Raw genomic sequence first — 107,676 nt, 5'->3', positions numbered from 1 at the left:
GCCTCCTCTGCAACCCGCAGCCCCCACCACGTCATCTCTCACCGCGGTCGACGACCGTGCGCAGATGCAGGTCAGCTGGGTCGCGCCGAACGACAACGGCGATGCCATCGACGGATACCAGCTGCAGGTGATCAACGGGTCCAGCGTCGTGCAGACCATCGACGTCGCGGCGGGGAAGACCTCGCAGGCCGTCGTCGTCGACACGTCGACGACCGCGTACACCTACAAGGTTCGGGCGGAGAACAAGGCGGGCTGGGGCGACTACAGTCCCGCCTCCGCGCCGCGTCGCGCCGCGATCAAGCCGGACGCCCCTTCACGGCCGACGATCAGTGACTACGGCGACCGTCACCTCATCGTGAACAAGAACTCGTACACGCTCACCGCGGCGGAGCTCAACGGCGCGTCGGCGTCGGAGACCGTGTACCAGTACAGCCTCAACGGCGCGGGATGGCAGAGCAGCACCAGCTGGGACGGTTCGAGGATCAACGGCCTGAACAACGGCACCTCCTACACGGTGCGCATACGGGCCGTGACGACCGTCGACGGCGTGCAGTACACCAGCGACCCGTCTCCCGCGTCCGCCGCCGTGACACCGTACGGCCTCCCGCCGAAGCCGAACGTGACGGCCAGGAACAACGGCACGACCGTGACGTTCTCCTGGAGCCCCAACGGAGACAACGGCGCATCGATCGACGGTGCCCGGATCAGCGTCAACGGCGGCGGATGGCAGTCGGTCAGCGCGAACGGCTCCACCACGACCGGGTCCGCGTACTCGAAGACGCACTCGATCGCGGTGCAGGTGCACAACAAGGCCGGCTGGTCGGCGTCGGGCACCGACTCTGCGCGGACGAACGATCCGCCCCCGCCGCCGGATCCGCCGAACGCGTGGGTCACCAACGGCGCGTACGTCGGATCCTCCGACTGCGCGGACGGCTGCCACAAGTTCCACCTGAACACGAACAGCACGTTCCCGGGCGGCTCGCACACGGTCCGCTGCTACAGCTCGGCGTTCCCCAACGGGTGGAGCACGAACACCTACAACTTCGGCGCGAACGCATCCTTCGATCTGTACTGCCACCACGGCGACATGCTCAGGAACCCGCCCCACCAGGTCTGGGTCGTCATCGACGGCAAGGCATACGAGCGCAGAGACTGGTAGCTCCGTCCCCGGCACCCGCAGCATCCCGCATCTCCACGACTAAGGACACCCCGCACATGACGATGACCCCCGAACAGGCCGCCTGGTTCCAGGGCACCTTCCATCGCCTCGTCGACAACGTCGACAAGGCGCTCCAGGGCAAGCGCGAGATCGTGAGCCTCGTGCTCGCCTCGATGCTCGCCGAGGGCCACGTTCTCCTCGAGGACGCGCCGGGCACGGGCAAGACCAGCCTCGCCAAGGCCCTCGCGGCCACGGTCCAGGGCACGAGCGCCCGCATCCAGTTCACGCCGGACCTGCTGCCGTCCGACGTGACCGGCGTCACGATCTACGACCAGCAGGCGCACCGGTTCGAGTTCCATAAGGGACCGATCTTCGCGTCCATCGTGCTGGCGGACGAGATCAACCGCGCCTCGCCGAAGACGCAGTCCGCCCTGCTCGAGGTCATGGAGGAGTCCCGGGTCACGGTCGACGGCGTCACGCACGAGACCGGGCGCCCGTTCCTGGTGATCGCCACGCAGAACCCCGTCGAGCAGGCCGGAACCTACAAGCTCCCCGAGGCGCAGCTGGACCGCTTCCTCATCAAGACGTCGATCGGCTACCCCGACCTCGACGTCACCCAGAGCATCCTGGCCGGAGCATCCGACCGCAACCCGTCGGCGAGCCTGTCCGCGATCATCACGACCAGCGCCGTCGCCGACATGGCGGATCTGGCGGCCTCCGCCCATGTCGAACCCGCCGTGCTGCGCTACGTCGCCGAGCTCACCGAAGCGACCCGTGCCGACGGCAGCGTGCGGCTGGGCGTCTCGGTCCGTGGCGCGATCGCCATGGTCCGCATCGCGAAGGTGTGGGCCGCCGCCCACGGGCGCCACTACGTGCTGCCCGACGACATCAAGGCGCTGGCCCGCTCCGTCTGGCAGCACCGTCTGCTGCTGGATGCCGAGGCGGAGTTCGCCGGCACGACCGCCGACGTCGTGATCTCCCGGGTCCTGGACTCCGTGGCGGCTCCTCAGGCACGAGCGGCGGCGTGATGACCTCGGAGACCCTCCCGGCCGCGGCGCCGACGACTCGACGCGACGCCGGCTGGCGCGACATCGCGGCGGTCGTCGGAACGCGACTCGGGGTGCGTCTCCGAGTGATCCTGGCGGCCATCCGGCCCCTGGCCTGGGTCCTGATCGGCCTGGGTCTCGGCCTCTGGATCGTCGGGCAGGTGTTCGGCTGGTGGGAGCTCGCCGTCGCGGCCGTCATCATCGGCGTCACCGTGGTGCTGTGCGCGCTGTTCCTCATCGGCCGCACCGAGTACGACGTGGCCCTGGACCTCGCCCGCACCCGTGTGGTCGTGGGCGAGCGCGCGGTCGGCGCGCTGACCCTCGCGAACCGCAGCACTCGAGCCATCCTGCCCTCCCGCGTCGTTCTGCCGGTGGGCTCGGGTCGCGGCGAGTTCGGCATCCAGCGCCTCGCCCCCGGGGAGCAGGCGGAGGAGCTGTTCGCGATCCCGACCCAGAAGCGCAGCGTCGTGAAGGTCGGGCCGGTCAGCGTGGTCCGAGGCGACCCCCTCGGACTGTTCGAGCGGGCCCACCGGCGCGACGAGCCGGTCGACCTGTACGTCCACCCCAAGACGGTGCTCTTCGACGGGCAGTCGCTCGGATTCCTCCGCGACCTCGAGGGGATGCCTGCCGCCGACCTCTCCCGTGACGACGTGTCCTTCCACGCTCTGCTCGAGTACCAGCCCGGCGACGACCTGCGCCACGTGCACTGGCGCTCGACCGCGCGCACCGGGGTCATGATGGTCCGGCAGTTCGAGGAGACCCGCCGCTCCCACTTCGTCATCGGCCTGTCCCGCAACACGGCGGAGTACGCCGAGGACGAGGAGTTCGAGCGCGCCGTGTCCATGGCGGGCTCGGTCGGCCTGCGAGCCCTGCGCGACTCGCAGCGCGTCGACCTGCGGGTGCAGGGACGTGATCTTCCGGCCGGCACCGGCAAGCAGCTGCTGGACTCCCTGTCGACGGTCGAGTTCTCCAAGCCCAAGGAGGGCGGCATCACCGAGCTCGCCGGGGTGCTGGCCGCCACCATGCCGCTCGCCAGCTTCGTCGTGCTCGTGACCGGCTCCAAGACCTCGACCGAGGATCTCCGCGCCGCCTGCTCGCGCGTCCCCTTCGGGGCGCGGGCGCTGGCGATCGTCGTCGACCTGCGAGCCGAGAACCCGACTCTTCGCCGCATCGGCGACGCCGACGTCGTCACCGTGGCCGCGCTCGAACAGCTGCCCCTCGCTCTGCAGAAGGTGCTCGCATGACCGCCGCGACCACGCCGATCAGTCCGCGCCGTTACCTCATCGACCTCACGGCGTCCGCGCTCCTGCTCGGGGTCGCCGTCGTCGGGTTCTGGCCCACCTTCGCCTCGTCGAGCTATCTCCCCGCGGCCGTCGGCGCGGTCATCCTCGGGCTCGGCATCGCCGCCGTGAGCGCCTGGCGGCGGTGGGGCATCCTCATCATCGCCGGACTCACGATCGCGGCCTATTTCGTCTTCGGCGGCGCGCTGGCGCTGCCGTTCACGACGATCGCGGGCTTCATCCCGACCGTCGACACGCTCCAGCGGCTCGCGGTCGGCACCATCACCTCATGGAAGCAGCTGCTGACCACGGTCGCTCCCGTCGCGGTGTCGGACGGCCACCTCCTCGTGCCGTTCCTGCTCCTTCTCACGGCGAGCGTGCTCACCGGATCCCTCGCGCTGCGACTGAAGCACGCGGGCTGGGCGCTGATCCCGGCCGGTGCCGCCGTGATGTTCGGCATCGCCCTGGGCGTGCCGTCGCCCGCCGCGCCTCTCGTGCAGGGCGCCGTGTTCGCGCTGGTCAGCGTCGGCTGGCTGTCGCTGCGCCAGATCTGGGCACCGCAGAACGCCGCCGTCTCGGTCGGCGAGGTCGACCCGACCCGCGCCGCTCACATGCGCTGGCGGCGCATCGGGGCGGGTGCCGCCGTGCTCGTCGTCGCCACCGGTGCCGGGGTCGCCACTAGCGCCGTGGCGGAACCGGCAGCCCCGCGCCACGTCTTCCGTGACACGATCATCCCGCCGTTCAACATCCGCGAGTACCCCAGCCCGCTGCAGTCGCACCGCAAGATCGTGCGCGACCACCTGGAGGACACGCTCTTCACCGTGAAGGGCCTGCCCGAGGGGTCGCGCGTCCGGCTCGCGGCGATGGACGACTTCAACGGCCAGGTGTACAACGTCTCGGACGCCGGCACCGGCTCGTCGGGGGCGTTCACGCCGTTGCGCGGCAACATGTCCGTCGACGCCGAGGGGGCGCGCGCGACGCTGCAGCTCGAGATCGGCGAGTACGAGGACGTCTGGATCCCGATCGCCGGCCAGGTGAACGAGCTCGACTTCACCGGCGGCCGCGCCGAGGAGCTGCGTCGTGCGACGTACTACAACGAGGCCAGCGCGACCGCGATCTCGACGGTGCCGCTGACCGAGGGCGACACCTACACGATCGAGACCACGCTGCCGGCCGAGCGCAAGGACGAGGATCTCGCTGAAGCCGAGTTCGGTGAGATCTCGATGCCCAAGCAGAGCAACGTGCCCGAAGAGCTGACGACCCTCGCCGCCGAGACGACCGAGGACGCCGAGACACCGATCGAGAAGGTCGCGGCGCTCGAGACCTTCCTCGCCGAAGGCGGCTTCTTCAGTCACGGTCTGGAGGGCGAGGTCATCTCCCGCGCCGGGCACACCTCCGAGCGGATCTCGACGCTGATCGGCGGCGACCAGATGATCGGCGACGACGAGCAGTACGCGGTCGCCATGGCGCTTCTTGCGCGGGAGCTCGACATCCCCGCCCGTGTCGTCATGGGGTTCTACCCCGACGAGGAGGACGCGGCGTCGGCGACGTTCGCAGCGAGCGGGGATGACCTGCATGCCTGGGTCGAGGTCAACTTCGCCGGGCACGGCTGGGTCGCCTTCGACCCCACGCCGCCCGAGGACAAGGTCCCGAACGACCAGAACACCAAACCGCGCGCCGACCCCAAGCCGCAGGTGCTGCAGCCGCCGCCCCCGCCGCAGGAGCCGGTGGATCTGCCCCCGACGCTTCCGGACGACCGCGAGGCGGAGGAGGACGACTTCAACCTCGCCGGCCTCATCGGCACGATCCTCGCGATCGGCGGCATCTCGCTCGGCATCATCGCCCTTCTCGCGTCGCCGTTCATCGTGATCGGCGCGTGGAAGGCTGCCCGTCGTCGTGCGCGACGCGCGGCGGAGCGCACCGCCGACCGGATCAGCGGCGGATGGGACGAGCTCACCGACCGCGCCGTCGACTACGGCGCGCGGATCACCCCTGGGGCCACGCGCGCCGAGGAGGCGGGGCAGGTCGTCGAAGCCCTCACGGTGCCCGCGGTGACCGTGCTCGCCCAGCGGGCCGATGCCGAGGTGTTCGGACCGACCGAGCCGACGCCCGAGCAGGTGGACGCGTTCTGGGCAGAGGTCGACGGCATCGTCGGGGGGCTCAGCAGGGATGCCGGCTTCTTCACACGCCTGAAGGCGCGGCTGAGCCTGCGCTCGCTGCTCAAGGATTCGTCGCTGGCCGAGCGCTTCCAGGGATTGAAGGATGCCGCGACCGCGCGCGTTCGGCGAGAACCTGGCACCATCGACAAGAACAGTTCCCCGACATCCGAGAGCGAGAGCGCATGACGATGCTTCCCTTCGGGCAGATCGCCCCGATCTCCCGACGCGCCGTGGCGTACGTGCTCGACGCCCTCATCGCCGCCGGTCTCGCGATCGTGCTGAGCGGCATCCTCGTCACCATCGCGGTGCTCAGCGGCAGCGTCGAGGGCATGCTGCTGATCCTCGCGATCGGCGCCCCGGTCGTCGTCGCGTTGGAGATCGGCTGGCTGCTGGTCTACACGTACATGCAGGTCGGCGCCGGCTCCATCGGTATGCGCGCCCAGGGCGTGCGCCTGGTGGATGCCGCGACCGGCGACTCGATCGGATTCGGCCGCGCACTGCTGCGCAACGTGATCTTCTGGCTGGCCGGTTCGATCGTGGTCGGCTACTTCACCCCGCTCTTCGACGGCACCGGCCGCTATCAGGGGTGGCACGACAAAGTGGCGAAGACGCTCGTGATCGATGCGCGGGTCTCCGCGCCGACCGCCCCGGCGACGCAGGCCATGCCGCTGCCTCCGGTGCCCGAGGCCGGTGGCGTCGGCGGGCAGCCCCCGCTGTCCCCGGGGTACCCCGCGCCGCCGACGGGCCAGCCGTTCCCGCAGCCGCCCGCGGGCCAGCCGTTCCCGCAGTCGCCCGCACCGGCTCTGCCGTTCGGGAACCCGGCCCCGGCACAGCCGTCGTTCGCCGCTCCCGCGCCGCCGCTGCCCGAAACGGCACCGGCCGCTCCGGATCTCTCGTCGAGCGCCCTGGACGAGACGATCGTCCCGCCGCGTCCGCCGCTGCCCGTGACGCCCGAGCCCGCGCCTCAGTTGCCTGCGGACTCGTCCCTCATCGCGTTCGTGCCCGGCATCACGCAGGACGCTCCGCTCCGCCCCGCGCCGGCGGCGTCGGCCGAGCCGCCGTCCGAGGAGGCAGCAGCTGCCGCGCCCGAAACCGCCGAGACGCCCGTCCCGGCATCCGGGACTTCCGCGGAGACGCCCGCCGCGGCGGCTATCACGCCCGCCGAGGAGGACGACGTCGAGCAGACCCGGATCAGCATCCCCGGCCACCGGCTCGTGTTCACCTGGGACGACGGGGCCCGCGTCTCGGTGTCGCGCCGCACCGTCTTCGGCCGCAATCCGGCCTCGGAGGAGGGCGCCGTCATCGTCCCCGTGCGCGATGAGACCCTTTCGCTCTCGAAGACGCATTTCGAGGCGGCCGCGGACACCTCGGGCGGATGGCTGATGGACCGCAACTCGACCAACGGCACCACGATCATCCGCGACGGGGTCCAGATCACCTGCACCCCGGGCGAGCGTGTGCGCATCAAGCTCGGCGACGTGATCTCGATCGGCGACCGCATCGTCACGGTCGGGGGCTACGAATGATCCCGTCCCTCATCGTGTCGACCGGGTCCGCGACCCATCCGGGCAACCGCCGCCCGCTCAACGAGGACTCGCTGCTGGCGAGCGCCCCCGTGTTCCTGGTGGCGGACGGCATGGGCGGACACGAGGCGGGCGAGGTCGCCAGTTCCGCGGTCATCGAGGAGTTCTCGCGCTTCATCGGTCGACCGGACCTGACGCTGGACGACGTCCGCACGGCGCTCAGCCGGGCACGCGACGCGGTCGAGGCGCTGTCGACCTCCGGGAACGGACGCGCTGGGACGACGCTCAGCGGAGCCGTCATCGCGTCGGTGGACGGCATGGGCTACTGGCTGGCGCTGAACATCGGCGATTCCCGCACCTACCGGCTCTCCGGTGGGGAGCTGGAGCAGATCAGCGTCGACCATTCGGTCGTCCAGGAACTGATCGACTCCGGAGAGCTGACCACCGAGGACGCCGCGACCGATCACCGTCGCAACATCATCACCCGCGCCATCGGAGCCGGCAGCACCGGCGAGGCGGACTACTGGATGTTCCCCGCCGAACTGGGCGACCGGATGCTGGTCTGCTCGGACGGGCTGTCGTCGGAGCTCGACGACGCGCGCATCCGCGAAGTGCTGATGTCGGAGCCGGACCCTCAGACCGCCGCCGACCTCCTCGTGGACGAGGCCGTCAGAGCCGGGGGACGGGACAACGTGACCGTCGTGGTCGCCGATGCCGTGCTGGTCGCCTCGAAGCCGGGGCGTCCGCTGCAGGCGGACGACGACATCGATGCCGACACCCGACCGCGGGAAGCCGCGGCAGGAGGGATTCGCTGATGCAGACGAACTACCGACCAGGGTCCTGGAACGCACTCGTCGTCCCCGGGGCGCTCGTCGCGCTGCCGCCCGAGGTCCCGCACGCACTGGTGTCGACCCTGTGGGAGCGCCTGAACGACGAGCGGACGCTGGCCGCAGTCGTCGACGCCATCACCGACAGCGCGGGAGGATCGTTCACCGCGATGCCTCCGTTCGTGGCCGCCGTGCGAGAGGGCGCGAACGTCCGGGTCGCCGTCCGCGGCGACATCGTCGCCGAGGTCACGGGTTCCGATGGGCTTCAGACCCTCTCCGGCGCCGACGTCACGACCTGGAGCGAGCGCTTCATCCCGGGCGCTGACCGGGTCGTGCTGAGGCTGTCGGCGGATGCGGGCGAGGCGGAGTTCCCGGTCCTGGGCGGAATCGTCCGTGCGGCAGAGGTCTCGGCGGACCTCGAGCCCGGTGACGGGTCCGCGGCGGAGGCAGCCGCGGGCGGCGCGGCGCCCGAGGCCGAGTCCGCGCTCGCCGCGGAAGCGGCGGTCGCACCCGCCTTCGCGGCGGCGGTCCCGCCTCCTCCGGTCGTGCCCCTCCCTGCGCCGGTGACCGACGAGACTCCGTCGGCGCCCGAGGACGCGACGGCCGAGGAGACCGACGCGCTGGACGAGGTCGACGGGACGGATGCCGGGACGGAGGAGCCCGACGAGCAGGCCGCTGTCGAGACCGACCAGCCCGCCGTCGAGCCCGAGGAGACCTCCGCGGATGCCGCGACAGCGGCCATTGACGTCGATCCCGCGGCCCCTGCCGAGGCGTCCGACGACGTCGTGAGCGATCAGACGCTCATCCCGGCCGAGCAGACCCTGGGCAGCGACTTCGACGAGTTCCAGCAGCTGTTCGGCGACACCGTGCATTCCGTGCCGTCGGCTCCGCCCGCGCCTCCCGTCGCCGGCGACCATGACGGCGCGACGATCTCGGTCGCCGAGGCGCGCGCCCTGCGCGGCGACCTCCCGCCGGTCCCGCAGATCGAGCCCGAGGCCGCGACCGCGCTGATGCCCGCCGTCGGCGGCGGGCGGATCCGGGTGTCCACCGGTCAGGTCGTGGCCCTCGACCGCACGGTCGTCATCGGCCGCCGGCCGCGCGCGCCGCGCGCGAGCGGCGCGAGCCTTCCTCACCTGATCGCGGTCGAGAGCCCGCAGCAGGACATCTCGCGCAGCCACCTGGAGATCCGGCCCGAGGGCGACACCGTCGTGGTGATCGATCTGCACACGACGAACGGCTCGACGCTGCTGCGTCCCGGTGCGGACCCGGTGCGCCTGCACCCGGGGGAGCAGACCCTCGTGCTGTCCGGAGACGTGATCGATCTCGGCGACGGCGTGACCGTCGCCTTCGAGGACCTCCCGTGAGCAGGCCCCCCTCTCCGCCGCCCGAGCTGCCCGGCTTCACCTACGTGGAGCCGCTGGGGACCGGCGGATTCGCGGACGTCTTCCTGTACGAGCAGCAGATGCCCCGCCGGCGGGTGGCCGTCAAGGTGCTGCTCGCCGACCGCATCGCGAGCGGCTCCGCCCAGGAGTTCACCGACGAGGCGAACGTCATGGCGATGCTGTCCACGCATCCCGCGATCGTCACCATCTATCAGGCGGGTGTCGCCGGCGACGGCCGGCCGTACCTGGTCATGGAGTACTGCCCGCGCCCGAACCTGCAGCTGCGCGCCCGCAAGGAGGCGTTCTCGGTCGCCGAGGCGCTGCGCGTCGGCATCCAGGTCGCCGGGGCCGTGGAGACGGCGCATCGCGCCGGGGTGCTCCACCGAGACATCAAGCCGGCGAACATCCTCGTCACGGAGTACAACCGTCCGGCCCTGACGGACTTCGGCATCGCGTCGACGACGGGGGCGATCACCGAGGCGACCGGCATGTCGATCCCCTGGTCTCCGCCCGAGTCGTTCGGGGACCCGCCGCAGAGCGGCACCCGTTCCGACGTGTGGGCCCTCGGCGCCACGCTGTACACGCTTCTGGCTCGGCGTTCGCCGTTCGAGCGCCCCGGGGAGCGCAACTCCAGTGCCGACCTGATCGAGCGCATCGAGCGGGCGCCGCTGCCGCCGATCGGGCGACCCGACTCCCCGGCGAGCCTGCAGCGCGTGCTGGAGCGGGCGATGGCGAAGAACCCGGCCGACCGCTATCCGAGTGCCGTCGCGTTCGCGCGGGCGCTGCAGAAGGTGCAGATCGAGCTGTCGCACTCGGTGACGCCGATCGACATCGTCGACGATCACCCGATCGAGCAGATCGAGGATGACGACGACGGCCTGACCAGGGTCCGCGAGGTCGTCAGCATCGATCCGGATGCCGGGTCGACTCGGCCCTCCGCGCTGACGCAGCCGTTCGCCGCCGGTCCGCTGGGCACGCCCGCACCGACACCGGCGTCCGAGATCCCGGTGTTCGACCTGCCCTCCGCCGGGACGGCCGCGGTGGACGAGACCGTGATCCGCCCGCCTTCGGGCGCGGCGGCTCCCGCCGCCGGCGCGGACGACGACCGCACTCTGCTGCGTCCGCCGCGCGTGCTGAATCCGGCCTCTCCCGCACCGGCCGCCCCGTCGGCCGCGGCACCCGAGGCCGCAGTGGACGCCGAGCAGAAACCGCGCCGCCGGATCGGCCTCGTCATCGGCGGGATCGCCGCGGCGGTCGTGATCATCGCGGGCGGCGTCGCCGGGATCACGCTCGCGGCGAACTCGCTCAACGCCGCTCCGGAGCCGGAGGAGACCACGGACGTCGTCGACCCGCAGGACGTCGTGGGAAGCATCATCCCGCAGGTCACCGACCTCGCCGGGGAGCGCAGCGGGTCCGAGGTGACCTTCACCTGGGCCAACCCCGACGAGCAGGACGGCGACTACTACATCTGGCAGCAGGTCGTGCTGTCGGGCGAGACGAGCTCGGAGAAGGCACAGGAGCCGACCGTGACGTTCACGCCGGAGGGCGAGGGCGAGGTCTGCATAGACGTCACTCTGGTGCGCACGGGAGGACGATCGTCCGAACCCGTCCGGGGATGCATCGACTGACCGGGCGGGCCCGCAGGGGCCGCAGCGACAAGCGATTCGACATGACACGACTCAGTATTCTTGACCTCGGCCGCAGACGGCGAGATGAGCGCGGGGGAGGGCATCCGACGGCATGATCTGGGAGATCGACGACAGCAGGCCGACGATCGAGGGCCTCGACGCGGCCGGACGTCCGGACCCCGCATATGCCGCGGCGCTCGGACTGTTGTCCGCGCCGTTCGGCCGCCGCGCGCTCGCGCTGGTGTGCGACCTCGGACTGTGGCTGCTGCTGCAGCTGCCGCTGTGGCTCGGCGCGATGCCGCTGGTGCTCAAGCTCGCGACGGGATCCATCTCGCCCTACGGCTTCCTCAACCACCCGGGGTTCGGGCTCAGCGTCGCCATGGCCGCCGTCACGGTCGGACTCACGCTGATCTACTCCGTCGTGCAGCTGGTCCTCCACGGACGCAAGGGCCTCACGATCGGCAAGGCGATCACCGGCATCCGGAGCGTGAACGTGCGAACGCTCGAGCGCCCCGGAGTCGGGCAGGTGCTTCTGCGCCTGATCATCGTGTGGGCCTCGGGCCTGGTGCCCGTCATCGGCCCTGCGGCGTTCCTCGCCTCGCCGACCTTCGACCCGGAGGGCCGCGGCCGCGGCTGGCACGACAAGGCGACGAAGGTCTGGCTCGTGGACGTGCGCAAGGGGCTGAACCCGTACGACGAGAAGCGGATGCGCGTCGCCCGCAAGGTCGTGAAGGCCGATCCCACCCCCGAGCGGTCGGAGCTGCCGTCGCTGGCCACTCCGGTGGGTCCCGGCCAGCAGCCCGCCTACCGGCCGGGGAATCGGATCAGCGCGGGCGTGCTCGGCGTCGCGCGGCCGCATCGATCCGACGAGCGTCCGGCCGTCGGCCTGCCGCAGGCTTCGGCCGCCGCTCCGGCGCCGATCGAGACGGGCAAGCCCGTGCTCGGCGGGTATCGGGGGGCGCGCGAGAGCCTCACCGGCACGGCGCCCGCCGGATTCCCGTACGCGCCGGCGATGCCGACGCCGGCTGCTCCGGTGTCCGCGGCCGCGGTCCCGAAGAACCCCGCACCGCCGGCGGACCCGCAACCGCAAGCCCCCGCGCAGCCCGCCCCGGCACAGCAGCCCGCCCCGCAACCGCAAGCCCCCGCGCAGCCCGCCCCGGCACAGCAGCCCGCCCCGCAACCGCAGGCCGTCGTGCAGCCGCAGGCCCCGGCGCAGCCCGCTCCGGCACCTGTGCGTGCCCAGCCGACGGCCCCCGAGCCGGCTGCGGTGCCGGCGGTCCAGACGGCATCACCCGCCGCACGACCGACCCCGCCGCCGGCCGAGCCGCGTCGCGCTCCCGCGGCCCGCTTCGGTCTGCGCCTCGACAGCGGCGAGAGCATCCTGGTCTCCGAGCCCGTCCTGCTGGGGCGCAATCCCGACGCGGCGGGGCATCCCGGAGCGCGACCCGTCGCGCTCGCCGACGACAGCCGGTCCCTCTCGAAGACGCATCTGCTGGTGCGGCCCGCCGAGGGGGGACTCGAGATCGTCGACTGCGGCTCCACGAACGGATCCGGGCTGGTCAGGGCGGGCACCGAGTACGCCGTCACGGCCGGGGCGCCGGTCATGACGACCGAGGGCGACATGATCCGGCTCGGCGACCGCGTGGCCGCCGTGATCCGGGTGTGAGCGTGAGCACGCAGAGGACGGCCCGCGGGCGCCGCGACATCGAGGAAGACGCATGAGACTGAAGCTGACCCTGCATCGAGCGGCGGGCGATCCCGTCGACATCGTGATCACGACGGACTCGACGGCCACCGCCGGCGACGTGGCCCGCCACGTCGCCGAGGCCGACCCGACCCGATCCGTCGCGTTCGCCGAGGGGGACGTGCTCACGCTCGCCGTCGCACCTCCGACCGGTGAGCGCCTCGTGCCGCTGCAGCCGGACGTCCCGATCGGCGAGGCTGCGGTGGGGTCCGGCTTTGCGGCATCCATCGTGAACTACGGCCCCGACTACGCCTCGGCCGACCGCCGGGACGTCGCAGGCGTCCTGGTCGCCACGGCGGGGACGCTCGCCGGTCAGGAGTTCCCGATCAGATCCGGGCACGTTTTCCTGGGTCGTGAGGCGGACAATGACGTCGTGCTGGCCGACCCGATGGTCTCCAAGCGCCACGCCCGGCTCGAGGTGGGTGCGCACATCGAGGTCGTCGACCTGAACTCGGCGAACGGGGTGCTCGTGGACGGCATGGCCGTGCAGCGCGTGCGGGTCGAGGAGGGCGAGCCGTTCGTCATCGGAGGCACGACCCTCGTGCTGCGCCTGGCGCGGTCGTTCGACGGGTCGGCCGTGGAGGACCCGATCATCGAACGCGGCGGCGGCCTGCTCTTCAACCGCAGCCCTCGCGTGGAGGTGCGCTACCCCGGGACGAACTTCAAGCCGCCGCGCCTGCCGGCCGAGAAGATCGGCAAGATGTTCCCCTGGCCGATCCTCGTAGCGCCGATCCTCATGGGATTGGCGCTGTACGCGCTGAACGAGAACCCGCGGTCGCTGCTCATGATCGTCATGACCCCGCTCATGGCGTTCGGAAACATCATCAACCAGGCCGTGCAGAGCAAGAAGAGCTCGAACCACGAGTTCCTCCTCTTCGAGCGGCAGTTCGAGCAGCTCGAAGAGGACTTCTTCCGGGGCAAGCCCGAGGAGGAGCGCGCGCGCAACGAAGAGGCGCCGCCGGTGGCCGAGATCTTCGACCACGCGATGCGGCTGGGCCCGATGCTCTGGACGAGGCGCCCGGAGCACTGGAACTTCCTCGGCCTGCGGCTGGGGTCCTGCCGCCTCCCGGCGCGCAACACGATCGACGACGCCGAGACGCCTGAGGGCCTGCCGGAGTTCATCGATCGCGTCGACCGCCTGCGCGAACGCTATGCCTTCGTCGACGACGTCCCGGTGTTCGACACCCTGGCCGATGCGGGCTCGATCGGGATCGCGGGGCCGCAGGGCCCCGTCGCCGACACGATGCGCGGCATCGCCGTCCAACTGTTCGGCCTGCACGCGCCCAATGACGTCGTGGCCGTCGCCTTCGCCGACTCGGCCTGGACGCCGGAGCTGGACTGGCTGAAGTGGATGCCGCACACCTCCAGCGAGAAGAGTCCCTTCCGCGACATGGCGCTGGCGGACTCGGCTCCGACGGGGGCGGCGCTGCTCAGCTCTCTTGAGGAGTACGTGCGCCGTGCCGCAGGCGACGGACCGGGCGGAGAGCCGCGCGGTCCGTTCAAGGAGGACTGGAACCCGCTGCTGTACGGCACTGACGTGTCGCGCGCCGCCGGTGACCATCAGAAGACGCCGCCCGTCTCGGTCATCGTGTTCGTGACGGCTGACGCGCCGGTCGATCGCGGCCGCCTCACCGACGTGCTCGAGCGCGGTGCGGACCACGGGGTCCACGCGGTCTTCGTCTCGCCCACGGTCGAGTCGCTGCCGGCCGTGTGCCGCAGCTACATCGACGTCACAGCCGGCCTTGAGGACGCGCACGTGGGCCTGGTGCGCAACGGCGAGAACTTCGAGCACACCCGCGTCGAGGGCGTGTCCAATGCGTACATGCACATGCTCGCGCGCCGGCTCGCGCCCGTGGTGGACGCCAGCACCGTCGTGCACGACGCCTCGGACATCCCCAACTCGGTGATGTTCCTCCAGCTCGTCGATCCCGCGATCGCCGAGGACCCCCGCGTCGTGATCGAGCGCTGGCGGCAGAACAACACGATCGTCGACCGCACCCCGGCCCCGAGGCCGCGCCTCAAGAAGGCGGGCACGCTCCGGGCGATCATCGGCCAGGGCGCGAGCGACGCCATGGCTCTGGATCTGCGGATGCAGGGGCCGCACGCGCTCGTCGGAGGCACGACCGGTGCCGGAAAGTCGGAGTTCCTGCAGGCCTGGGTGCTCGGCATGGCGGCGGCGCACAGCCCCGATCGCGTCACGTTCCTGTTCGTCGACTACAAGGGCGGCTCCGCGTTCGCCGACTGCGTCGAGCTGCCGCACTGCGTGGGACTGGTGACGGACCTGAGCCCGCACCTCGTGCGTCGCGCCCTGACGAGCCTGCGCGCCGAGCTCCAGCACCGTGAGCACCTCCTCAACCGCAAGAAGGCCAAGGACCTGCTCGAACTCGAGAAGCGACAGGATCCGGAGTGCCCGCCTGCGCTGGTCCTGGTGATCGACGAGTTCGCCGCGCTCGCGTCAGAGATGCCGGAGTTCGTCGACGGCGTCGTCGACATCGCCCAGCGAGGCCGCTCGCTCGGCATCCACCTGATCATGGCGACGCAGCGCCCGGCCGGCGTCATCAAGGACAACCTGCGCGCGAACACGAACCTGCGCATCGCCCTGCGCATGGCGGACGAAGCCGATTCCCGAGACGTGGTCGACGACGCGATCGCGTCCACGTTCTCGGCGGCGATCCCCGGTCGTGCCATCGCCAAGACCGGACCCGGTCGTCTCGTGCCCTTCCAGTCCGCCTATGCCGGCGGCTGGACGGCCGACGACGAGGCCGCCGTGGCGGACGTCCGCGTCGCCGAGCTCCGCTTCGGCGCCACCGCGGAGTGGGAGCCCGACCGCCCTGCCGAGTCGGATTCGCACGAGGAGGACCTCGGACCGAACGACCAGAAGCGGATCGTGTCGACGCTCATCCGCGCCGCGGACGTCGCCGGTCTCCCCGCGCCGCGCAGGCCGTGGCTCGACGACCTGGCCACGGTCGTGGACCTGCGCGATCTGCCCAACGAGGGGGACACGCGCATCCCGATCGCCCTGCTGGACGTCCCGGAGAAGCAACTGCAGGAGGCGGCGGCCTTCGTCCCGGACCGGGACGGGTCGATGGTGGTCTACGGAACATCCGGCTCCGGCAAGTCGACCGTCCTCAAGACGATCGGCACCGCAGCAGGCATGCGCCCCGACCTCGGACGCGTGCAGGTGTACTGCCTCGACTTCGCCACCGGCGCGCTCGGCGCGCTGTCGACCCTGCCGCACGTCGGGTCGGTCGTGGACGGCGGCGATGTCGAGCGCATCCAGCGTCTGCTGCGCACGCTCGACGGGGAGATGGATCGCCGGGCGGCGGCCTTCTCGGCGGCCAGCGCCGCATCCGTGCAGGAGTACCGCGAGCTCGCGGACCCGAACATGCCGCGCATCCTGCTGCTGATCGACAACTATCCCGAGTTCAAGAAGGACTGGGAGGTGTCTCCGGGACGCAGCCCGTTCTACCGTCACTTCATGCGGATCCTCGGCGAGGGCCGCACGCTCGGCGTGCACGCGGTGATCACGGCGGACCGCGGCAACGCGGTGCCCAGCGCGGTCGCGGCGAACATCCCGCGCCGTGTCGTCCTGCGCATGGGCGATGCCAGCCAGTACATGCTGCTGGGCGCCCCGCGCGACGTGCTGGACGAGCAGTCCGCACCGGGGCGCGCGGTGATCGACGGGCACGAGGCGCAGATCGCCGTCCTCGGCGGGACGCCGAACGTGGTCGAGCAGACCAAGGCGCTGGGCGCGCTCGGCGACAGCCTGCGCGCCCAGGGCGTGCGGGACCTGCCCGAGATCGGCGCACTGCCGACGATGGTGCCGGTCTCCGACATGCCCGCCCAAGTGGACGGGATGCCGGTGTTCGGCGTGGCGGACGACACGCTGGCGCCGCGCGGGTTCGAGCCGCTCGGCTCCTTCGTCATCACCGGCCCTCCCGCCTCGGGCCGGACGAACGCGCTCAAGGCGCTCGTCATCGCCATGGAGCGGTTCAACCCGAAGGTGCAGATGTACCACTTCGGCAGCCGGCGCTCCGAGCTCAAGGACTTCCGGCCCTGGGTGCGCAGTGCCACGCGCCCCGAGGACGAGAAGGAGCTCGCGGCGGAACTGGCCGAGCTCGTCGTCAGCGAGGACCCCGGCGGGCGCATCCTCATCGTGATCGAGGACATCCCGCACCTCTCCGACGGGCCGGCGGATCGTCCCATGCGGGCGCTGCTGCAGGCCATGAACAACAGCGACCACATGCTGATCGGCGACGCCGAGGTCAGTCGCGCCAGCGGCAGCATCGGCGTGCTCGGCGAATGGAAGGCCGGCCGGCAGGGAATCGTGCTCAAGCCGGACACGTACGACGGCGACGGCATCTTCAAGACGCCGTTCGGTCGCGTGAAGCGCTCGGACTTCCCCGCCGGTCGCGGCATCTTCGTGCAGGCCGGGCGCACGGTCACGATGCAGATGCCGTTCGTGCCGGACGCCCCGGCGAACGGGTAGGGGTTCATGGGTAGCGCTCCCCATTTGACCGGGGGGCATCGCCAGCTAACCTCATGTGTAAAGAGGCCGAGCGGCCTGAAGACGAAGAAAGCTGGAGGCGGATCTCATGGCCCACGATTTTGGTGCAACGTACAGCGAGATGGAGAGCGCGGCTGCGCGTCTGCGCGACGGACGCAGCTCTGTCACGGACACCCTCAAGGAGCTGCAGGGCGTCATCGACGACCTCGTGCAGGACGGCTTCAAGACCGAGAACGCGTCGGAGGCGTACTCCTCCGCGTACGAGGAGCTCACGACGTCCCTGGACGACGCGGCTGAGGCCGTCAACGACATGGCGCAGGCTCTCGACCGCATGGCCGACGCGATCCGCGACACGGACGCGCAGCTGGCCGGCGGCGCCTGAGTCCACGCACCCCGAGAGGTCGTGACGTCGGTGTGAGCACCGACGTCACGACCTCTCTCTTTGCAAGCGCCGCGCACCGTCGGCGCATACAATCGACAAGATGAACGGAGCACAGAGCCGATGAGCGGGTCGCAGCCCTACTGGTACAACCTGAGCACCCAGTCCGTCCAGCGCGCGGACGAGCGTCCGTCGGAGGACACGCTCGGGCCGTTCGCGACCGCGGCGGAGGCCGAGGATTCTCCCGCCGTTCTGCTGGAGCACGCGCGCGCGTGGCTCGAGAGCGAGGAGAGCGAGCCGTTCCGCCAGATGGCCGCCGAGAGCGACGACGGCATCGACTACGCGTGACGGCGACGTCATGACGCGACATCGTCGCCGTGCGGCTCCGCTGGCCGTGCTGCTCGTTCTCGGGCTTGCCGCGTGCGCGCCCGCGCTGCCGGAGACGGTCGTCCCCGGTTCGGAGATCGTCGTCGGATGGACGGGGTCGCTCACGTCGACGAACGCCTCCGCATCCCCGACCGCCGGGAACGTGGACGTGGCCGAGATGATCCGCGCCGACTTCGGCGATGTGATCGACGGCGAGTTCGTCCCCGACGAGGGCTTCGGCGCGGTGACGATCGTGGGCGAGGATCCGTTCACCGTCCGATACGACCTCGCGGAGCCGGCGTGGTCCGACGGCATCCCGCTCGACGCGGCGGACCTGCTGCTCGGCTGGGCCGGGGCATCCGGCTACTTCCCGGATGCCGAAGATGCCGATGCTGCAGAGATGATCCCCGAGGACGCCCCGGAGGTCCCGAGCATCGACGAGTTCGCGCGATCGATCGACGTGACGTTCGCGCAGCCGCGGATCGACTGGCAGCAGGCGGTCACAGTTCCGGTCCCGGCGCACATCGTGGGACGGATCGCGTTCGGCGAGGACGACGACATGGCCGCGAAGCAGGCGGTCATCCGTGCCATCCAGGAGGGCGACACCGCCGCTCTGGCGAAGATCTCCGAGGTCTGGAACACCGGATTCGAGATCGCAGACCCGGATGACCTCACCACCGAGAGGCTGATCTCCAGCGGCCCGTTCCAGGTGGACGGCATCGAGGTCGCCGATGAGCGGCAGAGCGTGACGCTCGTCCCCAACCCCGGCTACCGCGGGCTCGTCACGCCGAAGGTGGCGCGGATCGATCTCGTGCCTCCCGGCGACAATCCGGTCGCGGCGATCTCCGACGTGCTCGATGTCGCGCAGGTCGCGCCGACCTCGGCCAATCGCGGCCCGATCCACGACCTCGAACGCGAGGACTTCGCCGTCGAGACGGCGCACGACGGGACGATGTGGTCGGTGCTCCTGAAGCCGTCGGGCATCTTCTCCCAGAAGGAGGCGCGGACCGCGTTCATCCACGCCGTGCCGGCGTCGGGTCTGGTCGAGCGCGGTGCCGGGGAATGGGCGTCGGCGTACACCGGGACGACCTCGATGGTCTCGGCCCCGGGCTCGCGGGCCTATGACATCGTCAACGAGGACTCCGGTTTCACCGAGATACTCGGCACGACGGACGATGAACCGGCCCTGGAGCGGGAGCGGGCCGGAGTCGCCGCGGGCTCTCGGGTCTGCGTCCTCTACGACCGAGGCAGCGATTTCGCGACCGGCGTCTTCTCGGCCATGCGGGAGGCCGCGGCCGAAGCGGGCTGGGAGGCCGTCGACTGCGGTTCGGACGACTTCGACGCCGCCCTCGATCAGCGGCGCTGGGACGCGGTGATCGCCCGCGTGCCGATCCCGCGGACGCCGGAGCAGATCGCGGTGCAGTGGGGGAGCGAGGGGACGGCGTCCATCACTCGTCAGGCAGACCCCGACCGTGACGAGCTGATCGCTCAGCTCGCACAGACGACGGACGTCTACGACGCCCGCGAGGTCCTCGCGCGGATCGAGGCGACGATCGTGCGCGCGGCCGTGGCGCTGCCCCTCGCCACGAACCCGCGCGTGACCATCGTGGATCGCGACGTGACCGGTGTGACGGCGCGCAGCGGTGTGGCTGCTCCGCTCACCTACGGCGCCGTGCAGTGGGAGACGGTCCCCTGAACGGTCCGGCATGGGTTGTTCTCCCCATCGCCGACCCGCGATGACGCCCTCTAGAGTCTTCTTGGAGGTCCTGCTGTGGGAATGATGCTGCCGAATGAGCTGATCTGGGTGATGGAGAAGCTCGGGTTCGACTGGCCCGACATCGACGAAGACGAGCTGCGCCGTGGCGCCGACATCGTCCGCGTGTTCCGAGACGACCTCGAGGACAAGCTGATGGCGATGGACCGCAAGGTCAACGGCGACATGGTGGCCGCTATGCGCGGTCAAGCAGGACCCGCGTATGTGAGCGCGTGGAACACGAACAGGTCGCAGAACCTTCAGAAGCTGCTCGACCTTCTCGGTCCGGCGCCGACCGGCATCGACATCGCGGCTGACGTCGTTCTCGGACTGAAGATCAAAGTGATCGCCGACATCACCACGACGATGATCACGCTCGTGGCGATGCTGACGAATCCGATCACGGCCGCCGGCGCCGGACCGATGCTGCTGCTGAAGAAGAAGCTGCTCAACGCCGCCGTGGACATCGCCGTCGAGCAGGCGCTGAACCAGATCCTGCCGATGGTGATCGAACCGCTCGCTGAAGAGCTGCCGGGTGCGATCATGGCGGCACTGGACTCCCCGGTGGTGGAGGCCGTGGCGGGTGATCCGGACGAGTTCTACGCCGACCTTCAGGCACTGGAGCAGGCGGAAGGCGAGATGGAGCAGCACGCCGCGGACGTCGAGACCTTGACCGAGCGCTTGATGACGGATCTGGCCGGTCTGAACATCGGGGGAGACTGAGAATGAGCATGAAGCCGGTAGTCCGGGCGATGAAGGACGCACTGGACGGGGTCCCGGTCCACGTGCGGCAGCTCTCCGAGATGTTCCGCAAGCACGGGAACGCGCACCGACGCAGCAACTCCGAGGTCAACGACCTCGACAGAGTGCCGCCGGAGCTGCGCGCCGGTTGGAAGACGGACAGTTGGCACACGCCGGACCGCGTGGTCGGCGCAGGCAAGCCGAACCGGCCGTATCCGGCCGAGTACCTCGATTCCGACTACATCCGACAGCATCTCGCGCGGTTCGACGGCGGCGCCACGCGCTTCTACCGAGCGGAGAGCCTCGGGAATTACGGTCCTGGCAATCAAGGGACGACCTTCGTCTTCCCGACGAGCGAGATCGACAACATCATCGATCAGGCGGGCGGCGATCCGCGCAGGCTCGGCGAGATGCTCGGACTCGGCGAGGACTTCTTCGTCGATTCGGACGGCAATGCCGTGGACATCGTTCGTGCGGACTTCAGCTTCGAGGAGATCATGAACGGCAACCTCCGGATGCCCCAGGGCAACGAGGCCGGCGCGAATGCGCAATGGATCCCCGGCGGTTACCTCCCTGAAGGCCTGCCGGAAGCCGTCTTCAACGTGTCGGACATGGGCACGGGCACCTACACGCAGTTCTATGTCGATTAGCGCGCGCTATCCCGCCCGGTTCGAGAAGTTCCGGCTCGAGGCGCTCGGCGACCCCGCTTATCTCGGGGTCGATGAAGCACGGACGCGCTACGACGAGGGCCGGAGCCTCAACGTCGTTCCCGATCAGGATCCGCCGAGCTGGTACCTGATCGTCGCCCCGAAGCGGCACCGCTTCACGGTGACGTTCTACACGCCCGGCCGCACCCCGCTGCGGACGGCGGTCTGGGAGAGCGAGGGGGACGGTCTGTTCTGCCGGCGAACCGTCGACCTCTTCTATCCCGACGGCGACCCCGGCGGCACCGTGCCGTCGAGCGAGGTCGTCACGGTCACCCGGGAGATCTCGCCCGACGGAGTGATCGAGGTGACGCTGTCGTCCCCGCTGGGCGACGACGACGTCCGCAGGGCATCCGATGTGCCCGTGGAGCGCTTCCGCGCCGGGACCCCGGCGTTCGGCGAGTGGGACGCGCTCGTCGCCGCCATGGAGCCGAGCGCCGAACACCGGTTCGGACTCGACGCGATCGACGAGTCCCTTGCACTCGTGGAGGCCTCGGTCACGCGCTCGGCATCCCGCGGTGACTTCTCGCGGACGGGCGGCGAGTGGCGCGTTCCCGTGGGTGCGCGCGACATCCTGAAGGGGCTCGACGAACTGCTGGACGGAACCTCCGGTGCAGACCGCATCCCGGTCGTCGATCGCGGACCGCTGAAGATCCTGCCCCTCATGCTGCAGGATGTCTCGTCGGGCGGCGACGAGCAGCGGCGCCGCATGGCGACGCTCGCCACGAGCGTCGCCGACGCGCTCGAGCAGCGGGAGGGTCGCGGCATCGCTGCCGATCTCGAGGACTGGGGACCCGGCAGCGTGGCGTCGTACGCCGCCGCGGTGAAGGCTGCGCACGCCGTCGAGGCCCGCTGGTGGGAGTACGGGCAGACGCATGCCGTCGTTCTCGTGACCTCGGACGACGGCACGGGATCCCGGTCGCTGGCCCTGCAGATCGTTCCGGTGAGCTGGGTCTCGGAGCGGCGTGCGGAGGGCGAGCACTCCGGGATCGACGCGCACTGGTCCTGGAACGACATCGCCGCGTGGCGTGACGCCGCGTCATCAGCGGATAGTCTCGGAGCAGGCCGACGAGAGGGTGAGGGCTCATGACAGGTGCGTTCGGGAACGTCGACGTGAAGGCCGTCCCGCGGGTGTACGGCGCCGGTGAACTCGGCGTGCTGTCGATCACCGCGCCGGGAGACGCGCACCCTCGCGTGGAGTACGTCGGCGGCGAGCTGTTCATCGGACTCGACCGAGCGGACGACGGGACCCCGGTCACACGAGGCGACGACGAGAAGGCGGCGCGACCGTTCCCGGATGCCGTGGCGACGGCCATCGCGGTGGCGGGCCGGATCCCGGCCCCGATCGGCGGGGTGATCCGCGTCGACGACGAGATCCTCGCCGCATCCGTGCTGTTCGACCGGCCGCGCACGGCGGCCGTGCCCCTGGAGGGGGCGCCGGTCGTGTTCGCCTTCGCGCGCGACCGCCTGCTGATCGTCGGGGAGAACGACGAGGCCGCGATGGCCTCGGCGCTGGATCTCGCCGAGGAGCTGTACGAAGCCGGCGGTCCGCTCGTCAGCGCCCACCCGGTGATCCTCGCGGAGGGCGCATGGGCGCCGTTCCCGTGGCGGGAGAGGTTCCCGTCGCTTCAGATGCGCTTCGAGCGGGTGCTGCGCCTGTTCAGCGTGCGGGCGTACGAGGCGCAGACGGTCGCCCTGCGACGCCCCGACGTGCACATCGCGGACCCGAAGATTCACGTGCGCGAGGACGGCGTGACGATCACGTTCGCGGCTTGGCCGAAGGACACGGCGACGCTCCTCCCCGTGGTGGACAACGTGATGGTCGCGGATCCGTCCGGGGCGCTCAGCGTTGCGACGATGGAGGACTTCCTGGAGGCTGCGGGTGACGCGATCGTCCGCACCGGACTCTCGCCGGCGCGCTATTTCGTCCCTGGCGAGCCGCCCAGGGCGCAGGGCGACGCCGCGCACGCCTGAACGCGTTTCATGGGTTGAACTCCCCATCGCGTGTCCCGCACGCCGCGGATAGCGTCGAAGGCGGAGGTGGTCGCGTGGGCATGATGCTGCCGAACGAGCTCATCTGGGTCATGGACAAGATGGGCCTGGAGTGGCCGGACATCGACGAGGACGAGGTCCGCAAGGCCGCTGTGCTCGTTCGCGGATACCGGGACGACATGGAGACCCTCGTCCAGGCGGCCGACCGCCGGATCAACGGCGACATCGCTGCGGCGATGCGCGGTCAGGCCGGGACCGCCCACGTCACCGCGTGGAACCGCAACCGCTCCGAGAACGTGCAGCAGCTGCTGGACGTCCTGGGCCCCGCCGCGTCGGGCATCGACATCGCCGCAGACATCGTGCTCGCGCTCAAGGTCAAGGTGATCGCCGAGGTGACGCTGACGCTCGCTCAGCTCATCCCGCTGCTCGCCGCCGGTCCCTTCGGCGCCGGTGGAGCGGCCGCGCTCATCCTCGTGCGCAAGAAGCTGTTCTCGATGCTGATGGAGGCGACCCTGGAGAAGGTCATCGACGAGGTGATGCCCCTGGCGCTCGAACCGCTCGTCGACCAGGTCCCGGGCCTCGTGATGTCCCTTCTCGACGCGCCGGTCGTCGAGGACAACGTCGGCGACGTCGACGAGCTCTACGCCGACCTGGTCGCCCTCGACCAGGCCGCCGCCGACATGGACGCGCACGCGGACGACGTCGAGGAGCTGACCGATCGCCTGCTCGCGGACCTGGCCAACCTGCAGATCTCGGGGGAGTGAGCGATGTCGATGAAGAAGCTGATCCGGGACATCATGGATGCCGTCGACGACACCGGGCACGAGTTCAAGAAGGGATTCTCCGGCGCCTTCCGCAAGCGCGGCGGCAAGCACCGCGCCGATGCGGACGCCATCCGCGGCCTGGACCGGCGCAACGCCGGTCAGGTGCCCAAGCACCGCGCGGACGGAAAGCCCGCCTCGCACGCGAAGAAGTACGACATGCTCGAGGACGTCACGCGCGGGCGCGAGTATCAGCTGTCCGGGAAGACACCTCGGCACCGTGATCCGGACTACGACCTCGCTCGCGACTTCGGCCGATCCGTCGGTCAGGAGATCCGTGCCGTGCCCGGGGACGTCCTCGACGAGGTGAAGGGCATCCCGAAGAACGTCCCGGGGCAGGTCGTCGAGGAGCTCTACGAGGACGCCATCGGGCAGGACAACCCCGACAAGTACGGCGCCACCGCCCAGGGGGATGCGTCCTTCCTGGCCCCCGCCAGCGAGGCCGCGGTGCTCCGCGGTCTCAGCACGGCCGAGATCGCGGCGAGGTTCGGTGTGGATCCGGCATCCCTGCAGCGGGCGGACATCCAGGTGAAGGAGATCCCGGGCTCCCGCTTCGTCAGCGTGGAGATCGACGTCCCCGGCGCCTGACGCCCACGGTCGCGCCCCCTCCGTGGCAGGATGTATTGCCGAGGGGGTCCTCACGTGACTGATCTGAATCCTGCAGTGGAGCCTGAGGAGGCCGTCCGGCCGACGGAGAAGAAGCAGGCGGCGCCGCTGCGCCTGGAGTTCGCCGGAGAATGGCACGACGTGCCGGTCGGGCAGCCGTTCATCGTCGGACGTGAAGGCGACCTCGGAATCGACGACAACCCGTACCTGCATCGCCATTTCCTCGAGCTGCAGCATCGGGACGGACTGTGGTGGCTCGCCAACATCGGCGTGCGTCTCGCGGCGACGGTCTCCAGCGCCGGCGGCGCGGTGCAGTCCTGGCTCTCTCCCGGTGCGCGCATGCCTCTCGTGTTCGAGCGCAACGTGATCGTCTTCACGGCTGGTCCGATCACCTACGAGCTCAACCTGCACACCGAGGAGGCGCCGTACGAGGTGTCCCGCCAGGTCGAGGCCTCCATGAGCGGTGAGACGACGGTGATGCCCGCCAGCTTCACGCCTTTGCAGAAGCAGTTGATGGTCGCGCTCGCGGAGCCCATGCTGCTGCGCGAGGGTGTGAGCATGAACGAGCTCCCGTCATCGAGCGCCGCTGCCCAGCGTCTGGGCTGGACCATGAGCAAGTTCAACCGCAAGCTCGACAACGTGTGCGACAAGCTCGACCGCATGGGGGTGCAGGGGCTCCGCGGCGGTCCGGGCAAGCTCGCGACCAACCGTCGGGCGCGTCTGGTCGAGTACGCCGTGACCTCGCAGGTGATCACGCGCGCCGATCTGCCCCTGCTCGACGACGAGACCCTCCGGAACCAGGCCGACGCGGATGGCGACTGACGCCGCCACCGGTCGTGACTGGGCGCGGCTGTGCGCGCTGATCGACGACGACGCGGAACTCGCCGAGGCGGTGCGCACGACCGGCGACGATCCGTGGGAAGCGCTGATCGACGGGCTGGACGATGCCGGCGCCCTCGCCTACCTGGACGAGGAGGATGCCGGGCCGGAGCTCGCCGAGGCCCTGGCAGGTCTTCCCCGCGTGTTCCGAGCGGGGGCGGATCTCGATACGGTCGAGGACATCGACGGCGATCTGGTCGCGGCGATCGTGCGCGCCGACGCGGTCCTGGCCCCGCATGGTCTGCGCCTCGTCCACCTGGAGGAGGAGCCGGACGCGCATCCGCTGGTCGCTGTTCCGATCGGGCACGTCGACGAGATCATCGCGCTGGCCGCGCGCCTGGGGCACCGGGCCACTTCGTTCCTGTGATTCCGGGTGACCGCCGGGGATGGGTACTCGTGCCCATCGTGTGACGCACTGCTCCGCCGATAGCGTTACGGCGAACCGCAGGGGTTCGCGTGGAGGGGTGGGCATGGGTGACGTCGAGATCTTCCGCGCCGAGTTGACGGCCGCGTCGGGGTCCTCGGGCCAGGCGGCGTCAGAGCTGCTGAACCAGTCGGCCGCCCTCCAGACGGAGGATGTCGGCATCCAGAACCCCGCGTCGCGACCGATGCTGCGTCTCGAGATGCATCGACGCGTGTCGGCGCTGCGGCGGAGCGCGCTCGCGCGCACCGAGGAGGGCAGCGGTCTCGCGGCGGCGACGCAGCGGATCGCCGACCGCTTCCAGGATCTGGATGTCGAACTGTCGGGGCAGGAGTCGTCATGACGCTGATCTCCCCGAACCGCGGATATGCCCTGGAGCGGCTCGACGGCGACACCGGCTCGATGTCGTGGTGGTCGGGGGAGTTCGCACGCGTGCAGGACCGACTCGAGACGCTGCGCGAGGCCGCGGTGCAGACGCACGGCCTCCCGGGCGTTGGTCAGGCCGTGAGCGCGGTGCGCGCGGACGCGACGAAGCTCGTCGCAGCCCTCGACGTCGACATGGATGAAGCGGACCTGCTCGCGCGCGTGCTGCAGTCCTACGCCGATGCGCACGACCAGTACGCACAGCCGGCGAACGCGATGATCGACGACATCGAGGCCGCGCACGCGGAGTGGCTCCGTTGCGCCGCGGACGCCGATGACGCGCAGTCCAGCGCCGACGACGCGGCGCAGGCCGGCGATGGCGGCCTGACGGCGCTGACCGAGCAGGCCGCGGAAGAGGCCGCCGCCGCCCGCGATGACGCCGCGCAGGCTCTCGCTGCGCTGTGGACGGAGTACGAACGGCTCCATGGAGGCTGGGACAGCGCTTATGACGACGCGGTCATGGCACTCGCCGGTGGGGCATCGCTCACCCCGCAGGAGCTGCGCGTTCTCGAACGCCTTCTCAGCGCCGACGGCAGCGCCGAGGTCCTCGAACTCTGGAACGCGCATCCGGATGTGCACGACGAGCTGATCGAGGCCCATCCGGACCTGATCGGCAATCTCGACGGCATCCCGTACGCCGTGCGTGCCGAGGTGAACATGCAGCGCCTGGAGGACCTCCTCGGGACCGAGCCGCCGGGACGCCGTCGCGACGAGCTGGAGGCGATCCAGCGGGCCCTGATGCAGGGCCAGGGGTCGCAGCGGCCCGCACTCCTCAGCTTCGACCCCGACGGGTCGGAGCAGGTGACCGCAGCCATCGCCCACGGGGATCTCACCACGGCATCCGAGATCAACACGCTCGTGCCCGGCATGAACGCGACGGTCGAGGACATGCAGGCGTGGGGGGAGTCGGCTCGCGCCCTCAACCGGTCGACGGGACCGGGATCCGCGACGGTCGTGTGGTTCGGATACGACACGCCCAACCTGGCGGAGGAGCCGTTCATGGATCGGGCCGAGAACGGCGCCGCCGCGCTCGGCGCCTATCTGGGCGGTCTCCGGACGCTCTCGCCCGACGCGGACGTGAACGTGATCGCCCATTCCTACGGCAGCACGACAGCGGCGCAGGCGATCGGATCCCGGGCCGACGGCTTCGGCGTGACCGCGTTCATCGCGGTGGGCTCCGCAGGGTTCCCGGACGATGACACCGTCATCGACAATCTGACGCGCCCGGGAGAACCGCGCGTGTACGCCACGATCTCGGAGGACGACGCCGTCGCGCGCGTCGGCCGCGGCACGGCGTTCGGCCACTCGACCTCCCCGGAGACGATCGACCACGTGACAGTCTTCGACAGCGACGGCGGCGTGGACAGTGCGGGCGAGCCGCTCGCCGCATCGACCGGACACGGTGCCCTCGGACCCGGGGCCTACCTCGAGCCGGGGTCGGAGTCCTTCCACAACGTGTCCGAGATCATCCGGAGCGGTGAGCCGGGCACGGAGCGCGGTGGCGAGGGGAGCACCCGGGGTTTCTGGGATGCTGGGAACTGGTGGATCAGCGATGAGTACGCTCTCATCGACTTCTGAGTGGCGGTGAACGGATGCGCGGAGTGTTCCGTCGAGGACTGCTGGCGGCGCTGGCCGTCGGGATGGTGGTGACCATGACGAGTTGCGGACCGGCTGCGCCGACGGGCGAGGATCTGTACCGGGACGGTGAGAAGCGGTACACCGAGTACGCGACCGTGATGCACTCCGTGATCATGGCCGTGCACGAGGGGGAGTGGATGGTCGAGTCGTGGGGGTCGGACCCGATCCCGTGCCGCGTGAACGGCGAACTGGACGAGAGGCCGACGGGCTACGGCTTCTCGTGGGTCCGTGTGCTCCAGCAGGAGCAGCTCGACGTCGACGCCGTGGTCAGCTCGGCCACCGCCGCCTTCGAAGAGGCCGGCATGGAGGCGCAGACGGTGACATACGGGAGCGGCGATCGGGCCGAGACCAACGTGATCGCCACGGGCGGGCCGGTCGTGCGCGGTGTCGTCACCGTGCGACCGCATCGGGGCATGATCGAGGTCTCGGCATCCCCCGCATGCTTTCCCGGCGACGCCGGTGAGCTCTCGGACATGATCTTCGACGGCCTGGTCTACGAGGACGCCTGGCGGCGGTTCCCGGCCTTCGAGGGGCCGGACTGGCAGCCGCGGTTCTACTTCCCGGAGGACGGCAGTCCGGTGTACTGGGACGAGGAGGGCAAGCCGCTGGAGCCGCAGCCGACACCGTCCGCGTTCCCCGACGCGCCCTACGGCGGATAGGCGTCAGCGCACGGCGTCGGCGAGGTGCCGCGAGTCCGTGCTGAGCACCTTCACCATGACACCGCGCCGGCGCAGTTCGGCGACCGTGCGGGTCTCCTCGTCGCGGTCCCGTCCCAGCGCATGCACGTTGGCGACGACGAGGACGTCGCCGCGGTTCAGGGTCGCGATGAAGCGTGCCAGGCGATCGTTCCAGCTCTCCAGGATCTCCGGAGCCGGATGCCGGAACCCCTCGATCGGGACGCCGAAACGCGTGAGGTCGTTGCGCTGCTGGACCACCGGCGGCATGCCCTCGCGGGCGACCACGAGACCGACCAGGCGCGAGCCCTTGGGGCGCGCGTGCCACCAGTCGTGGTTCTGCTGCAGCTCGGTGAAGCACTTCGGGCATTCCGCCGCGGGATGCGGAAGGTGCAAGGGGCTCGTCAGGGCGTCCGGCACCGGCACCGACCCCGTCGTCAGATCCGTCGTTTCACTCATCCGCGCACCTCCAGCATCCATTCTGCCCTGCGGGCGGCCGGAAATCACAGCAGACCGAGCGAACGCACCGCCTCCCGCTCGTCCACGAGCTCGGCGACCGATGCCGCGATGCGCTCGCGCGCCCAGTCATCCGGTTCCAGGTCCTCGACGATGCGCCACTCGCCGTCCACCGAGCGCACCGGGAACGAGCAGATCAGCCCCTCCGGGACGCCGTACTCGCCGTGCGAGACGACGCCCGCGCTCGTCCAGTCGTCCGTGCCGCGCACCCAGTCGCGCACGTGGTCGATCGTCGCGTTCGCGGCCGAGGCCACTGACGAAGATCCCCGCACATCGATGATCTCGGCGCCGCGCTTGGCCACACGCGGGATGAACGTCGTCTCGAGCCACGCGGTGACATCCCCGACGCGCTCGGCGAGCGCCGCCGCGGCGGGACGCCCGTCGACGGTGGCGTGCGACACGTCGGGGAACTGGGTGGCCGAGTGGTTCCCCCAGATCGGCACACGGCGGACGGCGGCGACGGGAGCCTCCAGCGCCAGGGCCAGCTGTGCTCTGGCGCGGTTCTCGTCCAGCCGGGTGAGGGCGGTGAAGCGCTCGGCCGGGACGCCGTCGGCGGACGCCGCCGCGATCAGGGCGTTCGTGTTGGCAGGGTTGCCGACCACCGTGACCCGCACGCCGGGGGAGGCGTTCTCGGCGATCGCGGCGCCCTGCGGGCCGAAGATGCCGGCGTTGGCGGCCAGCAGGTCGCCGCGCTCCATGCCGGGACCGCGCGGCCTCGCGCCGACCAGGAGGGCGAGGTCGCAGCGGTCGAACGCGACGGCCGCCGAGTCGGTCACCTCGACGTCCTCGAGCAGCCCGAACGCGCCGTCTTGCAGCTCGAGGGCCGCGCCCTCGGCCGACTTCAGGCCCTGCGGGATCTCCAGAAGCCGCAGCCTGACCTTCTCGTCGGGACCGAGCAGGTCGCCGGCCGCGATGCGGAACAGCAGCGCGTAGCCGATCTGCCCGCCCGCGCCCGTGATGGTGATCGTGGTGCTCATGTCCCGAGACTACGCCGCGCGCTACTCTCGTTGCCATGACGTTCAATCCGGATGCCGACATCTCCGGGCATCGCACGAAGCGCCGCGGACGCACCGCCGCGATCGCCGGCGGCGGCGCGGTGGGTCTCGGCGCGATCGCGGTGCTGGTCGTCAGCCTGCTGTCGGGCGGAGAGATCGACCTGTCGCCGTTCCTCGGCGGTGGCACGGGCGAGCAGGAGACGAGCAGCTCGGACGGTGCGCTGCTGGACTGCGACTCGGGTGCGGACGCCAACGCCACGGTCGAATGCCGCATCGCCGGCGCGCAGGTCGCCCTTGACGAGTACTGGGCAGAGAACCTCAGCGGGTACACGGTTCCGGGCATGATCGTGGTCGACGGTTCGACGCCCACGGCGTGCGGCACGGCATCCAATGCGGTCGGCCCGTTCTACTGCCCGGCCGACACGACGGTGTACATCGACCCCACCTTCTTCGATCTCATGCAGCAGCAGTTCGGCGCCTCTGCGGGGGACCTCGCGCAGCTCTACATCGTCGGGCACGAATGGGGGCACCACATCCAGAACATCCGCGGCACGATGGCGCAGTACCCGAACAACGGCACGGGCCCGGCGAGCAACGGCGTGCGCATGGAGCTCCAGGCGGACTGCTTCGCCGGGGCATGGATCGGCGACATGACCGAGCAGACGGACGATCAGGGCGTCCCGTATCTCGAGACGCCCACCGAGCGGCAGCTGGAGGACGCGCTCAACGCCGCCCTCGTCGTCGGCGATGACCACATCCAGGAGATGTCCGGGTTCTCGAACCCGGAGTCGTTCACGCACGGCTCCAGCGCGCAGCGGCAGTTCTGGTTCGCGACGGGGTACCAGGAGGGGCTCGGGAGCTGCGACACGTTCGCCGTGCCGGCCGCTGAACTCGAAGCGCGCTGACGCACGCGGTAGCGTGAATCGCAGCTGGAGAACGAAGACCGGGGGGTCGAAGCCGATGAACCTGGATGCGCTGTATCCGCCGATCGAGCCGTACGACGATGGGGTGCTGCTCGTCGGCGACGGGCATCGCGTCGCGTGGGAGGTCAGCGGCAACCCGGACGGCAAGCCGGTCGTCTTCCTGCACGGCGGGCCCGGCGCGGGAACCAGCGAATGGCATCGGCGGTTCTTCGACCCCGAGAAGTACCGGATCGTGCTGTTCGACCAGCGCGGCTGCGGTCGCAGCACGCCGCACGCGAGCGCCCCGGGGGCGGACCTGCGGTTCGTGACGACCGCGCACCTCATCGCGGACCTCGAGCTGCTGCGCCGGAACCTCGGCATCGCGAAGTGGCAGGTGTTCGGCGGCTCGTGGGGGAGCGCCCTCGCGCTGGCGTATGCGCAGGCGCATCCGGATGCCGTGACGGAGCTGATCCTCCGCGGCATCTTCACGCTGCGTCGTGCGGAGCTCGAGTGGTTCTACGAGGGTGGAGCCGCGGCGCTGTTCCCCGACCTGTGGGAGGACTTCCTCGCACCGATCCCCGTGCTCGAGCGCAATCGGATGCTCGAGGCCTATCACCGCCGGCTCGCCGATCCCGATCCGGCCGTGCACGTACCGGCGGCGGTGGCGTGGAGCACCTGGGAGGCGTCCACGATCACGCTGAGACCGGATGCCGAGACCATCGCGCGCATGTCCGAGCCGGAAGCGGCCGTCGCGTTCGCGCGCATCGAGAACCACTTCTTCGTCAACCGGGGCTGGTTCTCCGAGGGGCAGCTGATCGCCGGCGTGGAGGCGATCCGGCACATCCCCGCGGTCATCGTGCAGGGGCGCTACGACGCGTGCACACCGATGATGACGGCGTGGGACCTGCATCGCGCGTGGCCGGAGGCCGAGTTCGTGATGGTCGAGGACGCCGGCCATGCGGCATCCGAACCCGGAATCCAGCGCGCCCTGCGCGGCGCGACCGATCGGTTTGCCGACGACTGACTGCGCCCGCCCCTTTCGTTCGTTGAGCGAGCGGAGCGAGTCGAAACGCGGTGACGAAGACGGGACAGGCCTCGTCAGGCGCGCAGCGCCTGCAGGAGCGTCTTCACGAGGCCTGGGACGCCGCCGTCCGCGCGGAAGCGCGTCAGGCCCTCGCTGACCTGCGCGCCGGTCCTCGCCGTCACGAACCACGGCGGCTTCGGCAGGATCGTGAATCGACCGCCGCCGTTCACGATCGGGAACGAGCGGGGGAAGGGGCGGAACGGCCCGCGCACGATCGAGCGCTCCACACCGTCCAGCAGCAGGGCGTTGTGGACCACGCCGATGCCGCTGCCGACATCCTGGACGGTGCCCCCGGGGAAGGCACCCCAGGTCAGTGTCGGGGTGATGAAGCCGAACGCCGTCCAGGCGTTCACCGCGATCGATCCGTAGCGCAGCGCCGTCAGGGCACGCTCGAATCCCGTTCCGAGCGCGCGCTCGGTCGCCGGGTCGATGAGCAGATTCGCGCCGAGGGTGCCCTGCAGCTTCTGGTTCGCGTGCTCCACCGCGGCATCCAGGAAGTCCTGCCCGAGCCCGGCCACCTCGACCACGCCGAGCACGGGGGCGAAGTACTCGGTGCTCTCGAGAGCTGCGGCGTCCTCGTCCTCACCGATCTCCACCAGCACGCGGTCGCCGAGCGCCAGCGCCCCCGGGTAGTCCTCGGCCGCCTGCGTCATGCGCGATGACGACCCCGGGTACCAGATCGGACGCTCGGGGGCCTTCGCGTACGCGTGCCGCAGGGCAGCCAGGAACTGGTCGCGCTGCGCCCAGTCGCGGGACAGGATGACGACCTGGCCCGCGATGCAGTTGTGGCCGCTGTTCTGCAGTCGCATGGTCGCGATGTGCTCGGCGTGGAAGGTGAGGTCGGCATCGGTCCAGTCGCCGGGCACGACGATGATGGGCGAGACGCCGCCGAGCTCGGCCGTGATGGGCTTCTTGAGCAGCGGACGATTCTCGCGTCGGCGGCGCCGGCCTGCGGCATCCCGCCCCCAGACGATCGCATCGAACGTTGCGGCAGAGCCCGTGATGTGCACGTGTGCGAACGTCTTGTGCGCGGTCAGGAAAGCGCCGACGGCCGGCCCTCCGCGCACGATCCGCAGGAAGCCGGGTTCGACGAGCGGGGCGAGGGCGTGCTCGAACACGGAGACCAGGCGGTCCTGGGTCGGGTTCACCTTCAGCAGCGCGACGCGGTTGTGCGCCAGCAGCTCGTAGAGCACGTCCAGCACAGGGATCGACGTGACGTTCCCTGCGCCCAGCACGAGTCCGACGCCGCCCGGCTCGTGCGGAGTGCGCTGGGCGAGGCCGGATGCCGCACGCACCTGCCGAGGGGTGATGCCCGGTTCCAGCCACACCTCGCCGGTGAAGCCCGACAGCAGCATCCGGTCGATGCCCATGAGCGGGAAGGCGTGCACGCGCGTTCGTCCGCCCGGGGCACGGTCGATGCGGACGCCTTCGAGCGGATTGCGGCCGTCCGCGATGCGCGACAGCGTCTCGATGTACGCGTCCAGGGCGCCGAGGGTGCTGTACGGGCCGCTCAGCCATTCCTCGCCGCGCAGCGGATGCCCGCCGGTGAGGCCCTTCGTATCCGCGGCCGTGTTCGCCCACTCGTCCGCGGACGCCGCGACACTCGCACGCACCGCGCGCAGCAGTGTCACGCGCTGCGCGACCGACAGGTGCGACCAGGTGCGTGAGCCCGCCGTCAGGTCCGAGATCGCGGCGTCGAGTGCGTCGCGCTCCGCCTGATCGAGTCCGTCCTCGGTCGCCTTGGTCGTCGAAGCCATCGTCGCCTCCTTGTCGCGTGCTCTCAGCCTATGCCGCGCCGAAGCGCTGGATGCGGCGGGTGAACGCCGGATGCCGCACCGCAAGTGCAATCAAGGACAATGCGGCTGCGCCTGACGGTGCGTTGCTGCTCTCTCGGTGCGTGGTCGCGAAGGCCGCGAGGCCACGCGCGGGGCGCCGCTTCAGATCAGCGACAGCTCGCGGAGCTTCGCTTCGACGTCGGCGTTGGACGGCTCGACGTGGTGCGAGGCATCCGGGTACACCACGACAGGGATGTTGGTGCGGCCGGAGATCTCCTTGGCGACGTCGGCGGCGGCAGGGTCCGCGACGAGGTCGACGTAGGTGTAGGCGATGCCCAGCTCGTCGAGCTGCTTCTTGGTGCGGATGCAATCGCGGCACCAGTCGGCACCGAACATCGTGATCGTGTCTGCGGCGGGAGAGGTCATGGTTCCAGGATATGGCCGTCCGGCTGGGCGGGCGTCGAACGGGTCTTGCCAAGTTAGGTAACCCTTACCTAGAGTCGTACCGTGACCTCAGCATGCGAGCATCTGGACGATCCCGACTGGGAGAACCTCGAGGGAGCCGTGCTCATCGCCGGCGATTCCCACGACGTCGCCGGGATCCGCGACATCTGCGCGCGACTGCCCTGGGACGCGCAGGGGGTCGTGCTCATCGAGGCCGTGGCGCGGGTGCAGCAGCGGCACCTCGATGTTCCCGAAGGGATGTCGGTGCGGTGGCTGCTGCGGGGCGAGGGCACGCGGGCCCGGCCGCGCGGAGAGCGGCTGGCAGCGGCCGTGCACGCGTGGTGCGTGGAGTGGACCTGCAGCGACGAGCCCGCGGCGGCGTGGACCCTGTGGCTGGGACCGCACACGCCTCCCCGCGTCGCACAGATGGCGCGCAGTCTGCTGGGAGTCAGGACGCCTCCGGCATCCTGACCGGCCGTCAGCGCTGCGCAGCCAGAGCGGGCGCGGTGCCGGCGGTGAGGGCGTCGAGAGCGCGGCGCAGGGCCGTGCTCGAGGTGTGCGCGGTGTACGGGAAGTACACGACCTCGACGCCGACAGCCTGGAACTCGCGCTCCAGGCGCAGGCCCTTCTCGGTGCCGCGCCAGTCGTCGCCCTTGAAGAAGTGCGTGAACCCGACCTCCCGCCAGGCGTCCATCTTCGACGGCGTGGTCTCGACGTGCACGTCGTCCACGAAGGAGATGTGCCGGACGATCTCGACGCGCTCGGCGGTCGGGACGACGGCTTCGATGCCCTTCACCTCCCGCAGCATCTCATCGCTCACGACGCCTGCGACGAGCACGTCGCACTGCCGGCTGGCATGGCGCAGAAGGTTCAGATGGCCGACATGGAACAGGTCGAATGCTCCGGCGGCATAGCCGATACGCGTCCCCATGATCTCCCCAGATCAGATTCCCCAGAAGCACGGCCCCCACGGCCGGCGACGACGGCTCCCACAGCCGTATCCGGTCAGTGTAGCGGGCGGGCGCACGCGGCGCACCACATTTCTCTCGGCGGTACGAACCGTGGCGCGAACGCATAGCCGGACATGACACGATGGATGCCGGCAACCGGCGCGCCAGGAACAAGGCCCGGATCGGGAAGGGGGACACGTGACCGTCGACGTCACCGTCGTCATCCCGACCTACAACGAGCGCGACAACATCGCCGAGCTCGTTGACCGCGTGGGCGCGGCGCTCGCCGGGAGGCGCGCTGAGATCCTCGTCGTCGACGACAGCACCGACGCGACGGCCGACGAGGTCGTGCGGGTCGCGGCGTCCGCGCCGCTGCCGGTGCGAGTGGTCCGCCGCGAGCGCAACACCGGCGGGCTCGGCGGCGCGGTGGTCCGAGGTCTCGCCGAGGCGGAGGCGGACATCTGCGTCGTGATGGACGGCGACCTCCAGCATCCGCCCGAGCTCATCCCGGCCATGTTGGAGAGGCATGCCGCCGGAGATGCGGATGTCGTGGCGGCGTCGCGCTACATCGGCGGCGGGGACTCGCACGGACTCGGCACGGCCGTGCGGTTCGGGGTCTCGCGCGCGTCCACCTGGCTGACCAAGGCGATGTTCCCGCGCCGGCTGGCCGGCTGCACCGACCCGATGACGGGGTTCTTCCTTGTGGATCGCCGTCGCATCGAGCTCGCCGATCTGAAGCCGCAGGGGTTCAAGATCCTCCTCGAGATCCTCGCCCGGTCGGACGTGCGCGCCGCCGAGGTGCCGATGCGGTTCCACGAGCGGCGCCACGGCACATCCAAGGCCTCGCTGCGTCAGGGCGTGACCTTCGTCGCGCATCTGACCCGGCTGCGCTTCGGAAAGATGTCGCTGTTCGCCGTCATCGGGCTGGTCGGTGCGGTGGCGAATCTGGCGATCATGTGGATCCTGACATCCCTCGGGACGCCGTACATCTGGGCCGCGATCATCGGCGCCGAGGTTACGATCATCGGCAACTTCCTGCTGCAGGAGCGGTTCGTCTTCGCGGACATGCGTCCGGATGCGCGAGCCCTCGGCGCCCGATTCGCGGCATCGTTCGCGTTCAACAACGTCGAGGCGGCGCTGCGCATCCCCGTCATGGCGCTCATGGTCGAGAGCTGGCACATCTCCAGCGTGCTCGCGACGGCGATCTCCCTGGTCGTCGCCTTCTTCGCGCGGTTCCTGTTCCACTCCCTCGTGGTCTACGCGCCGCGACGGGCGCGGAAGGCGGATGCCGCGGCTACCGGGGCGGCGGTGGAGCCGAAGGCGGACACCGCCGCGCAGCGGATCATCCGGGCGATCGACGCCGAGGCGATGAAGCCGGGGGAGCTCTAGGGGCGCCCCATCCCGTGATAGCTCCAGCCGGCCGCTCTCCACGCCACGGCATCGAGGCAATTGCGGCCGTCGATGATGACCCGCCCCGCCACAAGGCTGCCGGCATGCTCGGGGGTGAGATGGCGACGGTACTCGTCCCATTCGGTGACGATGATCACCGCATCCGCGTTGCGCAGGGCGTCGTCCCGATCCTGAACATACGTGAGCTGAGGGTGCTGACGCCGAGCGTTCTCGATGGCCTGGGGATCGGTGACCGTCACGTCAGCTCCGAGACCGCGCAGACGCACGGCGACATCGAGAGCCGGTGAGTCCCGGATGTCGTCGCTGTACGGCTTGAAGGCCGCGCCGAGCACCGTGACCCTCTTGCCGACCACGGAGCCGCCTAGGGCGTCGACGACAAGCGCAGCGGCCCGTTCGCGTCGCCGGAGATTGATGGCGTCGACCTCGCGGAGGAACCCGACCGAATCGCGTCGTCCGAGTTCCTCAGCACGTGCGGCGAACGCTCGGATGTCCTTGGGCAGGCAACCCCCGCCGAAGCCGATGCCGGCGCCGAGGAACCGGCGCCCGATACGGACATCGTGTCCGATGGCGTCGGCGAGTTGCGTGACGTCGGCGCCCGTGACCTCGGCGATCTCGGCCATCGCGTTGATGAACGAGATCTTCGTGGCCAGGAAGGCGTTCGCTGCGACCTTGACGAGTTCGGCTGTGGCGAGGTCGGTGACGATGAACGGTGTGCCCTTGGCCACTGCGGGGCGATAGACGGACCGGATCTTCTCGATGGCGGGTTCGGCGCCGGTAGCGTTCGCGTCGATCCCGACGACCAGCCGATCGGGATCGACGGTGTCGGTGACCGCGAAGCCTTCGCGGAGGAACTCCGGGTTCCAGACGAGCACGGCACCGGCCGCCTCGATCCGCGGCGACAGCGCCGCTGCCGTTCCGACAGGAACCGTGGACTTACCGGCGACGACATCTCCGGCGGCCAGGTGGGGAAGCAGGCCATCGACCGCGGCGTTGACGAACGTGAGATCTGCTGCGTGCCCGTCCTTCTGCTGAGGCGTTCCCACGCCGATGAAGTGCACCTCGGCACCGCGAGCCTCCGAGATGTCGGTCGTGAAGCGGAGGTTCCCCGAGGCCAGCCCCGCCGTGAGAATCTCCTGAAGGCCCGGTTCGAAGAACGGTGCGACGCCCGAGGACAGCGAGGCGACCTTGCGGTCGTCGACGTCGATGCCCACGACCTCGTGGCCGATGGATGCCATGGCGGCCGCGTGCACCGCACCCAGGTAGCCGCAGCCGATGACGGACAGTTTCACGAGTCGACTCCTTCGTTGTCGCGCGCGATGGCGATCGCGCGCCGGAATGCGGCGATGTGCTTGTGCCGGGACACCTGCCAGTCCCGCGCGGACAGGTCCGGCCGCTCCCCGCGGTTGCGGACGGTTCTGAGCCCGCGCTCGAGGTCACACGCGGTCAGAGTGCCCTCGAAAGTGACAACCCAACCCGGCCCCACCTCGTGGGCGAGAGCCCGATTGACGGCGTTGTCGGGCACGAGAACGGGCCGATCCGCCGAGAGAGCGGCCAGCACGGTGCCGCTGTTGTGCATGTGCCGGTAGGGAAGGACGATCAGTTCCGCCGCGGTGATCGCCGCGACGAGTTCGGCGTCCGACAGGAACCGCGGATCGACGTCCACTCGGGGGTCACCCTCCGACGTCGCATACAGAGCCGCCACGAGGTCGTCCGACGAGGGCTTTCCGGCGATGCGGAGAGTCAGCGACGGGTCATCGAGGCGGACGAAGGCGCTCACGAGGTCTTCGACTCCCTTGTAGCGCCGGATCAGGCCGACGTAGCCGAAACGACCGCGGGTCGTCGCGCTCCGAGGGAACTCGGCGAACCAGTCCCGGTAGTGACCATGCTCGATGGTGACCCCGGGGATCTCATCGCGCTGCGGGGTCTGGTCGTTGAGTCGGATGTCGAGGGTGGTCAACCCGTCGATCCGGTCCAGGACGAACTGATCGAAGGCGCTGATGTTCGTCGGTCGCTCGAGATTGTGCACGGTGCGGACGATCGGGACCCGCGTGATCCCCCATCGTGCCAGCAGCAGCAGGGTGGCGGCACGTCGCGCGGCCCTCCCGCGCCAGGTATGGCCGCCGACGAGCAGTTCGGGCCAGTGCAGGTGCACCACGTCGTACCGACCGAACAGCGCGGCTTTCGGCCGGTAGGGGATCACGTCCGCGTCTTCGCTCAGGGCCCGGAAGAGCTGGGTGATGTACGGATTGGTCGTGGCCTTGGGCTCGCGGAACGACTCCAGCACGCGCAGCCGCGTCTGCGGCGTGGTCATCGCGGTGCTCCGGTGGAGAGGGCGCTTTGGTACCAGGTCCGGACCAGCCCGGGAAGTCGTGACGTCGCCCATCGATCGGTCGGTGCACCGCCGACGACGCGGGCATCGTCGAGTGCATCGACGATGTTCTGCACGATGTCTCCGTCGAGCGACGCGACGTGTCCGTTGGTGCCGGCCAGAGCAGGCGGACCACCGAGGGGCAGGCACACCACGGGGCAGCCCATCGAGCTCGCCTCGGCTACGACCCAGCCGGCCTGGTCCCGCATCGAGGGGAACAGGAAGGCCTGAGCCTCTGCGATCGCGGCCAGCACCTCGGCGCGAGGACGATGACCGAGGAACTCCACCCGCTCGCTGACCTGGAGGCGGGCGGCGCGCGTGCGCAGTCGCTGCTCTTCGTATCCCCTTCCGTAGATCTGCAACGTCCATTCGTCGGTTCGCGCGATCGCGTCGATCGCGAGCGAGGCGCCCTTGAGCGCGATCAGACGGCCCGCGAAAACCGCCCGGTAGGGGATGATCCGCGCCGCGCGTGCCGGGAGGTCTTCCAGAGCGGCGTTCGGCTCGACGACGACCGAGGACGAGCGCCTGCGGAAATGAGAGGCGACTTGATCGTTCTGACAGACGATGAGCGCAGCGCGACGGGCGACACGGTCGCCGACGAACTGCCGGACGATCCCGGTGAACGTCGCGCGTACGACTTCGGTTACGGTCCCGCGCACTCCGAGCCACCGGGCCAGGCGGCGAACCGGCGGCGCGCTCGCGCCGCCGACGGGGCCCCAGACCAGGGGCACGTCGCTCAACCGACGCAGCCCGCACGGCATCCAGTCGTTCGCGAAGGAGACGTGGTGGGTCACATCGAACCCGTGCGCCGCGTGCAGCTTCCGGGCGACGCGCCCGAGCGCCCGCTGCCATGCGGCGTAGTACCAGTACAGGTCCCAGGAGTGCTTCTTCCACCGCATGACGCGAGGAGACAGATCCAGGTACTCGACGTGCAGATGCGCGCTGAGCTCGTGGTCCGCGGCCAAGGCGGATTCGATCGGGCCCCGGAACCGCTCGCGGGTGATGACCCATACATCATGATCTCGCGCTGCAGCGCGCGCGAACTCCCATCCAGCACGAGCTTCGGGTTCGGACACGGGCCCGCAGGCGTATGCTCCGATCAGCACGTGCAGGCGCCGATCGTCCGCGCCCGGATCCGCGTGCGCACGCATGATGTCCCCCTCGCCCAACCCCAGTCGGCTCGTCGCGCCTGTCCCCGAAGCACGACTTGTTGAATACTAAGTCATACAGGGCACCGGATGAGTCTGTCCATCCGCAAGGGGGCCCGATCTGGGGAGGGTGTCCGGTGACGACTGCAGCGGAGGTGCCGAACGTCGCGATCTGCGTTCCCACATTCCAGCGCCCGGACGATCTCTCGCGGCTGCTTTCGCTGCTGCCGGCCACGATCGCTGCGGCGCAGCGCAGCGGGCGCGCCGGCCGCGTGGACGTCATCGTGATCGACAACGACCCTTCGGCTGGCGCTCGGGATGTCGCGCGGGCTGCGCCGATCGCGTGCCGCTACGCGGTCGAGGCCGAACGCGGCGTCGTCGCCGTGCGCAACCGTGCGCTCGACGAGTCCGCCGATGCCGACGTCCTCGTCTTCATCGACGACGATGAGACGCCCGCGGACGAGCAGTGGCTCAGCAGGCTGCTGAGCGCTTGGCGGACATACGACGCGCAAGCTGTCGCCGGTCCCGTGCGGACCGTCGCAGATGATCCGCTCGACTCCTGGATCGTCGCGGGCGAGTTCTTCGCTCGGGCGCATCGCGCCAGGCTCGGAACAGGGGACGGGATCGCCCGTGCTGCGACGAACAATCTGCTGCTCGACATGCGCTTCGTCCGTCGCGAAGCGCTGAGGTTCGACCCCCGGTTCGCGCGCAGCGGTGGCGAGGACTCCCTGTTCACGTCGCAGCTGCATCGCCGCGGCGGCCGCATGGTCTGGTGCGCGGAGGCGGGAGTTCTGGACCACCTCCCCGCGCAGCGTCGCACCAGGGAGCACGCACTCCGACGCACACGCGGTATGGCGACCGTCGGCGTGACGGTAGCACTCGCTCTCGCCGATTCGCCGGCGGCCCGAGCGCGGGTGAGGATCAAGGCCGTCGTCGCCGGCGTCGGACGATGGGCGGGCGGCGTCGCTCGAGTCATCGCCGGTGGTCTGCTTCGTTCGGAACGTCTTGACGCGATCGGTCGTCGCGAGTGCGCCCGGGGAACAGGCAGCCTCGAAGGCGCACTGAATCGATCGCCGGAGTTGTACGGTGGTGGCGGGGACCGATAGTCGCGTTCGGGAAGAACGGGTGCGGACACAGGGGACAAGGGGACACGCATGCCGGAGCAGAGAACGACGTTCCAGGACGCCTTCGCCGGACTGAAGGCGGCGCAGAAGGGGCATGCGCGGGGGGCTCCGGCGTACTCGGTCTACGTCAATCGGAGGATCGGGCGCGTGTTCGCCGCCTTCGCGTTCGCGCGAGGATGGACACCCAACCAGGTCACCGCCATCAGCGCACTTCACACGCTCGCCGCGATCGTGCTCATCGTCGCACTCCCGCCGTCATGGTGGTCGGGATTCCTGGTGGCCCTGCTGCTCGCGGGCGGCTACGCCTGGGACTCCGCGGACGGTCAGGTGGCACGACTGTCCGGAGGCGGCAGTGCGGCCGGGGAGTGGCTGGATCACTTCGTCGACGCGGCGAAGCTGTCAGTGCTGCACCTGGCGGTGCTGGTCGGGCTCTGGCTGCACACCCCGCTGCGCGACACCCCGTGGCTGATCGTGCCACTGCTGTTCTCCGCGGTCTCGACCGTGACGTTCGTCGGGATGCTCCTGAACGACCTGCTCAAGGCCTCCCGTGGCATCGCATCGACTCACGCTCGCGGTGGTGGCACCGCCGGCCGCTCCCTCCTGCTGCTGCCGACCGACTTCGGCGTCGTCTGCCTCGTGTTCGTCCTCTGGGGCTGGCCGAACGCGTTCCTCATCGTGTACTCGCTGCTCGCTGCGGCTGCGTCTGCGTTCCTGATCCTGGCGGCGCGCCGCTGGTTCCGCGAGATGCGGACGGTCTGAGATGGCCGCGCCCCTCGCCATCGTGGTGGTCAACTTCGCGTCCACGGGCCTGTTGCGACAACACCTCGTGAAGACCGCGACCGACGTGCGACCTGATCATGTCGTCGTCGTGGACAACTGGTCATCGAGAGCCGAGCTCGATCACGTCGGCCAGCTCGCCCGGCGCCAGGGCTGGGATCTGGTGGCCGCGGAATCGAACCTCGGCTTCGGCGGGGGCGTGAATCTCGGAGTGCAGCGCGCGTTGCAGCTCGGCGCCGAGGACATCCTGCTGCTGAACCCGGACGCCTCCATCTCGGCCGAGTCGGTGCGGATCCTTCAGGAGCGTGCGTCCACCGAGCGCGACGCGGTCTTCTCGCCCCTCGTGCTCGACAGCGACGGAAAGGTCTGGTTCGACGGTGCGGATGTGTACCTGTCCGACGGCGTGACCCGAAGCGTGCGCAAACGGTTCGAGCGTCCGGGCGAGGTGCGATGGGAATGGCTCTCCGGTGCATGCCTGCTCGTCACCGACGCCGCTTGGCGCATGAGCGGCGGCTTCGACGAGGACTACTTCCTGTACTGGGAGGACGTGGACTTCTCCCGTCGAATCGTGGGGGCGGGCGGCTCCTTGTACGTCGTGCCGGAGGCGACGGCCATCCACGACGAAGGCGGTACCCAGCGAGTGGGTGCGCCGCAACGCGCCAAGTCCGAGGGCTATTACTACTACAACATCCGCAACCGGCTCCTGTTCGCCGCCAAACACCTCGATACGGACGACGCGCGACGGTGGCGTCGAGGCGCGTGGGCGTCCGCGCGAGAGGTCCTGCTGCGCGGCGGGCGTCGACAGTTCCTTCGCCCATGGAAGCCTCTGCGGGCCGCCTTCCGGGGCGTCCGCGACGGCCGGGGCTACAGTGTTCCCGAGGCAGTACGACGCAGGCAGGGGGCCATGGATGACTGAAGAAGCTCCTGCCGACGCGCGAAGCACCCGGCGCTGGTGGTGGATCGCCGGCGCCGCGGCGGCCGCCGTCGCCGTGATACTGGTGATCGGCTTCGCGACGGGATGGGGTGCCGGCGCGCCGCAGCCGGGCGGCGGCGCGACCGAGAGTCCGGCGCCTCAGCAGACCGCGGACGGGTCGCCTGAGCCGTCCGCGAGTCAGAGCCCTGCGCCGTCGGATACGGACGAGCCGCCGGCGGACGGCGCCCGCGAGACCGCTCCGCCCGTGGCGCTCGACGAGTCGATCGAACCCGTCGAGGACGTGCGCGTTTCTCTGTCCTCCATTGAAGCGATCACCGGGGAGGCATCGGTCCCCGGTGAAGTGGCCGGTCCTGCCCTCGAGATCACCGTGAAGGTGGAGAATCTCGGGGAAAGTGAAGCGCTGACCAACACCCTCATCGTCAACGTGTACTACGGCGACGACGCCACACCGGCGAACATCCTCGTGCGCCCTCGTGAAGAGCTGCCGCTCTCGGTGAAAGCGGGCGCGTCCGCGGAAGGGGTGTACGCCTTCAGCGTGCCGACGGACGCTCGGGGGCACGTCGTGGTCGAGGTCGACCTCTCGCTCGACGTTCCCGTCGTCCTGTTCGAGGGGGCCGTGTCCTAGCCGTCCGGCGTGATCCGCTTCGGACGATTTGTCATATTCGTGCTTTACTTCGCAGGCTCGGAGTTCTAGAGTCAATAAGTCGACCTGTCGGGGAAACAGGCGGCACTTTACTGGGGACAGGCCGTTCGACGGCCTCATGGGAGTTGGGGAACGTCCATGCGCACGAGTACGTCAGTTCGGAAACCGCTGGCAGCCGTGATCGCTGCCGCGCTTGTCGGGGCGATGCTCGCGCTCGTCCCCGTCACCGCCGCGAACGCCGCGCCCTGGGAGGATCAGCTCCCACGCGAGGAGTGGCCGGAACCGGTCTCGGCCGATGCTCTGCCGACGGTGCAGATCGGCGACGGCGTGATCTGGAGCGTCGAGGTGTCGGGAAATGTGGCGTATGCGGGCGGAGAGTTCAGCACAGCGCGTCCCGCAGGCGCACCGGCGGGCACCGGTCAGGTCTCGCGGGGCAACTTCCTCGCGTTCGACGTCACGACCGGGGAACTGCTGCCCTTCGCTCCGACCTTCAATGCCGTCGTCAAGGACGTCGCCGTCACACCGGACGGCTCGAAGCTCGTCGTCGTCGGCAACTTCACCCAGGTGAACGGCCAGACCCGCAACCGGATCGCGATCTTCGATCTTGCCACCGGGCAGCTCGCGAGCCTCTCGAGGACGCCCGATCTGAACGGTCCGGCCGGGGTCGTCGCGGTCACGGACACGGTCGCCTACGTCGGCGGCTACTTCAGCGCCGTCAACGGTGAATCCAGCGCACGGCTCGGCGCCGTCCGGCTGACCAACGGCAACATCGTCACCGGGTTCCGGACGCGGTTCACGGACACGAACGGCACGCGTCAGCCCACCATCCCCGACAACCAGGTCCTCGCCCTGACCGTCAACGGCGACGGGACGCGGCTGATCGCCGGCGGCAACTTCACCCGCGCCGGCTTCGCCAATGGAGCGGGGACCGTCGCCTACACGACATCGAACGGTCGTGACGGGAACTCCCAGGGTTACGGTCTCGCCATGTTCGACACCGCGGATGGCTCGCGGGCGATCCCGATCAACGCCAACACGGCCGTACGCAACGCGGGCGGCAACGCCTGGCTGTTCTCCCTCACATCGGACGGCACCTATGCCTACGGCACGGGTGGGCACTGGGGCAGCGCAGGGACGATCGAGGGCTCCTTCGCCATCGACTGGTCCGATGGCGAGATCGGCTGGATCGACGACTGCCACGGCGACACCTACGACATCGCATCCGTCGGTGAAATGGTGTACACCGCCTCGCATAAGCATTACTGCGCCAACTCGGGTGGATTCCCGCAGGTGGACAGCGGGTGGACGTATTACCACTCCACCGCGTGGAGCAAAGTCGCGGCAGGAGTGAACACTCCGGACACCTACGGGTACCCGGATCACCCCGGCACTGCTCACCCGCAGTTGCTGTACTGGTTCCCGTACACTCCCGCCGGGTCGTACACGGGGAAGAACCAGGCGGTGTGGACCGTGGACGGCAACCAGCAGTACGTCGTGTATGGCGGCGAGTTCACCTCGGTGAACGGGACGGCGCAGCAGGGACTGGTGCGATACACCGTCAAGTCGAATGCGCCCAACGACGAGGGGCCACGACCGTCGCAGGAGCAGGAGCGCCAGGCCCACGACGCAGGGCAGTCCTTCAGCACGTGGTGGGCGCCGAAGGTCAGCAATACGATCCCCGGGACGCTGCGGGCCTCGTTCACCACCGTCTTCGATCGGGATGACGCTGACCTGACCTACCGCGTCTATCTCGACACCGAGAACGCCTCGGGACTTGTGAAGGAGATCGAACTCGACACGCCCTTCTGGCAGTACCAGACCCTCTCGGCGGTCGCGAGCGGACTCGAACCAGGGTCCACTCACCGCATGCGTGTGGTGGTGAGCGACCCGTATGGCAACAGCTTCAAGTCGGACTGGGTCAATGCCACGGTTTCCGAAGGCGCCGTGTCGCCGTACGTCCAGGACATCGCGAGCGACAGCGTCACGCACCTGTGGCGGCTCGGAGAGTCGAGCGGCGCGTCGACCGACGTCTTCGGCACGTCGAACCTGAACCTCGCGGGACGGATGTCCCGAGGCCAGAGCGGCGCGCTGACGGATGATCCGAACACGGCGATCACGTTCAACAACAGCGTCTTCGCGAGCCAGAACAACGGGAACGGGTACTCCTCGACGCGAGAGACGGGACCCAACTCCTTCTCCGTCGAGGCATGGTTCAAGACCACCACGAGCAGTGGCGGGAAGATCATCGGCTTCGGCAGCGCCCAGACCGGTTCCTCGAGCTCCTACGATCGCCACGTCTACATGAACAACTCCGGGCAGCTGTACTTCGGCGTCTATCCAGGCGAAGTGCGGACGATCAACACCACGGAGACCTACCGCGACGGCGACTGGCACCACGTCGTCGCCACGCTCGGCGCTGACGGGATGCGTCTGTACGTCGATGGGGAGCTCGCCGCACAGCGAGCCGACACCACGTACGGCCAGGCCTATGACGGATACTGGCGGGTGGGCAACGACACCCTCAGCGGCTGGCCGAGTGCGCCGTCGAGCGCACAGTTCGAAGGCACCGTGGACGAGGTCGCGGTCTACTCCGGGGCGCTGTCCCCGCAGCGGGTCGCATCCCACTACACGGTCGGCACCACCGCGACGATCCCGAACGCCCCGCCGACGGCGTCGATCGCCGCTCCTGTCGTCAACGGGCTCGAGGTGTCCGTGACCGGCAGCGGTTCCGACCCGGACGGCACCATCGCGTCCTACGCCTGGGACTTCGGCGACGGCACGACGGCTACGGGAGCGACCGCGACCAACACCTACGACACGGCCGGCACGTACACGATCACGCTGACCGTCACCGATGACGAGGGCGCGACCGGCAGCAAGACCACGGAGGTCACCGTGGCCCCGGTGCCCAATCAGGCGCCGATCGCCGACATCGGATCACCGGTTGTTGACGGATTGTCGGTCACCGTCAACGGCTCCGCGTCGAACGACCCGGACGGCTCGATCGCGTCGTATGCCTGGGACTTCGGCGATGGCGGGACAGCTTCCGGAGCTTCGGCGACGCACGACTACGCCTCCGAAGGCACGTACACCATCACACTGACCGTCACGGATGACGAAGGTGCGACCGGGACGGACACCCACGAGGTGGTCGTGGCGGAGATCGGCGCGGGGCTGCTCGCGAGCGACGACTTCGATCGCACGGTGTCCAACGGATGGGGTACCGCGGATGTCGGCGGGGCCTGGACCCTGCGCGGCACGGCGAGCCGATTCGCGGTCGCGGACGGCGCGGGGACCATGACCATCCCGGCGGCGACGGCGCAGACCGTCTATGCGGACCTGAACGGCGTGTCCAGCACGAGCACGCGAGTGGACGCCGTGTTCAGCGTCGATGCGCTCACCGAGGGGCAGTACGTCGCTGTCGTCGGCCGCCGGACAGGGGCGTACAACTACATCGCGCGGCTGCGGCTTCAGGCGGATGGCGGTGTGAGGATGTATCTCCTCCAGGACGGCGCCACCTCGATCACGCCGTCGGTCCTGCTGCCTCTGACCATCGAGCCCGGTGTGCCGTATGTGCTGAGCATGGAAGTCACCGGCACCAGCCCGACAACCATCAAGGCCAAGGCGTGGAAGCAGTCCGAGGCCGAGCCGGCATGGCAGCGCGAGGGCACCAACGCGCAGGCCGACCTGCAGGCACCCGGAGCGGTCTCCCTGTTCACGTACGTGCCGAACAACGTCGCCGGGGGGAAGGTGTCGTTCCATTCGGTGACCGTCACCGACCCGAACTGACCGGCTCGTGATCCGCCCTCTTCAGCACGTTCAGGTGTACGACGTCGCCCGGACGGCCCATTTCGAGCGCATTCTGCGGTCGGGATCTCCGACGACGGTCCTCTACTCCGAACGGCGATACGACTTCGATGCCCGCCTCGCCGAGCAGACCGGGGCCCGCCGCACCGGTCTGCTCGGCGCGTTCTGGTACACGCTGCGAAATCACATCGACGTGCTCGAGGTGGCGGAACCGCTGCTCGTCCGCGCGGCGCCGCGGTCGTTCGCCGCGATCGTGGGCGCGCGCGTCCGAGCAGGATTTCGCGGCGCGCGACCGATGATCGTCACCTACGCGATCGAGAACAAGGACCCTCGGGACGGCTTCGAGACGCTGCCGTCGCGGACGCGCATGAAATGGCGGGCGCAACGCCTGTTCGTGCGGCGCGTGTGGTCGATGCTCGATCGCGTGGCGTACGGGACATCTCAGTCGCAGAACCTGTACACCCGGCTTCTCGGTGCCTCGCGTGCGGATCAGCGGCTCATCCCTGCTCTGCCGGTGGCCGATATCGCGCAGGCTGGCTCGACCCCGCGCGAGCGTACGGTGACCTTCCTGGGTGAGTTCTCGGAACGCAAGGGTTTCCCGCTGCTGCTCCGCGCCTGGCCGGAGGTGAAGAGCGCGGTGCCCGGGGCGCGACTCGTGCTGATCGGAAAAGGAGGGGGGGAAACGGAGGCGCATGACCTGGCGGCACGCGACGACGCCGTCACGGTGGAGATCGATCCCCCTCGTGCGCGGATCTTCGCTCTGCTCGCCCAGACCAAGGTGCTCGCGTTCGCGTCGCAGCCGCGGCCGCGATGGCGGGAACAGGTGGGGCTGCCCATCGTCGAGGCGCTCGGCAGGGGCTGCCTCATCGCGACGACGTCCGAGACGGGGCTCGCCCGATGGCTTGAGGAGCACGGGCACGCGGTGATCGAGGACCCTTCGGACGCGAGCGAATTCGCTCAGGCGATTCAGACCGCTCTGCTGAGCACTCGTTCTCCTGCGGACATCGTCGCGGATCTGCCGCCGCGCGACGGGAGAGCGGATGCCGAGCACTGGATCCTGACCGGGGAGACCGGGGGATGAGCATGTGGCGCAACGTCGGCTCAGCGGCCGTCGTGAAGGTCGCCGTCATGGGACTGACCGGTCTCGTCGGCCTGGTGACGAGCCGTCTCATCATCCAGGGGTACGGGGTCGAAGCGTATGCCCAGTACGGACTGCTCGCCAGCCTGCCGACACTTCTGCCGTTCGCCGATCTCGGACTCGCCGCCGTGGTGATCAACGCCGTCGCCGAGTCGGATGATCCGCGGCGTGATGCGAAGATGCGGCGGGCTCTCGTCAGCACCGTTCGACTGCTGATGCTCGCGGGTGCTGTGATCGTCGCCGTCGCATTCCTGCTCACGCTGCTCGAGGCGTGGCCGCTGATCCTCGGGGAAGGCCTTCTTCCCGGCGGGAACATCGTCGCCGGCATCTGCCTGGCGCTCTTCGGACTGGCGCTGCCCTTGACGCTGGGACCGCGAATCCTCATCGGACTGGGCCGCAACACGACGCAGATCGCCACGCAGGTGATCACGGCTCCCTTGATCTTCGTGATGATCGGAGCCTGCGTGCTTTTCGGCATCCCGGCGGATCAGTATCTCGCGGTCGCGACCTACCTCGCGTCCACCGCCGTGGCCGGCGTCGCCCTCGCGGTCGCCGCGCGGCTCATCTCACCGCAGTTCGGTCTGCTGGTGAGGGAGCTCCCTCGGATCCGCCAGGCGCCAGGGGTCCCGGTGATCAACATGGCCTGGCCGATGCTCGTACAGCTTCTTGCCCTGCCCGTGGCGATGCAGACCGGGCGCATCCTGGTCAGCCACCTGGGCGGCGTCACGGAACTGGCTGCGTACAACCTCGGTTATCAGATCTTCGGCATCGCCTTGCAGACGGTCTCCGCCGCAGGTGTCGCGCTGTGGCCGGTCTTCGCCCGCGCCCGAGCATCGGGCCGGATCGAGACCCCGTGGGTCCCGACCGTGTGGTTCCTCGCCGGTGGACTGGTGATCGCGGGCGGCATGGCCGTGATCTCGCCGTGGCTGGCGGCTGTCATCTCCGATGGTGCGCTGCAGCTGCCATGGATGCTGATCGCCGCGTTCGTCGTGTTCGTCGCTCTGCAATCCGCCAAGTACCCCGTCGGCATGTACATGACGGATCTCGCCGGTCTGCGGTTCCAGGTCCTGCCGACGATCGCGATGATCCCGATCGTGTGGGCCGGCTCGCTGCTGCTCGTACCGTCGATGGGTGCGGCGGGCAACCTTGCCGCGGTCTGCGTCGCGGTGGCCGTATGCCAGGTGGTCCCGAATCTGATCTACGTCCGGGTCGATCTTCGACGTCGACGCCGCGCGAATCTGCAGTCGGACGCCGTCGCGGTGTGAATCTCAGCGAGCGAACCACGCGGGCTGCTCGTAGAGGTGACGCAGGACGGGCCGGGTCGCGACGACTCGGCTGATCCAGAGGGAAGTCGCGATGGCCGCCGCTGCGATGACGGGAGGCAGCACGGTTCCGAGTCCGCTGAGATCCTCGAGCGGAAGGGTCCACCACAGGATCCAGACGAGGACGAGGATCACCGTCGTATGCGTCAGATAGACCGGCAGCGTACGCGTGCCCAGAAACCGCGGACCGGGAATCTTCGCCAGAACATGGCTGACCGCCACCCCGCCGAAGACCCCGGCGATGCAGCAGAGGAAGTAATAGCCGGGAACCGCGCTCAGCGCGAATACGGTCCCGGACACGGCCAGCACGACCCAGGCGACGAAACAGACGACGAGCGTCAGCGGGCGAGCGCTGGTGCTCCATCCGATGATCCGATCGCGCAGGAGGATGCCGCAGAGGAAGAAGAAGAAGTACTTCGCGCTGCCGACCCACCCGGCGTTGCCGATCAGGAGATCGGAGAGCGCGACGACGGAGAGGATGCCGGTGACGCCGAGCTGGACCACGACGGGAAGCCGGCGGATGAGCTTCGCCACCACGAAGAACAGCGCCAGCGCCCAGATGAACCACAGTTCGAAACGCGGGAGCAACGGTGCCCAGAGAAGGTCCTTCAGCTGGCCGAGGTAGTTCCCCTCTGCGCCCTGGAGATTCAGGCCGAGCATGAAGGAGAACGTCGCGATCACGCTCCAGAGTGCGAAGACCCATACGAAGAGCGAGATCTTCGCGCGCCAGAGGTCGCGCCAGCTCGCGCGCATCCATTTCACGGCGAACAGGCCGGACATCGTGAAGAAGAGAGGGAGCCGGATCGAAGCGATCGTGTCGTCGAAGACCTGCCACCCGACGACGTCGAGTCCCGCCTCGCCCAACCAGTTCGTGGAGTGGAAGAGCACGACGAGTGCGATCGCCAGGCCTCGCCCGGCATCCACCCAATTGATCCGCGGTTTCGTGGCGTGATTCACCGATGGCTCTCCCGGTACGGCTGCGCGGCGAGAACAGGGATCAGGACGTGCAGATCGGCGCGGGGCCGAGAGAACCGGCACGTCGCATAGGCGATGGACAGCGCGAGAGTGAGCGGCCAGAGACGCATCGCGGAATCGAACGGACTGAAGGGCAGATCCCACAGGGCGCGCAGGATGAGATAGACCAGGAGGGGCGTGAGAGCGCCCGCCGCGTATCCGCGCTTGGTCGCGAGGATGAGCAGCACGAGCACGAGGGCGACGAGCGCGACGCCCACGAGTCCGAACCAGATCCAGAGGTCTCCGATGACGGAGTGCAGTTCGATTCCCGCGCCGAACATGAACCGCTCGACGTAGCCGTTGTCGGGGTCGTAGCCGATCTCGGACATCGCCGTCTTGGCGGCCAGAACATCGTCATAGTTCGCTCGGAGACCCGACCCGAGGCCCCAGGGATATCGCGAGATCAGCGCGAGACTCGCCGCGATCTCGGGGCGTCCACCGACGATCACGCTTCCGCCGCGTTCGATCTGCTCCGCCGTGCGCGTGCGGGTCACCTCGCCGAAGTAGCCTTCGAGGATGGCACCCTGCAGGAGCAGTGCGAGTGCCAGGCCGGCCGCGAGCAGCGAGAGTATGCCGCCCCATCCTCGTGCTCGGCGGGAGCCGGCGACGGAGAGACGTTGCCACAGGATCACCACCCCGGTCAGAAGCAGGAAGGCTGAGTTCGAGCGGGAGTCGTTGACGAGTCCGACAGCGGCGAGTGCGACCACGGCGGTGAGCGTGACGATGAGCCGGTCGGTCAGCGAACAGATGGCGAGGACCAGAACGCCGAGGGGGATCGAGAGCGTGAAGCGCCAGACGTTCGGGTCTGCGCTGAAATGCAGGGGGATCGCTGCGGCGAGGCCTGACGCGAAGGCGACGCAGACCCGTGCCACTGAGGTCACTCGGTAGGCCCATACCAGGAAAGCCACGAGGACGCCGAGCTGGACGACTTCGATCGACCGCTCGATGAGGTTCGCCGTCACCGCGGAGTGATCGGCGGCATTGAGGGTCGTCAGCAGCACGCCCGCCAGCGCTGCCGTGAGCGCGAGCGCCACGAGCGCACGGCTCCACGCGCTTCGCAGCAGCGTTCCGAACCACACCGGCGCGAGCGCGACGGCGGCCACGCCGCCGATCGTGAGACCGTAGTCCACGTCGATCCGCATCCCGATCAGGAAGGTGACGACAAGCGCCGCGGCCTGCGCCAGCCGCGTCCGCGTCTCATTGCGGGGGGTATCGGGCTGCAGCCCGGGCAGGACCGACAGAGACATCGCAGCTACCGGGCGCGCCCGCGTCGGCGCAGGCGCTGGGTGAGGCCGGTCGGGTCCTGCGCCGGCTGGGTTCCGTAGCTGCCCACACCGTAGCGACTCACGCCGCGCCGTGGAACTCGCGTCAGCACGGATCCCAGCAGAGAGAGCCCGCCCACCTCCGCTGCGTGAAGGACCTTCTCGAGCCCGCGCATGGTGGTCTTGTTGTACAGCACGGCGAGCACGGCACCGTCCGTCTGATTGCCCAGCCACGTCGCATCGGTGACAGCGAGCAGGGGAGCGCAGTCGATGAGAACGAAGTCGAACTCCTTGCGCGCTTCCGCCAGCAGGTCGGTCATCCGCTGACTGGTCAGCAGCTGACTGGGGTTCGGAGCGCTCGCGCCGCTGGTGAGCACCGACAGGCCATCGGTACCCCAATCCTGGGCGGCCTCAGCCAGGGAGGACTCGCCGATGAGCACATTGGTGAGACCGAGGCCGCCGTCGAGTTGGGTGTACTCGGCCAGCGACGGGCTGCGGAGGTCGGCGTCGACGAGGAGAACCCTTTTGGAGGATTCGGCGATCATCAGGCCGAGCGCGATCACCAGCGAACTCTTGGCCTCGCCAGAGGCCGCCGATGTCACGACGATCGATCGGAGGCCGCCGTCCACCTTGAGGAAGTTGAGGTTCGCGGCGACGGCGCGGACGGACTCCGCCTCGATGCCGAGCGGGTTGTTCAGGATCGCCGCAGGAAGCGTCGTTCCGCGCCGCGTCTCCACGACCTCGCCGAGCACCGGGACCGTCGTCAATCGCTGGACGTCGCCACGGTCGCGGACCGTCTGCCAGGCGAAGGCGCGCAGCACGCTGAAGGCGATGCCCAGCGCAAGTCCGATCAGGCCGCCGATGAGGACGTAGTTCCGGGTGCTCGGCGAGACGGCGAAGCGCGGTTCGTTCGCATTCTCGATGACGGTCAGGCGAACGGTGGGGTTGCCGTTCGCATCCAAGGGTGCGACGTCATTGGTGACGACAACCGCAAGGCTCGCCATCACCGCTGACGTGATCTCCTGCGCGAGGCGCGGCGACCTGCTCGTGGCGCTCACCTCGATCACGACCGAATTGAGCGGAGACGACGCAGTGATCGTCGAAGCGAGAGCGCGCGGAGTCGTGTCGAGCTCGAGTTCGTCGATGACCGGCTGGAGTACGAGTTCGGATCGCGCCAGGAGGACGTAGGTCGCGACCAGATCCTGGACGTAGGCGCTTCCCTGGACGAGCTCGGATGTGCTCTCCCCGCGGTCGCTGGTGACGAGGAGCGCTCCGGTCGAACTGTACGTCTCGGGGGTCAGCTTCGCGAGCACGAAACCGCCTGTCGCGCCGAGTACGGCCAGAACGACCACCACCAGCCAACTCCGAAGCACCGCGCGGGCGTAGTCGCCGACTGTCATGATCCCCACCCCCGCAGGAGCACTATCATGAAGGCTGCCCCTGACGTGAGTCTAGCCGAGCCGGAGCGATCGCCGTGTCTGCATCTGTCGACGGGACCGTGCTGATCGTGTGCGCGGCCAACGTCTGTCGTTCCCCGTTCGCCGCTTTCCTGCTCGGACGAGAGCTTCCCGGGCTTCTGGTCGAGAGCGCCGGGGTCGCCGCTCGCGCGGGAGACGCGCTCTGCCGTTTCACCCGGCAGCGCATCACTGCGCTGCCGGACGGCTCCCGCTTCGTGCAGCAGCACGTGGTGCGGCGGCTCGACACAGATCTCATCGGCCGGGCGGACCTGATTCTGACCGCATCGCCGAGCGAACGCTCCGCGGTCGCGGTCCGGTCGCCCGAGGCTCGCACGCGAACCTTCACGCTGGTCGAAGCGGCGCACAGTGCGAAGGCTCTCAGCGAGACCGAACGACCGTCCACGCTGGCGGGACTCGCCGAGATGATGAACGCCCGAAGAGGCCGTGTGACGCTCCCGCCCGTGCATCGCGGACGATGGACGACGCGTTCGGCGCGTTTCGGTATCGCGATCCCCGATGCGCACATCGGTGAGACGCAGCGGCATTCCGTGGTGTACCGGTCCATCGAGGACGCCGTCGGAATGTTCGCGCGCGCGTTCACGGCCTCGGCCTCCGGTGGTGGTCTCCGATAAGTCCGGGCCGTCAAACGTCTGGCGCATCCAGGACCATCCTCCGGACCGCGTTGCGATAGCTCGTCGGCGAGTGCCGTTTCAGCGCGGCGGCGCGGCTGTCGTCGACGCCGTCTGCGACCTCGGGCCACCGCGCCGAGATCCGCTCCAACGCTGCGGCGATCTCTGCGGCATCTCCCGCGGGGGTGAGCCAGGCGGTGCGGTAGCCGCCGGCGGCCTCTCGTAGACCGCTGCTGTCACTTGCGATGACGGGGCGTCGGGCCAGGATGCCCTCGACAGCGGTGTTGCCGAACGGCTCGTCCACCCTGGAGGGCACGACGAGTACGTCCGTGTCGGCGAGGAACGGCCAGATCTCCGCGTGGAATCCGGCGAATCGTACGTCGACCCCGGACACGCGGGCCTTGTCGTGCAAGGCGTCCTCGAACCACTCGTATCCCGTGAATGCGGCGCCCAGGAGCGTCACCCTGACGTCTTCGCCCCGCGACTTCAGGGCGGCTGCGGCGTCGATGACGAGGTCCGGTCCCTTGCGCGGGGAGAGACGTCCGACGAAGAGGACGCGCAGGGGCCCGTCGAGCAGCTCGCGCGGCTCAGGCGGGCTCTGGGGTGAGGCGACCCCGTTGTAGACCACTTCTGCGCGTCGGGCGAGCGGCGGCAGTGCGGCGCGAATCGTCTCCAGGCTGAACCGGCTGTTCACCAGAACGCGCCGCGAGGCCAGATGCGGGAGGTAGAGGACGGCGTTGATCAGTCGGTGCGCTGACGCCTCGGCTTCGTGTACGTGGCTGACGGCTCGGATCCGAAGCAGCCGTGACACGAGGGGCCACTGCGGCACGATGATCGTCGACACGTACACCACGTCGGGTCGGATGCGTCTGAGCAGTCGCCACGCCGCGCCCCACCCCCGGAGAAGGTCGCGCAGCAGGACAGGCAGCCCCCGGACCGACAGCAGGGTCTTGCGTAGGACGAGCATCGGGACGATCACCACCTCCGCCCCGATCGCGCGAAGCGATGCGACGAGCATCCCCCTCTCCGGCAGGGCGACGACCACTCTCGCGCCCGCATCCACCAACCCGGTCGCGCTTTCGAGGAGCATGCGGTCCGAACCGAACATCTCCGCGCCCGGATGAGCGAGCAAGACGGTCGGCCGCGGTGACGACGTCATGAGAGAGACGCCCTGACGTCGTCCGGCTCCCACTCATCCGTCCGGCGCCTCGCCCGGCGCGCCGATCCATGGATGGTGGCGCCGTCCGCGAGCCGACGCGCCAGCGCCTCGTACGCGGCTGCCACGTCGTCCCAGCGGAACTGCTCTCGGGCCCGTTCGCGAACTCCGGCACCGATCTCGACGAGCGCCTCGGCATCCGCCTCGGCCTCGGCGAGCTGCGCCGCGACGTCGTCGGCGTCGGTGAAGAACCAGCCCCGATCGTCCAGCACCTCCCGGTTGAACGGCACGTCGTAGGCGATCACTGCGGTCCCCGCCCCCATCGCACGCAGCAGCGACGGATTGGTGCCGCCCACCGAGTGACCGTGCAGATACGAGGCCGCATGCGCGTAGAGAGCGTCGAGGAGCTCCTGGTCGTAGACACCTCCGACGAGGCGGATGCGATCGTCGCCGTCTGCGGCCGCGTCGATGGCGCGGGTGTACTCGGCGCTGTACGGCGCGGAACCCACCACCACGAGCGGCAGCTTCGCGGCGCTGCGACGGTAGCCCTCCACGATCTCGAGCACGTGGTTCTCCGGCTCGAAGCGGGCGACGACGAGATGGTAGCCATGCGGGATGAGGTCCAACTCCGCGACGCCGCGCTCGGGCAGCGTGTCCAGGATCGGCGCTCCGTAGCGGATCAGCTCGGTCGGCACTCCGAACTGGTGGCGGTAGTAGTCGGCGATGCCGGGGGCGTCCGCGATCAGGGCGTCCGCCGTGCGCACTCCGAACTGTTCCGCCCACCGGTAGTAGGCCTTGCCCCGTGCGCCCCATTTCGACCGGCGCCACTCCAGCCCGTCCATGTGCAGCGCCACGCGCGCTCCGCGTAGACGCAGCAGAGGCAGGAACGGGGAATTCGCGGCGTTGAAGACGAACGTCGCGTCCGGCTTGCGGCGCAGCGCCAGATGCAGCGCCGACAGACCCGTGTGGCTGAGCGTCTCGACCTGCTTGACGGGGACCGCGGGCAGGTGCACGACCTGCATCCCGAGGTACTCCTTCTCGCGCAGCGCGGAGCCTCGCGTGTAGACGACGACCCGATGGCCGCGCTCCACGAGCCGACGACCGACCTCCTCGACCGCCGTCTCGAACCCTCCGTATGCCGCGGGTACCCCGCGAGTCCCCACCATCGCGATGGTGAGGGCGTCCCCACTCCTCATGTGCTCAGTATGCTCCGCTCGGTCGCGCCATGACCTTGGCCGTGCGCCACATGATCTGCAGATCGTTCATGACGGACCAGTTCTCCACGTACCGCAGGTCGAGGCGCACGCTCTCGTCCCATGACAGATCGCTGCGTCCGGACACCTGCCAGAGGCCCGTGATGCCGGGCTTGATGTACAGCCGTCGGTAGACGGTGCCGTCGTACGCGGTGACCTCGCTGGGCAGCGGCGGGCGCGGGCCGACGACGCTCATGTCGCCCACCAGCACGTTCCAGAACTGCGGGAGCTCGTCGAGCGAGAGCTTGCGCAGCACCTTGCCCACGCGGGTGACGCGGGGGTCGTCCTTCATCTTGAACAGGACGCCGGCGCCCTCGTTCTGCTCTTTGAGTTCCGCAAGCCGCTGCTCGGCATCCGTCCGCATCGACCGGAACTTCACCATCCGGAACGTCCTTCCGTCCCGCCCGACCCGCTCCTGGAAGAAGAACACCGGCCCGGGGGAGTCCAGCTTGATGATGAGCGCCAGAAGCGGCGCCATCAGGGCGATCGGGACGAGCGCGATCGCGGCGACGGCGACGTCGAGCAGACGCTTGAGCACGTGCAGGCCGCCTTCGTACGTCGGGATCTTCACCTGGATCAGCGGCAGGCCCTCCACCTGCCGCAGCGAGACCCGGGGGCCGGCGACGTCGGTCAGGCGGCTGGAGAGCACCAGCTCGGCCGCCGTGCCCTCCAGCTGCCAGCCCAGCTGCTTGACGAAGTCCGGATCCCCATCCGGACGGCTCGCCACGATGATCGTGTCCGCACTGAGCTGCGTCGCCACGGTCGCGACCGTGTTGACGTTGCCGAGCACGGCGTACCGACCCCCGTCGACGCTGAGCTCGGCCGCGTTCCGGTCGAACAGCGTCGCCCCGACGACGTGATAGCCGGTCTCCCCGCCGCGGCGGAGCGCGTCGATGACGTACTCGACGTCATCGGCGTCGCCCGCCACGAGGGTACGAGACGCGTACTGCCCGTCGTGCCTGCGGCGCAGCAGCCACTTGCGCCAGAACCACCGCGCGAGGATGAGCCCCAGCATCCCCAGCGGCAGCGCGATGAGCAGGAGCGGACGCAGGCCCGCCCACTCCAGCAGCACGCCGATGATCGCGAGCAGCCCGAACGCCAGCCCGCTGGCATGCGCGACGCGACGGTACTCGGCTGCCCCGGAGCCGAACACCCCCGCGGCACGCGTGCTCAGCGCGCTGAGCATCAGGAACCACACCGCGATCAGCAGCACGCCGTCGCGGGCGACGACGTCGACCGGCAGGCCGAGCACCAGCAGCTGCTCGGCGGCGGTCAGCGATGTCGCGGTGACGATGACCGCGGCATCCGTCAGGCGCAGCCGCATCCGATACCGCCGCTCCCACAGCTGGCGGCGTTCGAGCGTCGGCGACACCCGCGGCGTGACGACCGTGTGCGATGCGGTCTTGACGGCACGCGGCGCGGCGACGGGCACGAAGGCCTGCGTCGTGCGCGTGAGCCCGACCGCGTCCTCGACGGACGTCATGCCCGGACTCCCCGAGCACGGAATGAACGCAGAATTCCCCAGTGCGCCATGATTTCCCCAGTGTTTCCCCAGTCCGCCAGCGTGTGCTCGCGGGTTCGTCCGCTTCCCGACCCCTCGGGATCCTGCTGCACTCCGAGACCCCACGTCTCGAAGTTCCGGATGCCGTTCCCAGGCGGCATCCATACGCAGCAGGCACTGCGAACTGCGCTCACTCTAGCGGATGGTCGCCGTCAGCGGAAGATATTTCATCCGAATGGACGAAACGGGTTCCGCGAGAGGTGCCGGGGCCGTGTCCTACGCTGATCCCGTGACCGCTCCGAACCCCGCATCCCGACTCCGGCTCACGCGCATGCTGCCCCGGGATCCGCACCAGCCGCATCGCACGGCGAGCACGCTCGAGCTCTTCTTCGACCTCGTCTTCGTGGTCGCCGTCAGCATCGCGTCGGCGCAACTGCATCACGCGCTCAGCGCCGGCGAGTTCGTCCACGGGCTCGTTTCGTACGCCATGATCTTCTTCGCGATCTGGTGGGCGTGGATGAACTTCACCTGGTTCGCGACGTCGTTCGACACCGACGACTGGCTGTACCGCGTCCTGACGTTCGTGCAGATGGGCGGTGTGTTGATCCTTGCCGCCGGGATTCCCGCGGCCTTCGAGCACGGCGACTTCACGTTCCCCGTTCTCGGATACATCGTGATGCGGGTGGCGATGATCGCGCAGTGGCTGCGCGCATCCACCGGACCGCTGCAGCCCGCGACCCGGCGATACGCCCTCGGAATCGGGGTCGTGCAGCTGCTGTGGGTGGCGCTCCTCTTCATCCCCGCGTCGTTCCAGATCCCCGCCTTCGTGCTGTTCGCGCTCGTCGAGGTGATGGTCCCGGTGTTCGCCGAGCACCGCGTCCAGACGCCGTGGCACCCGCATCACATCACCGAGCGCTACGGCCTGTTCACGCTGATCGTGCTGGGCGAGAGTCTGCTCGCGTCCGCCAATGCGATCGTGGAGGCGCTGCAGGAGGTCGAGTCTCTCGGCCCGCTCATCGCGATCGCGGCGCTCACGCTCATCGCCACGGCCGCGCTGTGGTGGATCTACTTCTGGCCGCCGCACCACCGGGCCATCACGTCGCTCGGTCGGTCTCTGCGCTACGGCTACACGCACTACTTCGTGTTCGCGGCCGCCGCGGCGTTCTCGGCCGGGATCGAAGTCGAGATCGACGTGCTGACCCATCACAGCGAACTGCCCGGCATCGCCGCCTCGTTCACCGTCACGGTGCCGATCGCGGTGTTCCTGCTCGGAGTCTGGTGGATCGCGATCCGCGAGAACGCGGACCGGGTCGTCAACACCGTCGTGCCGGTCGGTGCGGCGCTCGTGCTGCTGGATCCGGTGCTGCCGATCCCCGTCACCCTGACCGCCGTGATCCTCGCCGTGATCGTCGCCGTCCTGGTGATCCGCCCGCCGGTCACGGACACGGACACGGACACATAACCGGCGCATAGGCCGACCAAAGGCTCCTGATCGACTCCTTCGCGAACCTGTTCCCACAACGGTTCAGCGAAAGGAGCAGTTCATGAGCCGCATCCCCGAACCCGTCGACACCCCGGACGGCCCGACGTACCAGGGCCGCCTCCTCGACCACCCCGACGAGGAGATCGTCGATCAGGGAGCCCCGTTCGACATCCGCACCCTGATCAGCCGGCGCAGTGTCCTCGGCCTGGCCGGTCTCGGTGTCGGGGCGGTCGTCCTGGCGGCGTGCGCCCCGGCGACGAGCGGCACCTCGGACGGTTCGTCCAGCACGGGCGGCTCCGGAGGAGTCGACGAGACGATCACTTCCGACGGAGAGATCCCGGACGAGACGGCGGGTCCGTACCCCGGCGACGGGTCCAACGGCCCTGACGTGCTCGAGGAGTCCGGCATCATACGGCAGGACATCCGCTCCTCGATCGACGGCTCGGCCACCGCCGACGGCGTCCCGCTGACTTTCGAACTCGAGGTGCTCGACATGCAGAACGACGACGCGCCCTTCGCCGGCGTGGCGGTGTACGCGTGGCATTGCACGGCGCAGGGGGAGTACTCGATGTACTCCGAGGGGCTCGAGGATGTGACCTACCTGCGTGGCGTCCAGGTCGCGGATGCTGACGGGAAGGTGTCTTTCACCTCGATCTTCCCCGGCTGCTACTCGGGCCGTTGGCCGCACATCCACTTCGAGGTCTATCCCGACGCGGATTCCATCACCGACTCGGCCAACGCGGTCGCGACCTCCCAGATCGCCCTGCCCGAGGACGCCTGCACGGCGGTCTACGCGGACTCCCACTACGACGGATCGTCCGGCAACCTCGCGAACGTCACCCTCGCGAGTGACAACGTGTTCGGCGACGACTCGGCCGCGCTGCAGCTGGCCACCGTCACGGGTGACGCGTCCAGCGGGTACACCGCGACGCTCCAGGTGCGCGTGGACACCGCGACGGCCCCGTCTGCCGGTGCTGCACCCTCCGCGGGCGGCGGTGGCGAGGGCGGCCCTGGCGGAGGCGCTCCCGGAGGCGGCGAAGGCGGCCCGGGCGAGCCGCCGGCGAACTGAACCGGACCGTGTCCGCGGCCACCTGGTAGACTGAAGTCGCAACGTGAGTGATTCCGCCGCAGACCGGCCGTCACGTCGCCACCGATCAGGGCCGTCAAGGACCGCGCACACCGACGCGCGCGGCATCCGCTCCGATCGCACCGAAATGCGAGGTGCGCACGCGCGCGCCCGCCACAGAGCAAGAGCAGTAACACATGAGCATCATCCACGAGCCCCTGAACTGGAAGCAGGCCGACGACGACGTGCACGTCGCGACGCGCGGCGGCGAGTTCGCCGGCTTCGTCGAGTTCGACGGCCGCGCCCACCTGGTGCGCGACAACCACGGCACCGAGGTCGGGTCCTTCCCGACCCTTGCCGACGCGCGTCGCGCCCTCGAGGGCGCCGGTCGTTCCACGAAGCATCCCCTCCGGCTGACCCTGCGTCGCCGGCTCCGTCGCGCCCGCGCCTGACCGGACGTATGCCTGCCGCCGTATACCGCCCGGGTTAGCCTGGGGGAAGCGATCGGCATCCGCCCTTGGCTTCCGCAGCTCAAGGGCTCCCGATCGGCAGGAGAGCACCATCTCCCTCCCTCAGGTCGACTCGACCACCTCCGTCTCCACACTCGGCCCCGTGCGGCAGACCTATTCCGGCACTGCGGAGTTCCCGCCCATGGCGCGCGCCTATCGCGACGTGCAGCAGGTCGTACGCGAGACGGGGCTGCTCCAGCGCACACCGATCTTCTACTCGCTGGTCGGCGCCGCCCTGCTGCTGGCGTTCGCCGGCTGCGTCGCGGGCTTCCTCCTGCTCGGAGACAGCTGGTTCCAGCTGCTCATCGCGGCGGCTCTCGGCATCCTGTTCACGCAGGTCGCCTTCCTCGCGCACGAGGCCGCCCACCGGCAGATCCTCAGTTCAGGCCCCGCGAACTTCCGGCTCGCGCGCGTGCTGGGCGGCATCGTCGGGATGAGCTACTCGTGGTGGGATTCCAAGCACACCCGCCACCACGGCAACCCCAACCAGGTCGGCAAGGACCCCGACATCGACGTCGACACGATCTCGTTCCTCGAGACGGACGCCGCGGCATCCCGGGGTCTCGTCCGGCTCATCACGCGCAAGCAGGGCTGGCTGTTCTTCCCGCTGCTGACGCTCGAAGGCATCAACCTGCACTACCTCGGCTACCGGCACCTGCTCTCGCGGAAGCCGGTCAAGGGGCGCTGGACCGAGCTGTCGATCATCACCGCGCGGCTGGCGCTGGTGATCGTGCCGGTGTTCCTGATGCTGCCGCTGGGCATGGCCTTCGCGTTCCTCGGGGTCCAGCTCGCTGTCTTCGGCGTGTACATGGGGGCGTCGTTCGCGCCGAACCACAAGGGCATGCCCATCATCGCGCCGGATGCGCGGCTGGACTTCTTCTCCAAGCAGGTGCGCACCTCGCGCAACATCACCGGCGGCTGGTGGGCGACGTGGCTCATGGGCGGTCTGAACCACCAGGTCGAGCACCACCTGTTCCCGAACATGTCCCGGCTGCACCTGTCGAAGGCACGCGGCATCGTGCGGGACTACTGTGCGGCGAACGGCGTGCCGTACACGGAGACGAGCATCGGCCGGTCCTACGCGATCGTCATCGAGTACCTCAACCGCGTGGGCCTGGCGGCGCGCGATCCCTTCGACTGCCCGGCGGCCGCGCAGCTGCGCCGCGCGTAGACGCCGCACCGACCGCCTACAGGATCCCGAGCTCCAGCGCGAGCGTCACGGCCCGCGTGCGGTCCGAGACCCCGAGCTTCTCGAACACGTGCAGCAAGTGCGTCTTCACGGTCGCCTCTCCGATGAACAGCTCGCACGCGATCTCCGGGTTGCTGCGGCCGGCGGCCACGAGCCGCAGCACCTGTATCTCGCGAGGGCTGAGCTGAGGCTTCACCGCAGCATCCTGGCGCATGCGCGAGACGAGCGTCGCCGCGATCGACGGCGCGAGGACCGTGTGCCCCTCGGCGACCGCGCGGATGCCGGCGACGATCTCCTCCTGAGGGGCGGCCTTGAGCAGGTAGCCGCTCGCCCCCGCCTCGATGGCCCCGAGGATGTCGTCGTCCGACTCGTAGGTGGTCAGCACCAGCACGCGCACCTCGGGAGCGGCCTCCGCGATGCGCGCGGTGGCCTCGGCGCCCGTGAGTCCCGGCATCCGCAGGTCCATCAGGACGACATCCGGGCGCAGGGTCGTGGCGAGCTCGACCGCTTCGGCGCCGTCGGACGCCTGGCCGACCACGTCGAGCCCGTCATCCATGGCGAGCAGCCCCACGATGCCGGAGCGGACGATCGGGTGGTCGTCGGCGACGAGGACGCGGATCATGCGGCGCCCTCCTCAGCGGCGGAGGAGGAGGCGAGCGGGATGCGGACGGTGAGGACGGCGCCGGACGGCTCGGCATCCGACACGTCCAGGACGCCGCCCACCAGCGCGACGCGCTCGCGCATGCCCACCAGCCCGAAGCCGCGGCCGTCCTCGATGCGGACCTCGCCGAGACCGCGTCCGTCGTCGCGGACGGTGAGCACGGCGTCGGTCCCGATCTCGAGGACGAGGGATGCCGAGGCCGCCGCGGCGTGCTTGCGGACGTTCGCCAGGCCCTCCTGGGCGCAGCGCAGCAGCACGACCTGGATGTCGCGGGGCACCGTGCACTCCGACGCATCCACGCGGACGACGGTTCCCGTCTCGCGCTCGAAGCGCTCGCCGAGCCGGTGCAGCGCCTGGGCCAGCGAGCCCGACGGGTCGGTGGCCGGCGAGGCGACGACGACGAGGGCGCGGGCCTCGCGCAGGGCGTCGCGCGCGGCATCCTCGATCAGCGCGATCGTGTCGGTGGAGGTGTCGCGGCGCGCGCGCTCGGCGAGCATGACGATGCTCGTGAGACTCTGCGCGATCGTGTCGTGCACGTCGCGGGCGAGGCGGGCGCGCTCGGCCGTCGCTCCGGCTTCGCGGCTGGCGGCCTCGAGGCTGGCCTGTGCCGCCGTGAGCTCCGCCAGCAGCCGCTGACGCTCCGCGCCCCACTCGGCGATCCGGGTGATCCACAGTCCGAGAGCGATCGCGAAGGCGGCCGAGAGGCCGCTCGTGAGCGCACCGGCGAGCAGCCCCTCCGGTGCGAAGCCGCCCCACACCCAGTACGCGAGGGTGAGGACGACGGCGTTGACGAGCGTGACCACCACGGCCTGCCGCGGGGAACGCGAGGTCATCCAGATCAGCGGGAGCACGATGGTCTGCAGCACCAGCATGTTGGGCTGCAGCATCACGCCGATCGCGAGCAGCCCGATCAGAGCGCACTGGATGACGGCCGACGCCGCGATCGAGGGCTCCGGGCTGTCGTGGACGCTCACGAAGCGCCGCGCACCGAACAGGTACACGAGGAAGATCGCGACGGCGATCGCGAACACCGCCCACTGCACGCCGGGGACCCGCTGCTCCTGCGTGAGCGCGATGCCCGCCATCACCACCAGCAGCACGACGGCGGCGATGTCCCAGCCCAGCTGCTCCCTGCGCATCCGATCCATCGGAACCACTCTGGCACCTTCGGCGCCGGGGTGCGTGCGCGGGTCACCCGTCACGCCGGATCCAGCGGAACGTGATCCGGCTGAGCACGAACCCCGCGACCAGCCACACGGCGAGCATGAGGGCGATCAGACCGAGCTCCCACGATCCGTTCACCTCGGCGGCCTGGAACGAGTCGGGGAGGAACACCGAGCGCATGCCCTGTGCGATCCACTTCACCGGCAGGACGCCGGCGGCGTTCTGCAGCCACTCCGGCAGCATCGAGAAGGCGATGTAGACACCGGAGATGAACTGGACCAGCAGCACGACAGGGATGACCACCGCGCCGGCGGTCTTGCCGGATCGCGGCACGGAGGACAACGCGATGCCGAGCAGGGTGCAGGTGATCAGGCCCAGCACGTAGATCCAGGCGAAGCGGAGCCAGGCCTCGGCATCCGTGGGGAGCTGTGCGCCGTACACGAGCGATGCGACCGCGATCAGCAGAGCGGTCTGCAGGACGCACGTGACGAACACCTCGCCGGCCTTGCCGATGAAGTAGGTCACGGGAGAGATCGGCGTGCCGCCCAGGCGCTTGAGGGTCCCGTCGCTCTTCTCGGTCGCGATCTCCAGCGCGGGGCCCTGGACGCCGGAGAGGAGGATGCCGCCGGCGATGAGCCCGGGCAGGTAATAGGTCGCCATGCTCACGGCATCCGGACCCTGACCGACGTCGCCGGTGAAGATCGTGGCGAAGACGACGTACATCAGGGACGGGAACAGGAAGGTGAAGAACACCTGGTCACCCGCCCGGAAGTACTGCCGCAGCTCGAAGCCGATGCGGCGCAGTCCCAGCCGGACGGTGCGGGTCGGGCCGAACGCGGTCGGCGCGGGGGCGATGGCGGTCATGTTCAGACCTCCTCAGAGACGGCGGTGAGCGACGGGTGCACGTGCGGATCCGCGGGGGAAGAGCCGGCGGCGGACGCCTCTTCTGAGGAGTCGTGTTCCTCGGTGTCCCGGATCAGGCCGAGGTAGATGTCCTCGAGCGTGGGGCGGACGACCTCCAGTCCGGAGGGTTCGCCCCCGTCGCGGAACAGCGCGGCGACCAGCGCGCCGGGCTCGGAGGTGCGCCGCGCGTGTGCGAGGCCGGTGGTGTCGGTCCAGCGCACGACCGGGATCCGCGCTTCGGAACCGCCGATCTCGTCGATGGCGCCCAGTGCGGCGATGCGGCCGCCCGTGATGACGGCCGCGCGGTCGCCGAGCTGCGCCGCCTCGTCGAGGTAGTGGGTGGTGAGCAGGATGCTCGTGCCCTCCGCCTTGAGCGAGTGGATGAGCTCCCAGAACTGCCGCCGCGCCTCGGGGTCGAAGCCCGTGGTCGGCTCGTCGAGGAAGAGCAGCTCGGGCCGGCCGATGATGCCGAGTGCCACGTCGAGACGGCGCTTCTGGCCGCCCGACAGTCTGCTGACGCGCACCTTCTGCTTCGCCTCGAGGCCGACAGCGGCGATGACCTCGTCGACCGGGCGAGGATGCGGGTAGTAGCCGGCGAACTCGGTGAGCAGCTCGCGCACGGTGACGGTGCCGGCTTCCCCGCTCGTCTGCAGCACGATGCCCAGGCGCGCCTTCCAGTCCAGCCCGGCGCGCCGCGGATCCACCCCGAGCACCCCCACGTCCCCTGAGGTCCGGTTCCGGTAGCCCTCGAGGATCTCGATGGTCGTCGACTTTCCGGCGCCGTTCGGGCCGAGAAGGGCGAAGGTCTCGCCGCGCCGGATGTCGAACGAGATGCCGTCGACGGCGGTCATCGTGCCGTAGCGCTTGCGCAGTTCGCGCACCTGGATCACAGTGTCGTTCATGGTTCCAGCGTGGTCGTCGCGCGGAGGCCGCGGAAGCCGTGGGGCGGCGGATTTCGGGGTCCACCGATCGGGGGATGCCCGGGACGCCCGACCGGTTACGTAGGCTCGTCCCATGCCCGAACTGCATGATCTCACCGCGATCGAACAGCTGGCGGCGCTGCGGGCGCGGGAGGTCTCCCCGGCCGAGCTCTCCGCGCACTACCTCGATCGCATCGCGCGGCTGGACGGCGACGTGGGCGCCTTCGTGGAGGTCACTGCGGACGCCGCGCTCGCCCGTGCCCGGTCGATGACGGACCAGGAGCCGGACGGCGCGCTGTGGGGGCTGCCGTTCGCCGACAAGGACCTGGTCGCTCGCGCCGGTGTCGCGACGCGGTTCGGTTCACGGCTGCATGCGGACTTCGTCGCGGAGGAGACCGCCGATCAGGCCGCCGTGCTCGACGAGGCGGGCGGCATCAGCCTCGGCAAGACGAGCACTCCGGAGTTCGGGATGACGGGGTACACCGAGACCCGGATCGGGCCGCCGACCCGCGATCCGTGGGACCCGGGCAACGGCGCCGGCGGATCGAGCGGGGGAGCGGCGGCTGCGGTCGCCGCCGGGCTTCTGCCGCTGGCTCCCGGGTCGGATGCCGGCGGGTCGATCCGGATCCCGGCTGCGACGGTCGGCGTGGTCGGGATCAAGCCGTCCCGAGGACGCGTGCCGTTCGCATCAGGGCTCGACGTCCCCGGCGGCCTGGCGGTGGCGGGGCCGATCGCCCGCACGGTGGCCGACGCCGCGCTGCTGCTGGACGTGCAGGTGGCCGGTCGCCCCTACGCGTACGCCACGGCGGCGCCGGGCACCGCACCGTTCCGGGATGCCACGGAGCATCTGGCCCAGCGGGCACGGATCGGCGTCACGACGGTGTCGCCGTGGGACGAGGACGAGGACATCCGTCTGGATGCCGAGGCCGCGCGCGCGGTCGAGGTGGCCACCGGCCTGTTCGCGGAGGGCCACGACGTGGATGCGTTCGCGTGGCGGCCGGAGGGGTACGCGTCGATGTTCACGACGCTGTGGCGCACGAGCGCCGCCCGCATGGCGTTGACGGATGCCGATCTCGAACGCGTGGAGCCGATCACGGCGTGGCTGGCGCGCGAGGGGCGCCGGCTGTCCGGGCAGGAAGTGCTCGACGCGCTCGCCGCCGCGACGGTGTTCGAGCGAGAGACGATCACCGCCTTCGCGCCGTTCGACGCCGTGCTCACTCCCGCGCTCGCACTGCCCGCGCGTCCGGTGGGCTGGTTCGACGCCGAGGACGCGCAGGAGAACTTCGCGCAGCAGGTGTGCTACGCCCCGTACTCGAGCTTCGTCAACGTCGCGGGGCTCCCCGCCGTCGTCGTCCCGGTGACCACGGACGCCTCCGGTCACCCGGTGTGCATCCAGCTGATCGGCAAGCCCGGTGGCGAGTGGACCGTCATCGCGCTCGCCGCGGAGCTGGAGCGCCGGGCAGGGCGGATGCCGAAGCCGCCGATCTGGTCGCGCTGAACGGAGCGTCGGCTCAGCGGGGATCCGTGAACGTCTCGGGCAGTCGATCCCCGATCAGGGCGAGATTCTGGATCGCGGCCAGCCCGTACTGTGCGACGTCGTTCGTGCCGACGCTCGGTGCCTCGTCCACCGGATTGAGCACGGCGGGCCCTTCCACGCGGCGCAGGACGAAGTCGCGCCGGTGCACGAGCCATTCGCCGATGCCCTCGAACGCCGCCCATGCGGCATCCGCCAGCGCGGCGTCGCCGGTCTGCGCCGCCGCATAGGCGGTCAGCCTGCTGTGCGCCTGCTCGAGGTGGATGCCGCCGAGACGCTGTCCGACCGCGGCCTCCTGCTCCGCCGGTGAAGCCAGATAGAGGCGGCAGTACTGCAGCCAGGCATCCCGGAATCCGGAGACGTCGACGAGGTCGATGAGCTCGCTCGCCACCTCGACGAGCCCGAACACCGCACTCAGGTGCGATACGGAGATCCGGTCGCGAGTGGTGTCGAACCGGCCGGCCTCGATGTCGTACAGCGCCTCACCGGTCAGGAATCCCCGGGGGAGAGCGCCGATGTCCGCCATCGTCCCGAGCAGTCGATCGCGGGAGCGCTCGTTGCCGGTGCGCTCCCAGTCGGCGAGCCAGGTCGCCGCGAGGGCGCCCCAGTCGGTGCCGAGTCCGACGGCCAGCGCGGCCCGGTCGGGCCGGTAGGTCGCAGCATCCGGACGAACCTTGCGCGTCGGGTCGGTGTCCACGAACCGCTCGTCGCTGTCGCGCAGCTCGGTGAGCAGATCTCCCACCCGTTCATCGGCGGTGAGGTAGTGGAAGATCCGTCGGTAGATCGGGCTCGAGATGCGCAGCTGCTTCGCGCTGCAGCCCCAGTGCTGGACGTTGTGGCGCGACCCGAGCCCCTGCCAGCGGCCCAGGTGATAGACGTCGACCTCGCCGGTGTGGCGCGTCATCGCCTCGGCCAGGCGGAACACGTCAGCGCGTCCCGTGCGCAGGTAGGAGTACCAGAGCCAGAGGTCGGGGGACAGCTCGCTGTTGTCCCACGCGTAGCCGCCGACGTCGTAGCGCCATACGTGCCGGTCGAGGTCGTAGGCGTGCATGACGTCGCCGTAGTTCCAGAATCCGTACCAGCGGCGCTGATCGATCTGACCGAGGTAATAGTCCAGCAGGAAGTCGATGCTGTCCTCGATCTCGGCGCGCACCGGCGTCGAGCGGTCGACCGGAGCCCAGTCGCCGAAGACTCCAACGGCGTGCAGGTGCTCGGGCGTCGGCTGCAGCAGCGCCGGGCGCTGCATCGCCTCGACGGACGCGGCGACCTCGTCGACGGGCGGCGTCGCGTCGTAGGCGAACAGCGTCAGCTCGTGGGTCCGGGCCACGCCGTGCGCATCGCCGAACCCGGGTTCGTAGTCCTCGTAGGTGATCTCGAGGCCTTCCAGCTGACTGGTGAAGTCGTTCTGCCCGAGGCCGTCGTGATAGAACCGCACGTCCATGGGCTGCGCTTGGGGGGCGTACAGCCAGGCTGTCAGTTCGGCGCGGTCGCCCGCCGCGCCGCGCAGGTCGAGCTGGCCAGGGTGGGACTGCCAGAACGAGCGGATGCCGATGCCGAGGCCCCCGTCCGGATCGCTGATCGCGGCGTAGCCCTCCGCGCGCGTTCCCGCTCCGGCGTCGATCCAGGCGTGTCCGGCCGCCGTGCGCTTGCGGATGCTGAAACCGTCGGCGCTCAGCTGCGTGAGCGTGACGTCGTTCCACGCGGGGATGAGCGACAGGCGCTCGGAGACCTGAGGGTTCCAGGTCGCAGGATCGGGCGTCCGCGCTCCGCGGATCTGCGCCGCGCGGACCTCCGCGCCCGGATCGCGGCGCAGGCCCGTGAGGCCCCGCACCGCCTCGGTGAAGAAGCCGCCGTCTGCGCCGGCGAAGCGGATGTGGCGGTCGTGCGGCGCTGCCCGCAGCGGGACATCCGCACGGATGCCGAGACCGGCGAGGAAGTCGTGCTGGGCGTCGCCGTCCCAGATGACCGTGTGCACCAGGCGAACCTCGGCCGAGCCCGCGACGATCACGAATCGCACCGTGAACGGCAGCCACTCGCGGTCGCCGTTCTCATCGCGGTGCACGCCCTGCACGCGAACGACGGCGCGGATCGGACCGTCTTGCTCGACATCGACCGTCTGCACTCGCGAGCGGAAACGGCGGCGCGGGGCGCCGCCGCCATCCTCGGGGACCTCGTCCTGCAGCAAGCTCACCAGCCGCAGGTCCTCCGCGACGGGCTGTCCGCCGCGCGAGATCCGCCGCGCGAGCACGTCCGCCGGCGATGCCGGGAACGCGATCTCGATCAGGTCACCGGAGACGACGAACTCGTCATCCTCGCGCCGCACGCGCATGGCTGCGTCGACGGCGGGCCCGGCGTCCTCGGCCGTGACGACCTCGAAGGCGCCGGGTCGTTCGAGAGCGCCGACGGCGCATCCCGCCCACTTCACGGACCCGTCCGGCCAGGTGGCGAGCGGCCAGAACTGGGCGGGGACGACGCCCGCATCGACCTCGCGCAACCGCAGGCGGGCGGGGTCGTCGACGGTTCCGCGTGGCAGCGGGACTCCCCACGTGGCTCCGGATCGGAGCCGGGCGGGCGGAGCGTCGTCGAGCCAACGGAGCGGGACGGTCACGGTCGATCCGGTCACAGCGAGTGAACCTCCAGGTTGCGGTAGCGGGCGACGAGCGGGGACATCTGGCGGAAGCCGATGCGCCCGGAGCGGATGCGCGGCCCGGTGGACTCGTCGTCCGTCCAGGCGAACAGCGCCAGGCCGTCGATCGAGAACGCGACGTGCGGCCCGTCCTTGACGACCTCGATGCGGTAGAACGCGTCGCGGGCGTCCACGACGGGCGGGAGCGGGTCGGCGCCTTGCGCGACGAGATGGAAGCCGGGAGATTTGCGCAGGTTGCAGGTGTGGAACGCGCGCTCGTCCTCCCATCGTCGGCGGAAGTACGACACGTGCAGGGTGCGGATGTCCCCGGAGTGGTACTGCGGGTACGCCCCGGTGCGCGGCGCCAGCCGTTCGTCGAGGATGCCGTCGGCATCCGGGTTCTGCTCGGCGTCCGCGGCGGCGCCGAAGAACAGCATCGCCAGTCCCGGCTCCCGGCGCGGCGAGAACTCCCAGGCGATCCGGATGCGGTCGCCGAACACTTCGGGACACCATAGCGTCCAGTGGTCGTCGAAGCCGCCGGAGCTGCTCAACTGCAGGCCGTCGCCCGTTGCCTGGGCGGAGACAGGTCCTTCGGCGACCCAGCCGTCCAGATCGGATGCCGAGGTCAGCGGATTGCGGTACAGCAGGCTCACCCCTTCACCGAGCCGATCAGCATGCCCTTGGCGAAGTGCTTCTGCAGGAACGGATAGAAGAGGATGATCGGCAGCGTCGCGACGATGATGACCGCGAACTTGATGCCCTGCGCCGGAGGCAACTGGGTCGGGTCCTGCTCGACCACGGACAGGTCGGTCGCCACCGTCACCTGGCGCAGGAACATCTGCAGCGTCCACATCGAGTTGTCGTTGAGGTACAGCAACGGCGACATGAAGTCGTTCCAGATCCCGACCGCGTAGAACAGCGCGAACGTCGCCAGGACGGGCTTGGACAGCGGCAGGATGATGCTCCACAGCGTCTGCATCTCGTTCGCGCCGTCGATCTTCGCGGACTCCTCGAGCTCTGCGGGCAGCTGCTGGAAGAAGTTCTTGATGATGATGAGGCTGAACGGGTTGATCGCCATGGGCAGGATCAGGGCCCAGTAGTTGTTCAGCAGGCCGAGGTCCTTGACCACGAGGAACGTGGGGATCATGCCGCCGCCGAAGACCATCGTGAAGACGATCAGAGACAGGATGATCCGGCCGCCGGGCAGGTTCGCCTTGCTGAGCGGGTAGGCCATGGATGCAGTCAGGGCGAGCTGCACGACTGTGCCGACCGCGGTCACCGCGATCGTCGTCAGCAACGCGCGGACGAAGGCAGGACTGGTGAAGATCGCCTCGTACGCCTCGAGCGAGAACGTCTCCGGCCAGAGGAAGAACGAGCGCGTCGCGAGTTCGGCCTCGGTCGCGAACGACCCGGCGAGCACGAAGACGAACGGGACGAGGGCGATGACCGCGACCGCGACCATGAGTGCGACGTTGAACACGTCGAACACGCGCCCCGCGGGGGTGTTGAACCGGTACTTCTCGCGAGCCATCAGAAGATCCCTGCCTGGTTGAAGCGCTTGGCGATCCAGTTGGCGCCGAAGATGAGGATGACGCCCACGACCGCCTTGAACAGTCCGACCGCGGTGCTGTAGCTGTAGGAGCCCTGCGTGATGCCCATGAAGTACACGTAGGTGTCGAAGACGTCGGCGACCGAGCGGTTGAGCGAGTTGGTCATGAGGTAGATCTGCTCGAAGCCGGTGTTGAGCACCTGGCCCATCTGCAGCACGAGCATGACGACGACGGTCGGCATGATCGACGGCAGCGTGATGTGCCAGACGCGCTGGAAGCGACCCGCCCCGTCGATGATGGCGGCCTCGTACTGTGCCTGGTCGACGCCGGCGAGAGCGGCGAGGAAGATGATGGTCCCCCAGCCGGTGTTCTTCCAGATGTCCTGCAGGACGATGATCGGCCGGAACCAGGCCGGGTCGGCGAGGAAGTTGACGTCCGTGCCGAGCAGGCCGTTGATGAGCTGGAACAGCGGGCCGACGTCGAGCGCGAACAGCAGGTAGGTCAGCGAGGCGACGACCGTCCAGGACAGGAAATGCGGGATGTAGATGAGCGTCTGCACGGTGCGCTTGAGGATCATCAGGCGCATCTCGTTGAGCAGCAGCGCCACGATGATCGTCAGCGGGAAGGCGATCACGAGGCTCAACAGGGCCAGGATCAGCGTGTTGGCGAGCAGCCGGGGGAAGTCGGGACTGGAGAAGAAGTCCTCGAAGTGCGCGAAGCCCACCCAGGGGCTGTCGGTGATGCCGAGGAAGGGCACGTAGTCCTTGAAGGCGATGATCGCGCCGTACATCGGCCAGTAGCGGAACAGGACGAAGTAGAGGATGCCGGGGACGAGCAGCAGGTAGAGCCACTTGAACTGCGTGAAGTGCACGCGGACGCCGCGGCGTCGCCTGGACGGCTTCTCGACGGTCAGCGTCTCGGTCGCCGTCACGGCGTTGTCGAGCATGGTCATGGGGAGGCCTCTCGGGAGGCCGGGGCGGCGCGGTGCCGCCCCGGCGGTCCGGATCAGGAGTCGGCGTCGGCCAGTTCGTTGATCTCGGCGATCACGTCGTCGCCGCCGCTCGAGCGCCACAGGTCGATGGCGTCCTGCAGCCCGTCGAGGTCGATCTGCCCGGCGATGTACTGGATGCGCGCATCCGCGACGATCGTGTCGAGCTGGGCGCCCTTGGACACGTAGGTCTTCGAGACGTAGGCGGCCGAGGGGTCGTAGACGGCGGACTCGAGGTCGGATGCCTCGATCTCCTTGCGCTTGTCGTACATCTGCTGCTCGTACTCGGACGCTTGCTTGGGCAGGTAGCCCTGGAATCCGGTCACGTTCGTGCCGAGCTGGGCGTAGGCGGCGGAGGTGTCCTTGTCGACCTGGGAGGCGCTGTCGATGCCGACCGCCAGGTCGCCGTCGAGCTCGTAGGTGACGCCCTCGATGCCGTTGTTCAGCAGCGGGCCGACCTCCTCCGAGTTCAGGTCGTTCAGAACCTCGAGCACGCCGCGCAGCTGCTCCTCTGTCCGCACCTGGGCCTTCGGGATGGCGAGGAAGCCGCTGTATCCCGCGGTCGGGAGGGCGTGCAGTTCGCCGTCGGGGCCGGTGAGGTTGCCGGTGACGTCGACGTAGTTCTGGAACCCGTCGGGGTCCTGCTCCTTGAGCAGGCTCATGAGCTGGCCGGCGCGGGAGTGCACGTCGATGATGATGCCGCCCTTGCCGGTGAGGAACGGCTCGTTCCACTTGGCGGAGTCGAAGGTCGCGTAGTCGGCGTTGACGACGCCCTCTTCGACGAGGGTGCGCTCGAACTGGACGGCCTCGAGCCATTCGTCGGTGGTGAAGTTCGGGACCAGCTCTCCGTCGCGCTCGGTCCAACGGTTGCCCGCGCCGTACCAGGTCTCGATGGCGTCCCACGGGCTGTTCGTGCCGATCGTGCCCGGCCACTTCGGGATGATGAGGCCGTAAGTGTCGTCTGCGCCGTTGCCGTCGGGGTCGTTCTCGGTGAAGGCCTTCGCGACCTCGTACAGCTCATCGGTGCTCGTGGGCATCTCGAGGCCGAGGTTCGCCAGCCAGTCCTTGCGGATGATGACGGCCTCGCGCATCACGTCGCGCGAGCGGAAGACGCCGTAGACCTTTCCGTTGATGCTGGAGGAGTGCTGCACCTGCGGGAATGTGGTCTTCAGGTTCTCGTAGTCGTCGAGGTAGTCGGTGAGATCCCAGAACGCCCCGGCCTCGGCGTTGCGGACGAACCCGGGGTCCTTGCCCTGGATGACCATGACCTGCGGCAGGTCGTCGCCGGCGAGGGTGATGTTGACCTTGTCGCCGTAGGACGAGTTCGGCACCCAGGTGATGTCGAGGTCGATGCCGATCTCGTCCTCGATGGCGGTCTCGAACTGATTGCCGTCCTCAGGCGCGTTGGTGGAGAGATACGGCGCCATGATGGTCAGGCTGTCCAGTTCCGCGGCCTCGCCGCCGCCGGAATCGGCCGAGCATCCGGACAGGGCGAGCGCGGCGACGGCGGCCACGCCGATGCCGGACGCGAGAGTGCGGTTCTTCATGAGGAACTCCTTCGTTCTGTGGGGTGGGATCAGGAAGCGGTGGCGGACTGCCGTTCGGCGAGGCGCCGGTCGTTGGCGGTGAAGAAGCCGATGCACAGCGCGGTGCTGAGCGTGAGCCAGGCACCGACCGGGAGGAACGGGATGACGCCGGGGAGGATGAGGCACGCCGTCACGACGACGACGGCGGCGAGCAGCAGCAGGAGGATGTGGGGAAGGCTCCGCATGGCCCAGCGGGCGGCGGTCGGGAGGTAGGCGCGCCACGGCAGGTCGTAATGCGCGAACAGCGGCACGGCCACGGCGGTCACGGCGAAGGACAGCACCAGGGCGACGCTGCTGGCGATGCCGAGCGGGGTGCCCAGGGCGTCGGCCGACAGTTGTCCGGTGACACTCACGGCGAGCAGGACGGTGGTGAGGAACCCGATGCCCAGGGCGGCGTTGGCGCGCCAGAATTCGCGGCGCCACGCATCGGCGTAGGCGCGCAGCGTCCGGAACCCGTCGCCGCGCAGGCGGCGGCGGGTCAGCTCGGCGGCGGCGGTGGAGGCGGGGGAGACTCCGAGAACGATGCCCCCCGCCAGCGTGAAGGTGAGCCAGAGCAGGTTGATCGTCGCGATCCACCACAGCCATTCGAAGGCGGCGTGTGCGCGCAGCGCCCAGCCCGGTGAGGCGGCGTTCGTCGACATGTGCTCTCCAACGTTGCAGGGCAGGGGTGACTGCTCCGGAATGCGTTTTCCGAAAGCGGCTCCGTGAACGCTAACGCCGGCGCACGGCGCACGTCAAGCCGAAACGGCTACCGTGATAAAAACGTTTCACACCGTTACGTGCGAGCGCGCGGATCTCCCAGGACCTGATCCCTCGATGTCCTGTGGTGACCTTTCGCTCCACCGGCGTCAGGTCGTCGTGCGGTGACTTACGGCCAGAAGGGCTGCGACCGCTCTGCGGCCGAGGCCAGCTCGGCGCCGTCGAGGATGGTGCGCTGCTCGGGGATTCCGAGCGCCGTCCACTGCAGGACGAATTCGATGGGGCCCGCAGGCGGTGACGGCCAGAGCCACAGGCTGTCGCTGCCCGCATAGAACCCGGAGCCCCCGCCCCCGCCACCGCTGCGCCGGGTCAGCACATGGCCCTGCGGCTCGGCGGTCGGGTCGTCGCCGCCGAAGTGCGGGAGGTTCTCGAGCACCTTCTCGCCGTCCCCGAGCACCAGTCCGACCTTCAGTCGGCTGTCGGTGTCGGGCGGCCCGCCCCAGGAGTGATGCTCCATGAAGGTCCCGCAGAGCTCCTGCCATTCACGGCTGGTGAGGCCGCGTCGACGCAGCCGCCGCTCCAGCCGGAACTCGACGCCCTCGCGATACACCGCGACGCCGATCAGGGCGATCGCCACGTGCTCCGTGGAGGCCAGCAGCTCCGAGATCGGCGCCAGGGCGGGAAGCTCGTCCTCGGGAGCGCCCCACCAGCGCGGCGTGCTGGATTCCCCCTCGTCGTCGGGCTCGGGCATCTCGGGGTCCGGAGGGAAGAAGCTCATGCCGACAGCGGATCACACGCGCCATGCCTGGCACAAGCGGCGGTGCCGTGTGAGCATCGAGTCATGACGGATTCGGATGACGACCCGGAGCTGAGCGGCGCGCCCGTGGATCGCGCGGCGCTCGCCGAGACCGGCGTGCCGATCGCCGAGCTCGCCGCGAACGCAGGATTCGACGTCGACTGGGCGTCCGTGCAGGATGGCCCGGTCGACGGCTGGCGGATCCTCAGGCGTCACGCGGGCGGTCAACTCGTCATCGGCGCACCAGTCGACGTCGAACGAACGTCCTGGCGCGTGTCCTGGGTCCCGACGTCTGATCGGAATGCCGTGGCGCGGGTGCATCCGGAGGTGATGGCCCTCCGCCCCAGCAAGGCGGTGCGCCGCCGCGGTCTGGAGCTGCGCTGGCCGGCGTTCATGCGCGACGAGTCTGGCGAAGACGGCTTCGTGATCGACGTCGTGAACCGGGGTGATGACCGCTGGTCCTCCTACGGAGACACCTTCCATGTCGTCGGCGTGCTCACCGAAGTGGGGCGGACGGACTTCTCGTTCGGCTGGATGAGCATGCACAGGGAGCGGGCCGTGCCTCTCGAGCCCGGGGAGTACGCTCGCGTGAACGTCGAGATCAATGCCGGCATCTGGGATCAGCTGGAGCCTGGACGTTACGATCTGCACGCCGTGCTGGTCAGCCTGAACCTGCGCGGCACAGAACCTCTCCTGGTCGATCTTTCTGCGGACGTGATCGAGTCTCACCGCCGACGGCACCACCGGTCGAGGCAGAGACCTGAAGATCATCGGCGTATGGTCCTTGATGAGATCCGCAATGCCGAAGCGAGAGTGGCCGCCGGAGCCTCTTTGGGTCGCGTGGTCGACGCCGTCCGGGTCGCGGACTCGGACGAGGCTGCCGTCACGGGCATCAGCACCGTATTGGAAGTCGACGCGGCTGTCGCGCAGAGCGTCTATCACTCGCCTTGCAGCTGCTCCGGCCGTCGAACGCTGCACGAGCGCTCGACGGGGCCGAGTCGAGGCTGAGGGACCTCGACGAGTCAGCCGCTCGGGCGGGTGCGGTGGCCGGCGCTTGACGGCTTCGGCGGCGCCCGCCGGGTTCAGCCCCGTGTCGTCCTCTCAAGGCGAAGCCGCCCGGGGAGGAACGGCAGGGCCGGCGCGCGGTAGTCGAGCATCCCCTCGTCGCCGGGCTGGAGTGTGATCTCGGCCTGGCCGAAGCGCCACATCCGGTTGAAAAGGAAGACGCCCAGGACCGCTGGATGCTCGGCCGACACCTGCCAGGTTCCGAGCCCCCACTGGGTCGGCTGGCCTCGGCCCTCGATCACGAGCGTCGGGCGGATGCCGGCGTAGAGCGCGAACCAGGGCTTGCGCAGGCGCAGCTCGATGCGACGTGTCGCTGAGGTCATGCTCTTCACGCTACCGGGAGCGCCGTTCGCGACAGCAGTCCTTGGGCGTGAGGAATACTATACCCCCCTAGGGTATTAACGTAGAGAGGTCCGACTGGACCGATCTTTCCTCGAGCTGAACGGAGCACGACGTGTCATCGCCAACGAAAAGTCCTGCACGATGGTGGGGACTCACCCTCATCGCCTTGGCGCAGTTCATGGTCATCATGGACGCCTCGATCATCGGAGTAGCGCTGCCGAAGATGCAGGAGGACCTCGGATTCACCCCGAGCACCCTCTCCTGGGTCTTCAACGCCTACGTCATCGCTCTGGGCGGCTTGCTGTTGCTGGGCGGACGCCTCGCCGACCTGTTCGGCCCCCGACGGATGTTCGCCACCGGCTGGGTCGTCCTCGCCGGCGGTTCTCTCGTCGCCGGGCTCGCCGGTGACGTGGCGACCGAACTCACCGGGCGCGTTCTGCAGGGTGCGGGCTCCGCGCTCATCGCTCCGGCCGCCTTGTCGCTGCTGATGATGCTGTTCGGCCGGAACCCGCGAGAGCTCACGAAGGCGATGGCCTTCTACGGTGCAGCAGCTCCTGCCGGTGGCACCGCCGGCGTCTTCCTTGGTGGCGTCATCACCGAGTTCGCGTCCTGGCCGTGGGTGTTCTTCATCAACGTGCCGATCGCGATCCTCGTCCTGGTGGTCATGTGGTCGGCCCTCCCCGGCGGACGGCTCGGAGCTCGTGGATCCGTCGACGTACTCGGCGCGGCCATCGTCACCCTCGGACTCGCCGTGCTGGTCTACGGCATCGTGCGGGCCGAGGTCGTGGGATGGGCGTCCGCAGAGACGTGGATCGCGATCGGTGCGGGTATCGCGCTGCTGATCGTCTTCCTCCTGATCCAGCGCGTGAAGCGGGAGCCGCTCGTCCGGCTCTCGCTCTTCCGCTCGCCCAACCTCGGGGCAGCCAACCTGGCGCAGGTGCTGCTGGGTGCCGCCTGGATCCCGATGTGGTTCTTCCTCAACCTCTACCTGCAGCAGGTCCTGGGCTTCAGCGCCTTCCCCGCGGGGGCGGCACTTCTGCCCATGACCGCGCTCATCATGATCGGGATGATCGTCCTGGCTCCGCGTGTGATCGCTGCGTTCGGTCCGAAGGTGCCCATCGTTCTCGGGTTGCTCATCCTCGCAGGTGGTCTCACATGGATGGCGTTCATCCGTCCGGACGGCAACTACTGGGTCGACGCATTCGGGCCTTCCCTCGTGGTCGCGTTCGGTCAAGCGCTGGCGTTCATCCCGTCGCTGCAGGTGGCGATCTCGGCGGCACCGCCAGAGGACGGCGGCCTGGCATCGGGCATCGTCAACACGAGCTATCAGGTGGGCTCGGCCATCGGTCTCGCGGTGGTCTCGGCCATCGCCGCGGGTTTCGGGGCGAGTCAGGTCGGCGACCCGCAGGCGCTCACGGACGGATACTCGGCAGCATTCGTCGCAGCCGGCGCGATCGCGCTCCTCGGTGCGTTGCTCGTGTCCGTGCTGTTCCGCACCGCGCGTTCCGCACGGGTCGCAGAGACACTGTCTGCCTGACTCTGTGGTGGCCTCGTCGCGAGGCGAGGCCACCAGAGCGATCACCTCAGGGGAGCGATCGTGCTGCACCGGCGAAATCTGGCGCGGGGCAACGTCACGGTGCTGATTCTGTCGTGGACCGCGAACCAGGACGTGCGGAGGTGCAGCTCCATGTGACGGTCGCCGGGTCATGATCTTTATGCCCTCGGGCGGTTCGGCGTAGATCTTGCGCGCGCGACGAGGCCACGGCCGCAGCGGGCGCAGTCCGCTAACATCGCGTCATGTCCGGTCGTCCTCGTATCGTCCTCACCGCGGCCACGGGCCTTGCGATCGCGATGCTCGGGCTCGCTGGGTGCACCTGGGCTGCGGTGCCTGAGGGCTCCGGTGCGACGCCGAAGCCGCGGGCGACGGCGACGCCGTGGGATGGCGCGACGGCAGGCTCCGCGACAGCGCAGGACGACGACTGGTACTTCGAGTCGAGGGCCGACGACGGTACGTGCACGGTGTTTCGTTTCGCTGGGGTCACGGACGCTGACGAACTCGGAGACAGTCCGCGACGGGTCAGCGAATTCATCGTGCCGGAACTCACCGACGGTGGTCCGCGCGAATTCGCGCAGGGAGAGGCGATCCTCAACGACGAAGGGACTGTTGTCGCGTACATCGTTGCCAGCGGCGACACTCCCTTCTCGGTCGCTGAGCGGTTCTGCTCAGGCCAAGACGAAATCGCTCTACTCAACGCGGTGCGACGGAACACGTTCTACAGCACGTTTTACAACGACCCCGATCCGCCACCGGCGTCGTGGATCACCCTCTACGCCGGGGACACGATCAACCTCGACCCGGCTACGATCACGACGGTCGGCGATGAGCGCGGGCAGGTGTACAGCAACACCCCGAACATGCACCTGCCGCCACAGCGGTAGGGTCCGCAGCACCCGGGATGGCTCGCGGCTGGCCTCATTCGGGTCGCAGTTCATGCTGTTCTGGGCCTGCCGCCAGCGTTCCCATCGCAATTCATGCCGTTCTCGGCGCGCTGAACCGGCATCGATCGCGACCGGAAGAGGGCTCACAACCTGATGACGACAGAAACTGCGACCGGAAGCTCGCGCTGGCGCCGCGAGACCGGCGCCGGCGCGCAGAAACGAAGAAACCCCCGTGCGTAGAAGCCACACGAGGGTCCCAGTGGCTCCGACGGGCGTCGATCCCGTGACCTCACGATTTTCAGTCGTGCGCTCTACCAACTGAGCTACAGAGCCTCACGGCACATCTGCCGTGTCTTAGACGACAGGCCCTCTTCGAGAAAAGGGCCTGTCGCTCAGAGCGACCCTGACGGGACTTGAACCCGCGACCTCCGCCGTGACAGGGCGGCACGCTAACCAACTGCGCTACAGGGCCAGAACTTTTCAATTGTATCGGTTGGAGTGACCCCAACGGGATTCGAACCCGTGCTACCGCCGTGAAAGGGCGGCGTCCTAGGCCGCTAAACGATGGGGCCGAAGTCTGTCCCGGGGGACTTCCTTGCCGACGCTCAAGCATAAAGGATGCTCTGACGAAAACGCGAATCGAGGGCGCGTCCTCTTTCCGATCGGGCGTGTCGGGAGGACGATGGATGCCGTGGGTCGTGCTGTTCGACGCGCACCCGTGAGGCGATCGAAGCGGTGCGAGCACTGTTGCAGATGTGAATCTTGTTGTTAGTGTGGCATCTGTGAAACCGGCGGAAGGGGCCGTGTGAACGAGAAGCTCACGGAGGATGCTGCCCTCGCAGCATCCGAGGAATGCGGCTGCGCGCCCAGCCCGGCCGAGAGGCGTTCCCTCTGGAATCGCGGCTCGGTGACCCGCCGCAGCGCGATCGGCATCGGCGCGCTCAGCGTCGTCGCGCTCAGCGCCTTCGGCATCACCAACGGCGTGACCAGCGCCTACGCCGCCACGTACCCCAGCTGGGACGACGTGCAGAAGGCCAAGAAGAACGAGGCGGCCAAGGCCGCCGAGGTCAAGCGCATCGAGGGGCTCATCGCCTCCCTGACGCAGAAGGTCGCCGACACCAAGGCCGCCGCCGAACTCGCCTCCAACGAGTTCTACGAGGCGCAGCAGGCGTTCTTCGACGCCGCCACCGAGGCCGACGAGCTCCAGGCGCAGGCTGACGAGCAGGCCGCGGCGGCCGACGAAGCCGCCACCAAGGCCGGTCAGGTGGCCGCGCAGCTCTACCGCAACGGCGGTGACGACACCGCCCTCCAGCTCTTCTTCTCCGGCTCCGCCGCCGACGCCGACCAGCTTCTCGCCAAGCTCGGCACGATGGACAAGCTGCTCGAGTACAACCAGACGGTGTACGACGACGCGGTCGCGGCGCGCAACGCCGCCCAGCAGCTCAGCGATCAGGCCGTCGTCGCCCGCGAAGAGCGCGACCGCCTGCAGAAGATCGCCGAGGAGAAGATGATCGAGGCGCAGGCCGCCGCGGATGCCGCAGAGGCCGCCCTCGACGAGCAGACCGCGAATCTCGACACCCTCGAAGCGCAGCTCGCCGCCCTCAAGGACACGACCGCCACGACGGTCGCCGCGTACCAGAAGGGCGTGGAGGAGCGTCGCAAGGCTGAAGAGGCGCGCCGGAAGCGCGAAGCCGAAGAGGCCGCGAAGGCCGCCGCCGGTGGCGGTGGGGGCGGAGGCGGCGGTGGCGGCGGCCAACCGAGTTCCAGCGGCTGGGTGCGGCCGCACGGCGGGTACCGCTCGTCCGGATACGGACGGCGTCCCTCGAAGTGCGACAACTACGGCAACTGCTCGTCGAGCTTCCACCGCGGCGTCGACCTGGCCAACGGCTGCGGCGCGCCGATCTACGCGGCGAGCAGCGGCGTCGTCGACTACGCCGGCCCGAACGGCGGCTACGGGAACTACATCCGCATCCAGCACTCCGGGGGTATCGCCACCGGCTACGCGCACATCCGCTCGGGCGGCTTCGCGGTGCGATCCGGACAGCGCGTCTCCGCCGGCCAGGTCATCGCGTACGCGGGCAACACCGGCAACTCCCTCGGCTGCCACCTTCATTTCGAGGTGTACCGCGGAGGCACGATCAACCCGATCAACTTCATGGCGAGCAAGGGCGTCAGCGTCTGAGCATCCCGTCACACGTACGACGCCCCCGGCCGCAGCGCGGAACCGGGGGCGTCGTACGTCCGGGGCGAAACCGGGTCAGTGACCCTGCTCGCCGAAGCGGACGATCGCCTCGTCGAGGATGCGCTGCGCCTCCGCGGCATCCCCCCAGGCGTCGACCTTGACCCACTTGTTCGGCTCGAGGTCCTTGTAGTGCTCGAAGAAGTGCTCGATCTCCTTCTTCGTGTACTCGGCCAGGTCACCGATGTCCTGGATGTGCGCCCAGCGCGGGTCCTTCGACAGCACGGCGACGAGCTTGTCGTCGCCTCCGGCCTCGTCGCTCATCTTCAGCACGGCGACGGGACGGACGTTCACGACGACGCCCGGGTAGATGGGGTGATCCAGCAGGACCAGGACGTCCAGCGGGTCGCCGTCCTCGCCGAGCGTGTTGTCGAAGTACCCGTAGTCGGCGGGGTAGCCGAACGTCGTGTAGAGCACGCGGTCGAGGTGCACTCGTCCGGTCTCGTGGTCGACCTCGTACTTCACGCGGCTGCCGCGCGGGATCTCGATGACGGCGTCGTGTGCGCCCATGCGTGTGCTCCTTGGAAAAGACGGTTGGATGCCGGGACAAGCCTACCCGGGCCGCCTGCCGTACCGTGGTGACGTGCCCTCCCTGAACCCTGCCATCGCCGAGATCCGTCTCGCCGTCCGAACCGCCCTCGCCGACCTGCCCGACGGCGCGACCGTGATGGTGGCACTCTCCGGCGGGGCCGACTCGCTCGCGCTCACCGCGGCGACCGTGTTCGAGGCGCGTTCGCGCGACATGAGGGTGCTCAGCCTGACGGTCGACCACCAGCTGCAGGACGGCTCCGACATGATCGCCGCCACGGCCGCGGTCGCGGCGGAAGGCATCCGCGTGCATGATGCGCTGCAGACGAAGGTCGACGTGCGCGACCGCGGTGACGGACTCGAGGCAGCCGCACGGGATGCCCGGTACGCGGCGCTGCGCGGCATCGCCCGTGCGGAGAAGGCCGACGCGGTGCTCCTCGGACACACGCTCGACGATCAGGCCGAGACCGTACTGCTCGGGCTCGCCCGCGGATCCGGAGCGACGAGCCTGCAAGGCATGTCCCCGGTCCGCGAGGACGAGGACGGCCTGCGCTGGATGCGTCCCCTGCTGGGCGTGCGGCGCGAGACCACCAGGGCGTTCTGCGCGGCATCCGATCTCGATGTGTGGGACGACCCGCACAACGCCGACGACCGGTTCGCGCGGGCGCGCGTGCGGGAACGCGTGCTTCCGGTGCTCGAAGCCGAGCTCGGGCCCGGCATCGCGCAGGCCCTGGCGCGCACAGCCGAGCAGCTGCGCGAGGACGCCGAGGCCTTCGACGAGATGATCCACGAGACGATCGAGGACATCGTCGAGCACGCCGAGGCCGGCATCTCCGTCAGCGCGGCGGCCCTCGCCGCGAACCCCGCGGCGCTGCGCAACCGCATCATCCGCCTCGTCGTCGACAGCGAGTTCGGGATCGGCCTCACCCGCACGCAGACGGTCGAAGTGGCGCGGCTCGTGACGGACTGGACAGGACAGGGACCGATCGACCTCCCCGGCTGCACCGCAGCACGCCGGGGAGGTCGCATCGAGTTCGCCGCTCGCTGAGTCGACGTTCGGGGCTGGTCCGTTTCGACTCGCTTCGCTCGCTCAACGAGCGGGGGAGGGAAGCTCGCTCAACGAGCGGGGGAGGGAAGCTCGCTCAACGAGCGGGGGAGGGAAGCTCGCTCAACGAACGAGGAAGGGGTGCCCGCTCCACGAGCGCGAACCGGGTGCGCGCTCGACGAGGAAGGAGCGCTCCCGCTACTTCTTGCCGCCGAAGAGTCCGCCGATCAGACCGCCGAGGTCGAGGCCGCCGCCGGAGCCGGCCTGCGAGCCGCCGCCGAGGACACCGCCCAGCAGGTCGCCGAGTCCGCCGCCTCCACCGGAGGACGACCCTCCGCCGACGAGACCGCCGATGAGGTCGCCGATGCCGCCACCGGACTCCTCGCCCGCCGTGGCGGACTTCTCGGACTTGCCCTTGTTGGCGTTCGCGATGAGGTTCATCACGATCGGGGCGAGGATCGGCAGGAGCTTGCCGAAGTCGATCCCCGCCGTCTGCTTCGACTCGGTGAGCTTGGCCGTGACCTCCTGCTCGCTGTCGCCGAGCACGTGCTTGACGATCTTGCCGCCGTCGGCCTGATCGATGTCGTCCACCTTCGTGGGAACCGCGCCCTCGTGCTTCTGCAGCGCCTTCTGGATCGCCGCCGAGCCCTCCTCGCTCTGCGCGTTCTTCGCGAGACCGCCGAGCAGCACCGCACCGCCCTGCTCCACCGCCTGCTTCGCGACGTCGGGCGAGACCCCGAGCTTGGCGGCGATGTCGTCGATCGGGACCTGCTGGAGGATGTCGTCGAGAGCCATGTCAGTCCTTCCGGTTCGGGGCGTTCGCCCTGGTCACGGCTCACAATAGTGCGGATGCGGCGGCGTCCGTCACCTAAAATCAATCCATGCGCGCCGCGGAGATCCAGGACGACCTTGCACAGATCCTCGTCACCGAGGAGGAGATCCAGGCCAAACTGGCCGAGCTGGCCGAGCGGGTCGCGGCGGACTACGCGGGCAAGGACCTGCTGCTGGTGGGCGTGCTCAAGGGCGCCGTCATGGTCATGGCCGACTTCGCCCGAGCCCTGCCGTTCCACGCGCCGATGGACTGGATGGCCGTGTCCAGCTACGGATCGAGCACGAAGTCCAGCGGTGTCGTCCAGATCCGCAAGGACCTCGACACCGACCTGAACGGCAAGCACGTGCTCATCGTCGAGGACATCATCGACTCCGGTCTGACCCTCAGCTGGCTGCTGGAGAACTTCGCCTCGCGCGGCCCCGAGTCGGTCGAGGTGCTGGCTCTGCTGCGCAAGCCGGATGCCGCGAAGGTCGAGATCGACTGCAAGTACGTCGGGTTCGACATCCCTACCGACTTCGTCGTCGGCTACGGACTCGACTTCGACGAGCGCTACCGCAACCTCCGGGACGTGGCGGTGCTCGCTCCGCACGTGTACTCCTGACGCCTGTCACACTTCGTCCTCGGCATCCGACATCCCTTCAGAGGGCTGACAGGACGCGACGAGATCCGTCGCGTCGTCGCAGTCCCGGAGGGAATGACGATGACCAGGATCGACATGGGCCGGACCAACAAGCTCGGATACGCAGCCGTGATCGGCCTCGAGGCCTATGCCCGCAAGAACGTCGACACACGTCTGTACGAGCTGATCAAGCTCCGCGCCTCGCTCCTGAACGGATGCGGCTTCTGCGTCGACATGCACGCGACGGAGGGCGCGAAGCGCGGCATCCCGCAGCGCACCCTGCATGCGGTCGGCGCCTGGCAGCACGCGAAGGGATTCTTCGAGGAACGCGAGCTCGCGGCTCTCGCCCTGACCGACGCGGTCACCAAGCTCGGGCCGGACACCGTCACGGACGAGATCTGGGACGCCGCGGCGGCCCACTTCGACGAGGGGGAGCTCGGAGCGATCGTGCTCGCCATCAGCACGATCAACGTGTGGAACCGCATCGCGATCGCGACCGGGATGGAGCCTCCGATCGACGACCGGCATCCGATCGCGTGAGCTCGAACGCACCCGCCGCTAGCGTGGGGGCATGACGCCCTCCACGCCAGCGGCCCGAGCGTGGTCGACCGAACGCGGGCGGCTGGTCGGCATCGCGTATCGGATGCTGGGAGACCTCGGTCACGCCGAGGACGTCGTCTCCGAGGTGGCGATCGAGGCGCTGCGCGAGGAGCGCGCCGGTGACGGCCGGGTGCGTTCCTGGCCGGCGTGGCTGACGACCGTGTGCGTCCGCCGCGCGATCGACCGGGTTCGCGCGGTCGCCGCCGTACGCGAGGAGTATGTCGGACACTGGCTGCCGGAGCCGGTCGCGCTCTCCCGGCTCCCCGAGGATGCCGTGGCCGACCGCGAGATGCTCTCGCTGGGGCTGCTGCATCTGGCCGAGCAGCTGGCTCCGGACGCGAGAGCGGCGGTCGTGCTGCATCGCGCCTACGGGATGTCGGCGGTGGAGATCGGGGGCATCCTGGAGAAGTCGCCCGCCGCGGTGCGGCAGCTCATTTCGCGGGCGGAACGACGGCTGCGCCTCGCCCCGCCGGGGGATCGGCCGCCGTCGACCGCCGATCCGGCGGCCGTCAGCGTGCTGATCGCGGCGCTCGAGGGCGGTGAGATCGACGTGCTGCTCGACATGCTCGCGGACGACGCCATCCTGTGGAGCGACGGCGGCGGCCGAGTACGCGCGGCGCTGAATCCGATCTTCGGCTCCGCCAAGGTGCGGCGATTCTTCCTCGGGGTCCTCGAGAAGGCGGTGGCGGCCGACCCCGCGCACCCGTTCTCGGTCGCGTCCCTCGACGCGAACGGCGACCCCGCCTTCGCCCTCACGCATTCCGGACGGACGGACGTCGTGGTCCTCGAGTTCGGTGCGGACCGGCGCATCGTGGGCATCCGTCAGGTGTCCAATCCCGACAAGCTCCAGCACGTGCTGTGACGCTCACGGGATGCCTTTCCGCCGTGGGCGAATCACAGCAGGCGCCAAGCGGGCGGGCGGTACGCTGATCGAATCATGGATGTGAAGAAGATCACCCGGAATCCCCTGATCTACGTGGCGCTGATCGGCGTGCTCCTGTTCGGCGGATTCCTGCTGATCTCGAACCTCGGCGCGCCGAAGCAGATCACCGTGCAGCAGGGGCTCGAGCTCCTCGCGGGGGACACGGTCACCGAGGTGACCAACACGGACGGCGACCAGCGCGTCGACATGACCCTCTCCAAGCCCTTCGAGGGTGCCGAGCAGGTGCAGTTCTACTACGTCGACGCCCGCGCCGATCAGATCGTGGAGGCGATCGACGCCGCCGATCCGAAGGACGGCTTCACCGACGTCGTCCCGCGCGCGACCTGGTTCGACAGCTTCCTGTCGCTTCTCATCCCGCTGGTGCTGCTGGGTCTGCTGTTCTGGTGGCTGCTGTCGTCCATGCAGGGCGGCGGCGGCAAGGTCATGCAGTTCGGCAAGTCCAAGGCCAAGCTGGTCAACAAGGAGACCCCCACGGTCACCTTCGCCGATGTGGCGGGCGCTGACGAGGCCATCGAGGAGCTGCAGGAGATCAAGGAGTTCCTGCAGGACCCCGCCAAGTTCCAGGCCATCGGCGCCCGCATCCCGAAGGGCGTGCTGCTGTACGGCCCTCCCGGAACCGGGAAGACCCTGCTCGCCCGCGCCGTCGCCGGCGAGGCGGGCGCCCCGTTCTACTCGATCTCGGGCTCCGACTTCGTCGAGATGTTCGTCGGCGTGGGAGCGTCGCGCGTGCGCGACCTGTTCACGCAGGCCAAGGAGAACGCGCCCGCGATCATCTTCATCGACGAGATCGACGCCGTCGGCCGTCACCGCGGCGCCGGCATGGGCGGCGGCAACGACGAGCGCGAGCAGACGCTCAACCAGATGCTCGTCGAGATGGACGGCTTCGACCCGAATGCGAACGTCATCGTGATCGCGGCGACGAACCGCCCCGACATCCTCGACCCCGCTCTGCTGCGCCCCGGCCGGTTCGACCGGCAGATCGGCGTGGACGCGCCCGACCTCAAGGGGCGTCAGCACATCCTCGACGTGCACGCCAAGGGCAAGCCGCTCTCGAAGTCCGTCGACCTCGAGGTCGTCGCCCGCAAGACGCCGGGCTTCACCGGAGCGGACCTCGCGAACGTCCTCAACGAGGCGGCTCTGCTGACGGCGCGATCCAACGCCCAGCTCATCGACAACCGCGCACTGGACGAGGCGATCGACCGCGTCATCGCCGGCCCGCAGCGCCGCACGCGCGTCATGAAGGACCGCGAGCGCCTGATCACCGCCTACCACGAGGGCGGGCACGCGCTGGCGGCCGCCGCCATGAACTACACCGACCCGGTCACGAAGATCACGATCCTGCCGCGCGGCAAGGCGCTGGGCTACACGATGGTGCTCCCCCTGGACGACAAGTACTCCGTCACCCGCAACGAGCTGCAGGACCAGCTCACCTACGCGATGGGTGGCCGAGTGGCCGAGGAGATCGTGTTCCACGACCCCACGACCGGGGCCTCCAACGACATCGAGAAGGCCACCAGCATCGCCCGCAAGATGGTCATCGAATACGGCATGACCACCGAGCTCGGCCCGGTCAAGCTCGGCTCCGAAGGCGGGGAGCCGTTCGCCGGCCGTGACATGGGCCGCGGGCGCGACTACTCCGAGACCGTCGCAGAACGGGTCGACGTCGAGGTGCGCGCGCTCATCGAGCAGGCGCACAACGAGGCCTACCAGGTCATCAGCGACAACCGCGACGTGCTCGACCGGCTCGCGCTGGCGCTGCTCGAGGAGGAGACCCTCGACCACAACCAGATCGCCGACATCTTCCAGGACGTCCGCAAGCTCCCCGAGCGCCCGCTCTGGCTGTCCAGCGAGGACCGTCCGGTGTCTGACCGGCCCCCGATCGACGTGCCCAAGCGGGTCGTGCCCGCGGATGCCGCGGCCTCCGAGGCGGCACCGACGGATGCCGCGGCATCCCGGCGCGCGGCCGATTCCGCCCCGTCCTCCGGACACGCGCGTCCCGCCACCGCCTGATCGTGACCGTCGACATCCAGCGCGTCGCCGCTCTCACCCGGGAGCTGCTGATCGCGATCGGTGAAGACCCGGAACGCCCGGGTCTCAAGCAGACGCCGCAGCGCGTCGCCGACCTCTACGCCGAGTTCTTCTCGGGCGTGGGGGAGGATGCCGCAGCTCCCCTCGCGCACACCATCAGCGTTTCGCGAGGTCCGGCGCCCGAGACGCTGCCCAGCGGTGCGGTGGTGCTGCGCGACATCCGCTTCCGCTCGGTGTGCGAGCACCATCTGCTTCCCTTCGCCGGGCGTGCCCATCTCGCCTACCTCCCGGGTGAGCAGGTCGTGGGTCTCGGCGCCCTGGTCAAGGTCGTGGAGATCCTCGCCGCCCGTCCGCAGGTGCAGGAGCGCCTGGGCGAGCAGATCGCCGACACGATCGACGCGCACCTGGACACCCGGGGGGTTCTCGTCGTGCTGGATGCCGTGCACGGCTGCGTCACGATGCGCGGCGGGCGCCAGCCCGAGGCGTCGACGCTGACCGTCGCGGCGCGCGGCGACTATGCCGACCCTGCGGCGCGGGCCGAGATCATCGCGCTGATCGGCGCTTCGCCCACCGGTGGGGGAGCGGAGCAGCCGTGACCGTCATCTGGGGCATCGTCAATGTCACCCCCGACTCGTTCAGCGACGGCGGGCGCTTCCTGGATGCCGCGCAGGCCATCGAGCACGGGCTCGGCCTGTGGCGCGCCGGCGCCGGGATCCTCGACGTGGGCGGCGAATCCACCCGCCCCGGTGCGGACCGGGTCGATCCCGCCGTCGAGCAGGAACGTGTGCTCCCCGTGATCTCGGCCCTCGCGGCCGAGGGCGCGACCATCAGCGTCGACACCCTGAACGCCTCCACGGCCGTGGCGGCCGTGACGGCCGGCGCCCGCATCGTCAACGACGTGTCCGGCGGGCTCGCCGACGAGCAGATGCTCCCGGCCGTGGCGGACACCGACGCCGATTACGCGCTCGGTCACTGGCGCGGACCGTCCGCCGACATGTACGCGAACGCCTCCTACCGCCGCGCGGCGCGCGAGGTCGCCGGCGAACTGCGCGAAGGGGTCGGCCGGGCCGCGGCCGCGGGCATCGCCCCCTCGCGCATCATCCTCGATCCCGGCATCGGGTTCGCCAAGGCGGGGGACACGAACTGGGACGTCCTGCGCGGCCTCGACGAGATCACCGCCCTCGGTCACCGGGTGCTCGTCGGCACGTCGCGCAAGCGATTCCTCGCCGACACCCTGCGCACGACCGCGGACGCGCAGGAGGAGATCTCGATCGAGCGCCGCGACCTCGCGACGGCCGTGACCAGCGCGCTCGCCGCCCGCGCAGGGGCCTGGGCCGTCCGCGTCCACGATGTCGCCGCCACTCGCGACGCGCTCGCCGTCGCCCGGGCCTGGGAGGGCTGATGACGCACCCCGACGACGAGATCCTGCTGAGCGGCCTGACCGCGTTCGGACGGCACGGCGTCTACGACCATGAGCGCGAGGACGGGCAGGAGTTCACCGTCGACCTGCGCCTGCGGCTGAGCCTCGCGGACGCCGCGGCCTCCGACGACGTGGCGGACACCGTGCACTACGGGGAACTGGCCGACCGGGTCGTCGCGGTGATCACCGGAGAGCCGGTGAACCTCATCGAGACGCTCGCCGACCGCATCGCCGTCGTCGCCCTCTCCGACGATCGTGTGGACGCCGTCTCGGTCACCGTGCACAAGCCGAGCGCTCCGATCCCGCACACGTTCTCGGACGTGTCGGTCACCCTGCATCGCAGCCGAGGGGAGGTCGGCTGATGGTGCGGATGCCCCCGCTGCCGCCGATCGATCCGCGCCCCGGCCGGGAGGCGTCGGTCGCCGTCGTCGCCCTCGGAGCGAACCTCGGCGACCGCCGCGCGACCGTGGAGAGCGCTGTCGACCGCATCGCCCGCCTGCCGCTCGTGGACGAGGTCGCGCTGTCGCCGCTGCACGAGACGGTCGCCGTGCGCCCGGATGGCCCGGATCCTGACGCGCCCGGGTACGTCAACGCAGTCGCGCTCGTGCGGACGCGGTTGGCCCCGCAGGTGCTGCTGGGCATGCTGCACGCGATCGAGGAGGAGCACGGCCGCGAACGCCGCGAGCGCTGGGGCGACCGCACGCTCGACCTCGACCTCATCGCCTACGGCGACCTCGAGTCGGACGCGGCTCATCTGCTGCTGCCGCATCCCCGGGCGGCCGAGCGCCTGTTCGTGCTCGAACCGTGGCTGGAGATCGATCCGGATGCCGAGCTGCCCGGCCGAGGGCGGGTCGCGGATCTCGTCGCCCGGCTGCGGTCGGATGCCGCGGGCGGGCGCGACGCGGACGGTTCCGGCGAGCACGGCCGATGAAGCGCACCTCCGCCCTCGTCCTCGTCGTCCTCGCGCTGGTCGGCGCGGCGGCCGGATACGGACTGGACCACCTGCTGACCGTCACGGGCCGTGCCACTTTCGCGCCTTCCGCGTGGCTGCCGGTGCTGCTGCTCCTGCTCGCCGCCGCCTGCCTGGGCCTGGCGTGGCCGGTGCGGCGCAGTGTGCGAGGCGCCTCGCCGAAGAGGATCGATCCGTTCCGCGCCCTGCGCGCGGCGACTCTCGCGCGTGCCTCGAGCCTGCTCGGTGCGCTCCTGGCTGGCTTCGGGTCCGGCATCCTGGTCTTCCTGCTGTCGCGTCCGGTCGGGCCCCAGGTAGGGTCGATGGTGGCGATGGCCGCCCTCGTGGGAAGCGCCGTCCTCCTCGTGGCGGCCGCGCTCGTCGCCGAACAGTTCTGCACACTGCCGAAGGATCCTGATGACCGACAGCCAGATGAACCCTCCACAGGAGCCGACGCCGGGAGCTGAGCCCGCGACCGCCGGTCCCGTGCCTGCGGCCGGCGCAGTCCAGACGCCGCCGCCCGCCGCCCCCGGGCCCGTGCAGAACCCCGCTCTCGACGCCGGAACCTACACCACCGTCCGCGAACCGCGCGGAGCCGGCCGGCTCGCGCTGGACGGCCAGTGGCACCAGATCTCGCCCCGCTACGTGGTGTCGCAGCTGGTGCAGAACCTCATCTTCATCGCGATCATCGCGATCGCCGCCGGCGTCCTCAGCGCGATCATCGGAGAGCCGTGGGTGTGGATCCCGGCCGGAGCCGTGATCCTCATCACGCTCATCACGCTCGTCATCCTGCCCCGGCAGGCGAAGGCGATCGGCTACATGCTGCGCACCGACGACATCGTGTTCCGCAAGGGCATCCTGTGGCAGCGCATGATCGCCGTGCCCTACGGCCGCATGCAGCTCGTCGACATCACGCACGGCCCGCTCGATCGCGCCTTCGGCGTCTCGCAGCTGAAGATGGTCACCGCCGCCGCCACCACGGGCGTGCAGATCCCCGGTCTCACGCAGGCTGCCTCCGAGGCTCTGCGCGACACGCTGATCGAGGTCGCCGAGACCCGCCGGACGGGACTGTGAGCGCTCCGTTCTCCGGTCCGTCCGGTCTGCCCGAACAGCTGCCGGCCTCCGCCCCCGTCGGCGACGATTCGCTCGCCGACGGGGAGTGGCACCGGCTGCACCCGCTGACGCCGCTGTTCAAGGGCGGCCTGGTGCTGATCGTGATCGCGGGAATCATCGTCAGCAACTTCCGCGACCGCTTCATCTACTGGTTCGTCAATCTCTTCACCCCCGACGAGGTCCATGTCGACGAGTACACCGGCGGCGATCCGGTCGATTGGGTGCTCGCGAACAACCTGCTGCTCGTCGCGATGCTCGTGGCGCTCGGGATCGTCCTCGTGCTGTGCGCCGCCTTCTGGGTCGTGTGGCGATTCCAGGAGTTCCGCATCACCGACGACCACGTCGAGGTGCGCAAGGGGATCATCTTCCGCTCGCACCGCCGGGCTCCGCTTGACCGCGTGCAGGGCGTGAACCTGACGCGTCCGTTCCCGGCCCGCCTCATCGGCATGGCCAAGCTCGAGGTCGTCGGCGCCGGCACGGATGCCAACGTCCCGCTGGAGTACCTCTCCACGCCCAAGGCCGAGGCCGTGCGCGCCGACATCCTGCGTCTCGCGTCGGGAGCGCGTGCTGCGCGCGAGGCCGCACGCAGCGGGCAGCAGCAGCCCGCGGGGAGCGTGCGCCAGCAGGTCACGGGCGCCGTCAACCATGGCATCAACGGCATGATCACGGGCGTGGACCTCGCCGATGTCGCCCCCGAGAGCGTCGTGAAGATCCCGACCGGGCGCCTGGTCGGTTCTCAACTGCTCAGCGGCGTTCTGTGGTTCTTCTTCTTCGCCGTGATCTTCCTCATCGTGATGGCGTTCACGATCCCGGCCCTCCTGGCCGACGAGGGGCCGGAGGCCGGTTTCGCGATCCTCGGGATCAGCCTCGGCATCGGCATCCCGCTCGTGATCGCGACCGTGGCGGTCACGTGGGCGCAGATCTCCAAGTCGCTGCGGTACTCGATCGCACCGACCCCGGACGGAGTGCGCATCACCTTCGGCCTGTTCACGACCGTCACCGAGACGATCCCTCCGGGGCGCATCTTCTCCGTGGAGGTCTCCCAGTCGCTGCTGTGGCGCCCGTTCGGCTGGTGGACCATCAAGATCAACCGCATGAGCGGCAAGAGCGCGTCGCAGCAGCAGTCCGGCAGCGCGCAGCAGTTCAACATCGTCCTGCCGGTCGGAAAGCGCGCGGATGTCGAGCGCGTGCTCGGCCTGATCCTCCCGGATCTCCCCGCCGCCGACACTCCGCTGGTCTGGCAGCACGGCATCCTCGGCCCGCAAGCCGCCGACGACCCGTTCGTGCGCATGCAGCCGCGCGCATGGTGGCGACGACCGGTGTCGTGGAAGCGGCACGGATTCGCTCTCACGGACTTCGGCCTGATCCTGCGCCGCGGGGTGCTGTGGCGCAAGCTCGCGGTGTTCCCGCTGGCGCGCCTGCAGGGACTGTCGGTGTCTCAGGGGCCTATCGATCGCCTCCAGCGCGTGGCCTGGATGAAGGCGCACAGCGTCACCGGCCCCGTGCTCGGCGAGGTCGTCGGCATCGACAGCGCGCAGCTCATGGCCGCGTTCGACGATGCGGCCCGGCGCGCCTCGGACTCCGTCGGCCGGGACCGCGGGCATCGCTGGGCCGAACAGTCGGATGCCTCGGCAGAACCCTGGGCTGGCCCCGCCATGCCGGCGCCGCCGTCGGCCGCACCGGGCTTCCCCGCCGTGCAGACTCTTGCGGCTCCGCCCGCTGCTCCTCCGGCCGCGCCGCCCCCGCCGCCCGCCCCACCGGCCTCGGCTCCCTCGGCGCCCACGGTTCCGGCAGCGCCACCGGCACCGCGTTCGGCACCGCCCGCCGCGCCGCCTTCGGCACCGCCCGCCGCGCCGCCGGTTCCCCCGGCCGTGCCGCCGGCACCGCCGACGGAGCCACCGCGTGAGTCGTGAGGGCCGTCTCGGCGTCGGGATCGTCGGAGCGGGCCGCGTCGGGCCGGTGATCGGAGCGGCGCTCGCCGGCGCCGGTCACGCCCTGGTCGGCATCACGGCGTCCTCGGACCCGGAGCGCGCCTCGGCCGTGCTGCCCGACGTGCCGGTGCTGGACGCGCCCGAGGTGCTGCGCCGCAGCGAGCTCGTCGTCCTCGCGGTTCCGCACGACGAACTGGCCGGCCTCGTCGCCGGCCTCGCCCGTGTCGGCGCCTGGCAGCCCGGGCAGCTCGTCCTTCACACGGATCCGTCCTACGGAATCGGCGTGCTGGAGCCGGCGCAGCGCTCCGGGGCGATCCCTCTCGCGGTGCACCCGGCGATCACGTTCACCGGCACGTCGATCGACCTGCGCCAGCTCCAGGCCGCGTTCGCCGCAGTGACGGCCCCCGCCCCGGTGCTGCCGATCGCGCAGGCGCTCGCCGTCGAGCTCGGCTGCGAGCCGGTCGTGATCGCCGAGGAGGATCGAGCGGCCTACGCCGAGGCGATCGCCACGGCATCCGAGTTCTCCCGGTCGATCATCTCCCAGGCCACCGGGCTGCTGCGCGGGATCGGGGTGGAGAATCCGGGCGGGTACCTGTCGGCCCTGGTGCAGTCCACCGTCGAACGGGCCCTGCGCGAGGCATCCGACCCGCTCGCCCCCTGACGTCCCGCCGGGCTCATCGGCCTCCCGAGAACCCGCCGCCGCCTCCTCCGCCCGAGAACCCGCCGCCCGTCGACCCGCCGAAGCTGGACGAGGTGCTGCTGCTCGGAGACGAGTAGCTCGATGCGCTCGAGGTCGTCTGGGAGAAGGAGGACATCCGGGCGGCGAGCCCGACCGCAGCGCCGTTCACCCAGACCGGCGAGACCTGCTGCTGGGCGTACGCGGTCTCGAGGACCTCGCCCCATTCCCGCTCCTGCCCGAACAGGATCGCGTACGGCAGCAGCAGCTCGTACAGATGGATCACGTCGATCGCTCCGTCGGGGCGGCGCTCGGCGCCGGTGTAGCTCTGCAGCATCCGCAGCCGGTCGGCCTCGGCGACGCGGATGAACTCGCGCACGCCCTCGAGGTGCTCGAGTTGCCGGGCACCCTCCGGCGTGAGCACGGTGCGTCCGGAGAGTCCCACGAGCAGGGAGATGATCGCGACGACGCCCGCAAGAGCCGCGATCAGGATGCCGGGGATGGCGGTCTCGCGCGCCTGCACGACACCCCAGATGCCGAGTCCCAGGCCCACGGCGAGCAGGCCGAGGGCGCCCCAGGTCAGCGCGACGGCCGCCCGGCTGCGCTCCTTCGTGACGAGCCCGCGCTTCGCGGCGGCCTTCGTGCCGGCCCGGAGGAGGCCCTGCATGCGCTCACCGAACGAGGAGCTGTCCTTCGGGAGCGTCATGACGATGTCCGGCTCGTCGTTGTTGAACACCGCTTTCAGAGCGCGGTGGTCCAGCGGATCCGGGATCGGCGCGTCGAGCCGGCGCAGACGCGGACGCCGCTCGTCGTCGTCCCGGTCGGGCAGCTCCTCGAGACGGAGCATCCCGCGCACCGCGAGGTGGGTGATCTGGGCGGCGATGGCGTCGCGGGCCTTCGGCACGATCGCGTTCGCGAGGATCGGAGGCATCGAGCTCGGCACCTCGTACTGCGCCACGACGATGCCCGTTGCGCGCCGCCTCGAGCGCACCATGGCTGCGGTCGCCGCCCACCCGCCGGCCGTGAACAGCAGCGCCCCGCCGCCCAGTACGATCGGCGCGACGTCCGTGAGGGGGGCGGGAAGGCGCTGATCGGGCTGGACGACGGTGCCGGGTTCCAGCCCGATCGCGACGGTCACCCCGTCGCCCGCGGCGAGATCCGATTCGGCGACCGTGAACGTGTCGCCCTCGTGCGCGAGTTCGCAGGTGTCGCGTGATCCCTGCGGTCCGATGTAGCAGGCGGAGGAGCCGGTCAGCCGGTCGCCCAGCTCGGGATCGAACGTGATGCGCGCTGAGAAGTCGTCGATCGGCTGCGCGCTGTCCAGGGGCAGCAGGTCCCAGTAGAACTCGTCGGACCCGTTGCGCGCGGCGAGGATCACGTCGCGCATCTCGTAGGTGATGACGTACGTGGTCGGCCCGTGCACGAACACGTCGGTGCCGGTGAGGATGTAGACGACGCCGTCGTCCTCCTCCGTCTCGTAGGGAACCGGGGCGCCCTGCTCGTCCGTCACCGACACGATCTCGGTGTGCGTGGAGGCTCCCTCGTAGCCCAGGACGATCCCGCGGACGATGCCGCGGTTCTGGTCGGTGTCGGGGAACTCCGCGGTCACCGTCTCGGTGGTGCGCAGGGTGGCGTGGCCGTCGTCGTCCCTGCCCACCTCGAGCACGGAGTCCCAGGACGAGTAGGAGAAGTCGTCGACGTCGCCGGAGGCGGACACCGCGGATGCCGTGGCCGTCGTGGCGGGGAGGATCGCGGCGCCGGCTGCGAGGGCGAGGGCGGTGAGCAGTCGGAGACCTCGGCGTGCGCTCATGATCTCCACGCTACCCGCCTGCTCCGATGCCGCCGCGGCCGCGTCCGACCGGACGGACGCCCGGCGGAGTCCCGGCGCACCCGCGATAAACTGGCCGCTGACTTCCAAGGAGCCCCGCATGACGAACGCGTCCGACGCGCCCGCCCCCGTCCCCGCCGACGACGAGGACATCCATGAGCAGAAGGCGGTCCGACTCGCCAAGCGCGAGCGGCTGATCGCCCGGCGTGCGGATGCCGGAGGCGGCGCGTTCCCGGTCGGAGTTCCGGTGACGCACTCCATCCCGGCGCTCCGTGCCGAGTACGGCGAGCTCGAAGCCGGAGCCGAGACGGGCGTCCAGGTGGGCGTCGCCGGCCGCGTGGTGTTCAGCCGCAACACGGGCAAGCTCTGCTTCGCCACCCTGCAGGCCGGGGACGGGTCGCGCATCCAGGCCATGATCTCCCTGGCGAACGTCGGCGAGGAGTCGCTGGCGGACTGGAAGGAGTACGTCGACCTGGGGGACCACGTGTTCGTCCACGGCGAGGTCATCTCCAGCCGCCGCGGCGAGCTGTCGATCATGGCCGATGAGTGGGCGATCGCGTCCAAGGCGATCCTTCCGCTGCCGAACGCGTACTCCGAGCTCAGCGAGGAGGGTCGTGTGCGCAGCCGCTTCCTCGACCTCATCGTCCGCGAGCAGGCCCGCACGACGGTGCGCGCCCGCGCGGCCGTGAACGCCAGCCTGCGTGCGACGTTCGCGAGCCACGACTACCTCGAGGTCGAGACGCCCATGCTGCAGGTGCAGCACGGCGGCGCGTCGGCCCGTCCTTTCATCACGCACTCGAACGCGTTCGACACCGACCTGTACCTGCGCATCGCTCCGGAGCTGTACCTCAAGCGCGCGGTGGTCGGCGGCATCGAGCGGGTCTTCGAGATCAACCGCAACTTCCGCAACGAGGGCGCCGACTCGACGCACAGCCCCGAGTTCGCGATGCTCGAGGCGTACCAGGCCTACGGTGACTACAACCAGATGGCCGGGCTCACGCAGGAGCTCGTGCAGCAGGCGGCGATCGCGGTGAGCGGTTCGACCACGGTCACGTGGGCCGACGGAACCGAGTACGACCTGGGCGGCGAGTGGGACCGCATCTCGATGTACGAGTCGCTGTCCGCGGCGTCCGGTCGCACTGTGACCCCCGAGGACGCGGTCGAGGACCTCATCGCCTTCGCCGAGCGCAGCGGCGTGGACGTGCCGCCGCAGGCGACGCACGGCAAGCTCGTCGAGGAGCTGTGGGAGCACTTCGTGAAGGGCGATCTGGTGCGCCCGACGTTCGTCATGGACTTCCCCCTCGACACCTCGCCGCTGGTGCGCGAGCACCGCTCGATCGCCGGCGTCGTGGAGAAGTGGGACCTGTACATCCGGGGCTTCGAGCTCGCCACGGGGTACTCCGAGCTCGTCGACCCGGTCATCCAGCGCGAGCGCTTCGTCGAACAGGCGAAGCTGGCGGCGCGCGGCGACGTCGAGGCCATGCGCGTCGACGAGGAGTTCCTGCGCGCGCTCGAGCACGGCATGCCGCCGTCCGGCGGCATGGGCATGGGCATCGACCGGCTGCTCATGGCGATCACGGGGCTCGGCATCCGCGAGACCATCCTCTTCCCGCTGGTGAAGTGAGGCGTCAGGCCGCGTCCGCCGCGCGGCGGTGGAACGCCCATTCGGGCAGGGGTCGCGCGAGCAGCAGCTCGCCCAGCAGGCGTCCGAAGCTGTAGTCCGGCGCGATCCCGCGCACCTGCTCGAGGTGCTTCTCCGCGTGCGAGGTGCGTCCGAGCGCCCAGGACAACCAGGCCGCGACCGCCAGCGGGCCGACGCGCTTCGCCCGCGGTGCGAGGGCGGCGAGCCTCCGCACGGCGCGCAGCGCGGCGTGCAGTCGTGCCGCGTCGGGCCGCGGACCCTCGCCGACGAGCATCCTGGCGGAGCCGTCGGGCATCACCCTCGACGAGCGGTACTCGAGCTGCGCGTCCAGCGCGCGCTCGCCGCCGTCCTGGTCCGTCGCCCACTGCACGAGCGCCACGTCCCGGTACACGGGCTGGTCGAGCAGCCACAGGAGTGCGGCGACCAGGAACGGCGGCGCGTCCTCCGGCAGGTCCAGGGCCTCCTCGAACATCCCGGTGACATCGTCAAGCAGAGCGGCCGCCGCGAGTGCCTGCGGGTTCTCGCGCCCCGCGGGCACGGGGCGGTCGAGGCGTATGCGGCACAGCACCTGATCCAGATCGATGAGAGCCCGCCCGACGCGTTCGGAGGCGAGCAGGCTGACGACCGGGAGGTCGGCTCCCGCGGACTGGTCGGCCTCGAGGGCGATCCCCGGTGGCAGTGGCCTGGTCGCGATCGCGTCCAGCGGGTTGAGCGCCGGATCGTCGTCCAGATAGCTGGACCATCCTTCCGGTGTGACGCAGAGCGCGTCGACGATCCCGAGACGCGCCTCCTCGGCGGATGCGAGCACCTCGTCGACGAGCACGGCGTGCGGAAGCACGAGGCCGTCGCGCGTCGCCAGGGCCGTCTCTTCGCAGTACACGACGATCGCGACGGCCTCGGTTCCCGGGACCCGGCGGGTCAGGGCCACGGCGGGCTCGGCGAACTCGACGGGATCGTCGGGGAGGTCCATGCGCAGTGCGCCATAGGCGCGCTTGCCCTCGAAGGGGACCAGCACGATGCTCCGCCTCGGCGTGAAGCCGGCGAGGGCGGGGACGAGGCCGAGGAACTCGGTGGAGCCGGAGGCTTTCATCACGGTTGTCATGCCGCGAGTGTGCCGCTGTGGATCCTCCGCGGGAGCGCCGGGACGGCGATTGTGGACGGATTCCGCGAGATCTCCGATTGTGCAGGGCGAGTGGTGCGGGAACGGGTGAGGAGTCGACGGGCGAGCCCACAGGCGCGCGGCGTACGATGGACTCATGGAGAACTTCTGGGCCGCGGCATCCTGGTCGATCCTGCCGACGCTCGCCGTCTGCGTGGTGTTCTTCTTCGTGCTCCGCGGCATCCTGCGCTTCGACCGCACCGAGCGCAAGGTGCACGCGCAGATCGAGGCCGAGGAGCGCGCGGCGCGGGGCCTCCCGCCGAAGCAGTGACGCGGCGGCGTCCCACCCACCCACTACGCTGAGAGCATGGCCGGCGTCAGGCGTGCGGCCAGGGAGCACCGGGGGTGACGCATGATCGCTTGGCCCTGGTGGGTGCTCGCCGGTCTCACCGTCATCGACATCGCCATCCGCATCACGGCCATCATCGTCGTCCCGCGCAATCGCCGTCCGACCGCGGCGATGGCCTGGTTGCTGGCCATCTTCTTCATCCCCTTCTTCGGGGTGTTCCTGTTCCTGCTGATCGGCAACCCGCGGCTGCCGCGCGCCCGGCGCCGCAAGCAGCAGCAGATCAACGACTACATCGCCGAGACGAGTGACCACCTGCACTTCGGCACGCTCCGACCGGATGCGCCGGACTGGTTCGGACCGCTGGTGCGCATGAATCAGCGACTGGGAGCGATGCCGCTGTCCGGAGACAACGGTGCGCACCTCATCTCGGACTACCAGGAATCGCTCGACGCGATGGCGGATGCCGTGCGCACCGCGACGTCCTACGTGCACGTGGAGTTCTACATCCTCCAGTCGGACGCGTCCACCGACAACTTCTTCCGCGCACTGGAAGAGGTGGCGGCGCGCGGCGTCTCGGTCCGCGTGCTGCTCGATCACTGGGCGAACCGCTGGAAGCCCCGCTACCGGCACACCGTCCAACGCCTGAAGCGGATGGGCGCCGACTGGCACGTCATGCTCCCGGTGCAGCCGTTGAAGGGACGCATGCAGCGCCCGGACCTGCGCAACCACCGCAAGCTCCTCGTCATCGACGGGCGCGTGGCGTTCCTGGGCTCGCAGAACATCACGGATTCGACCTACAACCTGCCCAAGAACATCAAGCGGGGCCTGCACTGGGTCGATCTCATGGTGCGCCTGGACGGTCCGATCGTGGCGAGCGTCAACGCGATCTTCCTCAGCGACTGGTACAGCGAGACCGATCAGGTGCTCTCGGACATCGACATCGCGCACGCGGTCGAGGGCACGGGGGACCTGGACTGCCAGGTCGTGCCCTCGGGACCCGGATTCGAGGTCGAGAACAACCTTCGCCTGTTCCTCGGGCTTCTGTACTCGGCGAAGCGCAAGATCATGATCGTGAGCCCCTACTTCGTACCGGACGAGGCGCTGCTGCTCGCCGTCACGGCGGCATCCGATCGCGGCGTCGAGGTCGAGCTGTTCGTGTCCGAAGAGGGCGATCAGGCCATGGTCTACCACGCTCAGCGCAGCTACTACGAGGCGCTGCTGCGCGGCGGCGTCCGGATCTGGATGTACCGGAAGCCGTACATCCTGCACACCAAGAGCCTCACGATCGACGACGAGGTCGCCGTCATCGGCTCCAGCAACATGGACATGCGCTCCTTCGGCCTGAACCTCGAGATCTCCCTGCTCGTGCGCGGCGAGGAGTTCGTCGAGGAGATGCGCGTCGTCGAGGACGTCTATCGCTCCCTCAGCCGCGAGCTCACGCTGGACGAGTGGATGCAGCAGCCGCTGCGCTCCACCGTGCTCGACAATCTCGCGAGGCTCACCTCCGCGCTGCAGTGAGGGCGGCTACCCTGAGGTCATGACCTCGATCCTGCGCTCCGTCGCCTCCGCCGCAGCCCTGCTCGCCACCGCCGTCGTCGTCGCCGGGTGCGCGTCGGGTCCCGGATCGACGGGCCCCGCGAGCACGAGCGCCCCGCAGACGACGAACGAGCCGGCGCCGGGAGGCGAGGACGGCTTCGAGGCCGCCTGGCTCGACGAGGGCCGCATGTTCGCGGTCGTCACGTGGGGATCGTCGACCTGCGTCCCGGTCGTCGAGGACGTCACCGCCGAGGGCCAGAACGTGCGGGTGACGGTGACCGACCCGGATCCGGATGCCGCGTGCACGGCGGACTACGCGCCGCGTGCGAGCGTCGGCGCGCTCCCCGATGGGGTGGATCCGGCCCAGGACGTCGAGCTGGTCGTGACCTACGGGGACGTCACCGACGACGTCGACCTGGACGGCGACGCGGAGCTCACCGGGGTACCGGGGTCGCAGACCGAGTACGCCCCCAGCGCCGGCTGGTTCGACGATGAGAGTCTCGTCCTGCTGACCTGGGGCTCCTCCTCGTGCCCGCCGGTCGTGGAGTCCGTCGAAGGCAGCGGGGTCACGGGCACGGTCACCTTCGCGACGGACGAGGACCAGGTGTGCACGATGGACATGGCACCCCGAGCCACGATCATCGCGTTCGGCGACGATCAGGTCGAGGACGACGGCTTCCAGCTGACGCTCGTCGGCGGGAACCTCGACGCGACCGTCGCGGTCAGGGGCTGACAGGGCGTCAGAGCGCGTCCACCGCGATCCCCGGCGGGATCGCCAGCAGAAGCGCGCCCTGCTCGGCGCGGCAGCGGATCCGCACCGCGAGGCCGAACTCGTCGCCGTCCAGTTCGATCGGGGTGGGCTCGGTCGCGGCGGCCTCGGCCGTGATGCCGCGCAGGTACCGCACCGAGGCGTCCTGACCGCGCATCTGCAGCACGAGACGGCCCGCGCGGAAGCGGCGCAGCACGGAGTTGTCCCACCAGATGCGCCGCCAAACGGCCAGCCATCCGAATGGCCCGGACGGCTGGATGATCGCGACGTCGAGCTCGCCGTCGGCGACCGAGGCAGTGGGAATCAGCGAGATGCCGGCCGGCAGGGTGCCGCAGTTCGCGAACAGGGCGCTGTAGACCTTGCGCGAGTGCAACCGCTCGTCGTCGATCTGGTAGACGATCCGGAACTGCTTCGCGGATGCCAGCGACCGTGCCGCGCCGTCCACGTACGCGACCCAGCCGACCGACTTCTTCAGGTCAGGGCGGGTGTTGGCGATCATGTCGGCATCCAGTCCCATGCCGGCGAGCACGACGAAGCCGTGCTCCTCCGACGTGCCGTCCTCACGCGTGAGCGTCGCCCAGCCGATGTCCACGGGAACCGTCCGGTCGCTGAGCGCCGCGCGGATCATCGCGTCGGCGTCCGTGAGCGGGAGTCCGAGGTTGCGAGCGAAGAGGTTGCCGGTGCCGCTGGGGACGATGGCCAGCGGGACCGAGGAGTTCGCGATCGCTTCGGCCACGGCGCGGACCGTGCCGTCCCCGCCGGCCACGAGCACGGCGGCGGCCCCGGCCTCGAGCGCCTGACGAGTCACACCCTGCCCGGCATCCTCGATCGTGGTCGGAAGCAGCAGCGGAGCGTCCCAGCCCGCCTCCTCCGAGATCGTCGCCATGAGCGCGGTCAGCCGCTGCTCGTCGACCTTCACCGGGTTGTAGACGAGGGCGGCGCGGCGCGGAGCGGGCGGAGGCGTCGTCATGGCGCTACTCTAGGGCCTCTCCGCGAACGCGGCGGCTCGCGGCCGCCCCGGCCGCACGCCATAGACTTGACGGATGATCGACCTCGCTCTTCTCCGCGACAATCCCGACGTCGTCCGCCGCTCGCAGATCGCGCGCGGGCACGACGCGTCCACCGTCGATGCGGCGATCGAGGCCGACCGATCGCGCCGCGCTGCGCTGACCGCGTTCGAGGAGCTGCGCGCCGAGCAGAACGCGTTCGGCAAGCAGGTCGCGAAGGCGCCCAAGGAGGAGAAAGCGGCGCTCGTCGCGCAGGCCAAGGAACTCGCCGAGCGGGTCAAGCAGGCCCAGCACGCGTCGACCGAGGCCGCGGATGCCGCGGCATCCGCTCTGGCCCTGATCGAGAACGTCGTGATCGACGGCGTTCCCGCGGGCGGCGAGGCGGACTTCGTCGAGTTGCGCCGCGTCGGCGAGGTCCCCTCCTTCGACTTCGAGCCGCGCGATCACCTCGAGATCGGCGAGATCCTCGGCGCGATCGACATGGAGCGCGGCGTCAAGGTCTCCGGCTCGCGGTTCTACTTCCTGCGCGGCGTGGGCGCACGGCTCGAGATCGCGCTCATGAACATGGCGCTCGACAAGGCGCTGCAGAACGGCTTCGTGCCGCTCATCACCCCCACGCTCGTGCGCCCGGAGATCATGCAGGGCACCGGGTTCCTCGGCGAGCACGCCGACGAGGTCTACCACCTCGACAAGGACGACGACCTCTACCTGGTCGGAACCAGCGAGGTCGCCCTGGCGGGCTATCACAAGGACGAGATCGTCGACCTGTCGAAGGGCGCGCTGCGCTATGCCGGCTGGTCGACCTGCTACCGGCGCGAGGCCGGCTCGTACGGCAAGGACACCCGCGGGATCATCCGCGTCCACCAGTTCAACAAGCTCGAGATGTTCGTCTACACGACGCCGGAGGATGCCGAGGCCGAGCACCTGCGCCTCGTCGCGCTCCAGGAGGAGATGCTCACCGCGCTGGGGCTCGCGTACCGCGTGATCGACGTCGCCGCCGGCGACCTCGGCTCCAGCGCCGCGCGCAAATACGACATCGAGGCGTGGGTGCCGACGCAGGGGGCCTTCCGGGAGCTCACGTCGACCTCGAACTGCACGAGCTTCCAGGCGCGCCGCCTCGACGTGCGCTTCCGCCCGGAATCCGAGGACGGCCAGACCAGGACGCAGCACGTCGCGACCCTGAACGGCACGCTCGCCACGACGCGCTGGATCGTCGCGATCCTGGAGACGCACCAGCAGGCCGACGGCTCGGTGGTCGTCCCGGAGGTGCTGCGACCCTACCTCGGCGGGCTCGCCGTGCTGGAGCCGGAGGCGTGACGGCCGCGGCGACCGACGCGCCCTGGCTGGTCGGTCTCGACGTCGACGGCACGATCCTGCTGCAGGACGAGACCATGAGTCCCGGTGTCCCTGAGGCGGTCGGCCGCCTGCGCGACGCCGGGCACATGGTGACGATCGCGACAGGCCGGAGCTGGATGGCGACGCACCGCTACCTCGATGCGCTCGGGATCAGCCCGGAGTTCGTGGTCTGCTCGAACGGCGCGGTCACGATGCGGCGCGTGGACGGCGACTGGATGCGCTGGCATGTGGAGACCTTCGACCCGCACACCGTGCTGGGCCTGCTCGGCGATCGGCTGCCGGAGGCGCGCTACATGGTCGAGCTCGCCTCAGGGCAGCGCCTGTACACAGCGCAGCTCGACGACTGGACGCTCGACGGAGGCCGCCAGGTGACGTTCGAGGAACTCGGCGAGCAGCCGGTGTCGCGCGTCGTCGTCGTCGCGCCCGGTCACGACGAGGAGGACTTCCACCGACTCGTCGCGGATGCCGGGCTCAACGAGGTCTCCTACGCGATCGGGTGGACGGCTTGGCTGGACATCGCTCCGCAGGGCGTCGACAAGGGCACCGCGCTCGCGCGCGTCCATGCCGAACTCGGCATGGAGCCCGGCAAGGTGCTCGTCGCCGGAGACGGGCGCAACGATATCGGCATGTTCGGCTGGGCGCTTCGCGTCGGCGGACGGGCCGTGGCTATGGGGCAGGCGCCGGCGGAGGTGAAGGACGCTGCCGGCGAGGTGACCGAGGACGTCATCGACGGCGGTCTTGCCCTCGCGCTGGACACTCTGCTCACAGAAGCTCCCCAGGTCATGACGCGAGAATGAGAGTCGGCGTGGCCGGGGATTCCCGCGAACTCGGCTAGACTCGACCCCTGATCGGGCAGGTGCATTCCTGCGCGAGGAGGGTTGTCCGAGCGGCCGATGGAGCTGGTCTTGAAAACCAGTGGGCAGAGATGTCTCGTGGGTTCGAATCCCACACCCTCCGCAGAGCGAAAGGCACCGAGTGAGCGATAAGACCCCACTCCGTCGTACCGTCGCGCGTCACGGTCAGCTGCGCTCGCCGGGTCCGGTCTCGCAGCTGCTGAAGATCATCGGCATCGTCCTCGCGGTGGTGCTCGTCAGCGGTGTGGGCGTCGCCGCCTATGTGGGAACGACCCTGCTGAACACGGTGGCGGAGAACTCGGTCGATCTCGAGGGGCAGGAGTCCGTCCCGCCGGACATCGGCGCGTACAAGGGCGGATTCAACATGCTGCTCGTCGGTGTGGACGCCTGCGAGCCGGAGTACGCCGAGATGTTCGGCAAGCGCTGCGAGGATCGCGACGGCGATGCCACGCTCAACGACACGAACCTTCTGGTGCACGTCTCGGATGCCCCGCGCCGTGTGACGGTCGTCAGCATCCCCCGCGACACGATGCTCGCGATTCCGTCCTGCACCGACGAGGAGGGCAACACGCACTCCGCCATGAGCAAGCAGCCGCTCAACAGCGCCTGGGAGTACGGCGGGCTCAACTGCGTCGCGCAGACGGTCACGGAGCTCACCGGTCAGGACATCCAGTACGCCGCATCCGTCACGTGGGGCGGCGTGATCGAGATCACGAACGCCATCGGCGGGGTCGAGGTGTGCCTCGCGAGCGGCATCAAGGACAAGGCCACCGGCCTGGACATGGAAGCCGGCAACCACACGATCCAGGGCTACGAGGCGCTGCAGTTCCTGCGCACCCGCAAGGGCGTCGGAGACGGCAGCGACCTGGGGCGCATCGGCAACCAGCAGCAGTACATGTCGTCGCTGGCGCGCAAGATGCTCAGCTCCGAGGTGCTCGGCGACGTGGGGACCATGCTGAAGCTCGCCGACACCGCCGTGAACAACCTCACGACGAGTTCGACGCTGACCCCCATGACGATCGCCCAGATCGCACTCGCCCTCAAGGACGTCCCGACCTCGGACATCGTCTTCGTGCAGTACCCGACCGCCACCGATCCGGACGATGCGAACAAGGTCGTCCCGAGCTGGGAAGCCGCCGGGGAGCTCTTCGCGGCGATCGAGGCCAACCAGCCGCTCGAGATCACGCACGAGAACAACGAGAACGAGGGGGTCGTCGTCGAGGAGGCGCCCACGACCGAGGAGCCGGTCGAGCCCGTCGAGCCGACGGAGACGGCGACGCCGGCCCCGGACGCGTCCGAGACGGCCGTGGCTCTTCCCGACTCGATCAAGGGAAACTCCGCGGCGCAGCAGACCTGCTCCAACGGTAACGTCAAGGATTGAGCGGGGGATCCTCCCCGCCCGATCCGAAGGACACCGTGTGAGTGAGAAGACCCGCCGGCGGCGCACCGTGGCGCGGCACGGACAGCTGCGCAGCCCCGGCGCGCTCTCCCAGCTGCTGAAGATCGTCGGGGTCGTGCTCGCGGTCGTCCTCGTCAGCGGCGTCGGGGTGGTCGCGTTCGTCGGCAGCACGCTGATCGGTGACGTGACCGCCGATGCCGTCGAGCTGGAGGGCCACGAGTCCGTCCCGCCCGACATCGGTGCGTTCGAGGGCGGCTTCAACCTGCTGCTCACCGGCGTCGACACGTGCGAGCCGGAGTACGCTCACCTCTTCCGGGAACGGTGCACGGGTGCCGACTCCGAGGGCACGCTCAACGACGTCAACATGCTCGTGCACGTCTCGGACGAGCCGCGCCGGATCACGGCCGTCAGCTTCCCCCGTGACCTCATGGTCCCCATCCCGTCGTGCACGGCGCCGGACGGTACGGAGTACTACGGGACCGACAAGGGGCAGCTGAACACGGCGTATTCCGCCGGGGGACTGAACTGCGTCGCGAAGACGATCTCGGAGCTCACCGGCCAGGACATCCAGTTCGCCGCGGCGGTCACCTTCGGCGGCGTGATCGAGATCACGGATGCGATCGGCGGGGTCGAGGTGTGCCTGGCGAGCAGCATCCGTGACCGGCATACCGGACTCGACCTGGATGCCGGGACGCACACGATCTCCGGGGAGCGGGCGCTGGCGTTCCTGCGCACACGGCATGGCCTCGTCGGCGAGAGCGACCTCGCCCGCATCGGCAATCAGCAGGTGTACCTCAACGCGCTCGTGCGGAAGCTGCGGGCGGAGGAGACCCTCGGGGACGTCCCCACGGTGCTGCGCCTGGCGAACACCGGGCTGAGCAATATCGAGGCCAGCACGTCGCTGACGAACCCGATGCTCATCGCTCAGATCGCCCTCGCCGTGAAGGACGTGCCCTTCGAGGACATCGCGTTCCTGCAGTACCCGGTCAGCACGGACCCGAACGACGCGGACCGCGTCGTGCCGATCCGTTCGGCGGCGACCGCCCTGTTCGATGCCATCGCGGCGAATCAGCCCTTCCAGATCACGCACGAGGCCTCCCGTTACGACGGCGTCGTCGTCGAGGAGGGCGAGG

Annotated in this window: 97 protein-coding genes and 4 tRNA genes (1 of these 101 cut by a window edge); 67 read left to right on the top strand and 34 right to left on the bottom strand. The window is 69.6% G+C overall.

Annotated elements, in window-relative coordinates; all coding sequences use genetic code 11:
• From KYX17_RS27415 to KYX17_RS27300, 24 genes are all read left to right on the top strand, one after another.
• A partial coding sequence (locus tag KYX17_RS27415; RefSeq protein WP_243231953.1) for a fibronectin type III domain-containing protein occupies positions 1 to 1,159 on the top strand: 1,159 nt, incomplete at its 5' end.
• A 56-nt stretch (positions 1,160 to 1,215) separates the two neighbouring features.
• Positions 1,216 to 2,187 carry a MoxR family ATPase gene (locus KYX17_RS27410; protein WP_243231951.1) on the top strand — a complete coding sequence of 324 codons (972 nt, stop codon included), beginning with the start codon at positions 1,216 to 1,218 and terminating at the stop codon, positions 2,185 to 2,187.
• Entirely contained in the window at positions 2,187 to 3,449 is a 1,263-nt protein-coding gene (locus KYX17_RS27405; RefSeq protein WP_243231949.1) for a DUF58 domain-containing protein, read from the top strand. Before KYX17_RS27410 ends, KYX17_RS27405 begins: the two co-directional genes overlap by 1 nt.
• Positions 3,446 to 5,830 (top strand): transglutaminase family protein, encoded by a 2,385-nt coding sequence (locus KYX17_RS27400; RefSeq protein ID WP_243231947.1) that lies wholly within the window; start codon positions 3,446 to 3,448, stop codon positions 5,828 to 5,830. Before KYX17_RS27405 ends, KYX17_RS27400 begins: the two co-directional genes overlap by 4 nt.
• The gene (locus KYX17_RS27395; protein ID WP_243231945.1) at positions 5,827 to 7,170 is read left to right on the top strand and encodes an RDD family protein; all 1,344 of its coding nucleotides are present in this window, start codon (positions 5,827 to 5,829) and stop codon (positions 7,168 to 7,170) included. Before KYX17_RS27400 ends, KYX17_RS27395 begins: the two co-directional genes overlap by 4 nt.
• The gene (locus tag KYX17_RS27390) at positions 7,167 to 7,982 is read left to right on the top strand and encodes a PP2C family serine/threonine-protein phosphatase (protein ID WP_243231943.1); all 816 of its coding nucleotides are present in this window, start codon (positions 7,167 to 7,169) and stop codon (positions 7,980 to 7,982) included. Before KYX17_RS27395 ends, KYX17_RS27390 begins: the two co-directional genes overlap by 4 nt.
• On the top strand, positions 7,982 to 9,358 hold the full coding sequence (locus KYX17_RS27385; RefSeq protein WP_243231941.1) for an FHA domain-containing protein: 1,377 nt from the start codon (positions 7,982 to 7,984) through the stop codon (positions 9,356 to 9,358). The genes KYX17_RS27390 and KYX17_RS27385 overlap by 1 nt, the downstream gene beginning before the upstream one ends.
• The gene (locus KYX17_RS27380; RefSeq protein WP_243231934.1) at positions 9,355 to 11,004 is read left to right on the top strand and encodes a serine/threonine-protein kinase; all 1,650 of its coding nucleotides are present in this window, start codon (positions 9,355 to 9,357) and stop codon (positions 11,002 to 11,004) included. Before KYX17_RS27385 ends, KYX17_RS27380 begins: the two co-directional genes overlap by 4 nt.
• A 112-nt stretch (positions 11,005 to 11,116) precedes the next feature.
• Complete coding sequence (locus tag KYX17_RS27375; protein ID WP_243231933.1) at positions 11,117 to 12,670, top strand: RDD family protein; 1,554 nt, start codon at positions 11,117 to 11,119, stop codon at positions 12,668 to 12,670.
• Positions 12,671 to 12,722: 52 nt separating this feature from the next.
• Positions 12,723 to 17,237: an FtsK/SpoIIIE domain-containing protein gene (locus KYX17_RS27370; protein ID WP_243231931.1), complete on the top strand. Its 4,515-nt coding sequence runs from the start codon at positions 12,723 to 12,725 to the stop codon at positions 17,235 to 17,237.
• A 106-nt stretch (positions 17,238 to 17,343) separates the two neighbouring features.
• Complete coding sequence (locus KYX17_RS27365; protein ID WP_243231929.1) at positions 17,344 to 17,637, top strand: WXG100 family type VII secretion target; 294 nt, start codon at positions 17,344 to 17,346, stop codon at positions 17,635 to 17,637.
• A 120-nt stretch (positions 17,638 to 17,757) separates the two neighbouring features.
• On the top strand, positions 17,758 to 17,982 hold the full coding sequence (locus KYX17_RS27360; RefSeq protein ID WP_243231927.1) for a hypothetical protein: 225 nt from the start codon (positions 17,758 to 17,760) through the stop codon (positions 17,980 to 17,982).
• A 10-nt stretch (positions 17,983 to 17,992) separates the two neighbouring features.
• Positions 17,993 to 19,696 (top strand): ABC transporter substrate-binding protein, encoded by a 1,704-nt coding sequence (locus KYX17_RS27355; protein WP_243231926.1) that lies wholly within the window; start codon positions 17,993 to 17,995, stop codon positions 19,694 to 19,696.
• A gap of 81 nt (positions 19,697 to 19,777) precedes the next feature.
• Positions 19,778 to 20,476 carry a hypothetical protein gene (locus KYX17_RS27350; RefSeq protein ID WP_243231924.1) on the top strand — a complete coding sequence of 233 codons (699 nt, stop codon included), beginning with the start codon at positions 19,778 to 19,780 and terminating at the stop codon, positions 20,474 to 20,476.
• 8 nt (positions 20,477 to 20,484) lie between these two features.
• The gene (locus KYX17_RS27345) at positions 20,485 to 21,144 is read left to right on the top strand and encodes a hypothetical protein (protein WP_243231922.1); all 660 of its coding nucleotides are present in this window, start codon (positions 20,485 to 20,487) and stop codon (positions 21,142 to 21,144) included.
• Positions 21,134 to 22,288, top strand: a complete 1,155-nt coding sequence (locus tag KYX17_RS27340) for a hypothetical protein (protein WP_243231920.1) — start codon at positions 21,134 to 21,136, stop codon at positions 22,286 to 22,288. The genes KYX17_RS27345 and KYX17_RS27340 overlap by 11 nt, the downstream gene beginning before the upstream one ends.
• Positions 22,285 to 23,172 (top strand): hypothetical protein, encoded by an 888-nt coding sequence (locus tag KYX17_RS27335; protein ID WP_243231919.1) that lies wholly within the window; start codon positions 22,285 to 22,287, stop codon positions 23,170 to 23,172. The genes KYX17_RS27340 and KYX17_RS27335 overlap by 4 nt, the downstream gene beginning before the upstream one ends.
• Before the next feature lie 80 nt (positions 23,173 to 23,252).
• Positions 23,253 to 23,954 (top strand): WXG100 family type VII secretion target, encoded by a 702-nt coding sequence (locus KYX17_RS27330; RefSeq protein WP_243231917.1) that lies wholly within the window; start codon positions 23,253 to 23,255, stop codon positions 23,952 to 23,954.
• Positions 23,955 to 23,957: 3 nt separating this feature from the next.
• On the top strand, positions 23,958 to 24,599 hold the full coding sequence (locus tag KYX17_RS27325) for a hypothetical protein (protein WP_243231915.1): 642 nt from the start codon (positions 23,958 to 23,960) through the stop codon (positions 24,597 to 24,599).
• Positions 24,600 to 24,653: 54 nt separating this feature from the next.
• Positions 24,654 to 25,439, top strand: coding sequence for a hypothetical protein (locus KYX17_RS27320; RefSeq protein WP_374208997.1), 786 nt, complete (start codon positions 24,654 to 24,656; stop codon positions 25,437 to 25,439).
• Positions 25,429 to 25,863 (top strand): hypothetical protein, encoded by a 435-nt coding sequence (locus KYX17_RS27315; RefSeq protein ID WP_243231913.1) that lies wholly within the window; start codon positions 25,429 to 25,431, stop codon positions 25,861 to 25,863. Before KYX17_RS27320 ends, KYX17_RS27315 begins: the two co-directional genes overlap by 11 nt.
• 103 nt (positions 25,864 to 25,966) lie before the next feature.
• Entirely contained in the window at positions 25,967 to 26,260 is a 294-nt protein-coding gene (locus KYX17_RS27310) for a hypothetical protein (protein WP_243231911.1), read from the top strand.
• Entirely contained in the window at positions 26,257 to 27,918 is a 1,662-nt protein-coding gene (locus tag KYX17_RS27305; protein ID WP_243231908.1) for an alpha/beta hydrolase, read from the top strand. Before KYX17_RS27310 ends, KYX17_RS27305 begins: the two co-directional genes overlap by 4 nt.
• 14 nt (positions 27,919 to 27,932) lie before the next feature.
• Positions 27,933 to 28,637 (top strand): hypothetical protein, encoded by a 705-nt coding sequence (locus tag KYX17_RS27300; RefSeq protein ID WP_243231906.1) that lies wholly within the window; start codon positions 27,933 to 27,935, stop codon positions 28,635 to 28,637.
• 3 nt (positions 28,638 to 28,640) lie between these two features.
• Here KYX17_RS27300 and KYX17_RS27295 read toward each other — a convergent pair whose 3' ends face one another.
• Together KYX17_RS27295 and KYX17_RS27290 are read right to left on the bottom strand one after the other, a co-directional pair.
• A complete protein-coding gene (locus tag KYX17_RS27295; RefSeq protein ID WP_243231903.1) occupies positions 28,641 to 29,111 on the bottom strand; it encodes a recombinase family protein in 471 nt (156 codons plus the stop codon).
• A gap of 44 nt (positions 29,112 to 29,155) precedes the next feature.
• A complete protein-coding gene (locus tag KYX17_RS27290) occupies positions 29,156 to 30,145 on the bottom strand; it encodes a malate dehydrogenase (protein WP_243231901.1) in 990 nt (329 codons plus the stop codon).
• 35 nt (positions 30,146 to 30,180) lie between these two features.
• Between KYX17_RS27290 and KYX17_RS27285 the strand changes: the two genes are divergently transcribed.
• The gene (locus KYX17_RS27285; protein ID WP_243231895.1) at positions 30,181 to 31,068 is read left to right on the top strand and encodes a neutral zinc metallopeptidase; all 888 of its coding nucleotides are present in this window, start codon (positions 30,181 to 30,183) and stop codon (positions 31,066 to 31,068) included.
• Between the two features lie 55 nt (positions 31,069 to 31,123).
• Positions 31,124 to 32,089 (top strand): prolyl aminopeptidase, encoded by a 966-nt coding sequence (pip, locus tag KYX17_RS27280; protein WP_243231893.1) that lies wholly within the window; start codon positions 31,124 to 31,126, stop codon positions 32,087 to 32,089.
• Between the two features lie 74 nt (positions 32,090 to 32,163).
• On the opposite strand, the gene KYX17_RS27275 is transcribed toward pip, so the two are convergent.
• Together KYX17_RS27275 and KYX17_RS27270 are read right to left on the bottom strand one after the other, a co-directional pair.
• On the bottom strand, positions 32,164 to 33,906 hold the full coding sequence (locus KYX17_RS27275) for an aldehyde dehydrogenase family protein (RefSeq protein ID WP_243231891.1): 1,743 nt from the start codon (positions 33,904 to 33,906) through the stop codon (positions 32,164 to 32,166).
• A 180-nt stretch (positions 33,907 to 34,086) separates the two neighbouring features.
• On the bottom strand, positions 34,087 to 34,350 hold the full coding sequence (locus KYX17_RS27270) for a glutaredoxin family protein (protein ID WP_243231889.1): 264 nt from the start codon (positions 34,348 to 34,350) through the stop codon (positions 34,087 to 34,089).
• 81 nt (positions 34,351 to 34,431) lie between these two features.
• On the opposite strand from KYX17_RS27270, the gene KYX17_RS27265 reads away from it, so the two are divergent.
• Complete coding sequence (locus KYX17_RS27265) at positions 34,432 to 34,839, top strand: SIP domain-containing protein (protein ID WP_243231888.1); 408 nt, start codon at positions 34,432 to 34,434, stop codon at positions 34,837 to 34,839.
• A gap of 7 nt (positions 34,840 to 34,846) precedes the next feature.
• On the opposite strand, the gene KYX17_RS27260 is transcribed toward KYX17_RS27265, so the two are convergent.
• Complete coding sequence (locus tag KYX17_RS27260) at positions 34,847 to 35,299, bottom strand: adenylyltransferase/cytidyltransferase family protein (RefSeq protein WP_243231879.1); 453 nt, start codon at positions 35,297 to 35,299, stop codon at positions 34,847 to 34,849.
• Positions 35,300 to 35,516: 217 nt separating this feature from the next.
• Here KYX17_RS27260 and KYX17_RS27255 point away from each other — a divergent pair, with 217 nt between their 5' ends.
• Entirely contained in the window at positions 35,517 to 36,707 is a 1,191-nt protein-coding gene (locus KYX17_RS27255) for a glycosyltransferase (RefSeq protein WP_243231878.1), read from the top strand.
• Here the strand turns inward: KYX17_RS27255 and KYX17_RS27250 are convergent.
• Genes KYX17_RS27250 through KYX17_RS27240 form a run of 3 tightly spaced genes read right to left on the bottom strand, consistent with a single transcriptional unit; the run spans position 36,704 to position 40,061 of the window.
• Positions 36,704 to 38,017, bottom strand: coding sequence for a UDP-glucose/GDP-mannose dehydrogenase family protein (locus KYX17_RS27250; protein WP_243231876.1), 1,314 nt, complete (start codon positions 38,015 to 38,017; stop codon positions 36,704 to 36,706). The two genes, KYX17_RS27255 and KYX17_RS27250, sit on opposite strands and share 4 nt — an antisense overlap.
• Positions 38,014 to 39,039 carry a glycosyltransferase gene (locus KYX17_RS27245; RefSeq protein ID WP_243231875.1) on the bottom strand — a complete coding sequence of 342 codons (1,026 nt, stop codon included), beginning with the start codon at positions 39,037 to 39,039 and terminating at the stop codon, positions 38,014 to 38,016. Before KYX17_RS27245 ends, KYX17_RS27250 begins: the two co-directional genes overlap by 4 nt.
• Positions 39,036 to 40,061 carry a glycosyltransferase family 4 protein gene (locus tag KYX17_RS27240; protein WP_243231873.1) on the bottom strand — a complete coding sequence of 342 codons (1,026 nt, stop codon included), beginning with the start codon at positions 40,059 to 40,061 and terminating at the stop codon, positions 39,036 to 39,038. The genes KYX17_RS27245 and KYX17_RS27240 overlap by 4 nt, the downstream gene beginning before the upstream one ends.
• A 320-nt stretch (positions 40,062 to 40,381) precedes the next feature.
• Here KYX17_RS27240 and KYX17_RS27235 point away from each other — a divergent pair, with 320 nt between their 5' ends.
• From KYX17_RS27235 to KYX17_RS27205, 7 genes are all read left to right on the top strand, one after another.
• The gene (locus tag KYX17_RS27235) at positions 40,382 to 41,350 is read left to right on the top strand and encodes a glycosyltransferase family 2 protein (RefSeq protein ID WP_243231871.1); all 969 of its coding nucleotides are present in this window, start codon (positions 40,382 to 40,384) and stop codon (positions 41,348 to 41,350) included.
• Positions 41,351 to 41,398: 48 nt separating this feature from the next.
• A complete protein-coding gene (locus KYX17_RS27230; RefSeq protein WP_243231870.1) occupies positions 41,399 to 42,127 on the top strand; it encodes a CDP-alcohol phosphatidyltransferase family protein in 729 nt (242 codons plus the stop codon).
• Between the two features lies 1 nt (position 42,128).
• A complete protein-coding gene (locus KYX17_RS27225; RefSeq protein WP_243231868.1) occupies positions 42,129 to 43,061 on the top strand; it encodes a glycosyltransferase family 2 protein in 933 nt (310 codons plus the stop codon).
• Positions 43,054 to 43,704 (top strand): hypothetical protein, encoded by a 651-nt coding sequence (locus KYX17_RS27220; protein ID WP_243231866.1) that lies wholly within the window; start codon positions 43,054 to 43,056, stop codon positions 43,702 to 43,704. Before KYX17_RS27225 ends, KYX17_RS27220 begins: the two co-directional genes overlap by 8 nt.
• A 156-nt stretch (positions 43,705 to 43,860) precedes the next feature.
• Entirely contained in the window at positions 43,861 to 47,511 is a 3,651-nt protein-coding gene (locus KYX17_RS27215; RefSeq protein ID WP_243231865.1) for a PKD domain-containing protein, read from the top strand.
• A gap of 7 nt (positions 47,512 to 47,518) precedes the next feature.
• On the top strand, positions 47,519 to 48,610 hold the full coding sequence (locus tag KYX17_RS32395) for a glycosyltransferase (protein ID WP_243231863.1): 1,092 nt from the start codon (positions 47,519 to 47,521) through the stop codon (positions 48,608 to 48,610).
• Positions 48,607 to 49,932, top strand: coding sequence for an oligosaccharide flippase family protein (locus KYX17_RS27205; protein ID WP_243231859.1), 1,326 nt, complete (start codon positions 48,607 to 48,609; stop codon positions 49,930 to 49,932). The genes KYX17_RS32395 and KYX17_RS27205 overlap by 4 nt, the downstream gene beginning before the upstream one ends.
• A gap of 3 nt (positions 49,933 to 49,935) precedes the next feature.
• On the opposite strand, the gene KYX17_RS27200 is transcribed toward KYX17_RS27205, so the two are convergent.
• From KYX17_RS27200 to KYX17_RS27190, 3 genes are read right to left on the bottom strand one after another with little or no spacing between them, the layout of a single operon-like run.
• Complete coding sequence (locus KYX17_RS27200) at positions 49,936 to 50,913, bottom strand: acyltransferase family protein (RefSeq protein WP_243231858.1); 978 nt, start codon at positions 50,911 to 50,913, stop codon at positions 49,936 to 49,938.
• Between the two features lie 29 nt (positions 50,914 to 50,942).
• Positions 50,943 to 52,250 (bottom strand): hypothetical protein, encoded by a 1,308-nt coding sequence (locus tag KYX17_RS27195; protein WP_243231857.1) that lies wholly within the window; start codon positions 52,248 to 52,250, stop codon positions 50,943 to 50,945.
• Between the two features lie 5 nt (positions 52,251 to 52,255).
• A complete protein-coding gene (locus tag KYX17_RS27190; protein ID WP_243231856.1) occupies positions 52,256 to 53,665 on the bottom strand; it encodes a polysaccharide biosynthesis tyrosine autokinase in 1,410 nt (469 codons plus the stop codon).
• Positions 53,666 to 53,739: 74 nt separating this feature from the next.
• On the opposite strand from KYX17_RS27190, the gene KYX17_RS27185 reads away from it, so the two are divergent.
• Positions 53,740 to 54,354 (top strand): hypothetical protein, encoded by a 615-nt coding sequence (locus KYX17_RS27185; protein ID WP_243231855.1) that lies wholly within the window; start codon positions 53,740 to 53,742, stop codon positions 54,352 to 54,354.
• Positions 54,355 to 54,364: 10 nt separating this feature from the next.
• On the opposite strand, the gene KYX17_RS27180 is transcribed toward KYX17_RS27185, so the two are convergent.
• The 3 genes from KYX17_RS27180 to KYX17_RS27170 all read right to left on the bottom strand — a co-directional run bounded on the left by KYX17_RS27180 (position 54,365) and on the right by KYX17_RS27170 (position 58,243).
• Positions 54,365 to 55,441 (bottom strand): glycosyltransferase family 4 protein, encoded by a 1,077-nt coding sequence (locus KYX17_RS27180; protein ID WP_243231854.1) that lies wholly within the window; start codon positions 55,439 to 55,441, stop codon positions 54,365 to 54,367.
• Positions 55,442 to 55,506: 65 nt separating this feature from the next.
• On the bottom strand, positions 55,507 to 56,703 hold the full coding sequence (locus KYX17_RS27175; protein WP_243231853.1) for a DUF1972 domain-containing protein: 1,197 nt from the start codon (positions 56,701 to 56,703) through the stop codon (positions 55,507 to 55,509).
• 4 nt (positions 56,704 to 56,707) lie between these two features.
• Entirely contained in the window at positions 56,708 to 58,243 is a 1,536-nt protein-coding gene (locus KYX17_RS27170) for a sugar transferase (RefSeq protein WP_243231852.1), read from the bottom strand.
• Between the two features lie 349 nt (positions 58,244 to 58,592).
• Here KYX17_RS27170 and KYX17_RS27165 point away from each other — a divergent pair, with 349 nt between their 5' ends.
• From KYX17_RS27165 to KYX17_RS27150, 4 genes are all read left to right on the top strand, one after another.
• Positions 58,593 to 59,723 carry a low temperature requirement protein A gene (locus tag KYX17_RS27165; RefSeq protein ID WP_249224293.1) on the top strand — a complete coding sequence of 377 codons (1,131 nt, stop codon included), beginning with the start codon at positions 58,593 to 58,595 and terminating at the stop codon, positions 59,721 to 59,723.
• Between the two features lie 82 nt (positions 59,724 to 59,805).
• The gene (locus KYX17_RS27160) at positions 59,806 to 60,813 is read left to right on the top strand and encodes an intradiol ring-cleavage dioxygenase (RefSeq protein WP_243231848.1); all 1,008 of its coding nucleotides are present in this window, start codon (positions 59,806 to 59,808) and stop codon (positions 60,811 to 60,813) included.
• A 194-nt stretch (positions 60,814 to 61,007) separates the two neighbouring features.
• The gene (locus KYX17_RS27155; protein WP_243231847.1) at positions 61,008 to 61,262 is read left to right on the top strand and encodes a hypothetical protein; all 255 of its coding nucleotides are present in this window, start codon (positions 61,008 to 61,010) and stop codon (positions 61,260 to 61,262) included.
• Positions 61,263 to 61,371: 109 nt separating this feature from the next.
• The gene (locus KYX17_RS27150; RefSeq protein ID WP_243231970.1) at positions 61,372 to 62,490 is read left to right on the top strand and encodes an acyl-CoA desaturase; all 1,119 of its coding nucleotides are present in this window, start codon (positions 61,372 to 61,374) and stop codon (positions 62,488 to 62,490) included.
• Positions 62,491 to 62,506: 16 nt separating this feature from the next.
• Here the strand turns inward: KYX17_RS27150 and KYX17_RS27145 are convergent, their stop codons facing one another.
• From KYX17_RS27145 to KYX17_RS27130, 4 genes are read right to left on the bottom strand one after another with little or no spacing between them, the layout of a single operon-like run.
• Positions 62,507 to 63,130, bottom strand: coding sequence for a response regulator transcription factor (locus tag KYX17_RS27145; RefSeq protein ID WP_243231846.1), 624 nt, complete (start codon positions 63,128 to 63,130; stop codon positions 62,507 to 62,509).
• Positions 63,127 to 64,317 (bottom strand): sensor histidine kinase, encoded by a 1,191-nt coding sequence (locus tag KYX17_RS27140; RefSeq protein WP_243231845.1) that lies wholly within the window; start codon positions 64,315 to 64,317, stop codon positions 63,127 to 63,129. The genes KYX17_RS27145 and KYX17_RS27140 overlap by 4 nt, the downstream gene beginning before the upstream one ends.
• A 43-nt stretch (positions 64,318 to 64,360) precedes the next feature.
• A complete protein-coding gene (locus KYX17_RS27135; protein ID WP_243231844.1) occupies positions 64,361 to 65,197 on the bottom strand; it encodes an ABC transporter permease in 837 nt (278 codons plus the stop codon).
• Between the two features lie 2 nt (positions 65,198 to 65,199).
• Positions 65,200 to 66,138: an ABC transporter ATP-binding protein gene (locus tag KYX17_RS27130; protein WP_243231843.1), complete on the bottom strand. Its 939-nt coding sequence runs from the start codon at positions 66,136 to 66,138 to the stop codon at positions 65,200 to 65,202.
• A gap of 112 nt (positions 66,139 to 66,250) precedes the next feature.
• On the opposite strand from KYX17_RS27130, the gene KYX17_RS27125 reads away from it, so the two are divergent.
• Complete coding sequence (locus KYX17_RS27125; protein ID WP_243231842.1) at positions 66,251 to 67,654, top strand: amidase; 1,404 nt, start codon at positions 66,251 to 66,253, stop codon at positions 67,652 to 67,654.
• Positions 67,655 to 67,667: 13 nt separating this feature from the next.
• Here KYX17_RS27125 and KYX17_RS27120 read toward each other — a convergent pair whose 3' ends face one another.
• From KYX17_RS27120 to KYX17_RS27090, 7 genes are all read right to left on the bottom strand, one after another.
• A complete protein-coding gene (locus KYX17_RS27120; protein WP_243231841.1) occupies positions 67,668 to 70,313 on the bottom strand; it encodes a Tat pathway signal sequence domain protein in 2,646 nt (881 codons plus the stop codon).
• A complete protein-coding gene (locus tag KYX17_RS27115; RefSeq protein ID WP_243231840.1) occupies positions 70,310 to 70,969 on the bottom strand; it encodes a DUF1961 family protein in 660 nt (219 codons plus the stop codon). The genes KYX17_RS27120 and KYX17_RS27115 overlap by 4 nt, the downstream gene beginning before the upstream one ends.
• Positions 70,966 to 71,847, bottom strand: a complete 882-nt coding sequence (locus KYX17_RS27110; RefSeq protein WP_243231839.1) for a carbohydrate ABC transporter permease — start codon at positions 71,845 to 71,847, stop codon at positions 70,966 to 70,968. The genes KYX17_RS27115 and KYX17_RS27110 overlap by 4 nt, the downstream gene beginning before the upstream one ends.
• Positions 71,847 to 72,818 carry a sugar ABC transporter permease gene (locus tag KYX17_RS27105; RefSeq protein ID WP_243231837.1) on the bottom strand — a complete coding sequence of 324 codons (972 nt, stop codon included), beginning with the start codon at positions 72,816 to 72,818 and terminating at the stop codon, positions 71,847 to 71,849. Before KYX17_RS27105 ends, KYX17_RS27110 begins: the two co-directional genes overlap by 1 nt.
• A gap of 53 nt (positions 72,819 to 72,871) precedes the next feature.
• Positions 72,872 to 74,401 carry an extracellular solute-binding protein gene (locus KYX17_RS27100; protein WP_243231836.1) on the bottom strand — a complete coding sequence of 510 codons (1,530 nt, stop codon included), beginning with the start codon at positions 74,399 to 74,401 and terminating at the stop codon, positions 72,872 to 72,874.
• Between the two features lie 29 nt (positions 74,402 to 74,430).
• Positions 74,431 to 75,081: a YesL family protein gene (locus KYX17_RS27095; RefSeq protein ID WP_243231835.1), complete on the bottom strand. Its 651-nt coding sequence runs from the start codon at positions 75,079 to 75,081 to the stop codon at positions 74,431 to 74,433.
• A gap of 227 nt (positions 75,082 to 75,308) precedes the next feature.
• Positions 75,309 to 75,917 (bottom strand): hypothetical protein, encoded by a 609-nt coding sequence (locus KYX17_RS27090; protein WP_243231834.1) that lies wholly within the window; start codon positions 75,915 to 75,917, stop codon positions 75,309 to 75,311.
• Between the two features lie 105 nt (positions 75,918 to 76,022).
• Between KYX17_RS27090 and KYX17_RS27085 the strand changes: the two genes are divergently transcribed.
• Positions 76,023 to 76,943: a hypothetical protein gene (locus tag KYX17_RS27085; protein ID WP_243231833.1), complete on the top strand. Its 921-nt coding sequence runs from the start codon at positions 76,023 to 76,025 to the stop codon at positions 76,941 to 76,943.
• A 74-nt stretch (positions 76,944 to 77,017) separates the two neighbouring features.
• Here KYX17_RS27085 and KYX17_RS27080 read toward each other — a convergent pair whose 3' ends face one another.
• Positions 77,018 to 77,323, bottom strand: coding sequence for a hypothetical protein (locus KYX17_RS27080; RefSeq protein WP_243231832.1), 306 nt, complete (start codon positions 77,321 to 77,323; stop codon positions 77,018 to 77,020).
• A gap of 185 nt (positions 77,324 to 77,508) precedes the next feature.
• On the opposite strand from KYX17_RS27080, the gene KYX17_RS27075 reads away from it, so the two are divergent.
• Complete coding sequence (locus KYX17_RS27075; RefSeq protein WP_243231831.1) at positions 77,509 to 78,879, top strand: MFS transporter; 1,371 nt, start codon at positions 77,509 to 77,511, stop codon at positions 78,877 to 78,879.
• A 260-nt stretch (positions 78,880 to 79,139) separates the two neighbouring features.
• Positions 79,140 to 79,781: a hypothetical protein gene (locus KYX17_RS27070; protein WP_243231830.1), complete on the top strand. Its 642-nt coding sequence runs from the start codon at positions 79,140 to 79,142 to the stop codon at positions 79,779 to 79,781.
• Between the two features lie 260 nt (positions 79,782 to 80,041).
• On the opposite strand, the gene KYX17_RS27065 is transcribed toward KYX17_RS27070, so the two are convergent.
• The 3 genes from KYX17_RS27065 to KYX17_RS27055 form a co-directional block, all read right to left on the bottom strand.
• Positions 80,042 to 80,114 (bottom strand) — tRNA-Phe (locus KYX17_RS27065).
• A gap of 65 nt (positions 80,115 to 80,179) precedes the next feature.
• A tRNA-Asp gene (locus tag KYX17_RS27060) sits at positions 80,180 to 80,253 on the bottom strand.
• 27 nt (positions 80,254 to 80,280) lie between these two features.
• Positions 80,281 to 80,353, bottom strand: a tRNA-Glu gene (locus KYX17_RS27055).
• 233 nt (positions 80,354 to 80,586) lie between these two features.
• On the opposite strand from KYX17_RS27055, the gene KYX17_RS27050 reads away from it, so the two are divergent.
• The gene (locus tag KYX17_RS27050; RefSeq protein ID WP_243231829.1) at positions 80,587 to 81,963 is read left to right on the top strand and encodes a M23 family metallopeptidase; all 1,377 of its coding nucleotides are present in this window, start codon (positions 80,587 to 80,589) and stop codon (positions 81,961 to 81,963) included.
• Between the two features lie 75 nt (positions 81,964 to 82,038).
• Here KYX17_RS27050 and ppa read toward each other — a convergent pair whose 3' ends face one another.
• The gene (gene ppa / locus KYX17_RS27045; protein WP_243231827.1) at positions 82,039 to 82,530 is read right to left on the bottom strand and encodes an inorganic diphosphatase; all 492 of its coding nucleotides are present in this window, start codon (positions 82,528 to 82,530) and stop codon (positions 82,039 to 82,041) included.
• 28 nt (positions 82,531 to 82,558) lie between these two features.
• On the opposite strand from ppa, the gene tilS reads away from it, so the two are divergent.
• Complete coding sequence (tilS, locus tag KYX17_RS27040) at positions 82,559 to 83,596, top strand: tRNA lysidine(34) synthetase TilS (protein ID WP_243231826.1); 1,038 nt, start codon at positions 82,559 to 82,561, stop codon at positions 83,594 to 83,596.
• A gap of 195 nt (positions 83,597 to 83,791) precedes the next feature.
• On the opposite strand, the gene KYX17_RS27035 is transcribed toward tilS, so the two are convergent.
• The gene (locus KYX17_RS27035) at positions 83,792 to 84,388 is read right to left on the bottom strand and encodes a DUF937 domain-containing protein (protein ID WP_243231822.1); all 597 of its coding nucleotides are present in this window, start codon (positions 84,386 to 84,388) and stop codon (positions 83,792 to 83,794) included.
• Between the two features lie 86 nt (positions 84,389 to 84,474).
• On the opposite strand from KYX17_RS27035, the gene hpt reads away from it, so the two are divergent.
• From hpt to KYX17_RS26975, 12 genes are all read left to right on the top strand, one after another.
• On the top strand, positions 84,475 to 85,026 hold the full coding sequence (hpt, locus tag KYX17_RS27030; protein ID WP_243231819.1) for a hypoxanthine phosphoribosyltransferase: 552 nt from the start codon (positions 84,475 to 84,477) through the stop codon (positions 85,024 to 85,026).
• Between the two features lie 99 nt (positions 85,027 to 85,125).
• Positions 85,126 to 85,584 (top strand): carboxymuconolactone decarboxylase family protein, encoded by a 459-nt coding sequence (locus KYX17_RS27025; RefSeq protein ID WP_243231818.1) that lies wholly within the window; start codon positions 85,126 to 85,128, stop codon positions 85,582 to 85,584.
• A 31-nt stretch (positions 85,585 to 85,615) separates the two neighbouring features.
• Entirely contained in the window at positions 85,616 to 86,506 is an 891-nt protein-coding gene (locus tag KYX17_RS27020; RefSeq protein ID WP_243231816.1) for a sigma-70 family RNA polymerase sigma factor, read from the top strand.
• A gap of 75 nt (positions 86,507 to 86,581) precedes the next feature.
• Positions 86,582 to 88,597: an ATP-dependent zinc metalloprotease FtsH gene (gene ftsH, locus KYX17_RS27015; RefSeq protein WP_243231814.1), complete on the top strand. Its 2,016-nt coding sequence runs from the start codon at positions 86,582 to 86,584 to the stop codon at positions 88,595 to 88,597.
• 2 nt (positions 88,598 to 88,599) lie between these two features.
• A complete protein-coding gene (gene folE / locus KYX17_RS27010; RefSeq protein WP_243231812.1) occupies positions 88,600 to 89,211 on the top strand; it encodes a GTP cyclohydrolase I in 612 nt (203 codons plus the stop codon).
• On the top strand, positions 89,208 to 90,017 hold the full coding sequence (gene folP, locus KYX17_RS27005; RefSeq protein ID WP_243231810.1) for a dihydropteroate synthase: 810 nt from the start codon (positions 89,208 to 89,210) through the stop codon (positions 90,015 to 90,017). Before folE ends, folP begins: the two co-directional genes overlap by 4 nt.
• Positions 90,017 to 90,397 carry a dihydroneopterin aldolase gene (gene folB / locus KYX17_RS27000; RefSeq protein ID WP_243231808.1) on the top strand — a complete coding sequence of 127 codons (381 nt, stop codon included), beginning with the start codon at positions 90,017 to 90,019 and terminating at the stop codon, positions 90,395 to 90,397. The genes folP and folB overlap by 1 nt, the downstream gene beginning before the upstream one ends.
• Positions 90,397 to 90,966 carry a 2-amino-4-hydroxy-6-hydroxymethyldihydropteridine diphosphokinase gene (gene folK / locus KYX17_RS26995; protein ID WP_243231806.1) on the top strand — a complete coding sequence of 190 codons (570 nt, stop codon included), beginning with the start codon at positions 90,397 to 90,399 and terminating at the stop codon, positions 90,964 to 90,966. Before folB ends, folK begins: the two co-directional genes overlap by 1 nt.
• Positions 90,963 to 91,451, top strand: a complete 489-nt coding sequence (locus KYX17_RS26990) for a DUF3180 family protein (protein ID WP_243231804.1) — start codon at positions 90,963 to 90,965, stop codon at positions 91,449 to 91,451. The genes folK and KYX17_RS26990 overlap by 4 nt, the downstream gene beginning before the upstream one ends.
• A complete protein-coding gene (locus KYX17_RS26985) occupies positions 91,402 to 92,058 on the top strand; it encodes a PH domain-containing protein (RefSeq protein ID WP_374208996.1) in 657 nt (218 codons plus the stop codon). Before KYX17_RS26990 ends, KYX17_RS26985 begins: the two co-directional genes overlap by 50 nt.
• Complete coding sequence (locus KYX17_RS26980) at positions 92,055 to 94,010, top strand: PH domain-containing protein (protein ID WP_243231802.1); 1,956 nt, start codon at positions 92,055 to 92,057, stop codon at positions 94,008 to 94,010. The genes KYX17_RS26985 and KYX17_RS26980 overlap by 4 nt, the downstream gene beginning before the upstream one ends.
• Complete coding sequence (locus KYX17_RS26975; protein ID WP_243231800.1) at positions 94,000 to 94,689, top strand: DUF2520 domain-containing protein; 690 nt, start codon at positions 94,000 to 94,002, stop codon at positions 94,687 to 94,689. Before KYX17_RS26980 ends, KYX17_RS26975 begins: the two co-directional genes overlap by 11 nt.
• Positions 94,690 to 94,702: 13 nt before the next feature.
• Here the strand turns inward: KYX17_RS26975 and KYX17_RS26970 are convergent, their stop codons facing one another.
• Positions 94,703 to 96,514 carry a DUF2207 domain-containing protein gene (locus KYX17_RS26970; protein WP_243231798.1) on the bottom strand — a complete coding sequence of 604 codons (1,812 nt, stop codon included), beginning with the start codon at positions 96,512 to 96,514 and terminating at the stop codon, positions 94,703 to 94,705.
• Positions 96,515 to 96,632: 118 nt separating this feature from the next.
• On the opposite strand from KYX17_RS26970, the gene lysS reads away from it, so the two are divergent.
• Positions 96,633 to 98,156 carry a lysine--tRNA ligase gene (lysS, locus tag KYX17_RS26965; protein ID WP_243231795.1) on the top strand — a complete coding sequence of 508 codons (1,524 nt, stop codon included), beginning with the start codon at positions 96,633 to 96,635 and terminating at the stop codon, positions 98,154 to 98,156.
• Between the two features lie 4 nt (positions 98,157 to 98,160).
• Here the strand turns inward: lysS and KYX17_RS26960 are convergent, their stop codons facing one another.
• A complete protein-coding gene (locus tag KYX17_RS26960; RefSeq protein WP_243231793.1) occupies positions 98,161 to 99,276 on the bottom strand; it encodes a DUF4192 family protein in 1,116 nt (371 codons plus the stop codon).
• 154 nt (positions 99,277 to 99,430) lie between these two features.
• On the opposite strand from KYX17_RS26960, the gene KYX17_RS26955 reads away from it, so the two are divergent.
• The 3 genes from KYX17_RS26955 (at position 99,431) to KYX17_RS26945 (ending at position 101,891) form a co-directional block, all read left to right on the top strand.
• Entirely contained in the window at positions 99,431 to 99,604 is a 174-nt protein-coding gene (locus tag KYX17_RS26955) for a hypothetical protein (protein WP_243231791.1), read from the top strand.
• A gap of 81 nt (positions 99,605 to 99,685) precedes the next feature.
• Positions 99,686 to 101,140, top strand: coding sequence for a cardiolipin synthase (gene cls, locus KYX17_RS26950; RefSeq protein ID WP_243231790.1), 1,455 nt, complete (start codon positions 99,686 to 99,688; stop codon positions 101,138 to 101,140).
• Positions 101,141 to 101,159: 19 nt separating this feature from the next.
• Positions 101,160 to 101,891 (top strand): hypothetical protein, encoded by a 732-nt coding sequence (locus KYX17_RS26945; protein ID WP_243231789.1) that lies wholly within the window; start codon positions 101,160 to 101,162, stop codon positions 101,889 to 101,891.
• A 7-nt stretch (positions 101,892 to 101,898) separates the two neighbouring features.
• Here the strand turns inward: KYX17_RS26945 and KYX17_RS26940 are convergent, their stop codons facing one another.
• The gene (locus tag KYX17_RS26940; RefSeq protein ID WP_243231788.1) at positions 101,899 to 102,897 is read right to left on the bottom strand and encodes a diacylglycerol kinase family protein; all 999 of its coding nucleotides are present in this window, start codon (positions 102,895 to 102,897) and stop codon (positions 101,899 to 101,901) included.
• A gap of 73 nt (positions 102,898 to 102,970) precedes the next feature.
• Here KYX17_RS26940 and serS point away from each other — a divergent pair, with 73 nt between their 5' ends.
• The 5 genes from serS to KYX17_RS26915 all read left to right on the top strand — a co-directional run.
• A complete protein-coding gene (serS, locus tag KYX17_RS26935) occupies positions 102,971 to 104,251 on the top strand; it encodes a serine--tRNA ligase (RefSeq protein WP_243231785.1) in 1,281 nt (426 codons plus the stop codon).
• Positions 104,248 to 105,087: an HAD family hydrolase gene (locus tag KYX17_RS26930; RefSeq protein ID WP_243231783.1), complete on the top strand. Its 840-nt coding sequence runs from the start codon at positions 104,248 to 104,250 to the stop codon at positions 105,085 to 105,087. The genes serS and KYX17_RS26930 overlap by 4 nt, the downstream gene beginning before the upstream one ends.
• A 75-nt stretch (positions 105,088 to 105,162) precedes the next feature.
• Positions 105,163 to 105,247, top strand: a tRNA-Ser gene (locus KYX17_RS26925).
• An 18-nt stretch (positions 105,248 to 105,265) separates the two neighbouring features.
• The gene (locus KYX17_RS26920) at positions 105,266 to 106,525 is read left to right on the top strand and encodes an LCP family protein (protein ID WP_243231781.1); all 1,260 of its coding nucleotides are present in this window, start codon (positions 105,266 to 105,268) and stop codon (positions 106,523 to 106,525) included.
• Between the two features lie 37 nt (positions 106,526 to 106,562).
• Positions 106,563 to 107,676: the 5' portion of an LCP family protein gene (locus KYX17_RS26915; RefSeq protein WP_243231779.1), read on the top strand. It continues 149 nt past the right edge of the window; 1,114 of the gene's 1,263 nt are visible here — the first part of the coding sequence; it begins with the start codon at positions 106,563 to 106,565; its stop codon lies off the right edge, out of view.

It is taken from the genome of Microbacterium sp. CIAB417 (assembly GCF_022788845.1).
This window is presented reverse-complemented; position numbering and strand designations above follow the sequence as displayed.

What these genes read in the sequence shown, in the direction of transcription:
- KYX17_RS27410 (WP_243231951.1), top strand. Translation starts at nt 1,216, where the DNA reads ATGACGATGACCCCCGAACAGGCCGCCTGGTTCCAGGGCACCTTCCAT.
- KYX17_RS27405 (WP_243231949.1), top strand. Translation starts at nt 2,187, where the DNA reads ATGACCTCGGAGACCCTCCCGGCCGCGGCGCCGACGACTCGACGCGAC.
- KYX17_RS27400 (WP_243231947.1), top strand. Translation starts at nt 3,446, where the DNA reads ATGACCGCCGCGACCACGCCGATCAGTCCGCGCCGTTACCTCATCGAC.
- KYX17_RS27395 (WP_243231945.1), top strand. Translation starts at nt 5,827, where the DNA reads ATGACGATGCTTCCCTTCGGGCAGATCGCCCCGATCTCCCGACGCGCC.
- KYX17_RS27390 (WP_243231943.1), top strand. Translation starts at nt 7,167, where the DNA reads ATGATCCCGTCCCTCATCGTGTCGACCGGGTCCGCGACCCATCCGGGC.
- KYX17_RS27385 (WP_243231941.1), top strand. Translation starts at nt 7,982, where the DNA reads ATGCAGACGAACTACCGACCAGGGTCCTGGAACGCACTCGTCGTCCCC.
- KYX17_RS27375 (WP_243231933.1), top strand. Translation starts at nt 11,117, where the DNA reads ATGATCTGGGAGATCGACGACAGCAGGCCGACGATCGAGGGCCTCGAC.
- KYX17_RS27370 (WP_243231931.1), top strand. Translation starts at nt 12,723, where the DNA reads ATGAGACTGAAGCTGACCCTGCATCGAGCGGCGGGCGATCCCGTCGAC.
- KYX17_RS27365 (WP_243231929.1), top strand. Translation starts at nt 17,344, where the DNA reads ATGGCCCACGATTTTGGTGCAACGTACAGCGAGATGGAGAGCGCGGCT.
- KYX17_RS27360 (WP_243231927.1), top strand. Translation starts at nt 17,758, where the DNA reads ATGAGCGGGTCGCAGCCCTACTGGTACAACCTGAGCACCCAGTCCGTC.
- KYX17_RS27355 (WP_243231926.1), top strand. Translation starts at nt 17,993, where the DNA reads ATGACGCGACATCGTCGCCGTGCGGCTCCGCTGGCCGTGCTGCTCGTT.
- KYX17_RS27350 (WP_243231924.1), top strand. Translation starts at nt 19,778, where the DNA reads ATGATGCTGCCGAATGAGCTGATCTGGGTGATGGAGAAGCTCGGGTTC.
- KYX17_RS27345 (WP_243231922.1), top strand. Translation starts at nt 20,485, where the DNA reads ATGAAGCCGGTAGTCCGGGCGATGAAGGACGCACTGGACGGGGTCCCG.
- KYX17_RS27340 (WP_243231920.1), top strand. Translation starts at nt 21,134, where the DNA reads ATGTCGATTAGCGCGCGCTATCCCGCCCGGTTCGAGAAGTTCCGGCTC.
- KYX17_RS27335 (WP_243231919.1), top strand. Translation starts at nt 22,285, where the DNA reads ATGACAGGTGCGTTCGGGAACGTCGACGTGAAGGCCGTCCCGCGGGTG.
- KYX17_RS27330 (WP_243231917.1), top strand. Translation starts at nt 23,253, where the DNA reads ATGATGCTGCCGAACGAGCTCATCTGGGTCATGGACAAGATGGGCCTG.
- KYX17_RS27325 (WP_243231915.1), top strand. Translation starts at nt 23,958, where the DNA reads ATGTCGATGAAGAAGCTGATCCGGGACATCATGGATGCCGTCGACGAC.
- KYX17_RS27315 (WP_243231913.1), top strand. Translation starts at nt 25,429, where the DNA reads ATGGCGACTGACGCCGCCACCGGTCGTGACTGGGCGCGGCTGTGCGCG.
- KYX17_RS27310 (WP_243231911.1), top strand. Translation starts at nt 25,967, where the DNA reads ATGGGTGACGTCGAGATCTTCCGCGCCGAGTTGACGGCCGCGTCGGGG.
- KYX17_RS27305 (WP_243231908.1), top strand. Translation starts at nt 26,257, where the DNA reads ATGACGCTGATCTCCCCGAACCGCGGATATGCCCTGGAGCGGCTCGAC.
- KYX17_RS27300 (WP_243231906.1), top strand. Translation starts at nt 27,933, where the DNA reads ATGCGCGGAGTGTTCCGTCGAGGACTGCTGGCGGCGCTGGCCGTCGGG.
- KYX17_RS27295 (WP_243231903.1), bottom strand. Translation starts at nt 29,111, where the DNA reads ATGAGTGAAACGACGGATCTGACGACGGGGTCGGTGCCGGTGCCGGAC.
- KYX17_RS27290 (WP_243231901.1), bottom strand. Translation starts at nt 30,145, where the DNA reads ATGAGCACCACGATCACCATCACGGGCGCGGGCGGGCAGATCGGCTAC.
- KYX17_RS27285 (WP_243231895.1), top strand. Translation starts at nt 30,181, where the DNA reads ATGACGTTCAATCCGGATGCCGACATCTCCGGGCATCGCACGAAGCGC.
- pip (WP_243231893.1), top strand. Translation starts at nt 31,124, where the DNA reads ATGAACCTGGATGCGCTGTATCCGCCGATCGAGCCGTACGACGATGGG.
- KYX17_RS27275 (WP_243231891.1), bottom strand. Translation starts at nt 33,906, where the DNA reads ATGGCTTCGACGACCAAGGCGACCGAGGACGGACTCGATCAGGCGGAG.
- KYX17_RS27270 (WP_243231889.1), bottom strand. Translation starts at nt 34,350, where the DNA reads ATGACCTCTCCCGCCGCAGACACGATCACGATGTTCGGTGCCGACTGG.
- KYX17_RS27260 (WP_243231879.1), bottom strand. Translation starts at nt 35,299, where the DNA reads ATGGGGACGCGTATCGGCTATGCCGCCGGAGCATTCGACCTGTTCCAT.
- KYX17_RS27245 (WP_243231875.1), bottom strand. Translation starts at nt 39,039, where the DNA reads ATGACCACGCCGCAGACGCGGCTGCGCGTGCTGGAGTCGTTCCGCGAG.
- KYX17_RS27230 (WP_243231870.1), top strand. Translation starts at nt 41,399, where the DNA reads ATGCCGGAGCAGAGAACGACGTTCCAGGACGCCTTCGCCGGACTGAAG.
- KYX17_RS27225 (WP_243231868.1), top strand. Translation starts at nt 42,129, where the DNA reads ATGGCCGCGCCCCTCGCCATCGTGGTGGTCAACTTCGCGTCCACGGGC.
- KYX17_RS27220 (WP_243231866.1), top strand. Translation starts at nt 43,054, where the DNA reads ATGACTGAAGAAGCTCCTGCCGACGCGCGAAGCACCCGGCGCTGGTGG.
- KYX17_RS27215 (WP_243231865.1), top strand. Translation starts at nt 43,861, where the DNA reads ATGCGCACGAGTACGTCAGTTCGGAAACCGCTGGCAGCCGTGATCGCT.
- KYX17_RS27205 (WP_243231859.1), top strand. Translation starts at nt 48,607, where the DNA reads ATGAGCATGTGGCGCAACGTCGGCTCAGCGGCCGTCGTGAAGGTCGCC.
- KYX17_RS27195 (WP_243231857.1), bottom strand. Translation starts at nt 52,250, where the DNA reads ATGTCTCTGTCGGTCCTGCCCGGGCTGCAGCCCGATACCCCCCGCAAT.
- KYX17_RS27190 (WP_243231856.1), bottom strand. Translation starts at nt 53,665, where the DNA reads ATGACAGTCGGCGACTACGCCCGCGCGGTGCTTCGGAGTTGGCTGGTG.
- KYX17_RS27180 (WP_243231854.1), bottom strand. Translation starts at nt 55,441, where the DNA reads ATGCTCCTCGAAAGCGCGACCGGGTTGGTGGATGCGGGCGCGAGAGTG.
- KYX17_RS27175 (WP_243231853.1), bottom strand. Translation starts at nt 56,703, where the DNA reads ATGAGGAGTGGGGACGCCCTCACCATCGCGATGGTGGGGACTCGCGGG.
- KYX17_RS27170 (WP_243231852.1), bottom strand. Translation starts at nt 58,243, where the DNA reads ATGACGTCCGTCGAGGACGCGGTCGGGCTCACGCGCACGACGCAGGCC.
- KYX17_RS27165 (WP_249224293.1), top strand. Translation starts at nt 58,593, where the DNA reads ATGCTGCCCCGGGATCCGCACCAGCCGCATCGCACGGCGAGCACGCTC.
- KYX17_RS27160 (WP_243231848.1), top strand. Translation starts at nt 59,806, where the DNA reads ATGAGCCGCATCCCCGAACCCGTCGACACCCCGGACGGCCCGACGTAC.
- KYX17_RS27155 (WP_243231847.1), top strand. Translation starts at nt 61,008, where the DNA reads ATGAGCATCATCCACGAGCCCCTGAACTGGAAGCAGGCCGACGACGAC.
- KYX17_RS27145 (WP_243231846.1), bottom strand. Translation starts at nt 63,130, where the DNA reads ATGATCCGCGTCCTCGTCGCCGACGACCACCCGATCGTCCGCTCCGGC.
- KYX17_RS27140 (WP_243231845.1), bottom strand. Translation starts at nt 64,317, where the DNA reads ATGGATCGGATGCGCAGGGAGCAGCTGGGCTGGGACATCGCCGCCGTC.
- KYX17_RS27135 (WP_243231844.1), bottom strand. Translation starts at nt 65,197, where the DNA reads ATGACCGCCATCGCCCCCGCGCCGACCGCGTTCGGCCCGACCCGCACC.
- KYX17_RS27130 (WP_243231843.1), bottom strand. Translation starts at nt 66,138, where the DNA reads ATGAACGACACTGTGATCCAGGTGCGCGAACTGCGCAAGCGCTACGGC.
- KYX17_RS27125 (WP_243231842.1), top strand. Translation starts at nt 66,251, where the DNA reads ATGCCCGAACTGCATGATCTCACCGCGATCGAACAGCTGGCGGCGCTG.
- KYX17_RS27110 (WP_243231839.1), bottom strand. Translation starts at nt 71,847, where the DNA reads ATGGCTCGCGAGAAGTACCGGTTCAACACCCCCGCGGGGCGCGTGTTC.
- KYX17_RS27105 (WP_243231837.1), bottom strand. Translation starts at nt 72,818, where the DNA reads ATGACCATGCTCGACAACGCCGTGACGGCGACCGAGACGCTGACCGTC.
- KYX17_RS27100 (WP_243231836.1), bottom strand. Translation starts at nt 74,401, where the DNA reads ATGAAGAACCGCACTCTCGCGTCCGGCATCGGCGTGGCCGCCGTCGCC.
- KYX17_RS27095 (WP_243231835.1), bottom strand. Translation starts at nt 75,081, where the DNA reads ATGTCGACGAACGCCGCCTCACCGGGCTGGGCGCTGCGCGCACACGCC.
- KYX17_RS27090 (WP_243231834.1), bottom strand. Translation starts at nt 75,917, where the DNA reads ATGAGCTTCTTCCCTCCGGACCCCGAGATGCCCGAGCCCGACGACGAG.
- KYX17_RS27080 (WP_243231832.1), bottom strand. Translation starts at nt 77,323, where the DNA reads ATGACCTCAGCGACACGTCGCATCGAGCTGCGCCTGCGCAAGCCCTGG.
- KYX17_RS27070 (WP_243231830.1), top strand. Translation starts at nt 79,140, where the DNA reads ATGTCCGGTCGTCCTCGTATCGTCCTCACCGCGGCCACGGGCCTTGCG.
- ppa (WP_243231827.1), bottom strand. Translation starts at nt 82,530, where the DNA reads ATGGGCGCACACGACGCCGTCATCGAGATCCCGCGCGGCAGCCGCGTG.
- tilS (WP_243231826.1), top strand. Translation starts at nt 82,559, where the DNA reads ATGCCGGGACAAGCCTACCCGGGCCGCCTGCCGTACCGTGGTGACGTG.
- KYX17_RS27035 (WP_243231822.1), bottom strand. Translation starts at nt 84,388, where the DNA reads ATGGCTCTCGACGACATCCTCCAGCAGGTCCCGATCGACGACATCGCC.
- hpt (WP_243231819.1), top strand. Translation starts at nt 84,475, where the DNA reads ATGCGCGCCGCGGAGATCCAGGACGACCTTGCACAGATCCTCGTCACC.
- KYX17_RS27025 (WP_243231818.1), top strand. Translation starts at nt 85,126, where the DNA reads ATGACCAGGATCGACATGGGCCGGACCAACAAGCTCGGATACGCAGCC.
- KYX17_RS27020 (WP_243231816.1), top strand. Translation starts at nt 85,616, where the DNA reads ATGACGCCCTCCACGCCAGCGGCCCGAGCGTGGTCGACCGAACGCGGG.
- ftsH (WP_243231814.1), top strand. Translation starts at nt 86,582, where the DNA reads ATGGATGTGAAGAAGATCACCCGGAATCCCCTGATCTACGTGGCGCTG.
- folB (WP_243231808.1), top strand. Translation starts at nt 90,017, where the DNA reads ATGACGCACCCCGACGACGAGATCCTGCTGAGCGGCCTGACCGCGTTC.
- folK (WP_243231806.1), top strand. Translation starts at nt 90,397, where the DNA reads ATGGTGCGGATGCCCCCGCTGCCGCCGATCGATCCGCGCCCCGGCCGG.
- KYX17_RS26990 (WP_243231804.1), top strand. Translation starts at nt 90,963, where the DNA reads ATGAAGCGCACCTCCGCCCTCGTCCTCGTCGTCCTCGCGCTGGTCGGC.
- KYX17_RS26985 (WP_374208996.1), top strand. Translation starts at nt 91,402, where the DNA reads ATGACCGACAGCCAGATGAACCCTCCACAGGAGCCGACGCCGGGAGCT.
- KYX17_RS26970 (WP_243231798.1), bottom strand. Translation starts at nt 96,514, where the DNA reads ATGAGCGCACGCCGAGGTCTCCGACTGCTCACCGCCCTCGCCCTCGCA.
- lysS (WP_243231795.1), top strand. Translation starts at nt 96,633, where the DNA reads ATGACGAACGCGTCCGACGCGCCCGCCCCCGTCCCCGCCGACGACGAG.
- KYX17_RS26960 (WP_243231793.1), bottom strand. Translation starts at nt 99,276, where the DNA reads ATGACAACCGTGATGAAAGCCTCCGGCTCCACCGAGTTCCTCGGCCTC.
- KYX17_RS26955 (WP_243231791.1), top strand. Translation starts at nt 99,431, where the DNA reads ATGGAGAACTTCTGGGCCGCGGCATCCTGGTCGATCCTGCCGACGCTC.
- cls (WP_243231790.1), top strand. Translation starts at nt 99,686, where the DNA reads ATGATCGCTTGGCCCTGGTGGGTGCTCGCCGGTCTCACCGTCATCGAC.
- KYX17_RS26945 (WP_243231789.1), top strand. Translation starts at nt 101,160, where the DNA reads ATGACCTCGATCCTGCGCTCCGTCGCCTCCGCCGCAGCCCTGCTCGCC.
- KYX17_RS26940 (WP_243231788.1), bottom strand. Translation starts at nt 102,897, where the DNA reads ATGACGACGCCTCCGCCCGCTCCGCGCCGCGCCGCCCTCGTCTACAAC.
- serS (WP_243231785.1), top strand. Translation starts at nt 102,971, where the DNA reads ATGATCGACCTCGCTCTTCTCCGCGACAATCCCGACGTCGTCCGCCGC.